We start from the raw sequence: 113,674 nt of genomic DNA, 5'->3' as shown, positions 1-113,674 counted from the left end.
CCTTGAGCCCGGTGCCCGTGAAGTACTCGGCCTTGGCGAGGAACGTGACGTGGCGCGGGGCGACGATGGGGATGAGGAGCGAGTCCACGAACGACAGGTGGTTGCTCGCCAGGATGACGGGTCCGCGCCGCGGGATGTTGTTGAGGCCGGTCACCCGTGGCCTCAGCAGCGTGAAGGCCAGGAGCGACAGGATCAGCTTCAGCACCCGGTACGTCATCCGTACATTGTGCACCGACGTGCAGCCAGGCCCGACGGCGGGGCCCCCGCCCGGGTGCGGAGCGGTGGGACGAGGCCCGGGGTGCCAGGGAGAACGCCCGGCGGTGCACGAATTTTCAGGGGGCGTGGTTCGTTGCGCACGGGCAGGGCGCTCTGTCCGACGCCCTCGCGATCGCTATCGCGTCAGCCGAGACCCGCGACCCTCCCGTCTGCCGCGCTGACGAGCTTCCCCCCGACGGCCATGAACGCGTAGGCCTCGCCCGGGATGGTCGTGGTCCACCGCCCGCTGCCGTCGGCCAGGTCGATCGAGGTCCACCGCGTCCCCTCGACCGGCTCGACGTCGACGACGACCGTCAGTGCACCGCGGCCGGCGAAGGCCGCGGTCACGTCGCTGGTCGACGATCCCCCGCTCTCGGAGGCGTTCCACGTCCAGACCTCCTCTCCTGTCGCGTTGTCGATCGCCACCGCACCGGGGTAGGACGCCACGACCGTCAGGTCCTTCGTCACGAGGAGGACCCGGGTGGCGTAGCGGGGGAAGGACCAGAGCTCGCGCCCTCCCGCGTCGATCGCGGTGAACCCCGAGCCACCCTGCGTGAACAGGAGGGGTGGCGCGGTGCCGTCCGTCGCGAGCGGCTCGGTGACGACGTCCCCCGTGGACCAGAGCAGCGTGCCCTCCTTGTCCAGGACGTCCGTCTCCCTGCCGTCCCGTGAGGTACGGGCGAGCCGCCCGTCACGCAGGAGCCGGGTGAATCCCTGGTCGGCGCCGCTCAGGATCTCTCCCTGCTCCGTGAGCGACGCGTCCACGCCGCACCCCACGACCGAGATGACACCGGCCAGGCTGAGGAAGTACAAGGACTCCCGGTCCTCGACCGTCGACCCGTCCTCCTGCGTGAGCTCGCAGGGCCCGGGGCCCTCACCGGGCTCGACCTGGGGGACCGTCCTCGTCCACCGGGCCTCGCCGGTCCGCGCGTCCTCGACCGTCATGACGAGGTCGGCGCCGTTTCGGACCGCCCGGACCAGGTCGCCGTCGGGCAGGACCTCGGAGGCTCCGCGCGACGGATCCAGGTCGCGTCGGGCGAGCACCTCGCCGTCGGAGCCCACGACGGCGACCGTCGTGGACGGTTCGCGGGGGAAGACGTCGACCGGTCCGCCGCCGCCCAGGCACGTGATGAACGAGGTCCTGGAGGGGAGCCCTGCGGCCGGGCCCATCGTGCCGCAACGGAACCCTGCGAGCTCCTCCCGGCGCCACGACAGCTTGCCCGTGGACAGGTCGTGGGCGACGAGGGCGTCCTCGAGACCCAGCAGGAGGAGGTCGTCGACGAACGCGGGCCACGTCTCCCCGGTGTCCACGCTCCAGACCTCCTCGGGCGGCTGCGTCAGCCCGACGACCCCGCCCGGCGCCGTCCGCAGCAACGCGTCGGCCTGCCGTGCACGGACCACGTCCAGCGCGGTGAGCCCGCCGAGGACGAGCACGAGGGCCCCGGCCACGCCGGTGACGACGAGGCGTCGGCGGCGGTGCGCCCTCGGGTCGCGCGGAGCCGGGACGATGCCGTCCTCGCCACCGCTCGCGCCGGCGCCGTCGGCCGCGACGGGCGCGGCGCCGTCGGGCGGGGTGTCAGGCCGGCCGGAGGGCGCTCCGGGACGCGAGGGCCGCGGCGCGAGCAGGTCGTCGCCGTCGTCCAGGTCGTCGACCGCCTCGAAGGCGATCTGGCGGGGTTGCTCTCGTCGTCGAAAGGGCACGCCCGGAGCCTAGCGGCCGGGCGTGCCCTTTCGGGGCGGAGGGTCAGCGCGTGGCGACCGACACGAGGTAGTCGTCGGCGTCGTCGTCCCAGCGCAGGTCGATCGCGCCCGCGGTCTGCGCGGCCTTGCAGAACTGGAGGAAGCTGCGGTAGCCGAGCGCCTTCTCGCTGAAGTCGGGGCGCTTCTTGCGGAGCTGGTTCTTGAGGCCCGACAGCGGCACCGAGTCGCCCTGCTCGCCCACGACGGTGCGCAGCAGCGCGAAGTCGTCGCCCGCGTGCCCGCGCTCGGGCAGCGAGACCTCGGGGTCGCCCGTGGCGGGGCCCGCGCTGAGCTGCACGACGCCGCGCTCCTCGAGGTAGCGAAGGAACTCGCCGAAGTTGCGGAAGCCGTAGTCGGCCTCGCTGAACGTGGGGTCCTTGCGCAGCAGCGTGCGCTTGAGCGTCGAGGCGACGACGGCTCCGCTCGACGAGCTCGACAGGTCCGCGAGGGTCTGCGCGACGAGGACCGCGAGGTCCTCGTCCTCCGAGGCGGAGGACGCCCCGTGCCCGACGGCGGACTCGAGCTCGGCCTCGACGTCCAGCGGGACGGGGGTCGGCTCGGGAGCACTCTCGGCGACCGGCGGCACGTCGGCGGCGGGCGTCGTCGCGGCCTCGGGAGCGGGGGCGGCCGCGGCCTTGCTCGACGAGCCGGCGCCCGAGCCCGAGCCCGACGAGCGGCTCGACGACTTGCGGGCAGCGCTGCGGTTCGAGCTGTTCGAGGACCGCTTGCGCTCGACGGGCTCGTCGGGGATCTCGACGCCCTCGAGGCGGTCGTAGAAGAGGAACTCGTCGCACGCCGGGGGCAGCAGCTTGGACGTCGAGTTCTCGACGCCGATCCCGATCACGCGCTTGTTGAGCTCGCGCAGCTTGTGCACGAGGGGAGAGAAGTCGCTGTCCCCTGTACACATCACGAAGGTCGAGATGTACTCACGCTCGAAGGCCATCTCGATCGCGTCGACGACCATCTTGATGTCGGCCGCGTTCTTGCGCGAGGCCCCCATGCGCTGGGGCATCTCGATGAGCTCGACCTGGTGGCGGGTCAGGGAGCGGCGGTCCTCGTCGAAGTACGACCAGTCGGCATAGGCGCGGCGGACGACGACGCGACCACGCGCGGCGAGCGCGTCGGCGATCGGCTTGAAGTCGAAGGTCATCCCGCCCAGGTGGTCGCGCGCGCCCAGCGCGAGGTTGTCGTAGTCGAGGAAGACGGCCAGACGTTCTTCGGTGTCCATGTCCGCCAGGGTATGGCCCGCGGGGACCGAACGCCCATCCGCCACGGCGACTCACACGCTTGACACGTCTCGGCATGCGGACTTAGTTTGTGGCTAAAGATAGTCCCGAACAAAGGAGTTCTCCGGTGCCGACCACCACCGCTCGAAGCGACCACGGCGCCGCCGCGACGCTCGCGCTCCTCGGAACGCGAGGCCCCAGGAGCCGTGCGGCCATCGCCCGCGAGCTCGGTGTCAGCCCCGCGACGGTCACCCAGATCACCAAGGACCTCGTCGAGCGAGGCCTCCTGGTCGAGCTCGAGACCGTACCGAGCCAGGGCGGGCGCCCCGCCCGCCTCCTCGGGCTGAGCAGCGCACCCGCCCCCCGCGCGATCGGGGCCAAGGTCACGGCCGACCACGTCGCGATCGTGTCGGTCGGTTTCGACGGCGAGGCGCTCTCGCAGTCGTCGCACCCGTTCGACCCCCGCCGCCCCGATGCGCTCGACGCCCTCGGACATCTCCTGCGCGACGTCCTCGCGGCCGAGGACGGCCCGGTCCTCGGCGTCGGGATCGGCATCCCCGGCTCGGTCGACGCCCAGGCCTCCGGGGTCGTGACCGCCCCGACGCTCGGCTGGACCGCGGTCCCCGTCGGCGCCTCGCTGCGCCACACGCTGGGCGTGCCCGTCCTCGTCGAGAACGACGTCAACACCCTGGCCGTCGCCGAGCACCTGTACGGCACCGGGCGCGAGCACGCGTCGTTCCTCGTCCTGACGATCGGGCGCGGCATCGGCTCGGGGCTCGTGGTCGACAGCACCATCCGCCGCGGCGCCGCGGGCGGGGCCGGCGAGATCGGCCACTTCCCCGTGACCGAGGACGGACCGCTGTGCGAGTGCGGCAACCACGGGTGCCTCGAGGCGTACATCGGCGACGACGCCCTGCGTACCCGCGCGATCGCCGCGGGCATCATCGGGCCCGACGGGACGGTCGCCGACCTCGTGGCCCGCGCCGACGCGGGCGACCAGGCCGCGCAGGACCTCTACCACGAGGCAGGACGCCTGCTCGGCCGCACGCTCGCGGGCGTCGTCCACATCCTCGACCCCGAGCTCGTCGTCCTCCTCGGCGAGGGCATCGCCGCCTGGCCCCACTGGCAGAGCGGTTTCGAGAAGACGTTCCGGGCACACCTCCTGCCCTCCCGCCGGGCCATCCCGTTCGTCGTCGAGCCCTGGGCCGACGACAAGTGGGCCCTGGGCGCCGCCGCCCTCGTCCTGGCCACCCCGTTCGACGCCGCGGGCGCGTCGGGCGAGCAGGGGCGGCTCGTCGTCGCCCGCATGCAGACCGACGCCGGCAGCTCGCCGGCCCTCACCCCCACGAGGAGACAGTGATGTCCGTCCCCGCCACGGCGCCGCCACGGGCGGCAGCGCCGAAGCGCCCGACCCGGCAGCGACAGAGCACATCCTCACGGTCGCGGTGGCGCAACCGGGGGTGGGTCCTGTTCTTCCTGCTCCCCAGCGCCGTCCCGCTCGTCGTGTTCACGCTCGCCCCCATGGTGAACTCGCTCTGGGTGAGCCTGCACGACTGGAACCTCGTCTCGCCCATGAAGTGGGTCGGCCTCGACAACTACGCCGACCTGCTGACCTCGGGCGACACCTGGCGGGTCCTCGGGAACACCCTGTTCTACATCCTGGGCTACCTGCCCCTCGTCTACGTGGGCGGCCTGGGCCTGGCCATGCTGCTCAACCGCGCGCTCAAGGGCCGCACGTTCTTCCGCGCGGCCTACTTCCTGCCCGTCATCACGAGCTGGGTCGTCGTGGCCCTCGTGTGGCAGTGGCTCCTCAACCCGTCCAACGGCCTCGTCAACCAGCTCGTCCAGCCGGTGCTCGACGGGATCAACGGGCTCTTCGGGACCGACATGACGGCCCCCGGGTGGTGGACCGACCCGCAGTGGGCGATGCCCTCGGTCATCCTCGCCTCGGCGTGGAAGGACCTCGGCTTCGTGATGGTCATCCTGCTCGCAGGTCTCCAGGCGATCCCCGGTGACGTGCTCGAAGCCGCCCGGGTCGACGGCGCGGGCGCGTGGAAGCGCTTCTGGCACATCACGTTCCCGCTGCTGTCCCCCTCCACGTTCTTCGTGCTCGTCATCTCGCTCATCAACGGGTTCCAGGTCTTCGACCAGGTGTACGTGATGACGGGGGGCGGACCGTCCGGCGCGAGCCAGGTCGTGGTCGGTCAGATCTACGACCTCACGTTCCGCTACGGCCGGGCCGGAGACGCGTCCGCCCTGTCCTGGATCCTCTTCGTCCTGATCCTCATCGTCACCGCGCTCCAGATGCGCGGTCAGCGCAGGTGGGTGAACCATGCCTGAGACCCTCGTCCCGACCGCCCCCGTCACACCGACCACGGCCCCCGCCTCCCTGCGGCGCCCCCGGCGCTCCGCCGGTCAGATCCTCGGACGCATCGCCCTGTACGCGTCCGTCGTCGTCGGCGCGGTCATCATGCTCTTCCCGTTCCTGTGGACGGTCATCACGTCGATCACGCCGAGCGGCTCGCTCTCGGGCGGCCCGTCGCTGATCGTCGAGGACCCGACGCTCGACGCCTACCGGACCCTCATGGAGTCCATGCCGGTCTGGCGGATCATCGCGAACTCGTTCGGGGTCGCGGTCGTCGCGACCCTGCTGCAGATGATCACGGGCTCCATGGCGGCCTACGGATTCAGCCGCCTGCGCTTCAAGGGCAAGAACGTCGTGTTCGCGGCCTACCTGGCGACGCTCATGATCCCGCTCCAGGTCCTCGTCGTGCCGCTGTTCATCCAGATGACGCGGCTCAACCTCAACGACACGTACTTCGCGCTGCTCGCGCCGTCGATCGCGTCGGCCTTCGGCATCTTCCTCCTGCGCCAGGCCGTCGACGGCGTGCCCCGCGAGCTCGACGAGGCCGCGACGCTCGACGGGGCCGGTCACCTGCGGATCTTCGGCCTCATCGTCCTGCCCCTGGTCAAGCCCGCCCTCGCGACGCTCGCCGTCTTCGCCTTCATGGGCTCCTGGAACAGCTTCCTGTGGCCCCTCGTCGTCATCCGCTCCCCCGAGCTCATGACGCTCCCCCTGGGCCTGTCCACGCTCCAGGGCCAGTTCACGACCCAGTGGGACGTCGTCATGGCGGGCTCGGTCGTGTCGATCCTGCCGATCGCGATCGTCTACATGTTCGCGCAGCGCCACATCATCGCCGGCATGTCCCACACCGGCCTCAAGTAGGAGTACGCACCCCCACCGAAAGGAGAGGTCTCATGACCTCACGCTTCAACGGGCGCACCGCTGCGCTCGTCCCGCTCGCGCTCGTCGGCGTCACCGTGCTCGCGGGCTGTGCCCAGGGTTCGGCGACCACGACCACGGGCGCGGACGGCAAGACGGTCGTCCGCTACATGAACTTCACCTCGAACGACGGGCACGAGAAGGACCTCGACACCATCGTCGCGGCCTACGAGAAGGAGAACCCGGACGTCGACGTCCAGGTCGAGACGATCCCGTACGCGGACTACTTCACCAAGCTGCAGACCGCGTTCGCCGGGAAGACCGTCGCGGACGTCGTGGACCTCAACTACGAGAACTTCGTGTCCTACGCCGAGTCCGGTGCCCTGGCCCCGCTCGAGGACGTGGACGCCGCCCCCTACAAGGACACGCTCCTGGAGTCCTTCACGCACGACGGCGCCCAGTACGGGCTCCCGTCGTCGTACTCCAACGTCGTCCTCTACTACAACAAGGCGCTCTTCGACGCCGCCGGGCTCGAGCACCCCACGGCCGACTGGACATGGGCGGAGGAGCAGGCCGCGGCGACCGCGCTGACCGACACCGCCGCAGGCGTGTACGGCGACTTCCAGCCCGTGACGTTCCACGAGTTCTACAAGGTGCTGGACCAGGCGGGGGGCCAGTTCTTCACCGAGGACGGCTCGGCGTCGGCTTTCGACAGCCCCGAGGGCGTCAAGGCGGCCACCTGGCTCGTCACCAAGCCAGGGACGGTCATGCCCACCGAGGCCGACGGGTCGAGCACCCCCGACTTCGACAAGGACCTCTTCTCGGCCGGCAAGCTCGGCATGTGGCACTCGGGCATCTGGATGTTCGACGCCCTGTCCCAGGTCGAGGGACTCGACTGGGACATCGTCGTCGAGCCGGGTGACGCCACGAAGGCCTCGGCCCTGTTCACCAACGGGGTGGCCGTGACGGCCGCGTCGAAGGAGAAGGAGGCCGCGCAGGACTTCGCAGAGTTCCTCACGGTCTCGCCCACCGCGGTCGACACCCGGCTCGCGAGCTCGTGGGAGCTCCCGCCCGTCGCCGACGAGGAGGCCCTCGCCCCGTACCTCGAGCAGACGCCGCCCGCGAACCGTCAGGCCGTGATCGACGCGCTCGACACCGTCGCCCTCCCGCCCGTGCTCGCCGCGCAGCAGGAGATGCAGGACGCGATCAACGAGGAGCTGTCCAACGCGGCCGCAGGCCGCAAGACCGTCGAGCAGGCCCTCACCGACGCCGCCGCGCGCGTCGACCAGCTCCTCGGCTGAGCCCGCTCGCACAGCACCCGTCCGGCCGGTCGTGGTGCGTGGTCCCGGACCACGCGACCACGCACCACGACCCGCCCCACGCCGGACGTCCACCCCTAGCACCAGGACGAATTCCATGAGCCTCGCCCTCCCCACGACACAAGACCTCGACCGCCTGCGTGACCTGGCGCGCACCTCTGCGGAGGTGATCGCACAGCACCAGGACGGCGGCGGCGCCTACCCGGCCTCGCCCACGTTCAGCGCCTACCAGGGCTACGCCTGGTTCCGCGACGGGTCGTTCGTCGCCGAGGGGATGTCCCGCTACGGCGCCGTCGAGTCCGTCGACCGGTTCCACCGGTGGGCAGCAGGCGTCCTGACCTCGCGCGGCGAGCACGTCGCCGACCTGCTCGCGCGGGCCGACCACGGCGAGCAGCTCCCCCTGACCGACATGCTCCCCACGCGCTTCCTGCTCGACGGCGCCGACGGCCAGGACCCCTGGTGGGACTTCCAGACCGACGGCTACGGCATGTGGCTGTGGCAGCTCGTGACCCACGCGGAGCGCCACGGCCGCCCGCTCGACCCGTACCGCGAGGCCGTCGCCATCGCGGTCGACTACCTGCTCGCGACGTGGCAGCTCCCCTGCTACGACTGGTGGGAGGAGCACGTCGAGGAACGCCACCCCTCGACGCTGGCCCCGGTCCGCGCGGGCCTCCTGGCCGTCGCGGGCGCCCGGTGCGCCGACGGCTCCCCGCTGCTCGACGACGCCCGCGCGGCCCGGGCCCGCGAGGTCGCCGACGCGATCAGCGCGCTCGTCCGGGCGGACGGCATGACGTCGGGCCGCGCGAGCGACCCCGACGGCCAGCACCTCGCGAAGTGGTTCGGCTCGGGCGCGGTCGACGCGTCGCTCGCCGCGTGCGTCGTGCCGTTCGGCCTCGTGGAGCCCGGTTCGCCGGTGGCCGAGGCCACGCTCGACGCGGTCGCGCGCGACCTCGACGTCGACGGCGGCGTGCACCGCTTCCGCGCGGACGTCTTCTACGGCGGCGGCCAGTGGCTGCTGCTGTCCGCGCTCCTCGGCTGGAACCACGCCCGCGCGGGCCGGACCGACGAGGCGTGGCGCCACCTGCGGTGGATCGCCTCGCACGCCGGACCCGACGGGCAGATGCCCGAGCAGGTCCCCGACCACCTGATGCACCCCGGCTCCCGCGACGAGTGGATCGAGCGCTGGGGTCCCGTGGCCCGGCCCCTGCTGTGGTCCCACGGCATGTACCTGATCCTGGCCGACGAGCTCGGCCTCCTGACGACCGACCCGAACACGGAGCAGCACCCATGACCACCCTGATCCACCGCCCGGCCGGCATCGGCCACCCCTACGCCGCGTCGGCCGACCAGCGCCTGCCCGTGCACCCCGGGGCCGGGTCCTCCGTGAGCCTCGGCGTCGTCGTCGAGGACGCCCCCGCCGACGTCGCCGTCGCGTGCGAGTGGGACGACGGCTCGCAGGTCACGACGTTCGCCGCCGCGCCCGGGTCCGTGTCCCCCGCGGACGCGGCCGCGCTCGCGGGCGGCGACGGGCACCTCGCCGCGGCCCAGGCGGGCCAGCTCACGGCCGACGGCGCCTGGCACGCCACGAGCCCGACCCTCGAGGCGGGCCGCCGCTACCGCTACCGCTTCACGACGGCCGACGCCGCCACCGAGTGGTTCGACGTCAGCGCGGGGACGTGGACCTCGACCGCCCCGGCCGGGGCCCGCGGGGTGACCGTGGGCGGCGTGCCCGCCGACGAGCACCCGCTCGTCGTCCCCGGCTCGGTCGAGTGGTGGACCGACGAGGACGGCGCCCGGCGCGTGCGGTTCGCGTTCCGCCTCGACGCGTCCGAGCACGTGGTCGGGTTCGGCGAGCGGTTCGACGCCGTCGACCAGCGCGGCAGGAGCCTCGACGCCGTCGTGTTCGAGCAGTACAAGTCGCAGGGCGCGACGGGACGCACGTACATGCCGATGCCGTTCGCGCACGTCGTGGGCGGCTCCGGCTGGGGCTTCCACGTCCGCACGTCGCGGCGCACCTGGTACGACGTCGCCGCGTCCTCGCCCGACCTGCTCGTCGTCGAGGCCGCGCTGGGCGACGACGCCGCGCTCGACGTCGGCGTCTACGAGGGCAGCCCCACCGAGGTCCTCAAGGCGTTCGGCGACGAGGTCGGCCGCGCCGAGGAGCTCCCGTCGTGGGTCCTCGGACTGTGGGCGTCGGGCAACGAGTGGAACACCCAGCAGCTCGTCATGGACCAGATGGACGCGCACCGCGACCTCGACGTCCCCGTGAGCGTCGTCGTGATCGAGGCGTGGAGCGACGAGGAGGGCATCACGATCTTCCGCGACGCCCGCTACGAGACCAACGCCGACGGCGCCCCGCACGCCGCCTCGGACTTCACGTACCCGGCCGACGGCGCCTGGCCGGACCCGAAGGGCATGATCGACGAGCTGCACTCCCGGGGCATCAAGGTCGTCCTGTGGCAGATCCCCCTGCTCAAGACCGAGCACGACCTCGGCCCCGACGTGCCCCACGAGGCACAGGTCCTCGCCGAGGGCAGGGCCATGGTCGCGGCCGGGCACGCGGTCCGCGAGGCCGACGGCAGCGCCTATCACAACCGCGGCTGGTGGTTCCCGCAGTCCCTCATGGCCGACCTGTCGACCCCCGAGGGCCGCGAGTGGTGGACCGCGCGCCGCCAATACCTCGTCGCCGAGCTCGACGTCGACGGCTTCAAGACCGACGGCGGCGAGCACGCCTGGGGCGACGACCTCCAGTACGGCGACGGCCGCAAGGGCGACGAGGGCAACAACCTCTACCCCGTGCACTACGCCCGCGCGTTCGGCGACCTGCTGCGCGCGAACGGCAAGGCTCCCGTGACGTTCTCCCGCGCCGGGTTCACCGGGTCGCAGGCCCACGGCCTGCACTGGGCCGGGGACGAGAACTCCACGTGGGAGGCGTTCCGCTGGTCCATGAACGCGGGCATCACGGCCTCTGCGTGCGGCATCGTCTACTGGGGTTGGGACCTCGCCGGCTTCTCCGGGCCCGTGCCCGGCTCGGAGCTCTACCTGCGCGGGGTCGCGGCCGCGACGTTCAGCCCGGTCATGCAGTACCACTCGGAGTTCAACCACCACCAGCGCCCCCTGCGGGACCGCACCCCCTGGTACGTGGCCGAGACCAACGACGACCCCGAGGTCGTCGACGTGTTCCGCGCCTACGCCCAGCTCCGCGAGCGCCTCGTGCCCTACCTCGCAGAGCAGGCGCGGCACTCGATCGAGACAGGTGCCCCGCTCATGCGCGGGCTGTTCGTCGACCACGCGCACGACGAGAAGGTCTGGGAGCACGCCGACGAGTACCAGCTCGGCGACGACCTGCTCGTCCACCCCGTGACCGAGGAGGGCGCGACCACCTGGACCACGTACCTCCCGGCGGGCGAGTGGGTCTACGCCTGGACCGGGCAGCCGGCCCAGGGCGAGGCCCACGGTTCCGGGGTGCTCGTGACCCGCGACGTGCCGCGCGACGTCATCCCGGTGTACGTGCGCGCCTCCGCGTGGGAGGGGCTGGCGCCGGTCTTCGCGCGGTAGCGGCGTCCCGGTCCGGCGACGGAGGACGCCGGACCGACAACGCCGCCGAGGCGGCGATCAGGGCCCCACCCGTCACGACGACGGGTGGGGCCCTGCGGCGTTCCACGGGGACCGGCGCGCCTGGACCGGCTCGGCCCCGCGGCGCCGGTGGCGCGCCCGATCGTCCGCCTCGCCCACCACGGGCGCTACTCTTCCGCCATGGTGACTTCCGCACCCGAGATCGACGAGACCCTGACCGAGGCGATGGTCACATGACTCGCCGCGAGGAGTCACCGGCGCCGGATCGCCCTGCCGCGTCCGCCATGCCCAGCGGCCCGGACGACGCGGAGCCGTGGGCGGAGGTCGACGCCGCGCACCGGGCGCTGTGGGACGCGCGGAGGGCTTTTGCGGAGCAGTCTCGGGCACGGGTCGGGCTGCTCTCGCGCGCGCTGCGCGCCGGAGACGCGACGGACGAGGCGGCCGCCGCGCTGGGGCTCCTCCTCGAACGCCCCGACCACGCGCCCGACCTGTTCGACGAGCTGGTCGACCTGGCGACACACGGCGCCCGGACTGTCGAGGCACGACGCGTGATCAGCCTCGGTGCGAACTACTACCCTGCGTCGATGCGAGAGGTCGCCCTCGGGCGGCTCGAGACGGCGGACGCCCCCGTGGCGCGGACCATCACCACCCTGTTCTCCTTCTCCGTGGGAGCGACCCGGGGCGATGCCGACCGGCGAGAGGCCGACCGCGGGTCCGGGTGGACCCCTGAGGACGAGGGCCTCTGGGCTGCGGTCGTCACTGCCCACACCGGCCTGGACCGCGCTCGGGCGACGTACTTCCACCGGGCGGCCTCACGCGTCGAGCGGGCCCGGGAGGTGCTGCGGACCTCGACGAAAGGGGGCGGCATCACCACTCTCGGGTTCCTCGAGACCTGGCCCGACGACGTACCGGACCTGGTCGACGAGGTCGTCGGCCGGGCGTTGATCATCACCGAGGCGCTCCACGCCCGGCGCGTGCTGGCCCGCCGCCGGGACGTCATCGTCCCGGCGGTCCGCGAGAGCGTCCTGCGCCGTCTCGACGGGGCCGACGACTTCGACGTCCGGCGGCTCGCCGAGCTGCTCGACCACCTCGCCGACGAGGAAGGGCTCCGCGCGCTCGTCGCGATCGCGCGACAGAGCGACGATCCCGACATCCTGGAGGCCGTGGACGACTACGACCCGGACCGGTCGTGACGACGATCTCGACGGCGTCGCACCCCTTGGACGGAGACGACATGACGAGTACCGAAGGCACCGCCTCCCCCTCGACGTCCAGCGACGCCCCGGCGCAGGGAGCGCAGAACGCCGACGCCTCGGGAGCCACGGACGACGACGCGCTCTGGGCGGACGTCGTGGCGGCGACGCGAGAGCTGGCGCGGGTGGGCCACGAGTTCAGACAGCACGCGCAGGATCGCCCGGGCGTGCTCTCCCGAGCACTGCGCGCGCGCAGCTGGGACACGGTCGCGGCCCTCGGCTTCCTCGACAACCTGGGGGACGACGTGCCTCGACTGCTCGACGACCTCATCGAGGTGACCTTGGACGACGGCTTCGGGCTCAAGGCTCGATGCGTCATCGACGAATGGAGCTACACGGTCGGTCGACAGGTGCGCGAGAAGGTCCTGAGCCGCCTCGAAGCGGCAGGTTCGCTCGACGTCCAGCGGCTCGCCGAGCTGCTCCTCCACCTCCGAGACGTGGAAGGCCTCCGGCTGCTCGTCGCGCGAGCGCGACAGAGCGACGATCCCTCCGTCCGAGAGGTCGCCGACGACTACGATCCGGACCGGTCGTGATGCCCCCGGCAACGCCGACACCACGGGAGCGAAGGACGCCGCCGCGCGCGGGTCGGGTACGGCGTGGCCATGTCGCCCTCCCCCACGCCGTCAGCCGAACGCCGTGACCTGGGCTTCGTCGATCCTCAGCAGCCGACCTCCCCCAGCGGCCAGCTCGTACGGGTTCCCGGTGTGCTCCTGGGTCCATCGCACGTCGCCCGTCGCCAGGTCGAGTGCGGTGACCGAGCTCGTGCCGGGCGCGGTGGGGACGACGAGGAGCGCGGAGAAACCGTCGGTGAACGTGCCGGTCACGCGGTACGACACCGCACCGGACGCGGGGTCGGCCGCCCGCCGCCACCGTTCCTCACCCGTCGTGGCGTCCAGGGCGACCGTCTCCCGGTCGACCGTCTGCACCATCACGACGTCCGCGCCGCGGACGAGCACCTGACGCGCGGCGACCGGTGCGGTCCAGGCGGTCGTGCCGTCCCTGTGGACGGCGAGGAGCGCCTCCCCCTGGTCGAGCAGGACGAGGTGAGGCGCCAGGAGGTCGCGGGCACCTTCCCCGAGCACGAGCCCCTCGTTCGTCCAGAGCACCGTGCCGTCGGCCGAGACGGCTTCGACAGGTCCCGCGACGGCCGTCCCCGACGAGCGGAGGTAGGACCCGTTGCCCAGGGCGATGACCTGCACCATCCCCGGTGGTTCGTCGACGACCTGCCCCCCAGGCGTCAGGTAGGACAGGACGCCACATCCGTGGACCGCCACCGTCCCCGACCGGTAGACCGCACGGACGGCATCACCTTCCGTCGCGCACAGGGGGTCCTGCGCGTCCTCCCTCACGGTCAGCCGTCGCTCCCACGCCGCCGTGCCCGTCCGGACGTCGACGGACCGGACCACGACCCCCGTCTCGTCTCTGGCGGCCTGGAGCACCGTCCCGCCGGGACCGGCGACCGCCTCGCCCCGGCGTGGGTCCATCTCTACCTCGGCCACCACCGCACCGTCGACGCTCACGAGTCGGGCCGCGGTGGCCTCCTTCCCCTGGCCCAGGCACACGAAGGCCGACACCTCCGCCGTTCCCTCGACGCGCACCTGGTCGGCGGCGCAGACCTGCCGGGTCAGGTCGTCCAGCCGCCAGCGCTCGTCGCCCGACCCGAGGTCGTACCCGACGGTCCCGGAGCGCCCCGGGATCACCAGCAGGTCCCCCACGGTGAACGGCTCGCCCTCGTCGCGGTCGACGCTCCACTCGGCATGCGGCGCGTAGGTGAGGTCGAAGATCCTGTCCTCGGACGAGCGGAGCGTCTGGAGCGCGTCGTCCTGGGCCGCCCCGTCGCGCGTCACGACGACCGCGGCCGCCACCCCGAGCGTTCCGAGACCGACGGCGAGGCCGACCAGACGGGCGGCGCGACGCCGTCGTGCCGTACGGGTGAGGGGGCGTCGCGTCCGCTCCCGACGAGTCGGCTCCGGGACGCCCGAGCCCGGGTCGACACCCTCGGACGAGTCGTCGAGCACGAACGAGACCTGCTGCTGGCTGCGTCGGCGAGGCACGCCCGGAGCATAGCGGCGACGTCGGGGAGGATCGCCCGGCGGTCCGGGCGGGCGCCGACAGGCGTACGTTGGAAGGGCGACCGCAGGGACCGACGAAGGGATCTGCGACCGCGTGGACGGACGCCGGAGCGGGGCCGAGGAACCACTCCGGACCCCTCCGTCTCACGCTTCGAGCAGATATTGGCTCAGATCATGGATTCCCCCTACGATCGTCAACACCATCCAGAGCGGTCGAGAGTCCTGGCTCGTTGACACCGCAGCAACCCCCCAACGGAAGCCTCTCGCGGGTACGGGTGCTACAGCCAGGTTCGATGGAGCGATTCATGACCGAGGCATCTTTCCGCGCACCCCTGCACCGCACCGGGGTCCCCCGCGCCAGCCGTCCGGCCGCCCTGGCCACCACCAGCACGACCCTCCTGACGGCCGCCCGATGAGCATCGTCGACCTGGGGCACTTCGGGCACGAGGCACCGCGGCCCACGGTGTCGTTCGAGCTCATGCCCCCGCGCCGCCCCGACGCCGCGCCCAAGTTCTGGGAGACGGCCCGCCGCCTCGTCGCGACCTCGCCCGACTTCGTGTCGGTCACCTACGGCGCGGCCGGCACGGACCGCGAGACCTCGCGCCGCGTCATCAGCCAGCTCCTGCACGGCACGCCCGTGCTGCCCATCGCGCACCTGACCTGCGTGGGCGCCTCGCGCGAGGACGTCGAGGACGTCATCACGGACTTCCTCGACGCGGGCGTGCGCAGCTTCCTCGCCCTGCGCGGGGACCCTCCGCGCGACCAGCCCGACTGGCGCCCCGCCGAGGACGGCGTGCGGTCGAGCACCGAGCTCGTGGCCCTGCTGCGCGAGGTCGAGGCCGCACGCTGCGCCGCGAGCCCGAGCGTCGCGCTGCGCGGCGCGGCCCGCCCCCTGACCATCGCGGTCGCGACGTTCCCCGACGGCAACCTCGCCGCGGGCACGAGCCGCACCCAGGAGGTGCGCCGCCTCTGGCAGAAGCAGCAGGCCGGAGCGGACTTCGCGATCACGCAGCTCTTCTACGAGGCGTCCTCCTACATCGACTTCGTGGCCGAGGCGCGCGCCGCGGGCGTGACCATCCCGATCCTCGCGGGCCTCCTGCCCATGACGGACCCGGCCCGCCTCGCGCGTGTCGAGGAGCTCACGGGCGTCCCCGCGCCGCGCCGCGTCGTCGAGGCCCTCGAGGCGGAGCCGGACCCGGACGCGCGCCACGCGCTGGGCATCCGGCACTCGGTCGAGCTCGCGCGCCAGGTCCTCGCGGCCGGCGCGCCCGGCCTCCACATCTACACCTTCAACAAGCACCAAGCCGCTCTAGACCTGCTCGAGGGAGTCGACCTCGGCGGTGGGGCAGCGGGGGACGCCAGCGGCGTCTCGTCCCGCACCCCCGACCTGGCCAGCGGGCCGTGGGTCTCCGGCACTCCCCTTCCCTCCGCCGAGCCTGCCCTGGGCAGCTCCTCGGTCTGACCAGTTCAGAGGTATTCACCATGAGTGCACCCACGTTCCCCTCCGGTTCCGTCCTCGGCTACCCCCGCATCGGCCCGCGCCGCGAGCTCAAGAAGGCCGTCGAGTCCTTCTGGGCCGGCAGGACCACGGCCGACGAGCTCGAGGCCACGGCCTCGGCGCTGCGCGTCGCGGCCGCCCAGCGTCTCGTCGACCTGGGCCTCGACGCCTCGTCGGGCGCCGTGCCCGGCTCGTTCTCCTACTACGACCAGGTGCTCGACGTCGTCGCTCTCCTCGGGGCGGTCCCGTCGCGCTTCGCGTCGCTCACCGACGAGAAGGGCGCGCTGGACCTCGCGGGCTACTTCACGGTCGCGCGCGGCGCCGGCGAGGACGCCCCGCTCGAGATGACCAAGTGGTTCGACACGAACTACCACTACCTGGTCCCCGAGGTCAGCGAGTCCACGCCGTTCCGCTTCGCGGACGACCGCGTCGTGCGCCAGTTCGTCGAGGCCAAGGACGCGGGCGTCGTGACCCGGCCCGTCGTCGTCGGGCCCGTGACGTTCCTCGCGCTGTCCAAGGCCGCCGACGACAGCGCGCCCGGCTTCAGCCCGCTCTCGCGCCTCGCGGACGTCCTGCCCGTGTACGTCGAGCTGCTGCGCGCCCTGGCCGCGGCCGGTGCACCGTGGGTGCAGCTCGACGAGCCGGCGCTCGTGTCCGACTCGATCGACGTGCCGGCCGCCGAGGTCCACGCCGCGGTCACCGAGGCGTACCGCGTGCTCGCGACCGAGCTCGCGGTGGGCACCGAGCGCCCCGCGATCCTCGTGGGCGCGCCGTTCGGCGGGCTCCAGGGTGAGCACGACGGCCTCGCGCTCCTGGCCGCGACCGACGTCGAGGCGATCTCCCTCGACCTCGTCAAGGGAGCGGTCCCGGCGAGCCCCATCGCGGGCCTCGCGGACAAGACCCTCGTCGCGGGCGTGATCGACGGCCACAACATCTGGCGCGCCGACCTCGCGGCGAAGCTCGCGCTCGTCGACGACCTGTCCGGCCTGGGCGCCGGCGCCGTCACGGTCGGCACGTCGACCTCGCTCCTGCACGTCCCGCACGACGTCGAGGACGAGAACTGGACGAACGGCTCGATCGACGCCCGCCTGCGTGACTGGCTCGCGTTCGCGGACCAGAAGGTCGGCGAGGTCGCGATCCTCGCCCGGGCGCTGACCGAGGGTCGTGACGCGGTCGCCGAGCAGATCGAGGCGGCCCGCGCCGCGGTGGCCTCGCGCGCGGTGGCGAGCGGCGTCGTCGTGCCTGCGGTGCGCGAGCGCGCCGCAGCCCTGACCGAGGGCGACTTCTCGCGCGGCGACTACGCCGAGCGCGCAGCCGCCCAGCAGGCCAAGCTGAACCTCCCGCTGCTGCCGACCACGACGATCGGGTCGTTCCCGCAGACCCCGGAGATCCGCCGGGCGCGTGCGCTCAACGTCAAGGGCGAGCTGTCCGACGCGGACTACACGGCCGCGATGCAGGACGAGATCCGTCGCGTCGTCGAGCTCCAGGAGCAGATCGGCCTGGACGTCCTGGTGCACGGCGAGCCCGAGCGCAACGACATGGTCCAGTACTTCGCGGAGAACCTCGACGGGTTCGCGGTCACGGCGAACGGCTGGGTCCAGTCCTACGGCTCGCGCTGCGTGCGCCCGCCGGTCCTGTGGGGCGACGTCACGCGTCCGGCGCCGATCACGGTCGACTGGTCGACGTTCACGGCCTCGCTCACCGAGAAGCCGGTCAAGGGCATGCTGACCGGTCCGGTCACGATCCTCGCGTGGTCGTTCGTGCGCGACGACCAGCCGCTCGGCGACACCGCGAACCAGGTGGGCCTGGCCCTGCGCGACGAGATCGCGGACCTCGAGGCGGCCGGGATCGGGATCATCCAGGTCGACGAGCCCGCGCTGCGCGAGCTCCTGCCGCTGCGCAAGGCCGACCAGGCCGCGTACCTCGACTGGTCGGTGAGCTCGTTCCGCCTCGCGACCGCGGGCGTCGAGGCCGAGACGCAGATCCACACGCACCTGTGCTACTCGGAGTTCGGCGAGGTGATCGGCGCGATCGACGGCCTCGACGCCGACGTGACCTCGGTCGAGGCCGCGCGCTCGCGCATGGAGATCGTGCCCGAGCTCGCCGAGGCCGGCTACGGGCGCGGGATCGGCCCGGGCGTGTACGACATCCACTCGCCGCGCGTCCCGTCGACCGAGGAGGTCACCGACCTGCTCGAGCTCGCGGTGAAGTCGATCGACTCGCGCCTGGTGTGGGTCAACCCTGACTGCGGCCTCAAGACGCGTCGCTACGAGGAGACCGTGGCCTCGCTCGAGAACCTCGTCGCCGCGACGAACGCGGTGCGCGCCCAGCTCGGCTGATGCGCGAGACACCCCGGGGGCGGTGGGCTCAGGTCCGCCGCCCCCCGGGGTAGTTCTCCCCGTTCCCCCGACGAAGATCTACCAGTAGCATCGGCGCGCACGTCGTCGCTCCACCATGGGGCGAGACAACCGTCCCGATGGGGGAACCATGCACGCCGCAGCACCCGCTCCGACCACGACCGACCTGCCGCTCTGGGTGGACGGGCGCAAGAAGATGCGCCTGACCGCCGCCGTCTCCCCGTTCCTGGCCGCGGTGCTGCTCACGGTCATCGCGTTCCTGCGGTTCGGCGACGAGGAGAGCTTCGTGCTGTTCCTCGTCATCGCGCTCGTCGCGGTGCTCGCGATCATCCTGCCGTTCCTCGTCTACTGGGTGCGCGAGGCCAAGCCCGTCGCGGTCGACCTCGCGGCCCGGACGCTGCGCATCGGCGACGGTCCGGCGCGTCCCTTCGCGGACGTCACGTACGCGTACACGCGGATCGAGCAGGGCTCCCTCACGCTGCGCTTCGGGTTCTCGGAGACCGACCGCACCGCGATCCTGCGCAACCTCACGCAGGTCGTGAGCTTCCGCCTGCCCGAGGCCGACGCGCGCGCCCTCATGGAGGTCTTCGCGGGCTCGAGCCTGCCCGAGGAGAGCGTGGCCACGAAGGCGTTCATGGCGCAGAAGGTCCTGCTCGGCAAGGCCGACGCGATCGAGGTCGTGGCGGCGCTCGCACAGCTCCCCCGCATCGCCTGACGGCCGCAAGCCACCGATGACGAGAGGGGCCCCGCACCGTGCGGTGCGGGGCCCCTCTCGTCGTGCGCCGGCCGTGCGGCCGGGCGTCGTCAGCGGTCGCGGCCCGCCATCGGGATGAAGCAGCCGAGGGTGACCATGAGGAGACCGGCGGAGAAGATCAGCGCGTGGTTGGACTCGACCGTGAAGGCCCACCCGAAGGCGACCATCCCGCCCACGAACAGGACCATCGCCACGAGGAAGCGGGCGACGGCCCCGGCTCGCTCGGTGGCCTCGTTGCGCTGCGTCGTCTGGCTGCTCATGCTCTTCGCTCCGTACTGGTCGTGTCGTGGGGTCACGCGTGGTTCCCGCGGGCCGCGGGAGAGGTCTGCCCGACGACGGCACGCACGCGAGGCGTCAGGCCGTCAGTCCAGGTAGTGCTCCACCGTACCGGCATCCCGGATCGACGCGGCATCCGGATCGCTGCCGAACTCGCGGGCGGCGTCGCGCTGGCGCAGCAGGTCCCAGCACTGGTCGAGCTCGGTCTCGATCGCGCGCAGGCGCGTGTGCTCCTCCGACGCCGCGATCTCCCCGTCGGCGAGCTCGGCACGCAGCCTGCGCTCCTCCGCCACCAGGTCGCCGATGTACTGCCGGATGCCTCGGTCCTCAGCCATTCCTCCACGGTACGGCCGGGCGCGTGAGCGCGCGATGCCACCGCTCGGTGGCTCTCGCAAGCGGAAGGCCGCGAAAAGTGACGTGTCCGACGTTCGGGGCCTTTCGGCGTGCGAGCGGCCGGAGCCGGTGTCAAGGTAGGGACTCACCGGCCAATAAGGCACATACGGGACAAAAGGAGAATGACATGGGTTTCCTCGCATTCATCGTTCTGGGACTGCTCGCCGGACTCATCGCTCGCGCCATCCTCCCGGGCAAGCAGACCGGGTCGATCCTGATGACGATCCTCCTCGGGATCCTCGGCGCGCTGCTCGGTGGCTGGCTCGGGAGCGTCCTGTTCTCGGCTCCCCTCGAGGAGTTCTTCTCGATCCAGACGTGGCTGCTCGCGATCGTGGGCTCCGTCATCGTGCTGGGCATCTACGGCGCGGTCCGCGGCCGCAACGGTCGCACCGCCTGATCGCACAGCTCACCCAGGCCGTCACCGCGCGTCCGTCGCGCCCCGTCCGGCCGCGGTGACCAGGGCGGAGGCCCGCCTCCTCGTCACGAGGAGGCGGGCCTTTCGTCGTTCCGGACGCCTCGTCGCGTCCCGCAGCGCAGGCCCGCCCGACGCCGGAGCGTGGCCAGGAGGTCGGGAACCGGTCAGGAGCGGACCAGCCGGGCGATCGCGTCGCTCGCTTCCTTGATCTTGAGCGCCCCGGCGTCCTCACCCATCTTGGCCGCGTCGACGACGCAGTGCTTGAGGTGGTCGTCGAGCAGCGCCAGGGCGACGACCTCCAGGGCGCTCGTGAGGGCGCTGATCTGCGTCAGGATGTCGATGCAGTACTTCTCGTCGTCGATCATCTTGGAGATTCCGCGGGCCTGGCCCTCGATACGGCCCATGCGCTTGAGGTAGTTCTCCTTGTCGCTCATGTACCCGTGATGCTGCGTCGAGGGCTCGTGAGAGTTTTCCATCGTGCATTCCTTACGTTCCGGCGGTGCGAGGATGTCGAGATCGGTGGCGACCAACGCTCGGGCCTTTGACACAATATCAGCCGGCATCAATCACCTCTTTTCCTCAGGGCGCACGACCGGCGCATTTCTGCGCCTCCGACCGAGAAGCCGAATCCGGCCGTCGTCCCGGTCGTCCCGGACGCGCAGGCGCGCCACTGTCGCGACCAGGCACAACCCGACGATCACGGTGGCGAGCACGGTCATCGCCCCCGCGAGCGAGACGAGCGGGACAAGAAGCCCGGCAATGATCGACGGCACCCCGAAGGCAAGATAGGAGATGGTGTACATGACGGCCATGACCGCCGCCCTCTCGCTCGGCGCGACCCGGGGCATCAATGTCCGCAGAACTCCCATGAATGCCGTGCCGAATCCCGCGCCGAGAATGACGGCGCCGACGACGTAGACCGGAAAGGAATGCACGGCGAGCGCCGACGCGCTGAGCGCGGTGCCCGCACCGAGGGCGGACGTGCCGAAGACGCTGACGACCCGGGCCGACCGTCGCCGGAGCGCGACGGACGCCACGATCCCCGAGAGCGCGAACACGCAGATGCTGATGCTCTGCCGGACGTGCGTCGTCGCACCGAGCTCGCTCGCGACGACCGACGACCCGAGCGCGAGGAAGAGCCCGTTCGTCGCCCAGCTCGCGATGATCGCGGGGGTCGCCACCGCCAGCCGCCGACGCACGTGCGGGGGCACGGCGAGCCGCGGGACGGCCCGCCGCGCCCGTCCGGCGGGGACTCGCACGACGTCCGGGGTCGACCAGACGAGGACGGCGACACCGAGGAAGCTCACGGCGAGCGCGCCGAACACGACGTCGGCGGGCTCGCTCGCGTGGTCGAGCGCGAGCGCCGCCGCGAGCGCCCCCGTCCCCAGCCCGGTCATGGGCGCGACCGTGTTCCACAGCGCCGCTGCCCCCGGACGCCGCGGAGAGACGAGGTCGACCACCATGGCGGACAACGCCGGGAGCAGCAGACCGGCCGCGGCACCCTGGAGCGACCTGGCCAGGAGGAGCGCGGCCAGGCTGTCCGCCTCCCGGAACAGCACGAGGCTGGCGACGAGCACCAGGGAGCCCGCGGTGACGACGGGACGGCGTCCCACCACGTCGGAGACACCACCTGCGACGAGAAGCGCACCGAGCATCGTGAACGCGTAGACGGCGAAGACCGACGTCGTCGCGACCGGGACGAGCCCGAGCCGGTCGGTCAGCTCCGGGTAGAAGGGAGAGGGCGCGCTCGCCGCGACCATGAGCAGGAACGTCGCGACGATCGCCAGACGAGAGCCCCGGCGCCGTGCCCCGGTGGTGAAGGACTGCATCTAGGCGCGCGCCTCGTGGAGGCGGCTGCCCCACCCGTAGATCTCGCCCACGGCTTCGATTCCGCTGACCCCGACGACCGTGCCGTCCTGGTCGTGCAGGACCACGAGCTCGTCGCTCTGCGCGACGGGCGTCCCCGGACGCCCCGTGTACCCGACCCCCGAGATCATGCGCCCGTGGATCATGGCCAGGTACGTGCTGCGGGGCCGGTACGGTCCCGGGTCCTCGCCACGGTCGAGGTCGTGCAGCGCGGTCCGCACGGCGTGCACCCCCTGCGCGGCGCTGTCCTCCCAGTGGTCGATGCGCCACGTCCCGAGATGGTCGTCGTGATGCACGGCGACACCGCCGGCCGCGTACACGGCCCCGGGACCGGACACACGGAGCCGGTCGTCGACCGCGACCCCGTCACGCCACGGGGAGGGTGCGACGGGGGTCGTGCCGAGCGCGACCACGAGGAGGTCGACCTCGAGGTCGGTCCCGTCGTCGAGGGTCACGACCGTCGACCTCGGCGTCGTGAGGACGCGACGAACGGTGTGACCGAAGTACGTGGTCACCCGGGACGCGTGGTCGGCGGCGACGCGCTCGGCGACCGGCCGCCCGAAGGCGGCCACCCCAGGGACCCGGCTGCGGGCGACGAGGCTGACCCGGTGCCCCTGCGACCAGAGCGTCGAGGCGGTCTCGGACGCGATCAGCCCGCCGCCGTAGATCGCGACGCGCGCGGGCTCCCCGTGGGCCGCGATCGCCTCCCGGACACGAACGGCGTCGTCGAGCGAGTGCAGGGTGAGCAGGCGCCGCTCCCGGACGGCGCGCTCCACGCCCGCGACGTCGGGGTCGAGGCCTCGCGGCCGGCTCCCGGTCGCGACGAGGAGCACGTCGTAGGTGATCGTGGTCCCCGAGGCCAGGTGGACCTCGTGGGTCGCGGGGTCGACGCGCTCGGCGGTGTCGGTGACGAGCTCGCCGTGCGGCGTGGGCAACCGGGTCAGCTCGGGGGCGGCCTGGCCGTAGGCGACGTTCTTGACGAGCATCCGCGAGTACGGGATCTCGTCGGTCCGTCCGACGACGGTCGTCCGGACGTCGCCCTGACCGGCGAGGGTTCGGGCGGCGGCCGTACCGGCCGAGCCTGCCCCGAGGATCACGGCGTGGGGTGCGGTCATGGGGTGCGTTCTCCAGGTTCGGGTGAGGGCTCCACGCATGCGGGGGCGTGCGTCGTCGGACGAGCGGCGAGGTGCGAGTGTCCGGTGGCGAGCGCGACGAGCGGGGTCCGCGGCGCCTGAGGGCGGGCCGCGGACCCCGTGTCCACGTCGCTACGCCATGTTCGCGGCGTACTTCGCGGGGTCCGAGTCGAAGGCCGGACCGCATCCGGCGCAGCAGAAGTAGTACCGCTCGCCCTCGTGGTCCCGGTACAGGCCGGTCGCCTCGGCCGCCTTCTTGCTGACGGGGCTGCCGACCATGACCGGGCAGGTGGTCATGTCGTCGCTCGCGGCCCCGAGCAGGTTCTCGGTGCCGTCACCCGCTCCCGCGGGGGTGGACGCACCGGTGCTGCAACAGCCGGCCTGAGATTCGTTCGCCATCGTGAGTGGTTCCCTTCGTGCTTCCTGTGGGTGGTGGTGTGGGTTCGGGGAGGTCACGACCTGGCGACGCTCCGGAACCCGCGCAGGCGCAGGCTGTTGCCCACGACGAAGACGCTCGACAGCGCCATCGCGGCCCCTGCGAGCATGGGGTTGAGCATGCCGAGCGCCGCGACGGGGATGGCCGCGACGTTGTAGGCGAAGGCCCAGAACAGGTTGGTCTTGATCGTTCCGAGCGTCTTGCGGGACAGACGGATGGCGTCCACCGCGCTGCGCAGGTCACCGCGCACCAGGGTGATGTCGGACGCCTCGATCGCGACGTCGGCACCGGTGCCCATGGCGAGACCCAGGTCCGCCTGGGCGAGGGCCGGGGCGTCGTTGACGCCGTCGCCGATCATCGCGACGACCTTTCCCTCGCCCTGCAGACGGGTGACGACGTCGACCTTGTCCTGGGGGAGGACCTCGGCGATGACCTCGTCGATGCCCACCTCCGCGGCGATCTGCCGGGCCACGGCCTCGTTGTCACCGGTGAGGAGCACAGGGGTCAGGCCGATCGACTTGAGCTGGGCGATCGCCTCGGCGCTCGTCGGCTTGACCGTGTCGGCCACGACGAGGACGCCTCGCGCCCGACCGTCCCAGCCCACGGCGACGACCGTCTTGCCCTCGCCCTCGGCGCGCGCCTTGGTGGCCGCGAGCGCCGGGCTCAGCTCCTGGGACCACTCGGCGAGCAACGACTCGCGGCCCACCAGGACGGCGTGGCCGTCGACGACGCCCTGCACGCCCTTGCCCTCGATGTTCGCGAAGTCCTCGGGAGCGAGGAGCGTGCCGACCTCCTGCGTCGCACCCTTGGCGATCGCCTGCGCGATCGGGTGCTCGGAGGCGTCCTCGAGCGCGCCGGCCAGGCGGAGCAGCTCGGTGCGGTCCGTGCCGGGCTCGACGACCACGTCGACCAGCGTCATCTTGCCGGTCGTGACCGTGCCGGTCTTGTCCAGCACGACGGTGTCGATCTTGCGGGTGGACTCGAGCACCTCCGGGCCCTTGATGAGCACGCCCATCTGCGCGCCGCGCCCGGTGCCGACCAGGAGCGCCGTCGGGGTAGCCAGCCCGAGCGCGCAGGGGCAGGCGATCACGAGGACCGCGACCGCCGCGGTGAAGGCCGCGCTCACGGGGAACCCTGCACCCAGCCAGCCCCCGAGGGCGGCGGCCGCGATCACGATCACGATCGGCACGAACACGCCCGAGATCCTGTCGGCCAGGCGCTGTACCTCGGCCTTGCCGGTCTGGGCGTCCTCGACGAGCCTGGCCATCTGCGCGAGCTGCGTGTCCGACCCGATCCGGGTCGCACGGACCACGAGCCGCCCGCCCGCGTTCGTCGTGGCGCCCGTGACGGTGTCTCCTGCGGAGACCTCGACCGGCACGGACTCCCCCGTGAGCATGGACTCGTCGACGGCGGACGTGCCCGTGACCACCACGCCGTCGGTGGCGATCTTCTCGCCCGGGCGGACGACGAACTCGTCACCGACCTGCAGGTCCTCGACGGGGATCTTCGTCTCGACGGCTCCGCGCAGGACAGAGACCTCCTTCGCGCCGAGCTCGAGCAGCGCGCGCAGCGCCGCACCGGCCTGCTTCTTGGAGCGCTTCTCGAAGTACCGGCCGGCAAGGATGAACATCGTGACCCCGGCACCCACCTCGAGGTAGATGTTCGCCGCGCCGTCGGAGGGCGCCAGCGCGAGCTCGAACGGGTGCGTCATGCCCGGGGTGCCCGCCGTACCGAGGAACAGCGCGTACAGCGACCACAGGAACGCCGCGGACGTGCCCATCGAGATGAGCGTGTCCATCGTCGCGGTGCCGTGCTTGAGGTTCGCCCACGCCGCCTTGTGGAACGGCCACGCCGCCCACACGATCACGGGAGCGGCCAGCGCGAGCGAGGCCCACTGCCAGTAGGTGAACTGCCACGCCGGGACCATGGCCATCGCGATGACCGGCACGGTCAGCACGATCGCGCCGACCAGCCGGTTGCGCAGCGAGGTCAGCTCGGGGTCCTCGCCCTCTCCCCCGCCGGAGGACGCACCGTCCTTCTTCGCGCCCCGGGGCACGGGCAGCGCGGCGGTGTACCCGGTCTTCTCGACCTCGGCGATCAGCAGCGCCGGGTCGTACCCGTCCGGGACCGTCACCTTGGCCTTCTCGGTCGCGTAGTTCACGGTCGCGACCACGCCGTCGAGCTTGTTCAGCTTCTTCTCGATCCGCATGGCGCAGGAGGCGCAGGTCATGCCGCCGATCTCCAGCTCGACGCCTGTGATCACGCCCGGAGGCGCTGATGTGCTCATGTGCAGTTCCTTCTCTCGGCTGGTGGGAAAGGGCCCGACCTCTCGGTCAGTGCCCCTCCGGGTGCGATCCGCCCTCGGGGTCCGTGGGGTCGGCGCCAGGAGCGGCGTCGAGCACGAGCTCGGCGGTGTGGACCTGGCCGTCGACCTGGAAGTCCAGGTACAGCAGGTAGCGGCCCGCGGTCGGGGCCTCGGCGGCGAAGGCGATGTCCGGCCCGGTCGTCTGCCCGGCCTCCGGGTCCGCGCCCTCGGCGTGGACGTGCAGGTAGGCGAGGTCGCCGTCTCGCAGGGCGACGAGGTGGCCGAACGCTCCCAGGTACGGCTCCAGGACCGTGACGAGCTCGCCGTCGCGGGTGACCGTGAAGGTGAGGTCGCTCGAGGTGCCTGCCACCAGCTCGCCGTCGACGGTCACGGTGTAGCCGCCGACCTGGGCGGTCCGGGTCGGCTGCTGCTCGACGGGCACGAGGTCCCCGGCCACCTGGACCGTGCGGGTCACCGTGCGGGCGGACTCGTCCGCGCCCGTCGGCGTGAAGTCGGCGAAGACGCGATAGCTGCCGGCCGCCGCCCACTCCCACGGCGTCGACCAGGTGCCCGATGCCTCGTCCAGGACGGGGTGGACGTGCCGGAACTGGCTGCCGTCCGACCGGACGACGATCAGGTGCAGGTCCTTCTCGTGCGCGGTCGTGTACTCCGTCACCGGGGTGCCTGCGTGGTCCTGGACCTGGAACCTCAGCTCCCCGGGATCGCCGACCCCGGCGGGCGCGTCGACGGTCGACAGCGCGTATCCGTCGACGTCGAGCGCGAGTCCCTTCACCCCGCTCGCGGCACCGCCCGCCGCTCCGGTGCTCGCCGCACCGTGCTCTTCCCCGTGCTCGTTCATCTCGCTCCCTTCGGTCCAGCCGACGACGGCGCTCTCGGGCACGACGGCCCCGGCGACGCCGTACGCACCCCCGAAGGCCACCACGAGCCCGAGGCCGTAGAGGGTCAGTCGTGCGCCCGTCCTCATGCGGACCGCACCGCCGAGTAGCCGGCCTCCTCGACGGCGGCCAGGACCTGCGCGTCGTCGACGGGGCCCGTCACCACGAGCCGTCCCGTCTGCGCGCTGACCTGGATGTCCTCGACCCCGGCGACCTGTCCGACCTCCTCGCGGATCGACAGCTCGCAGTGCCCGCACGTCATGCCCGTCACCTGGTACTCGTTCGTGGCCATGGCGGAGCCTTCCTCTCGTGAGATCGGATACCCCTACCGGGTATCTCTCTCTCGAACATATACCCCGAGGGGGTATCCCGCAAGCACGGGTCCCCGGTCGGGGCGAGGGGTCGGGCGAAGCGCGCGGAGTGTCGGCCAGGCGTGACGGCGAATACCCCTACGGGGTACTAGTCCGCAGCACGCCCCACGGCGCGCCAACGACATCGGGGAGTGTTGACACCCATACCCCCCATGGGTATACCTTTTGCCGACGCCGGGCCTGCCGGCCGTCCCTCAGGAGGAGATCTCATGTCTACCCATCCACCACTGTCGCCGGCGAAGCGGTGGCTCGGCCTCGCGCTCATCGCCACGGCGCAGTTCGTCGTCATCATGGACACGTCGATCATCGGCGTCGCCCTGCCCGACATTCAGCGCGACCTCGGCTTCACGCCCGAGTCCCTGTCCTGGGTGTTCAACGCCTACGTGGTCGCCTTCGGCGGCCTGCTCCTGCTGGGAGGTCGCCTCGCCGACGTCTTCGGTGCACGCAAGATCTTCGTGCTCGGCTGGCTCGTGCTGATCGTCGGGTCGGTCCTCGCGGGAGCCGCGAGCACCATCGGGCTCGAGATCGCCGGCCGTGCGATCCAAGGGGCGGGATCGGCGATGATCGCGCCCGCCGCACTGACCCTGCTGATGATGCTCTTCGGCGGCACGCGCGACCTGCCGAAGGCCTTCGCCGTCTACGGCGCGGCCGCACCCGTCGGAGGCAGCGCGGGAGTCTTCCTCGGCGGAGTCCTCACCGAGTACGCGAGCTGGCCCTGGGTCTTCTACGTCACCGTCCCGATCGCGCTCCTCGTGCTCGCATTCACCTCGTCGACGCTCCCGCGCACCGAGAAGAAGGCGTCGGGGTCGATCGACGTCGCGGGTGCACTCACCGTGACGGCCGGGCTCGCGGCCGTCGTCTACGCGGTCGTCAACGCCCCGGAGGTCGGTTGGCTCACGCTGCCCACCCTCGGCGCCCTGTCCGCCGGCGTCGTCCTGCTCGTGCTCTTCTTCGTCATCCAGGCACGCAGCCGCAACCCTCTGCTCCGCCTCGGTCTGCTGCGCGCGCCGCTGCTCGGCGCCGCGAACGGTGCCCAGCTCCTGCTCGGTGCCGCGTGGGTCTCGATGTGGTTCTTCCTGAACCTGTACCTGCAGCAGGTCCTCGGGGCGAGCGCCTTCGCCGCCGGCGCCGCGCTCCTGCCGATGACCGGGCTCGTCGTCCTCGTCATGCTCGCCCTGGCTCCCCGGCTCCAGGAGAGGTTCGGCGCGAAGTCCCTCATCGTGTCGGGCCTCCTGCTGCTCGCGGCCGGGCTCGTCTGGCTCTCGTTCGTCCGCCCTGACGGCAGCTACGCCGTCGACGTCCTGCCCGCCTCGCTCCTGGCCGCGCTCGGCATGTCCCTCGCGTTCGTCCCCTCGCTCGGCACGGCCATCAACGCCGCACCGGCGGCCGAGACGGGCGTGGCGTCGGGTCTCGTGAGCACGAGCTACCAGATCGGGTCCGCGCTCGGGCTCGCGGCGCTCACGGCCATCGTCTACGTCGTGTCCGGCACCGGCCCCTCGCGGGTCGAGCTCACGCAGGGCTACTCGGCCGCGTTCGTCGGGGCGGGGATCCTCGCCCTGGTCGGAGCGATCGTGACCGCCGTCGCGATGTCGAGGCCCCGGGTCCCCGCCGCCGCGACGGACGCGTCGATCGGCCGCTAGCCGCACGCAACCCGGTCCGACCAGGCCCCTCACCACCACCCGAAGGGAAACACCATGCCCACCCCCCGCCTGCTCATCGCCTACGACGGGTCGCCCAACGCGCACAGCGCGATGCAGACCGTCGCCGAGCTCTTCCCCGGCGCCACCGCGGTGCTGCTCTACGCCCGCCAGCCCATGGAGGGCTTCGCGGCCCATCTCGAGGGCCACCCGGCGCTCGAGCAGCTCCAAGGTCTCGACGCCGCAGCCCTCGACGTGTCGGAGCGGATCGCCTCCGACGGCGCACAGGTCGCCCGAGACCTCGGGCTGGTCGCCGAGCCCCACGTGTCCTCGACGATGGCCACGGCTGCCGAGGCCATCGTCGAGGCCGCCGAGGAGCTCGACGTCGACCTGATCGTGCTCGGCTCCCGCGGCCGGCGCGGCCTCAGGGCGACCCTGCTCGGCAGCACCTCGGCCAGCGTCCTGCACCACGCCACCCGCCCGACGCTGGTCATCCCCTCGGACGCGGTAGCGCTGGCTCGCCGCAGCAGCCGGGTCCCGTCGGACGGCCGGGCCGCGTCGGACGCCGGCTGACAGCTCCTCGGCGACGGGGCCGGGTCCGCCGGGCAGGAGTGCCCGACGGACCCGGCCCGGCTCCGCCCCCGTTCCTACGTCAAGGAGAACGCTGTGCCCCGACTTTCCCGCCTGACCCCGGAGACCGCCGTGGGCGCCTCGAAGGACCTGCTCGCCGAGCTCGTGGACCGCCACGGCAGCGTGGGCGACATGGTCTCGACGATGGCGCACTCCCCCGCCGTGCTCGGGGGATACCTGCAGCTCAGCCGCGCCATGAGGCGTGCCAAGCTCGACCGCAGGACCAGCGAGCTCGTCTCGATCGCCGTGCAGGCGCAGCAGGGCTGCGCCCTGTGCCTCGCGTCGCACGTCGGGGCTGCTCGTGCCCTCGGAGCCGGCGAGGACGAGATCGCGCTGGCCCACGACGGGTGGTCCGCCGACCCCGCACTGGCCGCGATCGTCGCCTTCGGTGTCCAGGTGTACCGCGAGCCGACGTCGATCACCGACGAGCAGGTCGACGGCCTCCGGCGCCACGGCTTCAGCGACCGCGAGATAGCCGACGTCGTCGGCGTCGTCGCGCTCAACGTCCTCACCGGGGCGTTCAACCTCGTCGCCGGGCTCACGCCCGGAGCACCGTCCGCCAGGCGCAGGGCCTGATCCCTCTCGGGGACGTCCCGGGCCGCACCCGTGCAGGGTGCGCGCCCGGGTCTCACGACCGGTCGAGCAGCCCGGTCACCGCCGTCCCGGGACGTCCCCGGACCAGCCCGCCGCCTGCCGGGTCCGGCCCGCGACGAACGCGACCGTGAGCCCGACGACGAGCGCGGTCGTGTGCCCGACCGCGGTGAAGTTCCGTGCGACGAAGCCCGGCCCCACCCAGTAGACGACGACGAACGCGACCCACCACCAGCGCCAGCGTCTGGGCACGACGACGGTCAGGAACCCCATGACGGTCGCCATGACGTAGCTGACCCCGACGTCGTCGACGGTCGCCACGCTCGGGTTCACGAAGCCGTGGAAGATCCCGGTCGTCAGGACCATGGCGGTGAACACGGTCGCGCCGACGTGACCCATGAACCCGACCGCGAGCGACGCGAGACGCCCGACGAATCGCTGCGCGTAGGCCAGGACCACGAGGAGCTGGAGCACCAGGAGCACCTCGCTCGGCGAGGAGATGACGAACGCGCTCGCGAGCAGCACCGAGATCGGGCGGTCGCGCAGGTTCGCGAGGTTGGTGCTCGTGTCCTCGTAGACCTGGTCCCGCGTGCCCTCGGGCAGGAACCACAGGACGACGGCGACGAGCAGCACCACGGAGCAGTAGACGACCGCGAGGTCCGCCCGCCGGACCGTGCGCCACAGGTCGTTCCACGCGTGACGCAGGAGGTGAGCGGGGGTCGCGCCGCCCGCGGGGCCGTCCGTCATGCCGTCACGCTACGCCGGGACTCGCCCGCGAGCGCCCGGAAGCGCGCCCCGTCCGTGGGAGGATCCTGGCCGCCGCCCGGCCAGTAGGGTGTGCGGCGCGGCCCCCACCGACGATGTCTCCTTTCCTGAGGAAGTGACGCGATGTTCGACCCGCACAGCCCTGCCCCGTTCGTGCTCGGAGCACTGCCTTTCGGCTCCCTGGTGGACCGCGCGACCTCGTACGCGCTGCTGGACCGGTTCAGGGAGGCCGGCGGCCGGCACCTGGACACGGCGAACAACTACGTCCAGTGGGAGGAGGGGGCCACGGGCGACGAGAGCGAGTCGTTCCTGGCCGAGTGGTTCCGGGACCGGCCCGGGGCTCGCGACGAGATGGTGGTGGCGACCAAGATCGGTGCGCGCAGCGATCCTGCACGACGCGGCGGGTTCCCCGCCGACATGGAGGGGCTGTCGCGCCCGGCGATCCGGACCGCGATCGAGGGCAGCCTGCGCAGGCTCGGCACGGAGCGGGTCGACCTCCTGTACGCGCACGTGATGGATCCCGTGACCCCTCTCGACGAGACGGTCGCCGCCCTGGCCGAGCTGGTGGACGAGGGTCGGGTCGGCGCACTGGGCTGCAGCAACCACGACCTGCAGACCCTGAGCGCGGCGCACCGGATCGCCGGCGACCTCGGGGTGCCGGGCTACTCGGCGGTGCAGCAGCGCTTCACCTACCTGCGGCCGGCTCCCGGCACCGACTTCGGGGTGCAGCAGGTCGCCGACCCCGAGCTGTTGGGCTATCTCGGAGACCGGCCGGGCTGCACCGCGCTGGGCTACTCGCCCCTGCTGTCCGGCGCCTACGCCCGCCGGGACCGGATACCGTCCGCCTATCGGAGCGCCGACTCCGAGGCACGGCTGCGCGCGGTGGACCAGGTGGCGTCCGAGCACGGGGTGTCGGCGGTGCAGGTGGTGCTGGCGTGGATGCTCGAGCGGGAACAGCCGGTGGTCCCCGTGCTGGGCGTCAGCAGGATCGAGCAGCTCGACGAGTGCCTGGCTGCAGCGGCGCTCCGGCTGGACGCGGAGCAGCTGACCATGCTCGACCGCGCAGGCGTGGCCCTCGCGGACGCCTAGCTCTGCGTCCACCACCCCTTCTCGTCACCTCCGGTCGCGGTTCCTCGGCGCGTCCCGACGCCGGACTGGACTTCCTGTGGGTCTTGGCTATGGTGGCCGGTTCACCTGCAGGCTGGAAGGAGGTGAGCCACATGGCCAAGAACGACAAGAAGCAGCCGTCGCTTTCCCTGAAGGACAAGCGCGCACAGAAGCGCGAGAAGGCAGCCGAGACCACCGCGAAGGTCCGCAAGCGATAGACCGTGCGCAGCGGGCGGGTCGTCGTCACGTGCATGGGCGGCGACCCGCCTCCGCAGCACCTCCCCAGAATTCTCGTGAGCGGAACAGGTGCCCGGGCGTACCATCGACGGAGAGCTGAGCCGCGGGACGAGCCCCGGCCACCGATCTTGGAGCGCATCTCTCATGCAGCGAGGAAGCGGGGCGGCCGTCCTGGCCTGCTCGGGCGCGGGCCGGACGCCCGCCCAGCACGCCTGACGCCCTACGGCGCCACCCGCCGGCGAACCTTCGCGGTTCCCCGGGACGATCGGCGTACCTCGGCGGGCCCTCGCCGGTGAGTCCTCGAGACCGCCGGCGGACCCCGACCCTGCCGTCCACCGCTCCCGCCCGACCTGTCGGCCCGGGCACCGCGGGCGAGACGGCCCCTCCTGCACGAGAGCCGTAGAACCATGAACCCCCTGACCGAGAAGCAGATCCGCGCGTCCTTCGTGAACGCCTCACGCCGCGAGTCGTCCCAGCTCACCCTCCCGTCCGACCTCGCGGACCTCCGCTGGGACCGTCTCGACTACCTGGGCTGGGTCGACCGCAAGGCGCCGCTGCGCGCCTACGTGGTCCTGCCCGTCGACGACACCCTGGTGGGCCTCGCGCTGCGCGCCCCCGAGGGCACGGCGTCGCGTCGCCGCGCGGTGTGCGCGTGGTGCGAGGACGTCATCGCGACCGACGACGTGTCCCTGTACGTCGTGCGCCGGGCCGGTGCGGCCGGGCGCAACGGCGACACGATCGGCACCCTGATCTGCACGACGTTCGAGTGCTCGAAGAACGTCCGCCGCAAGCCGACCGTCGTCGAGGCCGGCCAGGACCCCGCGGGCCTGGTCGAGCGCCGCATCGAGGGTCTGCGCGAGCGGTCCGCGAAGTTCGCGCGCGAGGTCCTGCGCGAGGTCTGATCCACCTCTCCCACGGATCGGGCGCGCTTGCGTAGCGGTGCCGGGCCGTCCGGCACCGCTACGCTCCAGGTCATGCTGAGCCTCGAGAACGCGACCTACCTCGTGCACGACCTGGACGACGCCATCGAGTTCTTCACCGATGCGCTCGGCTTCACGCTGCGTCAGGACGAGACGTTCGAGGGTGGGTGGCGGCGCGTCGTCGTGAGCCCCGGCGCGGGCGAGGCCCCGGGGCTCGTCCTGGCCCTCGCGACGTCCGACGACGCGCGCGCCCGCGTGGGCCGGCCGGCGGGCGACGAGGTCGCCTTCTTCCTGCGGACCGACGACTTCGCGGCCCAGCACGCCCGCATGCTCGCGCGCGGGGTGACGTTCCGGGAGGAGCCGCGCCACGAGCCGTACGGGACGGTCGCGGTCTTCGAGGACCTGTACGGCACGCCGTGGGACCTGATCCAGCCGCCGAGCGCCTGACCCCGGGCGCACCGACCCGCGGCGGACCCACGGTGCGCTGCGGAGGGGCGGGCGCGGCAGTAGCGTCGGACGCGTGACCACCCCGCCGCGCCTCCGCCCGTTCTCACAGGTCGACGTCTTCACGACGACCCCCTACCGGGGCAACCCGGTCGCGGTGGTGCGCGACGCCGTCGGGCTGGAGGACGCTCAGATGGCCGCCTTCGCCCGCTGGACCAACCTGTCCGAGACCACTTTCCTCCTCCCGCCCTCCCCCGAGGGCGCGGCCGCGGGGGCCGACTACCGCCTGCGCATCTTCACGCCCGCGGGCGAGCTGCCGTTCGCCGGGCACCCGACGCTCGGCTCGTGCCACGCATGGCTCGCCGCGGGCGGCACGCCGCGCGAGCCGGGCGTCGTGGTCCAGGAGTGCGGGATCGGCCTGGTCCCGCTGCGCCGCTCCCCCTCGACGGACCTGACCGACCTGCCCGACGGCGGAGCCTCCCCGGGCGGTCGGCTCGCCTTCGCCGCTCCCGACCTCCTCACGGACGAGCCCGTCGACCTCTCGACCCTCACCGCGATCACGCGCGCGCTCGGGCTCGAGGCTCGCGACGTCGTCGACCACCGGTTCCTCGACAACGGACCGGGCTGGCGCGTGCTCCTGCTCGGCTCGGCCGAGAAGGTCCTGGCCCTCGACCCCGACTTCACGGGGCTGGGCGACCTGGCGATCGGCGTCGTCGGGCCGTACACCGCCCTCGGGGACGGACGCTACGACGGCCCGGACGGGGCCGCGGTCGAGGTGCGCGGGTACGCGCTCGACATGGGCATCCCCGAGGACCCCGTGACGGGCAGCCTCAACGCGGTCGTCGCGCAGTGGCTCCAGCCCGACGGCCTGCTGCCCGCCGAGTACGTCGCGAGCCAGGGCACTGCGCTCGGGCGGGCCGGGCGCGTCCACGTGAGCCGCGAGGCGGGCTCCGGTGACGACGGCCAAGACGTCGACACCGTGTGGGTCGGCGGCGACGCCGTGACCTGCATCGACGGCACGGTGCTGCTCTGACCCGCGCGCAGGACGGGCCGGGCGAGGCACCGCTGCCGGACCGGCCCGTCCCGCCCACAGAAACACCGTGAGAACGCGGCCGCACGCGGCATAGAGTTCACTGAATGTCAGGAAACCTTGCAGTCGATCGCGCCCGCTGGTCGTTGATGGCGCTCTTCGCGCTCTTCGGCATCGTCGGCACGAGCTGGATGACGCGGCTGCCCTCGATCCGCGAGGCGCTCGGGGTCTCCTCGGCACAGCTCGGCCTGATCCTCATCGTCGGCGCGGTCGGTGCGCTGTTCGCCGTCATGTCCACGGGTGCGGTCGTCGCCCGGTTCGGGAGCCGCCGGACCCTCGTCGCGGCCACCGTCGTCAACCTCGTCGCGCTGCTGCTCGTCGCGTGGGGCACGGCGACCGGGAGCGTCGGCGTCTTCGCGGTCGGCGCGTTCACCAACGGCATCAGCGGCGCCCTGATGAACGTGCCGATCAACCTCAACGGGGCCATGGTCGAGCAGCGCGTCGGCCGCGCGATCCTCCCCCACTTCCACGCGGCCTTCTCGATCGGCGCGGGCGCGGGCGCGCTCGTCGGGGCCGCGTTCTCCGCGGCGCAGATCCACATCGCGGTCCAGCTCGTGATCATCACGACCCTCGTCGCGATCGCCCGCGCCTTCCTCATCGGACCGGCGACCGTGTTCGCCCCCGAGCGCCAGGCCGCGACGCGCGCGGAGGACGACCGCTCGGCCGTCGCAGCGCCGTCGACCCGCGGGACGAGCGACGCGACGGACGAGGTGGCCGCCGAGGTGGCCGACGCTCCGGCCGGATCCGCGGCGGAACCCGCCGCGGCGCACGGCGTCACGGACGAGGCGACCCCGCGCCCGACCAGGCGTCGTGGTGCCGGGCTGCGCAACGCCCTGTCCGCGTGGCGCGAGCCGCGCACCCTGCTCATCGGGCTCGTCCTGCTCGCCGCGTCCCTGTCCGAGGGGTCGGCCGGCAACTGGCTCTCGATCTCGATGGTCGACGGCTTCGCGGTGCGCGAGGCCGTCGGGGCCATGGCCTACGGCACGTTCGTCGCCGCCATGACGGTCTTCCGCTTCGCCGGGACGGGGCTCATCGACCGGTTCGGCCGCGTCACGATCCTGCGGGCCTCCGGGATCTCCGCCCTCGTCGGGCTGCTCCTGTTCGGCCTCGCGCCCGGGCTGCCCCTCGCCTGGTTCGGCATCGTGCTGTGGGGCTGCGGGGCCGCGCTCGCCAACCCGATCGCGATCGCTGCCGCGTCGGACGACCCGCTGCGGGCCCCGGGGCGCGTCTCGGTCGTGACGTCGTTCATCTCGTTCGGCCAGCTCACGGCACCGCCGCTCCTGGGCCTGCTCGCGGACTCGATCGGCGGGCGGCACGCGCTGCTCACCATCACGGTCGCCACCGTCCTGAGCATCGTGCTCGCGGGCTGGGTCAAGCCGCTGCCGCAGCCGAGCAGGACGTTGGTGGCCGACCGGGTGTGACCTTGGTCCTCCGGTCCCGAGCCTGGGTCGACGAGGTGCCCGAAACCCCCGTTTCGCGCCGATCTCGGCCCGGCTTTGCTTGGTATCTTGGGGGAGCACCCGGGCGGCGTCCGGGGTCGAGGTGAAAGAGGTCCGCCAGCATGATCCGCATCGGCGTAGTCGACGACGAGTCCGCCAGCAGAGACGTCGTGCTCGGTCACCTCGACCGCTTCCAGGTCGAGAACCGGGTGACGTTCGACGTCCGCACCTTCACGGACGGGCGCGAGCTCGTCACGGGCTACCGACCCGACTTCGACATCCTCTTCCTCGACGTCCAGATGGACGACCTCGACGGCCTGGACACGGCCCGGCAGATCCGCACGCTCGACTCCCGGGTCGTCATCGTGTTCGTGACCAACATGGCGCAGTACGCGATCCACGGGTACGAGGTCGACGCGCTGAGCTACCTCCTCAAGCCCGTCCCCTGGTTCGCGTTCTCCCAGGAGCTGCGCCGGAGCATCGACCGCGTGCGACGCAGCGGGACGGACTCGCTCATGCTGACCGTGAACGGCGCCCTCGCCCGGGTGGACCTCCTCGACGTCGTCTACATCGAGAGCATCAAGCACCGGGTCGTCGTCCACGCGGTCGACCGGACCTACGCGTTCACGGGCACCCTCAAGGCCTTCGAGACCGACCTCGCCGACAAGGGCTTCTTCCGCAGCAACAGCTGCTACCTGGTGAACATGCGCCACGTCCTGGCGGTCGACCAGAGCACGTGCGTCATGCTCGGCGGCGACGAGCTCCAGATCAGCCGACCGCGCAAGCGCGCCTTCCTCGACGCGCTCGCCGACCACGTCGGTGGACGCGTCGCGTGATCCAGGACGTCCTGCCGGCCATCGCGGAGGTCCCCACCGACATCCCCCGCGGATTCACGGCTTTCGCGGAATGGTCCGCGTGCCTCGTGTACATCCTGCTGCTGCGCAAGAGGTTCACGCCGCCCGTCCTCGCCCTCCTGCTCGGGCTGGGGCTCGGTCTCCTGTGGGCCGTCCAGTCCTTCGCGGGCGAGCTGCCGATCCCGCTGTGGACGTTCGGCATGGCCATGGCGGTCGCCGCGATGTACAGCGTGGTCATGCTCTGCGCCGACGTGTCGACGAGAGAGGCCGGGTACTTCACGGCGCGCGCCTTCGTGCTCGCCGAGCTCGTCGCATCGCTCCACTGGCAGCTCTACAGCTATGCCGTCGACCAGGGGTTCACGGGCGTGGCGGTCCGGGCGGGGCTGCTGGTCCTGGTGTACGGCGCGGCCTTCACCGCGGCCTACTTCATCGAGAGACGACACTTCCCGCCGGACCAGCAGCTCGAGGTCGACCGGCGCGGCCTGCTCAGCGCGGCCTCGATCGCCGCCGTCACGTTCCTCATGAGCAACGTGAGCTTCGTGAGCTCCAACACGCCGTTCAGCGCGCAGTTCGGTCCCGAGATCTTCTACATCCGCACGCTCGTGGACCTCGCCGGGTACGTCGCTCTCTACGCCCAGCAGGGACAGCGCCTCGAGCTCCAGCGCGCGGTCGAGGTCGAGGCCATGAACCGGATGCTGCGCTCGCAGCACGAGCAGTACCTGCAGTCCAAGCGGAACATCGACATCGTCCACCGCAAGTATCACGACCTCAAGCACTTCGTCACCGCGATCAGGACGGAGAACGACCCCGCCGCCAAGGCGTCCTACCTCGATCAGCTCGAGGAGAGCATCCAGGGCTACGGCGTCCAGGTCGAGACGGGCAACCCCGTGCTCGACACCATCCTGACGTCGAAGACGTCCCAGTGCGCCGAGCTCGGGATCACGCTGACGTGCGTGGTCGACGGCGCAGCCCTGTCGTTCATGGACGCCATGGGGCTGAGCGCGCTCTTCGGCAACGCGCTCGACAACGCGATCGAGAGCACCGCGGCCCTGCCGGACCCCGAGAACCGGCTCGTGCGCGTCGCGGTCTACACGCAGAGCTCGCTCGTCATGGTCCGCTTCGAGAACTACCACGTGGGCGACCTCGACTTCGACGACGGCATCCCCCGGACCACCAAGCGCGACACGCTCAACCACGGGTACGGCCTGCGCAACATGCGCCAGGTCGTCGAGGGGTACGGCGGGTCGCTCACGGTGCGCACCGAGTCCGACTGGTTCGTCGTGCGGGCCCTCATCCCTGTCCCCGAGGGGCGCAGGTCGCGGCCCCAGAGCCGACGGCTGGAGGTCCTGGGCCCGCCGGACGCGTCGGGGCACTGAGGCCACACCGGGCACCACCGGGCACCACCGGGGTAGAACGTGCTGCGCGAGGTAGAACGTGCTGCGCGGGGTAGGACGCGGTGCGTACTACCTCGGCACACCACGTTCTACCTCGTGCCCACCAGGCTCAGTTGAAGCCGATGACGCGTTGGGCGGCTTTGTAGGCCAGGACGGACAGGTGGCGTCCGGGTCTGCCGGGCAGGTTGGAGATCTGGTGCAGGGTGGTGCGGCGTAGTCGGCGGTACAGGGCGGGGTCGTAGGCGCGCACGTGGGCCCAGAACTCGTCCTTCTTGCGTAGTGACTCGCGGGTGCCGGCGCGGACCAGGAGCATCGAGGAGACCAGGGACACGATGTCGAGGTAGTGCAGCATGTAGCGCTTGAGGGCGCGGGGCGTGGTGGGGTTCGCGCGGGCTGCGGACAGGTGTTCCATCATGGTGCGGTTGATGCGTAGCTGTTGGTCCACGCGCGAGATCATCACGGTCTCGTTGACGGACTGGTCCGCGCGCCCGATGTAGTACCGGTACAGGTCGACGTTCAGGTAGTACAGGCGTCGGACCGCGGGCAGGGGTGCGTAGGCGTAGAGGTTGTCGACGTAGAAGGTGTGCTCGGGCAGGACCAGGCCGGCCTCGCGCAGCAGGTCGGTGCGGTAGATCAGGGAGTGCATGAGGATGTACTGGTTCTTGCGCAGGCGCCCGACCTGGTCCCAGCCCAGGACCCGGTCCTGGGGTAGGGCGTTGGTGTAGCGCACGGCGGTCTTGTTGCGCTTGTCGACCTTCTCGTACACGAAGTTGCTGACCAGCATGTCGATGCCGGTGTCCTGGGTGACGAAGGAGTCCAGCAGGTCCAGGACCTTGGCGTAGGCGTCGGCCTCGAGCCAGTCGTCGGAGTCCACGATCTTGATGAACCGCCCGCGCGCGTGGGCCAGGCCCGTGTTGATCGCGGCCCCGTGACCCCCGTTGGGCTGATGGATCACGCGCACCACCCCCGGGTGGGCGGCGGCGTACCGGTCCGCGATCTGGGCCGTGGCGTCCCACGACCCGTCGTCCACGATCAAGACCTCCACCCGCTGGCCCCCGGCCAGCAGCGAGTCGATGCTGCGGTGCATGTACGCCGCAGAGTTGTAGCACGGCACCACGATCGTCAACAGCTTGGACATCAGCGCACTCTTCAGACTTCCTGGCCCGCACGGGCCGACGACGAGGACTCCCCCGCACCCCCGGCCACCGGCACACCCGCCACCTGAGCAGGGCCAGCCACCTCGCCCGGCTCTGGCGCCTGGTCCTCGGGGTCACGCTTGAAGATGATCTTGAAGATCGGGAAGAACACCCAGAACGATAGGGCACTGTTGATGATCATCGTGACCATGTCGGCCGCGGTCTCACCCGTCTTGCCCAACCCCCACGTGTCGATCAACAGCTCGTAGATCGGCGCCTTGTACAGGCCCTGCAACGCCGCCGCCGCGAACGTGATCACCACGTACGCCACCACGTACCAGAACGCCGCCCGCCAGATCGAGGTGTTCGACTTGAACGTCACGTTGCGCTGAGCGAAGAAGTTGATCACCTGCGCGATCAACAACGTCACCTGCACCGCCAAGAAGTACGCCAACCCACCCCCACCCTCAGGCAACGCCCCCGCCGCATAGTCGAACACGAAGAACGACGACCCATCCGGATTCGACCCCACCGGCAACACCTGAAACCCCGTGTCCACCAACCCCGTCGCCCCGAACACCGCCTTGAACGCCGGCATCAACGCCAGCTGCAGCACCGTCACCCCATTGCTCAACAAGAAGAACAACAAGAACTGCGCCGCCCCCGGACGCCGCTCAGCAAACCCCGACCACGCCTGACCAATCCGACCGAACATCACACACTCACTCTCACGAAGGGGTACCGCGCAGCACGGCGGGGCGCCGGGGCGTGGGGGGACGGGAACGTCTCGATCGTCATCGGCCTCCTTGCCGTTCGGGTGCTCCGTCGTGCTCCTCGGTGACGGGGCGCACGGACGACGTGTCGCCCGTGCGCCCGATCCGGACGCCGCCCCGCACGTGCGGGCGGCCGTCCTCGTCATGGGGGTCGTGAGTACTGCGGCGCCGCCTCCCCGTCCGGGAGTGGCGTCGTCGGAAGTCAAGCACCCCCCGGCGGCCCACCGCCCCGCTGTGCACAACCTGTCGATCAGGACGCATGATCTGTCGTCCGAGGCGCCAGCGGCCGGCGCCCGCCCCGGCCCCGACGCCGTCGTGGGAGCCTCCCGGCGGTGCGCTCAGCAGGGCGCTATATGCTGCAGTCCTTCGAGCTCGTCGGCGCCCGTGACCTCGATCCCGAGACTCCCGGTGAGGTTCCCGGGCCGCACGGGCGCCCCTCGACGCAGGTGCGCCGAGCGACGTGACGGCCGGTTCAGCTGGGAGCATGATGACGGATCTCGTGGTGGTGGGAGCAGGCTTCTTCGGCCTGACCGTGGCGGAGCGCCTCGCGACGCAGCGCGGGCTCAAGGTCCTCGTGATCGACCGCCGGTCGCACATCGGGGGGAACGCGTACAGCGCGACCGAGCCGGAGACCGGCATCGAGGTGCACCAGTACGGGGCACACCTCTTCCACACCTCGAACGAGCGGGTGTGGGAGTACGTCAACCGGTTCACGCGGTTCACGTCGTACGTGCACCGCGTCTACAGCACGCACCGCGGCGAGGTGTACCCCCTGCCGATCAACCTGGGGACCATCAACCAGTTCTTCCGCAGCGCCCTGGGGCCCGACGCGGCGCGCGCCCTGATCCGCGAGCAGGCGGCCGAGCTCGGCGGGAGGACCCCGCAGAACCTGGACGAGCAGGGCGTGAGCCTCATCGGCCGCCCGCTCTACGAGGCGTTCGTCCGTGACTACACGGCCAAGCAGTGGCAGACGGACCCTCGGGACCTCCCGGCGTCGGTCATCTCCCGCCTCCCGGTCCGGTACACGTACGACAACCGCTACTTCGCCGACACCCACGAGGGCCTTCCCGTCGACGGGTACACGGCGTGGCTCGAGCGCATGGCCGACCACCCGAACATCACCGTGCAGCTCGACACCGACTTCTTCGACGCCTCGCAGCCCGTGAACAAGCAGGCGGTCGTCGGCCACGTCCCGGTCGTGTACACCGGGCCTGTGGACCGCTACTTCGACCACGCCGAGGGTGAGCTCTCGTGGCGGACGCTCGACTTCGAGCAGGAGGTCCTGCCCGTGGGCGACTTCCAGGGCACCTCCGTCATGAACTACCCGGACGCCGACGTCCCCTACACCCGGATCCACGAGTTCCGGCACTTCCACCCGGAGCGCGACTACCCGACCGACAGGACCGTCATCATGCGGGAGTTCTCCCGCTTCGCCGAGCGGACCGACGAGCCCTACTACCCGGTCAGCACCGCCGTCGACCGCGAGCGGCTCGCGGCCTACCGCCGCCTCGCGGAGGGCGAGCCCGAAGTCTTCTTCGGCGGTCGCCTGGGCACCTACCAGTACCTCGACATGCACATGGCGATCGGGTCGGCGCTCTCGACCGTCGACAACCGGCTCGACCCGCTGTTCTCCTGACCCCGGCCAGGTGGCCGGGGCACGTCAGTCGGCCGACGCACGTCAGGTGGCCGGGGCACGTCAGGCGACGGGCTGGTCGTCGCGCTCCTTGAGGGCCTGGGCCACGGCCTCGGCGACCTTGCGCTCGTCACGGACGCGGCGCCGTCGGGCAGCGCGACGCCACAGGACGACGGCCGCCACGAGCAGGACCAGCAGCGCGAGGGCGGCCCACGGCACCGCGAGCGTCGACGCCGAGGCCGACGCGGGGGCCACGACCGGGGCCTCGCCGTCGGCCGCGCCGATCGCCGTGACGACCTCAGCGGTCACCCGCACGTCCGCCGAGACCCGGCCGAGCGGCCACACGCCGTCGACCGTCACGGTGCGCGTCACGGACGTCCCGGGGAGCAGCTCGGGGAGCTCGACGCGCGGGGTGCTCTGCGCGCCGGCGCCCCACGGCCCCGCGACCCGCACGACCTGACCGGCGGCCAGGCGCGTGTTGCCGTCGTTCGTGACAGTGAACGTCACGGTCGCGTCGCCCGCCGCGAAGGGGTTGAGCGTGCCGTCGTAGGTGACCGAGACGTCGTCGAGCACGACGGCGGGGACCAGGTCGCCCGCGACGCGCAGGTGCATGCGCGATCCCAGCCGGCGGTCGACGCTCACGCCCTCGGCGTTCTCGACCAGCAGCGAGGACACGACGCCCGCCGCGTAGTCGCCGGGCGTCGCGTCGGTCGGGACGGTCAGGGTGAACGGGACGACCACGCTGTCGCCGCCCTCGACCGTGACCTCCTCCCCCGCGAAGGACACCCACGCACCGAGAGCGGAGGACTCCTGGCCCGCGGGCAGCAGGTCGAGCTCGCCCGCCTCGGTCATGAACCCGTCGGCCGCGTAGACGCGGAACGTCAGGGGCCCCTGCGTGTAGTTGGAGACGATGATCCCGTCGTCCAGGCTCGCGCCCGGCTCGAGGGCGTAGGCGTAGTTGGGGCGCTCGGTACCGTGCACGGTGTCGGCGGGGCGCACGCCCCAGGTCACGGGCGCCGCAGCGGGCGCGGCGCCGTCGGTCGCCGCAGGATCCTCCGGCCCGACGGCGGCGCTCACCACGTGCGGGAGCGCGGCGGACCGCGAGGACAGCGCGAGGGCGGACGCGCCCGGGGCCACCAGCGAGACGAGCAGGCCCACGACGAGCGTCACCGCGAGGACCGCGAGGATCCACAGGGCGTGGCTGTGGCCGTTCACCCGCTGGTGCGCGCGCACGTTGGTCAGCGCGGACCGCCCGTCGGTGTCCCGCTCGGGCCGGAGGAAGAGCTGCTGCATGGCCATGGTCGTGCCTGCTTTCGTGATGCCCGGCCGGGACGGCCAGGTCGTTCGCCCCGTCCGGCGGCTGTCCGGGCCGGTGGGACGGGCTGTCGAGCGGTGGTGCCGGCCGGCCTGTGGAGGAACGGGCCGGCCGGCACCACGGTCACGGCGTGACTAGCTGAGCGCGGTCAGCGTCATCGTCGCGTTGTAGGTCCCCTCGTTCACCGAGAGCGGGAGCTTGAGGTCCAGCTCCGCCCCGATGACCGCGGAGCCGCGGGCGTGCCCGGCCTCCGCGCTGCCCAGGGTGCGGGCGACGGACAGGCCGTCACCCTCGACGAAGCCCGAGGCGACGGCCGCACCCGCGACCGCTCCGCCGTCGTTCTCCAGGAGCTCGGGCGTCCACCCGAGGTACTTGCCGGACACCGTCTCGCCGCCCGCGACGAAGTCGCTGACCTGCGCCGAGACCGACCAGGCCGGGGCGTTGATGCGGGTGTCCGTGACGCGGACCGGCACCAGGTCGCCCGAGGCCGCGAAGTGGTCGCCCTGCTCCTCGGCCACACCCAGGTCGACGAGACCCGTCGAGCCTTCGAGGCTCCACGTGAGCTCGCCCGGCCGGGGCTCGGGGATCACGACCGCGACCGACTGGTCGCCCGCCGCGAGCGCGCCGGGGGCCGTGCCGGTGAGGTCGCCCTCGACCGAGCCCGCGGTGTTGCCCGGACCGAAGTTCGCCGCCGGGGTGTTGTCCGCGAGGCGCACGGCCCCGTGGACCGTGGTGCCCGCGACCTGGAGGTTCGCGGTGTTGCCGGTCAGGACGAGGTCCCCACCCACCGTGTTGCCCCACTGGTCGGCGGTCCCGTCGGCGTTCGCGCCGATCAGCGCGTCGCGCGAGGTGCCCGTCACGGACAGGCTGCCCCCCACGACCGCGCCCCCGAGGCTGACGCCGAAGTCGCTGTCGCCGAGCGTCGCGTCGCCGCCCACGCTCGTGCGCAGCACGTCGACGTAGGTCGCGGCCTGCGTCGTGAGGTTGCCTGTGATCTTGGTGTCCGAGATCTCGACGTCGACCCCGCCCGTCGCGACGCTGCCACCCACGCGCAGGTCGTACAGGTAGAGGAACCCGGTGCGGGACCCCGCGGTGTACGAGCTGATGTCGCCGCCCACGCTCGCGCCGTCGATCAGGACGCCGTACGCGTCGGTCGCGACGACGTCGCCCTCGATGACCGCCTCGGTCGCGTCGAGCCATGCGTCGTCACCGACCGTGATCGAACCCTGGACCGTCGTGCCACCGAGGACACAGGTCGCCCCCGCGGGGACCACCAGGTCGCCCGCGACGACCGTGTCGTCGAGCTCGGTCGTGCAGTTCGTGACCGCGGCGTGCGCCGACGGTGCGGCGACCGCGAGCAGCGCGAACGCTGTGGCAGCGGCTGCTGAAACCTTCCACTTCATGTCGATTCTCCTGTGATCTCGGTGGGTCAGCCGCGAAGGCCGTAGATGGAGGTGTAGCTGCGTCGTGCGTTGCCCAGCGAGTTCAAGGGGTTCGGCGGCTCGGCGACCGAGCTCGCGTTGTCCTGCTCGTACAGGCCGAAGTGCTGGCCGCGCGTGCGGAGCTGTGAGAGGAAGGACTGGTAGTCGATGCTGCCGGCGCCGAACTCGATGATGTCGTAGCCGTTGGCGCTGCTCGGGTTGGCCTTGCCGTCCTTGAGGTGCAGCATCGGGAAGCGCCGCGGGTCGCGCTTGATGTACTCGATGGGCTCGAACCCGGGGTACTTGTACTGGCCGACGTGCGCCCAGTAGACGTCCATCTCGAAGAAGACGAGCGACGGGTCGAACTCGTCCCACAGCAGGTCGTACACGCGACGGCTCGGGTCGTCGGACGTGAAGCGGAACTCGCCGTCGTGGTTGTGCGCGTAGAGCTTGAGGCCCGCCGCCTTGGCCTTCTCCCCCATGGCGTTCCACGTCTGCGCCGCGGCCGTCCACGCCGCGACCGTGTTGGTGCCGTTGATCGGGCCGCCCTGGCCGAGGTGCGGCATGCCGAGGATCAGCGCCTTCTCGATCTCGGCGTCGATGTTGTTCGGGTTGAGGTTGACGTGCGACCCCACGGCCCGCAGGCCGTTGTCGTCGAGGATCTGGCGGATCTCCGCGGGGGTGATCGCACCGACCTGCCCCTGCGTGTACCCGGCGAACTCGATCTCGGAGTAGCCGATGTCGGCGAGCTCCTCGAGCACGGCCCGGAAGCCGAGCTGGCTGACCTTGTCACGGACGGTGTACAGCTGGATGCCGATGCGGTTGACCGGGACCAGGCGGTTGCGTCCGCTGCTGGGAGCCGCGGCCACGCTGCCGAGCGCGGACGCCGCCGTCGGGCCCAGGGCCGCGCCGACGCCCACGGCGACCGTCGACGCAGCGAGGGCCTTGAGCAGGTTCCGCCGGCTCATCGGCCGAGCCGGGATGGACTCGTGGTAGTGCTCGTGTGAACTCATGTCTCTCCTTCGAGGTGAGGTTCGGTGGCCCGGGGCGCGAGCCCCGGGCCACCACGTGCCTAGTTGCGGACGGTGAGGTTGAGCGACGTCGCGCTCTTGGTGACGCCGGTCGAGCCCTGGTAGGCGATCTCGACCTTGTAGGTGCCCACCTCGGGGAGCTTCGGGAGCGTCACGACGACGTTGCCCTCGGCGTCGAGCGTCCCGGTGCGGGTAGCGACCGTGGCGTTGTTGCGCTTGACCGTCACCGTGACGTCGCCCGTGGCGACGACGCCCGTCGAGCTCTCGACCGAGATGTTCGCCTTGGCGGCGATCGAGGGCTTGACCGGGTTGGGCGAGACCGAGCCCGAGACGGTCGACGAGGCCGCGGCCACCGTGAGGCGCACGGTCGACGAGGACTTCTTGAAGACCTGGTCGGCCTGGTAGCTCGCCTTGAGGGTGTGCGTCCCGACGGCGAGCGACGGGTCGAGCGCGATCGTCGCGACGCCCTCGACGAGGGTCCCGCGACCGACCTCGGTGTCGCCCGAGGTGAGGACGACGTCGCCCGTGGGCGTACCGCCCTCGCCCGTGACGGTGACCGTGGCCTCGCCCGGAGCCCCGTAGGAGACGCGGGCCGAGGACACGGCGACCTTGGTGACCGACGAGACCGTGGGCTCGTTCGGTGCGGCGAGGTCGATCGTGAAGGAGACCGAGCCGACCGTCGAGACGTTGCCGCCCGTGTCGGTCGCGCGGTACTGGAGGGTGCGCGCACCGTTGGTCGTGAAGCTCACGCCGTACGCGCCGCCGGCCGCAGCCACGTTCGTCCAGGTCTGACCGTTGTTGGTCGAGTACTGCACGCTCGCGAGCGCGCCGTCGTCCTTGACGTCGAGGTTCATGCGCACGGCCTTGTTGTAGACGCCGCCCACGCCCGTGGGCGCCGCCGGGTCGAGCGAGTGCGTGATGGTCGGCGCCTTGACGTCGCCGACGCCCACGCCCTGGAAGTCGAACGAGTCGACGGCCAGCTCGTTGGCCGAGGTCACGAAGAGCGTGCCCGAACCCTGCGGGGCGTTCGTGAACGGCACCGTGACCTCCTTCCAGCCTGCGCCGGAGGGGATCTGCGCGGTCGCGAACGGTGCCGCGTCGGCCGCACCCCAGCGGAGCTGGAGCTGACCGCCACCGTTGGCGACGACCTTGACGCCCGTGATCCCGGCGAAGTTCACCGGGCTGTAGGACAGGTGGTCACCGGTGCCGAGCCCGCGGATCGCCTGACCGGCACCCGCCGTCTCGTCCTCGTAGGCCACGACGCCCTTGCTCTTGGCGTGCTCGGCCTGCTGGACGAACGGGTTGAGCTGGACGGTCGCCTCGCCGGGAGCGGCGGGCAGGCCGTTGTGCCCGTTGTCGGTGTAGGACACGACGACGGCGCCGTAGATGTGCGCGCCCTCACCGTGCTGCGGCGAGTCGGGGGACGTCTTCCACGCCCCCGTGCAGCCCGTGCCCGAGACCTCGGGGTGGGCGTGCTCGTCGTGGCCCAGGCCGTAGGTCCACGCCACGCGGTTGCACGCGGTCGCGGTCCCGTCCTCGGCGTCGTTCGTCGAGACCTTGAACGGCACGGCCTGGCCCCAGCTGAAGAACGAGCCGTCGCCGGGGTAGTCGACCGTGACCGTCGGTGCCTGGTTGCCGACCGAGATGACCTTGGAGGTCAGCGTGAACTTGCCCTTGGCGTCGGTCACGCGCAGGCGGGCGTTGTACTGGCCGAGCGTCGTGTAGGTGTGGCTCGCCGTGACGCCCGTGGCGTCGAACGATCCGTTGCCGTCGAAGTCCCACTGGTAGGTGAGGGCGTCGCCGTCGGGGTCGCTCGAGGTGCCCGCGTCGAAGGCCACCGTGAGCGGCGCCTCGGAGGACGAGGTCGGGTTCGCGGTGAACCGCGCCTGCGGCGCCTTGTTCCCCTCGGCGTAGGACACCTTGTACAGGCCGGCGTCCGGGTTGGCGCGGAAGAATCCGTCGCCGTAGTCGAGCACGTAGAGCGAGCCGTCGGGGCCGAACTCCATGTCGATCATGTTGTCGTTCAGCGGCTGCGCGTTCTTCGCGAGCTGCGCGTTGGGCGTGAAGTCCTCGATGTGCGTGACCTCGTAGGAGTCCCAGTCGACCGTGAAGGCCGCCAGGTAGTCCTGCGAGAACTCACCGAAGAACGCCTTGTTGTCCCAGTACTCCGGGAGCTTGGACGTCGAGGGGTTCTCGGCGTCGTAGTGGTAGACGGGGGCTCCCATGGGCGCCTGGCCGCTGCCTGCCCCGAAGTTCACGAGCTCGTCCCACGGCTGGTCGCCGGGGCGGTCGCCGTAGTAGAGCGTCGCCTCACGGGCCGGCGGCAGGTCGACGAGGCCCGTGTTCCAGCGCGAGTTGTTCTTGAGCGCGGCCGGGTCGAAGAAGGCCCCGGGCGTGCTCGTCGCGAAGTTCCACTCGTTGTAGGCCGCGTTGGGCCCGTGCACGTAGGGCCAGCCCGCGTTGTGCGGGTCGTCGAGGCTCACGGTGTTCCACTCGACGTAGCCCATGGGGCCACGGTTCGGGTCGGCGTTGGCCGCGTCCGGTCCGTAGTCGCCCCACGAGAGGCTGTTCGTCTCGGGGTCGACGTCGATGCGGAACGGGTTGCGGACACCCATCACGAAGATCTCGGGCCGGGTCTTCTCGGTGCCGACCGGGAAGAGGTTGCCCTCGGGGATCGTGTAGGTGCCGTCCGGCTGGACCGTGATGCGCAGGATCTTGCCGCGCAGGTCGTTGGTGTTGCCGGCGCCGCGACGCGAGTCCAGACCGGGGTTCATCCCGGGAGCGTCGTTGTTGGGGGCGAAGCCGTTGGCTCCGGGCGCGCTGGCGGGGGTGTTGTCACCGGTCGACAGGTAGAGGTTGCCGTCGCCGTCCCAGTCGATGTCGGCGCCGACGTGGCAGCACTGACCGCGCTGGACCTCGACGTCGAGGATCTTCTGCTCAGAGGCCAGGTCGAGCCCGGTGCCGGTCCACTGGAAGCGGGAGAGGCGGTTGACGCCCTTCCACTGGTCCCAGTAGCTCGCGTCGGCGCCGGCGGGCAGCGTGTTGGGGGCCGAGCCCGCGGGGGTGCCGCTGAGCGGGGCGTAGACGAGGTAGACCCAGTTGTTCTCGGCGAAGTTCGGGTCGACGGCGATGCCCTGCAGGCCGTCCTCGGAGTTCGCGTAGACGGGGATCTTGTTGGTGACCGACGTGACGCCGGTCTGGGGGTCCGTGAGCCGGACGTCCCCGTTGCGTGCGGTGTGCAGGATCTTGCCGTCGGGCAGGATCGCGAGGTCGATCGGCTCGCCGACGTCCTTGGTCAGCAGGATCTTCTCGTAGTTGGACCAGTCGAGCGCGGCCTCCGCGCCGGGCTCGCTGCCGTGGTCGACGCCGTCGTGCGCGATGGCCGGGGCCGTCGCGGCCGCGAGGCCGGTCAGGGCCAGGACGCCGGCGAGCGAGGCGGCGACCACCCTTGATCTCACGGTCCTTCGTTCAGGAATAGACTTCACAGTGATGCAGCTCCTCATCGGGGTTCATCGCCGGGCCGAGCCACCGCTCGCTGCTGGAACAGCGGGAACACGGGTGGCTCGGTCTTTATGTCTGTACGGGGGCGGCGTCCGGGGCTGCGTGCCCGCGCCGCTGCTGCTGTCCTCCCCTCGCCGTCGAGTGGTGGTGGGACCCGTGGGTCGCACCGGCTGAGCACACCGGGGTCTCCCCCGTCGGGACGAGCGATCTGCCGCGGAGGCAAGATGCTCGGTATGTCATGGATCAGGGTGGATCTACCTGCGAGAACGGCAGTCTTCCTCGACCACCTGGTAGGAATCTAGGGGGACTTCTATCGCCTGTCAATCAAAAGTCGAAACCTGCCGCTCACTAGTAGGGCACAGATGCCGAACACGCGCGCGCGGGGGGACGGCCTCGTCGAGTGCGCGGTTCGGGTCGTCCCGGGCTCGCGCAGCACCACCCGACGTGCCCGCTCGGCAACATCGCGACATCGCGACGAAGCGACCCGATCACGGTCCGTGACGACGAGTGTCGGCGTGTCGTGCCGCTCGGAGTCTCGACGACGGAACCTGGTGATTGGCTGAAGTCATGATGCTCAACATCCTCGGCGCGGTCCTGCTGATCGTCGGCTTCTACGCCGCGTGGCGACTCGCGCCGAAGCGCCCCGACGCCCCTGCCGCAGGCTGGTTCCCCGACCCCGCCTCGAAGTCCCCGCGCAGCCGCCTCTGGGACGGCCAGGCCTGGACGGCACGAGTCACGGGCGGCGCCGAGCGGGCGAACCGCGGCCACCACTTCCGAGGCCGGTTCTGGGGCCGGTGGGTCTGGAGCCTCGCCGCCGCGCTGGTCGTCCTCGGGATCGGGATCGCCGCCTACCAGGCGACCGAGAACGTGCACGTCATGGCCGTCACGAGCTTCTTGGCCATGGCCCTCGTGTGCTGGGCGTTCTACGGCTTCGTCGACCGTCAGCTCTCGCTGCGCGACGTGATCGGCCTCCGCCAGGTCGCGGCCGTCGCGGTCGCCTCGGCCGGCGCCACGTTCCTCGTCGCCCTGAACCTCAACGACCTCACCGGTTCGATCGGCGGCATCTCGCTCGCGACGGCCCTCGTCGGGTTCACCGAGGAGACCGCCAAGCTGCTCGTCCCCATCGCGCTGTTCCTGCTCGGTACCTACCGCAACCCGCGTGCAGGTGTCGCGATCGGGCTCGCGTCCGGGTTCGGCTTCGCGATCGCGGAGACCACGCTGTACGCCTACCAGACGGCCGCGGCCTCAGGTCCCGCCTTCTGCGGTGGCGAGACCCCTGCGGTCACCACCGGATCGGTGATCGCCGCCCAGGTCGCCCGTATCTTCGGCGTCTCGCCGTTCCACTGGCTCTTCACGGGCATCGCGGTCGCGATCGCGTGGCGCGCATGGCACCTCTACGGCCGCAAGGGGATGCCTGCCGCGATCGGCGGGATCGTGCTCGTCATGGTCGTCCACTCGCTCAACGACACCAGCGCGACCCTGGGATGCGGCGAGCCCACGGTCCAGTCGCTCCTGGCCATGGTCCGCTACGTCCTGGTGATCGTCATGTACCTGGTCTTCAAGGCGTGGACCCGCAAGCACACGCCGCCGACGATGATCGGCTCGGTCAGCAAGGGGTGGACCCCGAAGCACCTCGGGGAGCAGCAGGTCTCGGCCGACGAGGCTCCCGCGCAGGGCGACCCCGCGCGCGAGCCCGCCGACGGCTGACCCGCACACGAACAAGCCCGACCGCGGTCTCGACGACGCCCCCGCTCCCCTCGACGGGGAGCGGGGGCGTCGGTCGTTCCGTGCGGGCGCGTCGGTCACGCGCGGAAGTACCGCCGGGACGCCCCGTTCCAGAGCAGCGCGAGCACCAGGAGGGCGACGACGATCGTCAGCACAGCCCCCGTCAGGTGGTGCGGACCGAAGCGCAGCAGCGAGTAGACGCCGACGCCGACCCGGAGCAGCATGACGACCGTGATCGCCATGAGCGCCCACCTCCCCCTGGTCTGGACGCCGAGCGCGACGAGCACGACGAGCACCCCGACGACGAGGCTCAGGAGCGCGAAGAACTGGATCTCGGCGCGGGTCGCGGCGATCGCCCCGGTCACTGCGGCGTCGCCCGCGAGCAGGAACAGCGCGACGCTGCCCACGACGTCGGTCACGGCCGCGATCCACGTGAGCGCGACCGCGACGGTGACGCTCACGGGTCGTGCCGGGGGGCCCAGTCCGGTGAGGTCGCTCATGCGGGGCACCTCTCTCTGCGTGGGGACGCCGTGCGTGCACGAGGCCCGGTCGGGCGGTCGGAGGTAGGTGCGATGCCCGGTCCGACTACCCCGCGCGCCGCGATCTGCGTCCCTCCGTGATACCAGCGCCGGGACGTGACCGCGCGGCGAAGCCCGGCCGCAGAGCGGCGGTCGTCACCGGCCCGTCGGGTAGTGTCCCCGGGTGCTCACCCTCCTCGGCCCCGTGGACGACGTCGTCGCACACCTCGGGCACAGCCCTCGCCGCGTCGTCGTGGCCGGGGTCTCGGGGTCGGGGAAGACGACCCTCGCGCGGCGGGTCGCCGCACGGCTCGACCTGCCGCACACCGAGATCGACGCGCTCTTCCACGGCCCGGGATGGACTCCCCGGGCGACGTTCCTCGACGACGTGCGCGACGTCGTCGGGCAGGAGGGTTTCGTCGTCGAGTGGCAGTACCGCGCGGCGCGACAGCTTCTCCTGGACGAGGCCGACCTCGTCGTGTGGCTCGACCTGCCGGTGGCGACGACGATGCGCCAGGTCGTGGCACGCACGCTGCGGCGCGCGTGGCGGCACGAGGTGCTGTGGAACGGCAACGTCGAGCCACCGCTGCGGACGGTCCTCCGGGACCCGGGCCACGTCGTCCGGTGGGCGTGGTCCACGCGGCACTCGTTGCGCGACCTCCCGGCAACGGTCGCACGCCAGGACCCGCCGCCGGTTCTCGTGCGCCTGCGCAGCAGGCGTCAGGTCGAGACCTGGGTCAGACGGCTTCCTGCGCCACCCAGTCGCTGAGCGCGTCGACGATCCGGACGTCGCCGTCCAGCCAGTCGACGCTCCCCCACTCGCCGGTCGGCAACCAGGACAGCTCGTCATGCTCGACGAGCGGCTCGGGCTCCCCCGCCACGATGCGGGCGAGCCACAGACGCATGACGTGCCGGTCCGTGATGTTCCAGCCGCCTTCGTCAGGCCCGGCGAGCTCGTCACCGAGCTCGACCTGCACGCCCAGCTCCTCGCGGAGCTCACGGTGCAGCCCGTCGACGGGTGTCTCCCCCGGATCGACCTTGCCCCCCGGGAACTCCCAGCGCCCCGCGAGCTCGACCGGCCGAGAACGGCGGGCGGCGAGCAGCAGGCGAGGGTTCGTGAGGTCGTCGACGACGGCGGCGGCCACCACGAGACGGCGGGAGATCATGTGCGCAGTGTTTCATGCCGACCATGACGGGACCTGGCTCGACCGTGGCCTCGGCACGCGTGCCCGCGTGCGCCAGGCCCCCTGTCGACGACCACGGACGTGCTCCGCGCCCCGTGCTTCCCGCCCGCGAAACGGGCGGGGTCTCCCCCGAGAGCCGGTGTCAGCGGATACCTGCGTCCTTGGCCCACTGGACGGCCTCGGCGCGCGTCGAGACACCGAGCTTGCGGTAGAGGCTGCGCACCTGCGACTTCACGGTGTTGCGGGTGACGAACAGCTTGGTGGCGATCTGCTCCAGGGTGATGTCCTCGGAAAGGTTCGACAGCACGACCTGCTCACGGCGGGTGAGTGGTGCTGCGAGCTGGACGGCCGGCGACTCTGTCCGGGCCAGTTCGATGATGCTCATGCTTCCTCCATGTGCTGACCGGTCTTCCCATCGCGTCATGGGTCGATCCGGTGAGGTGCTGCTACTGGGAGAGATGGGCGAACCTGCGATTCATGACGCGGTTCTTCACCCTCAATCTCAGAGGTCTTTCACGACGGGGTCCCCAGCGGCGTGATGCACAGTATCCACGCAGGTCAGATGCCGAAAATCCGGACTCTGGCAACAACGGCCGATATCTCCGATGTGTCGCGGATCACCCGTCGTTCGTTGCGACAAGAAATGTGATCCGCCTCACAGTCTTGCTCCCCAGCATGCTGAGTGACAACCGGAAACGCCCGAGGGCCGCCCCTGCGACAGTGTCGCGGAGCGGCCCTCGGGCGATTCCGGGGGGCGGGCGGTCAGCCGCCCACGAGCGCGCTGTACTCGTCGGCCGTGAGCACCGGTCCGGTCTCGGTCACGTCGACCTTGATCAGCCAGCCGCCGGCGAACGGCTCGGCGTTGACGAGGGACGGGTCGTCGATCGCGGCCTGGTTGACCTCTGCCACGGTCCCGGTGACCGGCGAGTACAGCTCGGAGACCGACTTGGTCGACTCGACCTCACCGATCACCGAGCCTGCCGTGACGGTCGCGCCGACCTCGGGCAGCTCGAGGTAGACGATGTCACCGAGGGCCTCGGCGGCCGTGCTCGTGATGCCGACGACGGCGGGGGTCGAGGCGTCGAGCCACTCGTGCTCGGCGGTGTACTGCAGGTCGGCGGGGAAGTCTGCCATGAGGTGCTCCTGGTCTGCTGGTGGAGATCGGGGGGTACGGGGGACGGGGATCGAGCCGTGGGGCCCGGGTCAGGACGCCTGGGGACGACGGTAGAACGGCATGGGCACGATCACCACCGGCTCCTCACGGCCCCGGACGTCGACCGCGAGCTCGGTGCCCTCGGCGCTGAACTCGGGCGTCACGTAGGCCATGGCGACCGGATACCCGAGGGTCGGCGAGGGGGCGCCCGAGGTCACGAAGCCGATCTGCACGTCGGGGTCCTTGCCCGGGATCACGACCGGGTATCCCGCGCGAGCCGGCCTCTTTCCCAGGCCACGGAGGCCCACGAGCACGCGCGCAGGCTGAGCGCCCTTGCGGGACGCCAGGGCCGCGCGGCCCACGAAGTCGAGAGGGTTGCCCTCGGCGTCGACCTTGTCGAGCTTCACGACGCGGCCCAGGCCCGCCTCGAACGGCGTCGTGGTCGTGTCGAGCTCGTGGCCGTAGAGCGGCATGCCGGCTTCGAGGCGCAACGAGTCGCGCGCCGAGAGCCCGGCGGGGACCAGGCCGTGAGGCTCCCCTGCGACAAGCACCTTCTGCCACAGCTCGCGGGCCGCTCCGGCGGGCACGAAGAGCTCGAACCCGTCCTCCCCCGTGTACCCGGTGCGGGCCACGAGGGCGTCGATCCCCGCGACCCGGAGCTCTACCGAGGCGTAGTACTTCAGGTCCTTGATGACTTGTACATCGCCGGGCGCCACGAGCGAGCCGACGATCTCCTCGGCACGCGGCCCCTGGACCGCGACGAGCGCGGTGTCCGCGGCCTGGTCGGTGACGGTCGCGTCGAAGCCCTTCGAGCGACGGACCAGCTCGTCGGTCACGAGCGGCGCGTTCCCGGCGTTGGCCACGACGAGGAACCGCTCCTCGCCCAGACGGTAGACGACCAGGTCGTCGAGCACCGAGCCGTCCTCGGCGCAGATCATCGTGTAGCGCGCACGGCCCACGGCGACCGCCGTGAGGTTGCCCACGAGGGCGTGGTCCAGGGCTGCGGCCGCCTGGGGTCCGCTGACCTCGATCTCGCCCATGTGCGAGAGGTCGAACAGGCCTGCGGCCTCGCGCACCCCGCGGTGCTCGGCCAGGTCGCTCGTGTAGCGCAGCGGCATCTGCCACCCGCCGAAGCTCGTGAGCGAGGCCCCCAGGGCGACGTGCTCGGCGTGGAGCGGGCTGAGGCGGTCAGCGACCGGGGTGGTGTCCTGCACGGACTCCGTCATGGTGATCCTCTCTGCGGTGCCAGGACGAGGGTGACCTCTACGTCACCCACGCCCTGACGGTCCTGGGGTGGGTCCGAGGTGTCAGAACCAGCGTGGCCTCGTGGTCACGCTGGTTCTGACACCTCAGGAGTACGACTCGATCGGGGGGCAGGAGCACACGAGGTTGCGGTCGCCACGCGCCCCGTCGATGCGGCGCACGGGCGGCCAGTACTTGCCCGACCGCAGCGTAGCGAGCGGGTAGGCCGCGACCTCGCGCGAGTAGGGCTTGTCCCAGGCGTCCGAGACGACCGCGGCGGCAGTGTGAGGCGCCCCGCGCAGCGGCGACTCCTCGATGCCCCACGTACCGGCCGCGACCTCGTCGATCTCGGCCTTGATCGCGACCATCGCCGCCACGAAGCGCTCGAGCTCGGCGAGGTCCTCGCTCTCGGTCGGCTCGACCATGAGCGTGCCCGCGACCGGGAAGGACAGCGTGGGCGCGTGGAACCCGTAGTCCATGAGGCGCTTGGCCACGTCCTCGGCCGTGACGCCGGTCTGCGCGGTGATCGGGCGCAGGTCGAGGATGCATTCGTGCGCGACCAGGCCCGCCTCGCCGGTGTAGAGCACGGGGAAGTGCTCGGTCAGGCGGCTGGCCAGGTAGTTGGCGGCGAGCACGGCGGTCTTGGTCGCGGCCTCCAGGCCGTCGGGCCCCATGAGGGCGACGTACGCGTAGGAGATCGGGAGGATGCCGGCCGAGCCGAAGGGAGCGGCCGAGACCGGTGCCGCCCCCTCGCCCGTGAGGGGGTTCCCGGGGAGGAACGGGACCAGGTGCTCGGCGACGGCGACGGGTCCGACCCCGGGGCCGCCACCGCCGTGCGGGATGCAGAACGTCTTGTGCAGGTTCAGGTGCGAGACGTCGCCCCCGAACTCGCCGGGCCGGGCGAGCCCGACGAGCGCGTTGAGGTTCGCGCCATCGATGTACACCTGGCCCCCAACCGCATGTACAAGATCGCAGACCTCGCGCACGTGCTCCTCGTAGACGCCGTGGGTCGAGGGGTAGGTGATCATGATCGCCGCGACCTGGGGGCCGTGCTGCTCGAGCTTGGCGCGCAGGTCGTCGAGCTGGACCTCGCCCTTCTCGGACGTCGCCACGACCACGACGCGCATGCCCGCCAGCGCCGCCGACGCCGCGTTGGTGCCGTGCGCCGAGGCTGGGATGAGGCACACGTCGCGCCCCTCCTCGCCGCGCGAGCGGTGGTAGTCGCGGATCGCGAGCAGGCCCGCGAACTCGCCCTGCGACCCCGCGTTGGGCTGCACCGAGACGCCCGCGTAGCCCGTGATCTCGGTGAGCTGGGCCTGGAGGCCGTCGATCAGCTCGGCGTATCCGAGGGCCTGGTCGGCGGGCACGAAGGGATGCAGGTCCGCGAACCCGGGCCAGGAGATGGCCTCCATCTCGGCGGTCGCGTTGAGCTTCATGGTGCACGAGCCGAGCGGGATCATGGTGCGGTCGAGCGCGAGGTCCTTGTCGGAGAGCGAGCGCAGGTAGCGCAGCATCGCGGTCTCCGAGCGGTGGCGGTGGAACACCGGGTGGGTCAGGTAGTCCGTCGTGCGCAGCAGTTCCGGGGTCAGCACGCTGCCGCCGCCGACGAACCCGAGGTCATGGCCGGCCGCGAAGACCTCGACGAGCGCGAGCACGTCGTCGGGGGTCGTCGTCTCGTCGCACGCAATCTGTACATGATCAGAATCCGGGTTGTACACATTGATCCCGGCGTCCGCCGCGGCAGCGACCAGGGCTGCCGCGCGACCCGGCACCACGGCCGCCACGGTGTCGAAGAAGACCTCGTGGCGAACCTCGACGCCCGCGGCCCGCAGACCGTTCGCGAGCGCCACGGCCCGCGAGTGCACGCGCTCCGCGATCTCCTTGAGCCCTGCGGGCCCGTGGTAGACCGCGTACATCGACGCGACGATCGCGAGCAGCGCCTGGGCCGTGCAGATGTTGCTCGTCGCCTTCTCGCGGCGGATGTGCTGCTCGCGGGTCTGCAGGGCCAGGCGGTAGGCCTGGTCGCCGTCGGCGTCGACCGACACCCCGACAAGCCGGCCCGGGAGCGACCGCTCGAGGCCCTTGCGGACCGCCATGAACGCGGCGTGCGGGCCGCCGTAGAACAGCGGCACGCCGAAGCGCTGGGCGGAGCCCACCGCGACGTCCGCACCGAGCTCGCCGGGGGAGACGAGCAGGGTGAGGGCCAGCAGGTCGGCGGCGATCGTCACCAGAGCGCCCTGCTCCTTGGTCTCGGCGACGAGGGGGCGCAGGTCCCGGACCACGCCCGAGGTGCCGCTCTGCTGCAGCACCACGCCGATGAGCTTCTGGTCCGCCACCCCGGCGGCGACGAGGCCCGCCGTCACGCCCTCGGACAGGTCGACCACGACCACCGGCAGGCCCACCGACTCGGCCCGGGCCCGGGCCACGGCGATCGTCTGCGGGAACAGCTCGGAGTCCAGGGCGACGACGCCCGCCCCACCCTTGGCCGCGCGCCACATGAGCGCGACCGCCTCGGCGAGCGCGGTGGCCTCGTCGAGCAGCGACGCGTTGGCGACCTCGAGCCCGGTCAGGTCGAGGACCACGGTCTGGAAGTTGAGCAGCGCCTCGAGGCGCCCCTGGGAGATCTCGGGCTGGTACGGCGTGTACGCCGTGTACCAGGCGGGAGACTCGAGCACGTTGCGCCGGACGACCGGGGGAGTGATGGTCCCGTAGTAGCCGAGACCGATCATCTGCGTCTTGACGACGTTCTTGGCCGCGATGGCCCGCAGGTCCGCGAGGACCTCGGACTCGGTGCGGGCCGCGGGCAGGTCGAGCGGGCGGTCGGTCCGGATCGAGTCCGGGACCGCGGCGTCGATCAACGCGTCGAGCGAGTCGTAGCCGAGCTCGGCGAGCATGGTCGCGACCTCACCCGAGGGCGCGCCGGCCGAGTCCTCGGAGACCGGGCGGGGCCCGAGGTGGCGGAACGGGAAGTGCGCGCTGTCGAACGCGTCGCTGGACTGCTGTGTCACGGAGGTCTCCGGGGGTCGGCGAGGAAGACGACGGCAGGCCCAGGGGCCCGCCCGTTCCTCCCCGCTCTGTCATCGGACGCGCAGCGTCGACCTGAGAGTTTTGCCGGTCCGCCATGGTCCTCACGGACCCGGTGCGCGCCGGCTTGCACCGTCGGTAGGGGACTCCTGCGCCCGAGGGCGGGCGCGGAGCCACCGCTTTCCAGAGTTGCCTCGCCACCGCGGTACGTCGGCCTGAGAGATTCTCGGGGAGGAGTTGCTCCTTCGGCGCCGACCTCACCCTGAGGTGGCCGGGCTCTCCCGCAGTGGTTCGAGCAGCAGTATGTGGTTGTGCGCCCAGCCTAGCGCGCAGGTTCGTGCGGCGGTGCGGTCGTCTCACCGTCAGCGCCGTGCACGACGACGGAGCGCACCGTCGCCAGACGTCGCACCGCCCGCTCGAGCGCCCTCGCGCGACGTTCGCTGGCCCGGAAACCCACGTGGATCGTGCCCGCGTCGCCGTCGCCCTCGACCTCCTCGGTCGCGAGGTGCTCGAAGCTCACGCCGCGCGTCGAGAAGACGCCCGTGAGGCCGGTCAGGGTGCCCGCTCGGTGCAGGCCCTCGACCTGGGCCACCCAGGCGGGTTCGGCCGCGTCGGGGCCGGGGGGCACGCCTTCGGGCGTGGTGGGCCCGCCGGCTCCCCGGGCGGCGGGCGATGCGCCCGGCTCGCCCACCACTCCCGCCGTCCGCAGGGCCGACCCCACGGCCGCCGCCGCCCCGCGCAGGCGGTGCGTCTCGTCGTCGGGCAGGGCGTCCAGAAGGACGCGCGTCCATCCCTCGGGACCCAGCACGAGCGGGACGCCCAGGACGCCTCGCTGCGGCTCGCCCGCGAGCGCCACCTCGCCGTCCAGGGCGACCTGACCGGCGACGACGATCTCGCGGCCGTCGAGCACGACCTCGACGAGGTCGACCGTCGCGGACGCCGTGGCGGTCGCCGTCTTGGCGCCGCTCTGGTGCGTCATCCAGGGGCGTGCGACGACGCGCAGGTCGGCGGGCCACGTGTCGATCAGGCGGTACGCGGCGCCGACGTCGGTGGCCGCGACCTCGACGAGCTCGGCCTTGGCGGCGGCGATCTCGTCCGGGAACCGGTCGAGCGTGCGTCCGCGGCGCAGGAGCCGCACGGCCCGGTCGCGCTCGGCGAGGTCGTGCCCGCTGAGGCGGACCGTCGACCAGAGCGGCACGGCGTCCTCGCCGTGCTGACCACCGACGAAGCCGCCCACGCGGTGCCGTCGGACACCCAGCTCGACGGCGATCTCGCGCCGGAAGCGCAGGGTGTCGAGCCAGGCGCCCATCCCGACGACGCGTCGCGCGCCCAGCGCCTGGGCCATCACGGCGACGCCGACCTCGACGGGGTTGGACACCACGATCACGACCTCGTGCCCCGACCCGTGCAGCGCGATCGCATCGGCGTACTCGGCGAAGACCTCGCGGTTCGCGACGGCGAGGCCGGTCCGGTCGAGCGACGCTCCGGAGCGGGCGGGAGTCGTCGCCCCGGCCGCGACGACGACCACGTCGGCGACGACGTCGGCGGGGGAGTGGGCCACGTCGACGAGCGGGGCGTGCTCGTCGTAGGCGTCGACCAGGTCCGCGCGCAGCCCGTGGACCGCGCGCCCCGAGGCGCCGCCGGGCCGGCCGACGAGCTGCAGCCGGGAGGTCGTCGGCAGGATGCGGCGCTCGACGAGCTGCGTGACGACCTGCCGCCCGACGTCACCGGTCGCTCCGAGCACCGCTACGTCCATCCGAGCAGGCTACGTCCGGAAAGTCCCCTCCGCAGGCAGGAGGGTTCGCGCGGGCGTGGGGCGGGGGAGCGTCCTCAGGCCCGACGGCGCAGCGCTCGTCCGCCGACCAGGGCGAGTCCTGCGGTGGTCAGCGCAGCGGCAACCGCGAGCGGGACGGTCGGGTCTGCGCCCGAGCTCGCGAGACGTGCCGGGGCTGCCGGGCCGGTCGTGCGTCCGGCACCGGCCGCCGCACCAGGGAAGGAGGCCGGCGGGGTGCCCTGGCCGACGGGCGGCGTCGGCTCGACGGGGACGACCGGCTCGACGGCTACGGCTGCCTCGACCGTGAAGTCCTGGTCGAGGCGTGACTCGCCCCCGCTCGTGAGGGTCACGACGCTCTCGACCGGCCCCGTGGCCACGTAGCCGCCCGGCACGGTCAGCGTGATCGTGTAGTCGCCCGGGCCGAGCCCGTCGACGAAGTAGGTCCCGTCCGGGCCGGACGTGAGCGGGACGTCGCCGCCGGGGCCGCTCACCAGGACGGCCGCCCCCGGGACCGGCGCGCCGTCGTCAGCCGTGACCGTGCCGCCGACCGCGCCCGGCCGGGCGAGCGTGAAGTCGATCCCGGTCACGTCCTGCGCACCCAGCGTGACGGTGCGCGACGCCGGTTCGTCCACCGTGAACCCGGGCGGGGGAGCGACCGTGACCGTGTACGGACCGGCGGGGAGAAGATCGAAGAGGTACGTGCCGTCCGCGGCCGTGAGGGTGCTGCCCGTCGCGCCTCCCGGTCCCGTGAAGGACACCACCGCCCCCGCGACGCCCAGTCCGCCCGCCGTCACCGCCCCGGAGGCCGCCGGGAAGGGCTGGACCACGAAGCTCACGGTACGCAGCGCCTCCTCCCCGGGAAAGACCTCGAACGACTGACCGGGCTCCTCCACCGTGTACCCCGGCGGCGGTGTCACGGTCACGGTGTGCTGCCCCAGGGCGACCTGGTCGACGAGGTACGCCCCGTTCGAGTCGGTCACCGCCGTGACGGGCCCGCCCGGGCCCGCGATCGTGATGGTGGCGCCGGGGACGGGCGTCCCGTCCTCCGTGAGGACGGTGCCGCCCACCGGGACCGGGAGGATCGGGCGGACCGTGAAGTCGACCCCGGTCGCGTCGGTCGCCGCGAGGTCCGCGGGCAGGGAGCCGGGGCCGACGACGACGTACCCCGCCTGACCCGCCGGGGCCGGCGGAGGGGTGACCTCGACCGTGTACCCGTCCGCCGCGGTGTACCCCGTGAACGAGTACGTGCCGTCGGCTCCCGAGGTCGTGGTCGCGAGCCGGACCCCGTCCGCGGACAGGAGCGCGAGCGTCGCACCGGCGACGGGCCCCACGCCCTGCAGCACGACCGTCCCGGTGACGTCGCGTGCGAGCGACGCGAACCACGTCTGGAAGACGGGGAAGCCGGAGCGCTGCTGGAACAGGAGCGTCAGGCTCGTCACGGGCGCCGTGGGCTCGAACCAGCCCGTGGCCCCTGACGTGTCGGTCGCCGCCGTGTTCCCTTGCAGGACGCCCGTCGCGGGGTTCCACGTCGGGACGTCCACGCCCGTGCAGGCCGGGCTCGGGGCGACCGCGCAGTAGTTGAACCCGCCCTGGTAGCCCAGCTCGGCCCCCGTCAGGAGCCGGCCTCCCTCACCCCGGGCGACGACCGTCACCTGGTCGGCGTCGATGTCGCCCAGGACGAATGTCCACCCGCCCGCCGGGGTGGGGCGCTCGAACGTGTACGTCGTGGTCGACGGGGTGGTCGGGGTGTCGGCCCGCGGGCGCAGGTTCAGGTAGGGCTGCCCCTGGCTCGACCCGTACCTCGCCCCGACCGGCGTCGCAGCGCTCAGCCATGAGCTGGTCCCGGACTGGACGCCCACCTGACCGGCCCGCGAGTCCGACGTCACCGTCGCGGCCGGGAATCCTCCCGCGGGCAGCCGCATCGTCGTCGTGAAGCTGCCGCCTGTCCCGGTGAGCGGCTCCCAGGCGGCCCAGCCCGCCGTGGTCGCCGCGGTCGCGGGGACCGGGCCGCCGAGGCCGATACCGAGGCCGACGACCACGGCGAGGGCCAGGGCGCGGACGGCCCCGAGACGTCGGGCGGGCGGTGTCTGCGAGGCGGTGGCAGCCTCGGCCCGCTGGGGTTCGCGCACCTTCCACACGGTAGGAGCACGCGCCGGACGGCGCGCGCCGGACGGACCGAGCCGTGCGCGGGTTCCCCGGCGCGCTCGCGAGGGCGCCCCGCGCGGTCTGCGCCGCGGCGACAGCCCCTGCGCCACGGGAAGCAGGCCGACGCCGCGCCCGCCGCATAGGAGGTGGAAAACCGACGTGTGCTCCTGGCGAGCATGCCCGAGATCGACGGAGGTGCGGTCTGTGACGACCCCCGAGAATCGCCGTGCGGGGTTCTTGCTGATAGCCGCCACCCTCGTGATGCTCGCACTGCTCGCGCTGCTCGAGGGTTGCGTCGGGGACGCTCGCGGGAACCCGGCGGGCCCGGGAGCCGACGGGTCGTCCGTGCAGGACGCCGCGGCCACGGCCCCGGCGCACGAGGAGCTCGCCGTCGCCACGGGCGAGAAGATCGCCGCGGAGGACGTCGACAGGCTCCCCGACGGCAAGAGGGCGTTCGCCCTGCCCGACGGGTCGCGGGTCGTCGTCACGAGCGACGAACCCTTGCCGGAGCGTGTCAGGTCCTACGTGCAGGGCCAGGTCGACAAGAGCGTCCAGGACCCGGGCGTACCCGACCAGATCGTCACGAACCGCAGCCTGATCGTCGACACCGCCCAGGGCATCGCCCGCAAGATCGGCCTCCAGACGGGCAAGCAGATCGTGTTCGTGTACCCGCTCGTCGGGAGCTGCCCGGCAGGGACCGCCCCCGTCCTCGGCTGGGCGCACACCTCGATCACGTTCTACGACACGTTCGACTGCGACGTGCTGGCGACCAGGGAGGAGGCCGAGGCGCGGGTCGCAGCGACCGTCGCAGCCCAGAAGGACCCGGAGCGGTACCAGGTGTTCGTCCGTGAGTAGCGCCCACACGATCTCCACGACTCTCCCCATGGTCCCGCCCACGTGCGCGGGCGCGCCTCCTTCGCCCCGCCCGTGCGGCGGGCAGGATGAGGTGCTCATCCCGTCGCGCGCCCGCGTCGAGGACCACCACGAGCGCCCGAGGGGGCTTCACCCAGCATGGACATGACCTCGCAGGACCAGCAGCCCCGCAAGTCCGCCTACGTCCCTCGGCACCTCGCCACACCGGACGTGCCGGCCCGGGGCGTCGACCTCCCCGCGGACCCCCGGGCGATGCGCTGGGACCGGTCGGCGGGCACCCTCACCCGGGTCCTGGACGAGCTGTCGGTGCTCGACGACGGGAGCCTGTCGGTCGGCAGGCGCTGAGCGCCCCTGGTTCAGCCCAGCTCGATCGCCGAGGCCGCCGCGACCATCTCGTCGATGACCGCGTTCACGACGGGCCGGGGCTCGTGCCGGGTGGCCCGGTGGCGTGCGACGAGACGACGCGAACCGAGACCTGGGAGCGGGACGACCGTGACGCCGTCGGGCATCTCGCCCTGGACGGCGAGCGCAGGGAGCATCGCGACGCCCTGCCCGGCGGCGACGAGCGCGAGCGCGACGTCGAAGTCGTAGTACGAGTGGCGCGTGCGCAGCGTCGTGCCGAGCGTGCGCGAGAGGCGGCGCAGGGCGCGGGCCGCGGCCGTGGTGGTCTCGGGTCCCAGCCAGACCGCGTCGCGCACGTCGTCGAGTCGCGCGGGCGTGGGGAACGCCGCGGGCACCACGACGCGCCACGGCTCGTCGAGCAGCGGGACCTCGCGCATCCCGCGCGGCGCGGGGGAGTCGGCGTCCTCGTCGCGCTCCAGGAGGACGACGTCCAGGTCGCCGCTGCGCAGCAGCCGCAGGGCCTCGGCGGGCTCGAGCTCCTGGACGTCGAGCTCGACGCCGGGGTAGCGCGCCTCGAGCGACGCGAAGGTGGGGGCGACGACCGCGCGGATCGCGGTCTGGAACGACCCGACGGACACCGTCCCGGTCATCTCCTCGCTCATCGCGACGATGGCCTTGCGGGCCTCGACCATCTCGGACTCGATGCGTTCGGCGGCCTCGGCGAGGATGCGGCCCGCAGGTGTGAGGGTCACGCCACGGGGTCCCCGGTCGAGGACCTGGATCTTCTCCTCGGCCTCCAGACGCGCTATTTGCTGAGACACGGCAGAGGGCGTCACGTGCAGCAGGTCGGCCGCCGCCAGGACGCCTCCGGACCGGTGCACGGCAAGCAGGAAACCAAGTCTTCGTGGGTCCGTGGCCATGTAGTGATGCTAAACGGCCACGTCAGAGTTCTTCAATTGTGCTGAATGATTTTCGGGGTCACACTTGTGACGTGGCGCCGGCCGGTCCTCCTCAAAAGGGGCTGGCGCCCACAATCCACCTGGTCGCTGCAGCGTCGCAGCTCCCACCAGGACCCCCCTCCCCGATCCCTTCATGACCCCTGCCCGGAGACCGCCATGTCCGCTTCCCCCGCCCTCGTCGACCTGGTCGTGACCCCCCTCGGATGGGTCGGCGCGATCGCGGCCGTCACGGCGTACGCGATGGTCACCCGTGGCCGCTGGTCGGGGGACTCGCTGCGGTTCCAGCTCACGAACTTCGTGGGCGCCGGGCTCATGTGCCTGGTCGCCGCGGTCAACGGCGTATGGCCCTCGGCGGTCGCGAACGTGGTGTGGATCGTCATCGGCGGTCAGGCCATCGTCGTGCTCGTCAAGGCCCGACGGCGTCGCGCGACCGAGGCGGTCGTCATCCCTCTCGAAGCGCCCACCGCCCAGGCGCGTGCCGTGGACCTGGCTGCCTGACGACCCGTCACACCCGCCGGTACCCCGCGGCCCGCCACGCCGCGATCCGGTCGACCGCCTCGGCCACGACCTCGGGCGCCGCCGCGAACGACAACCGGACCCACTCGTGGCCGCGCACGCCGTCGAAGTCCGTGCCGGGCGTGAGCGCGACCCCGGTGTCGGCGAGGAGCCGCTCGCACCACGTGACCGAGTCCATGCCCGACCCGGCGACGTTCGCGTACACGTAGAACGCACCGTCCGCCGGGGCGACCGGGTCCCAGCCCAGGTCGTCGAGCCGGTCGAGCACCAGGGCGCGCGAGTCCGCGTACCGGGCGACGTTCGCCGCCGCCGCCGCGTACCCCTCGGGGGTCAGCGCCGCGACGCCCGCGTGCTGTGCGAGCGCCGGCGGGCTCAGCGCGATGTTGCCCGCGAGCGCGTCGACCGGGGCCACGAGGTCCTCGGGCAGCACGAGCCACCCGAGCCGCCACCCGGTCATGGCCCAGTACTTGGAGAACGAGTTCACGACGACCGCGCCGCCGTCGAGGTACTGCGCAGCGGTCGCCGTCTCGCCGGCCTCCGACGCGGGGTCGGCGTAGACGATGCCGTGGTAGATCTCGTCGCTGACCAGGCGCACGTCGTGGTCGGTGCACCACGCCGCGAGCTCGGCGAGGTCGGCCGGCGGGATCATGGTCCCGGTCGGGTTCGCCGGGCTCGCGACCACGAGCCCGTCGAGGCCGCCCCCGTAGTACGCCTCCATGAGCTGGGAGACCGTCGGCTGGTAGCGGGTCTCGGGGCCGCAGTCGAGCTCGACGACCTCGCACCCCAGGGCCGAGAGGATGTTCCGGTACGCGGGGTACCCGGGACGGGCCAGCGCGACGCGGTCCCCCGGGTCGAACGCCGCGAGGAACGCGAGCATGAAGCCGCCCGACGACCCCGTGGTCACCGCGACGCGCGACGGGTCGACGCTCACACCGTAGGTGCGTCCGTAGTGCTCCGCGATCGCCTGGCGCAGCGCCGGCACGCCCAGTGCCTCGGTGTAGCCCAGGTCCCCCGACTCGAGGAGCTGGATCGCCCGGCGCCGCACGACGTCGGACGCGCCCGTCGCGGGTTCCCCCGCGCACAGGTTGAGGACCGGCTCGCCCGCGTCGCGGCGGGCGTTCGCCGCGGCGAGGACCTCCATGACGGCGAACGGGGGGACGTGCGACCTGCGGGAGACCTTCATGAGGCCATCATGCCCGGGGTTCCGGGCCTCGCGGGCCCCCTCGAGCACCGGGTGAACTGTGCAGGTCCGGTGACGGAGCGAGTCCTGGAAGGAAACCGGGCCAGAAGTTCCGTAACCTGGCACGGGTCCCGGTCGACAAGCGACCGGGGTGCACACCACTCAGGACACGAGCGAGAGGCGAGCAGTGCCGGAGCACACGACGCAAGGGGGAGTCCGCATCGACGACTCCGGACCTCGATGGACGATGTGGGGTGAGGTCGACGCCGCGGTCCAGGACCGCTCCGAAGGGGACCTCGTCCGATCGCTCGAACGCGCCGACGGCCCCGTCACGATCGACCTGACCGACGTCACGTTCATGGACTCGGGTGGTCTGCGGCTGCTGTACCTGTCCCTCCTCGCCGGGGGCGCGGCCCCCGTCCTGGTCGGCGTCCCGGAACGCATCCGGGACCTGCTCGAGATCAGCGGTGTCCTGACGCAGTTCACGCTCGTCGACTGACCCGTCCCGTCGCCGCGGCCACCACCCTCTCGGCCGCGCCGTCGCACCCGTCCACCCGAACAACCGGACCCATCGGAGGAACCTCTTGGACACCTCGATCGCCTCGTCCCGTCCGCCCGAGAACTTCCACGTGGTCCGCGTCTGGCAGCTCGACTCGATCGACGAGCTCTCGACGTTGCGTACCTCGCTCCACCTCGAGCTCACGGGGCGCCCGCTCGCTCCCGACGGCGCCCTCGCCGAGGTCCCGGAGAAGATCGTCCTCGTCGCGAGCGAGCTCGCGACGAACGCCCTGCGCCACGGGCGCCCGCCGACGACGGTCCAGCTCCTGACCGACGGCGAGGAGTACATCGTCGACGTGATCGACCAGGACACGAGCCGTGCCCCCGTGGTCGCGGCACCGCGCCTGCCGGGCGACGGGGGCTTCGGCCTCGTGCTCGCGCAGCGGATCGCCCTGGACGTGGGTTGGTTCGTCGCGGACGGCAAGCACGTGTGGGCACGCCTCGGAGTCCCCCGTGAGGCGGTCGGACCGCCGGTACCCGTCGCGGCGGTCCCCTGACCGCTCGCTCCCGTCGAGGGCCGGTCTGCGCGAGGCGCAGACCGGCCCTCAGCCGTCCTCGGCCTCGCCGACGGCCCGACGACGCAGCACCAGCAGCGTCGCGTCGTCCTCCGACGCGGGGTCCCGGGTCTCGCGCAGCACGGCGTCGACGTCGCCCACGTGCTCGGCGAACGTCCCGGCGAGCCGGCGCAGCCCGACCTTGAGCGACTCGTCGCGGCGCTCGAAGAGCCCGTCGCTGTAGAGCACGAGGGCCCCGCCGGGCGCGATCGACGTCGTCCCGGCCTCGAACCGCGGCGCGCCGAGCCCAAGCGGCGGCCCGCCCAGCAGCCGACCCCACACCACGCCCTCGCCCGGCACGAGGAAGAAGGGCGGCGGGTGGCCCGCGGTCACGTACTGGACAGAGCCCTCGTCGAGGTCGACGACCGCGACGACGAGGGTCGCGATCTGCCCCGGCATGGTCCATCGCACGGTCTCGGCGAGCTGCTCGACGGCCCCGCGAGCGGTGCCGTCCTGCACGAGCGCGGCGCGCAGCGTGTTGCGGAGCTGCCCCATCGAGGCGGCGGCCTGGAGACCGTGGCCCGTGACGTCCCCGACGACGAGCCCGAGCGCCCCCGAGGGCAGGCGCAGCGCGTCGTACCAGTCCCCGCCGACGAAGCCGCCACCGGCCGGCTCGTACCGCGCGGTGACGGTCCAGCCCGGCGTGTCCGGCAGCGACGCGGGCAGGAGGCTCCGTTGCAGGGCCTCGGCCGCGCGCACGTCGCGGCGCCCGGCCAGGTAGAGGGCCTCGACGAGGTGGCTGCGCAAGGCTCCGGCCGTCTCGACGGCGTCCTCGGCCCAGGGCTCGCTGTGGCCGCGCACGACCTCGCGCCACCGCTCGAACGACTTGCGGGGGCTGAGTCGGACCGTGTCGCCCTCGCTGCTCGCGATGGCCTTGTTGTGGGGGTCGCCGCCCCAGTCGACGCTGCGCAGCACCTCGTCGCGCAGCCAGAGCACGACCTGGCCGTCGTTGAGGTGCACCCCCAGCACGCCTGCGACGTCGGGCAGGTGCTCCGCGAGGTCCGGGGCGGCCACGCGCAGCGACTCGATCGCGACGACCTCGTCGTCCGCGGCCGCGAGCCGGTCCGCGACCCATCCGGCGAGCAGGGCGACCCCGGCGTCGTCGGGCACGCGCCCGAGCGAGGCCCAGCGCCCCTCCGCGACGACCAGAGCACCGTCGGCGCCCACGAGGTCGAGCAGGCGCCGGTCGGCCGTGAGCGCCTCGACGAGCGACGTGTCCTCGTCGCGGCTGTCCGCGACGAGGCCCGCGAGCAGCCGCGCCGACGCGCGCGAGACCGCCAGCCGGTCCTCCTCGCTCTGCGCGACGAGCAGCACCGACAGGGCGGCGCCCAGGAACTCCGCGGCCGCGCGCACCGCGTAGGGCGGGTGGTGCGGCCCCGAGTAGTGGTGGCACGCGATGAGGCCCCAGAGCTTCCCGTCGCGCAGCAGCGAGATCGACATCGACGCACCCACGCCCATGTTCGCGAGGTACTCGAGGTGGATCGGGGACACGCTGCGCAGCGTCGAGTACGTGAGGTCGAGCGGCTGCCCCGTGGTCGGGAGGTCGGTCGGCACCACGTCGCACGGCACGTAGCCCACGTCGTCGATCAGCCGGATCCAGTTCTTCTCGTACAGCGCGCGGGCCTGGCGCGGGATGTCGGTCGCGGGGTAGTGCAGCCCGTAGAACGAGTTCAGGTCCTCGCGCTTGGCCTCGGCGACGACCTCGCCGTTGTAGTCGGCGTCGAAGCGGTAGATCATCACGCGGTCGAAGCCCGTGAGCCGCCGCACGTGCCGCGCCGCCGTCCCGAACAGCTCGGGCAGCGTCCCGGCCCGGTCGAGGTCCGCGAGCGCCGCACGCACGGCCTGGTAGGTGTTGGGGAAGCTGAGCGGTCGCACGACCGCGGGCTCGAGCTCGATCACGACCACGGGCTCGGCGTCGGCCGGCAGCGGCGGGCGGTGCAGGATCGCGTCGGTCGCGACGTCGTGGGCCGCACCGGTGCGGATCTCGACGGGGTTGTGCGACGCGAGGTCGGTGTGCTGCGCGACGTGCGCGAGGAGCCGGGCGCCGTCGTCGGGTCCCAGGACCTCGGTCAGGGGCGTGCCGAGCACGTCCTCGGTGCCGCGTCCCAGGACCTCGCGCACGGTGGTCGAGCACTGCACCACGTGGCCGTCGGACTCCCGCACCACGAGGAGCGCCCCGCGGGGCTGGATGCGCCCCGGGACGTGGATGGGCTCGCGCGCGCAGTTCTCGAGGTCGATCGCCTCGGCCGGGCTGAGAAGGTCTTCGTCCGTGCTCTGTGCCATGTGCACCCCACCTCCCGCAGGTTCGCGGGCCGTTCATGGCAGCGCGCTGCCGACCAGTCCCGGCGGCTTCCTCACCGGTGACGAGCACGCCCGGCCGGAAGAGCCGGGCGGCCCAGCGTACAACGCCCGAGATCGGCGAGGATGGGGACAGCACCCGTCCAGCGACGACCGTGGGAGGACCCGATGACCGAGGACGACCCCGTGCGCCGGGCCGCGCAGTACCGCGTGGACCGCGAGACGGCGCGCGAGACGGCTGAGGCAGCGGCCGACGCGAACGCCCCGCGACCGGCCGACGAGACCGACGACGACGGTCCCGCCCGCCCGCGGCTCCCGCTCGAGAACCGCGGCCAGTGGGTCGACGAGCTGGTCCGCCAGGCCATGGCCCGCGGCGAGTTCGACGACCTGCCGCTCGCGGGCAAGCCCATCCCGGGCCTGGGGGCGCGCTACGACCCCGACTGGTGGCTCAAGAACCTCGTCGAGCGCGAGCAGATCACGGGCATCCTGCCCCCGGCACAGCTGCGGGCCGACGACGCCCGGCTGCGCGACGAGCTCGACCGCCAGTTCTCCGAGGAGTCCGTGCGCGAGGTCCTCGCCGAGTTCAACGCGCGCGTGGTCGACGCCCGGCGCCAGCTCCTGGGCGGCCCGCCCGTGGTCACGCCCCTGCGGGACGTCGAGGAGGAGGTCGCGCTCTGGCGCGACCGACGGGCAGCTCGCAGCGCCACGGCGTCGCCCTCGGGCCCGACGACGGCACGCACCTCCCGGGACCGCTCACGCCGTGAGGGCGACGGCCCGGGCGCGACGGGCCCACGGCGGTGGTGGCGCCGTCGGCGGCCGACGGACGACCCGCCGGCGACCTGACCCACCCGGCCCCAGCGAGCGCTCCCACCCACCGGCTCCTACCCTCGGGACATGCCCGAACCCACCGCCCCGACCGCCGAGACGAGGGGCTGGGTGCCCGACGTCCTCGACGGGTTCGAGCAGCTCACCCTGCCCCTCGACCCCGACGACGAGGGCGAGGTCGTCGCGACGCTGGTGCGGCGCCGTCGGGCCGCGGGCGGCGACCCGCTCCACGGGGGAGCGCGCCCGACGGGCGTGCGCGACCGCGGGATCGACGTCCTGTACGTGCACGGCTGGTCCGACTACTTCTTCCAGACCGGGCTCGCGGACTTCTGGGAGGGCCAGGGCGCGCGGTTCTTCGCGCTCGACCTGCGCAAGTACGGTCGCAGCCTGCGTCCCGGCCAGACCCCCGGGTTCGTCACGAGCCTCGCGACGTACGACGAGGACATCGAGGCCGCGCTCGCGGCGATGGGCCACGGCGTCCTGACGGCCGACCCCGCGATGCGTGAGCGCGGCCTGATCCTCATGGGTCACTCCACGGGTGGGCTCACGCTGAGCCTGTGGACCGCGCGCAACCAGGACCGCGTCACCGGGCTCGTCCTGAACAGCCCGTGGCTCGAGTTCCAGGCGCGCGACATCGGGCGCAAGATGCTCGCCCCGGCGATCGCGCTCCAGGCGCGGCTCGACCCGCGCGTCCCCCTGCCCCAGGTCGACCTCGGCTTCTACACGCGCTCGGTGTCCCGGACGCTCGACGGCGAGTGGGACTACGACCTCACGTGGCGGCCCGTCCGCGGGTTCGTCGTGCACGGGGGCTGGCTCAACGCGGTGCTGCACGGGCAGGCCGCGGTCGAGCTGGGGCTCGGGATCACCCTGCCCGTGCTCGTGCTGCTGTCCACGAGCAGCACGCTCGCCCCCCGGTGGACCCCGGAGATGATGCACAGCGACACGGCCCTCGACGTCGTCGGGATCGCGCGACGGTCGACCGACCTCGGACGCCTCGTCGTTCTCGCGCGCATCGAGGGGGCGCTGCACGACGTGGTGCTCTCGGCCGCGCCGGTCCGGGCGGTGGCCTACGAGCAGATCGCGACCTGGGTGCACGGGTACGTGCCCGAGCCGGCTCGCGAGCCGGATCCCGGCTCCGGCGAGGCGGGGCCCGGAGCGACCGGGGTGAGCGGATGGGCACCGGTCCGGTGGGCCCGCTCGGCCGCGGGCTCCGTGGGGTCGAGCGTGCGCGGGTGGGCCGCTCGGGCGCGCAGGACGCGCGGCTCCCGGGCGCGCCGGCCTCAGGCCTGACGGCGCGCGAGCTCTCCCCGCACGAACTCGACCACGCCGTCCGCGGCGGCCTCGACCTGCGCCAGGCAGTCCTCGAAGTCCTCCATGCCGCCGTACCAGGGGTCGTCGATGTCGAGCAGGTGCTCGTCGCGCTCGGCCCGCTCGGGCGCGACGGCCGGGGCGGCCGGGTCGAACGACCGGTACATGCGCACGTTCCCGTCGCCGTGGAGCCGCCGCAGGGCGCGCGCGTGCTGCGACGTCATGGGCAGCACCAGGTCGCGGGACACGACGTCGCTCGGCCGGACCTGGCGGGCGTGGTGGCCGTCGCCCGTGGCGTACCCGTGCTCGGCCAGGACGCGCCTCGCCCGGCGGTCCACCGGGTTGCCGTGCTCCTCCGCGCTGATGCCCGTCGAGTCCACGACCACGCGCCCGCCCAGCCCCGCGGCCTCGAAGCGGTCGCGCAGCACGATCTCCGCCATGGGCGAGCGGCAGATGTTGCCCGTGCAGACCGTCATCACGCGGTACGGGCCGTGGCCGGGGTCGGGGGTCGGGTCGGGGGTCGGGTCGTGGTGAGTGGTCACGAGACCAGTCTGCCCGAGCCGCACGCCCGCCCCCAGGCAGTTCCCGCGCGCCCGGCCTACCGTGGACGCATGACCATCAGGACGGGTTCGGGGATCGTCGCGGTGACCGGCGCGAGCGGGCAGCTCGGATCGAAGCTCGCGCTGAGGCTCGCCGCCGAAGGGGCCGCGCAGCGGCTCGTCGTGCGGGACGCGTCCAGGACACCACGCCTGCCCGACGGCGAGCCCCTGCCCGACTCCGAGGTCGCGGTCACCGCCGGCTACACCGACACCGAACGCATGGTCCGCGCCTTCCGGGGCACCCGCTCGGTCTTCCTCGTCTCGGCGCGCGAGTCGCCCGACCGGGTCGCCCAGCACCGGGCGGCCGTGGACGCGGCCGTCGCCGGAGGCGTCGAGCGCATCGTCTACGTGTCGTTCGTGGGAGCCGCCCCCGAGGCCACGTTCACGTTCGCGCGCGACCACTGGCACACCGAGGAGTACATCAAGGCCACAGGTCTGAAGTACACGTTCCTGCGCGACAACCTGTACCACCAGGGCCTCGTCCACATGGTCGGGGACGACGGCGTGATCCGCGGACCGGGCGGCGACGGGCGGCTCGCCTCGGTCTCGCACGACGACATCGCCGACGTCGCGACCGCGATCCTCCTCGACGAGCGCCCCCACGCGCACGACGGGAAGACGTACGACGTGACCGGCCCCCAGGCGTCGAGCCTCGCCGAGATCGCGAGCGTGCTCTCCGGCGTCACGGGCCGCAGCATCACCTACCACCCGGAGACGGTCGAGGAGGCGTACGCGTCGCGCGCGGTCTACGCCGCGCCGCCGTTCGAGGTCGACGGCTGGGTCTCGTCCTACACCGCGATCGCGGCGGGCGAGCTGGCCGGGGTGAGCGACGTCGTCGAACGCTTCGCCGGACGGCCCGCGCAGAGCTTCGCCGCGTGGCTCGACGACTACCCCGAGGAGTGGGACCGCCTGCTCCCCGCCTGACCGCACGGCCTGTGGGCTGCACGGTCGCCCCGACCCCGAAGGAGCGTCCATGACCTCGCAGCCGCAGGACCCGCGCGGTACCCCTCCCGCCGGCGAGACGCGCCCACCCGCGGCCCCCGACCACCGGTGGGCCGGGCTGTTCGTCCTCGCCACGGCGCTGTCGATGATCGTGCTCGACGGGACGATCGTGGGCGTCGCGCTGCCGACGATCATCGAGGACCTGCACCTCGACCTGGGCGACGCACAGTGGGTCAACGCGTCGTACTCGGTCGTGTTCGCGGCGCTCCTGCTCACCGCGGGCCGCCTGGGTGACCGTCTGGGACGGCGGAACATGCTGCTCGGCGGCGTCGTGGTCTTCCTCGCCGGAAGCCTCCTCGCGTCGCAGGCCGACGACGCCGGGACCCTGATCGTGGCGCGCCTGATCCAGGGCGTCGGCGGGGCTTTCGTCCTGCCCGCGACCCTGTCGACGGTCAACGCGACGTTCCGCGGCAAGGACCGCGCGGTCGCGTTCGGGATCTGGGGGGCCGTGATCTCGGGGATGGCCGCGGTCGGCCCGCTCCTCGGCGGGTGGCTCACGACGTCGTTCACGTGGCCGTGGATCTTCCTCGTGAACCTCCCGATCGGGGTCGCGGTCATCGTGGGGGCGTTGCTCGTCGTCCCCGAGACCCGCGCGCACATCACGGTGCCGGGGCTCGACGTCGTCGGGCTGCTCCTGAGCGCGCTCGGGTTCGGCGCGCTCGTCTTCGCACTCATCGAGGGGCAGTCCCTCGGGTGGTGGGCGCCCAAGGCCGAGCTCAAGGTCTTCGGGCTGGTCTGGGGGACCGACGCACCCGTCTCGCCTGTCCCGGTCATCGGCGCGATCGGCGTGCTGCTCCTGGTGCTCTTCGCGTTCTGGGAGAACCACCGCGCGCGGATCGCACGCTCTGCCCTGCTGGATCTCACGCTGTTCCGCGTCGCGACGTTCCGCTGGGGCAACCTCACGGCGATGCTCGTCGCGATCGGCGAGTTCGGCCTGATCTTCGTGCTGCCCCTGTACCTGCAGAACATCCTGGGACTGTCGAGCCTGGGCGCCGGCGTGGTGCTCGCGACCATGGCCGCGGGCGCGTTCTTCTCGGGAGCCATGGCCAGGCACCTCGCAGCCGCGATCGGGTCGCCGCGCACGATCGTCCTCGGACTGGTCCTGGAGGTCGTGGGTGTGATCGCGGTCGCGCTCGTCGTGACCCCGACCGTCTCGTCGTGGCTCATCGCGGTCCTGCTCGTGATCTACGGCCTGGGGCTGGGGCTCGCATCCGCACAGCTCACCGGCACGACGCTCGTCGACGTCCCCGAGGAGGAGTCCGGGCAGGCGTCCGCGACCCAGTCCACGTCGCGGCAGCTCGGCTCGGCGCTCGGTACGGCGTTCATCGGGGCTGCGCTCGCGATCGGTCTGTCGACCGCGGTCCCGCCCGCGCTCGAACAGGTCGACGGCGTCCCGGCCGCCGTCGCGTCACAGGTCGCCGACGCGACGGCCCAGTCGGCGGGCGGCACGATCCCGCAGCTGCGCGGCGAGGGTACCCGGAGCCAGTTCGGCGAGAAGACGCCCGACGTCGTCGACGCGCTCTCCGACGGGTTCAGCGACGCCACGCGGATCTCGCTGTACGTGGCCGGGGGCTTCCTGCTCCTGGGCCTGCTGTGCTCGACGAGGGTCGTCGCTGCCTCCCGGCGCGAGGGGGTGGACCAGGGCGAGCGGTCCCACGCCGAGGGTGACGCCGCTGACCGCCGAGGGTGACGTGCTGGGCCGCCGACGGTGACGGGTCTGAACCTGTCGAGAAAAACTCTGGCGACCCCGCGGACGGCAGGCGTAGCGTCGTCGGTACATGGGAAAGGAGGTGGTCCACGAAGTGAAGAATCTTCGGACACATGAGGTGGTTGCACGCTAGTCGTGCCATCGAGCGACGGACCTTGCGAGGAACCCGCGGCCGACAGGTGACCGTCACGTCACCCACGACCAGCGAGTACCGAGCAACCACCGGAGCCCGCGGGAGTCGCGCCCTTGTCCAGCGCGACGGGTGGAGGAATCCACCGGCCCGCGGGCTTCTTCACGCCTCGGCCGAAGGCGCTCTCTCCGGCTGGACCGAGAGACGTCCGTCAGGCCGACGAACGTGATCGGTCGTGGGCCACCAGTCCGCGCACACGACGCCAGGCCCGGACGGCAGACCCCATGAGCCACGCGGACAGAGCCACTGACAGGGCGACCCAGAACCAGGGGAAGGGATCGCCGGCGTGAAAGCTCCGCATCCCGGTCTGCCAGTCGTTGACCTGCGCGAGCCGCCACGCAATGGTCGCCACGCCCGCGATCAGCAGCGGGACGCAGGAGGCCGCGGTGACGACCCACGCCGTCCGTCGCGCCAGCGTGGTGTCGCCGACGAACCTGACCTTGTCCATGGCGAGCAGGCTACCGGCCGGACGGACGAGGGAGCAGCCGTCGCCCTCGGCGGTCAGAACGGCTTGCGCGCCACCACGAGGAACCGCGGAGCCTCGTCCACGAAGTCGTTGCCCGCCGCGAAGTGCATGTGCAGAGCACGCAGGGGCGCCTCGTAGCGCCCGATCGCCTCGGCCGACAGGCTCGCGATCTCCGGGACCTGCCACGCGATGACCTTGAGGTACCAGAGCAGCGAGCTCAGGTCGTGGAAGTGCCGGGTCCCGACGTGCTCGCGCGCCACGTCGATCACGAAACCGGCATCGGCCAGGTCGGCCACCGCGCCCTCGAGCGTCACGTCGTCCGGGTCCCAGGGGAGCTGTGCACCGAGCGCGGTGTTGACCCGGATCCCGTCGCGGGAGTCGACCTGCTGCGTGATGAACACGCCTCCCGGTTCCAGGACGCGCAGGACCTCGGACGGCTCGAACTCCTCGTGCCGGTCCAGGACCACCGCGAACCGGCCGTCGAGGAACGGCAGCATGAGCCCCTCGCCCTTGCTGCTCCCCACCTGCCGGACGTCGACGCCCAGGGGTTCGAGGCGCCGTCGGGCCACGGGGACGTTCGGCGGCCAGCCCTCCGTCGCGGCCGAACCCTCCGGCAAGGGCGCGAGCGAGCCGAAAGCCCCTCCGCCACCGGTCCCCAGGTCCAGGACGGGGCCGCGGCCGCTGCCCACGAGCTCGCGCGCGAGCACCAGGTAGTCCCAGGGCAGAGGGGCCTCGATGCAGCGGTCGTCGATCGGGGACAGGTCGAAGCCCTCGACCGGTGTCGCCCGCGCCCACTCGACGTGCGCCTCGAAGGGGGCGGCGCGGTCGGGGACGGGCGGGACTCCGGCATCAGACATGCGTCGATTGTCCCCCGCAGGAGAGGGCACCGTCGAAACGGCACGCCCGCCCGGACGACCCGAGCGCGCCCGGGGGAAGGAGGTTCTCGACCCGGCGTCCACCGGCGGGAGCCATCTGGCCACGGACCGGGACGAAGCGGTAGTTTTCGTGCGCGCCCTCCGCTGAGGCGCGCACCACCACCCGACCCGAGGATCCCCCCTGAGCCCCGCGCCCCACCCCCTCAGCGACCGCGCGACCCGCAAGGTCCGCGCCGTCGCGGACCGCCACCGCCCGACCCTCGGCGAGCTGCGCCACGTCGAGTCGTGCACGCTCTCCGCGCGCGCGATCGGGACGGTCGCCGGGATCTTCGCCGCGGTCGTCGCCGTGATGGTCTTCAACGGCCGCGTCGTCGAGGTGATCGGGTTCGCCCTCTCGATGGGCCTGGTCCTGGCCGTGGTCCTGCGGTTCGTCGCGAGCGAGAAGCTCCTCGTGCTCGAACGCGGCCTCGTGGTCGGCTCGTTCGGCCCGTTCATGACGCCCTACGCCGTGCCCTACGCGGACGTCGACGCGCCGAGCGTCGCGGCGATCGTCGGGACCCAGCGCCCGGTGACGCTGCTCAAGGCCGACCAGGGGGCGTCCGCGACGAACCGGACCGCCGTGTGGTCGCTGCGGTCCGTGACGTTCGTCGGGCCGACCGCCGAGGCCTCCCGCGCGTTCACCCGGACCGGGACGTGGCAGCCGCAACCCGAGAAGCAGGACCTGTGGGTGTTCTCGGTGCGCGGCGCGCGGCGCCAGGAGATCCTCGTGCACGAGCTCGCCGCGGCCCTGCACCGGTCCGGCCAGCCGGGCGCCGAGCAGGTCATGGCGCACGCCCTGCCCGCGCGGCGGCTGCGCGTGAGCACCGCCGACGCCGACCACCTGCGCCTGCCCGAGAAGCTGCGCTCGACGAGCGTCCAGGTCGGCGCCCCGGTCGGCTGAGCCCGCTCAGCCCAGGGCGGCGGCCACCTCGGCCAGCAGGGGCGAGGCGGCGCCGTCGGACCCGCTCGCCGCGTCGCGCAACGCCGCGACCTGCAGGACCATCCACGGGCTGAACGCCCACGGCGTCGCGTCGACCGCGCTCCCCAGCGCGCCCGGCGCGGCCCACTCGAGCTCGGCGACCTCGTCCGGGTTGGCCGTCACGTCGCTCGCGGCGCGCGCGACGTACACGGGGCAGATCTCGTTCTCGACCACGCCCGACGCGTCCACGGCCCGGTACCGGAATCCCGGCACGGCGACCTCGAGGCCCTCGATCCGCAGGCCCAGCTCGTGCGCGGCGTGCCGCGTGATGGACTCCTCGGTCGACTCGGTCCAGCGCGGGTGACCGCAGAAGGAGTTGGTCCACACGCCCGGCCACGTCCGCTTCGACAGGGCACGACGCGTCACGAGGAGGCGGCCTGCGCCGTCGAGCACGTAGCAGGAGAACGCCAGGTGCAGGGGCGTCTCCGTGGTGTGGACGTCGCTGCGCGCGAAGGTCCCGGTCCGGTTCCCCTCGGCGTCGACGGTCACGACGTGGTCGGCGGCGACGGGCACGTGCACGTCGGTCATGGCTCCTCCAGGGTCCTGCGGTGCTGTCGGGGGGGTGCACCGGTCGCAGGACCGGTGCGAGCAGCGCGGGCGCGGGCGCGCCCGGGGCATCCGGCCCCACTGTCACACACCGGACGAGAGGAAGGAAGTCCGTCCGGCAGGTGTCCCTCCCGGCCCGACGGCGCAGGGTCGCCCTGCGTCGTCGGGCCGCCGGTCAGACGAACCCGAAGACCGGCGGGAACACCACGACCACGACCGCCGCCCACACGGCGTACACCGGCAGGAACTGCGTCTGCCAGCGCCCGAGGGCCGCGAACGGGCGTCGTCCCCGCAGGAACGCGGTGAGGAGCAGTGCCGACCCCACGAGGTGCACGAGCAGCAGGAGGTTGAGCCCCAGGGCCGCGACCTTGTTGGGGCTGAACCCGAACTCGGCGATGCGGGTCAGCATCGCGGTGAGAGCGACCGCGTCGACCGCGAGCGCCGCGACGACCAGGGCGAGCAGCAGGGCGTCGAACAGGTGGGGCGGCGAGAGCGGGTCGCGTGCCGAGACCGAGTAGAGGAGCAGGCACAGGACGAGGACGAGGATCGCGTCCATGAGGATGAGGAGCCCGCGGTCGGTGTCGAGCAGGGACCCGGCCGTCGCGAGTACCACGAACAGCACGAGCAGCATCACGATCGTCAGGGGGGTGAAGACCCTGGTCAGGACCGGGGCGATGTTCTCGACGACGTTCTGCTTGGCCTCGACGAGCCAGGCCGCGACGACGAGCGCCCCGGGCACGGCGAAGGGCAGGACCCAGCCCTCGAAGAACGGCTCGGGGTCGATCCCGACGAGGTTGAGGGTCCCGAACGTGAGGCCGAGCAGGACGGCGCCACCCAGCGCGAGGAGCGTGAAGTAGATCGCGAGCTCGCCCGTGAACCGGGCGAAGTCCATGCGGCCGCTGTCCGAGCGCCACCGTCCACCGACGTACGCGATCCCCACGAGCGCCCACAGGACGACCGGGGCGTGCAGGGCGGCGAGGAGCAGGGTCGAGCCGTCCGCCTCGAAGGGGTAGACGTTGAGCACGACCGCGAGCACTGCGAACGGGACCAGGAGCATCACGCCCACGCCCCACGTGAGGCGTCGCTTCCACGCGAAGTAGCCCGCGAGGAACGGGAGGACGAGCAGGCTGACGTTGCGCAGCAGGACGGTCTCGTCGCCGATCGTCTCGGCGGCGACCTTGACCGCTACGCCCGCGCCGACCGCGAGCGCGAGGACGACGGCGAGCTCGCGCCACGACCGCTCGCCCCGACCTGGCGTTCCGGCGTCCGGGACGAGCACGAGCTGCTTCCACAGGCGGTCGGAGTGCTCGCGCGCGAACTCCCGCGAGACCTCGTCGAGGTTGCCCATGCGCTTGACCGCCACGAGGAAGGCCTCGTCGCCGTCGAGGCCCGTCGCGGTCAGGTCGGCGACCTGCTCACGCAGGTGGTCCTCCATCTCGTCGACGTCGGCCGTGGAGATCGCCTGACGGCGCTGGACGTAGCTGCGCCACTGGTCGATCTGGGCCTCGAGCTCAGGGGTGCCGGGCATCATGCCCACCCCTCGGCCACGGCGCGGGGAGGCTGGGCGTCGCCCAGGTCCTTCCACACCTGCTGGAGCGCGTCGGCGACGACCTGCCACTGCGCGCGGCGCTCGGCGAGCGCTTCGTGGCCTGCGGGCGTCAGGGCGTAGTGCTTGCGCCGCCGCCCGACGTCGGACACGCCCCACGTCGCCTCGACGAGCCCGAGGCGTTCGAGCCGGTGGAGAAGGGGGTAGAGCATGCCGTCGGTCCACTGCATGTGGCCGCCCGAGAGCTCGTTGACGCGTCGGACGATCGCGTAGCCGTACGACTCCCCGTCCGCGAGGATGCCGAGGACGAGCGGCGTGGCCGAGGCGGCGACGAGGTCCTTGTCGATGTGCATGGTGCTCCAATACCTAGGACTGCTAGGGGTAACTAACCTAGCAGATCTAGGTATGGTGGCGCGGGCCGCCCGAGACGAGCACGGCTCGCGGTTGCCGACCCTCACGACCCGTGCCAGAAAGACGACCGTGGAGAACTCGCGGCCGAGCATCACGGTCCTCGCGCCGCACGGGACCGCCCTCGGCCCCGCGCTCCACGCCGGCCTCGTGGCCCGCGGGTGGACGGCCGACCTGCTCACCGTCTCCCGCGCCGACCCCACGCACCTGCGGACGAGGGCGGTCGTCGTCATCGAGGACGACGACGGCAACCCCCGGATGGGCCTGCCCACGTCCGGTTCTCTCACGACGTGCGTCTGCGTCGGCTCGGTGCGTTCCGTGTCGGTCCTCCTCACGCTGCACGGGCGGGGCGCCACGGTCCTCAACCAGTCCGCGTCCCTGCTCTCGCTGCTCCGCCTCGTCGAGAGGGCGCACCTGACGCCCGGACGGACCGAGCACGAGGCCGTCGCCTTCTCCCGCACGCTGCAGCGGCGACGCGACGAGAGCGCCGGCCTCGGCCGCCTGACCGCCGCCGAGAACGGCGTCCTGCGCGGCATGATCGCGGGCTTCAGCGCGGCGCAGATCAGCAACCAGCGCTTCCTCTCGACCCACACGATCCGCAGCCACATCAAGTCGATCCTGACCAAGCTCCAGGTCCGGTCCCAGCTCGAGGCCGTAGCCGTCGCCCGTCGGTCCGGCCACATGACCTGGCTCCACGACGCCCCGGCACAGTTCACCAATTCTGGTGAGGACGACACCTGACGCCGTCGAGCAGAGTGAGGAACGCACGACGACGTGCGCGAGGCTCCCGCTGAACCGCCCCCTCGGAGGCGGCGACCACGAGGCCCTCGCACCCACCCGGACCAGGGGACCGGTGATGCATCGATGACGAGCTGAGCACGACCATCCGTAATCACTCGAACACGCAAGGGGATCGATGATGAGACAGGTATCGAACACACAACCGACCACGCTCCTCAACACCACGGTCGTCGGCCAGCCCTGGCAGCCGAGCTACAAGCCGGGCCTCGGCGTCGACGCCGTGACCGGCCAGCTCCGCGCCTCGGCCGTCAAGCCGTTCACCGTCACGCCCAGCACGACCCAGAACCCCGAGTTCATGTACTCGTTCATCCAGGCGGAGAGCGACGTCCAGTCCCTCATCAGCGCCTCGCTGAAGGGCTCGTACAACATCGAGGGCATCACGGTCAGCGCCAGCACCTCGTTCCTCGACGAGCTCGCCGTCTCCGACCTCGCGGTGACCCTCGTCGCCGAGGTGTCCGTCGAGGACGGCCAGTACTCGCTCGCCCCGTCGTACGAGCTCGCGGTCGAGCCCGGACCCGGCTTCCGCGAGAAGTACGGCGACTACTTCGTGGCCGGCTACCGTTCGGGCTCCTCGCTGTACGTCACCTACCAGTGCCGGTTCACCAGCACCGAGCAGCGCACGAAGTTCTCGGCCGCCGTGGCCGCCGAGGTCCCCCAGGTGTTCAGCACCGAGGGAAGCTCGGCGTTCGAGAAGGTCGCCTCGGAGCACGGCGCGAACGTCAGCATCCACATCACCGCACGGGGGGTCAAGGGCAGCTTCCCCGACCCCCCGTCGGGATCGACGTGGACGGCCGAGACGATCGTCTCGACGCTCCTGCCCTGGTTCAACGGGGCCCAGACGCCCGCCCCGCTCGAGTCCTACCTCATGGCCTACCGCATGATCGACCCGTCGATCTCGGGCGAGGTGCCCATCAGCCCCGACGTCTTCTCGCAGGTCGGCTACCTCTACGGCCAGTTCTGGCTCGCCAGGAGCCGCGTCAAGACCTGCCCCGAGTTCGGCAAGAAGCTCGTGGACGACCCGTTCCGCAGGCTCGAGAAGGACCTCGAGGCCTACCAGTCGTCCCTCCCGACCGACCAGCCCAGGATCGAGGCGTTCACGGCGGACACCAAGCGGCTCCTCGGCGAGCTCGACGTCGTCGCCAACCGCCAGACGTTCTACACCCAGGTCGTCGCCGCGGCGAAGACCGAGCCGGCCGAGGGGGAGAACTTCGACGCCGACAAGGGCCGGGTGCGGTGGGGCTACGGTTTCCAGCGCGGCGACGCCCCGGGCATCGACGTGGCCAGCGTCACCCAGAACTACTCGGCCGACTGGAAGATCGGGTGGCGGGAGAACGTGTTCACGTTCCGCGACACCTCCAAGGTGATCGTCGGGTGGGACGTGATCTGCAACAGGACCGACAACGGCGGCGACTGGCAGAAGCTCAGCGCCACGATCATCGGCCGGAACAACGGCAACGTCTACGTCAAGAGCGACTACGACCGCGGCTGCAGCTGGACGATCGTCTGGTACACCGTCGACGCCAACCTGTACCCGGCCGGGCCGTGGACGCTGACCGCGACGCACGAGCCGGACTTCGTCGAGTCCGACGACGTCACCCGCGCACTCCACGCGGCCGACGCCGAGGGCACCGACTTCTGGACCCCCGAGCGGATGGAAGAGGCCGAGCCGCTCGACCGCTCGATCACGATCGACCGGGACGCCCTGGCGGTCACCGAGGTCACCTCGGCCGGCGCAGGCGGCACGGTCTCCGGCACGGTCTCCGGCACGGCCCCGTCCGAGGGCGGGCGGCTGGACCTGCTCGGCGCCGCCCAGACCGCCCGCGTCAAGGACCCCCAGTCCTTCCCCGAGCGGACCGTCGGCAAGCTCTTCTTCGTCATGGACGGCAAGCCGCACACCGCCTCGGCCGTCGTCGTCCACCGCTTCGGCATCATGACCGCCGCGCACTGCCTCGTGCTCGGGGGCAACCAGGCGACCGACATCGTCTTCGTCCCCGCCTACACGGCGGGCGCGGCCCCCTACAAGAAGTGGAACGTCACCCGGTCGGCGTGGCCCACCGCATGGACCACGGACGAGTCGTCCGCGTGGGACCTCGGGCTGTGCACCGTCGCCCCGGACGGCGACGGGCGGGGCGTCGGCGACGTCGTCGGCACGGCCGGCGTCCGGTGGGGGCGCACCGGCACCACCTGGGACAACACGGGCTACCCGGCCCGCCCGACCCCCCGGTTCCCGTTCGACGGCGAACACATGTGGCACAGCCTCGGGCGGCGCGTCGCCGACACCTTCCCGTCGACCGTCACCAAGGAGGACAACCTCACCGCCGGAGGCAGCGGAGGACCGTGGTTCACGACCGAGGACCCGCCCGTGGTGAACGGCGTCTTCAGCCGGTACTCGGTCGAGGAGGAGGTCAACATCAGCCCCGAGTTCGCCGACTGGGTGGGGCAGTTCTACCACCACGTGTTCGGCTGACGCCCGCACGGACGTGCCAGGGCGGTCGCTGAACCCGCCAGGTACGACGAAGGCCCCGGATCGATGATCCGGGGCCTTTCGTACATCACGTGCGCGAGGGGGGACTTGAACCCCCACGCCCTTTCGGACACTAGCACCTGAAGCTAGCGCGTCTGCCATTCCGCCACTCGCGCGTGCCGCAGAAGATTATCACGAGAGCCGGTCCAGACCTGCATCGGTCGTCGGGCCACCCTCGGAGTGTCTTCCACAGGCGCTTCACCGGGGCCGAGCCCGGTGCTGCACCAGAGAGAACAGTACCCCGCTGCGGGAGGCGCCTCACGCACGGGGCACCCGATCTCCCCCTGATCTCCCCGTCCACTTCGGCCGATCACCGGCCCGGCGAGGCCCCGGGTCGTTACGATCTAGGTAGTCTGCCCGGGGACCGTGTACCCGGTCGAGGGAACGTCGATGAGGGAGGAGGTGGCATGGGAGTCCTGGATCGTTTCGAGAAGGGCGTCGAACGCGTCGTCAACAACGCCTTCAAGGTCGGGCGCAGCGAGGTCAAGCCCGTCGAGCTGGCGAGTGCTCTGCGTCGTGAGGTCGACGACCGGGCCGCGGTCGTGGACCGCGACCGGACGGTCGTGCCCAACCAGTTCACCATCGAGCTGTCGCCGGACGACTACGCACAGGTCGAGGGCTGGGGAGCGGAGTCGCTCGCCGACGAGCTCGCGGCCAACGTGACGGAGCACGCGGCCTCTCAGCACTACGCGTTCGTCGGCCCGGTGAGCGTGTCGTTCGAGCAGGACGACTCCCTGGACACGGGGCGTTTCCAGCTGCGGTCGGCGAGCGTGCGGGGGAACGTCGCTCCCGCGACGAGCTCGGCACCCAGCGCACGGCACCCCCTGGTCGACATCGACGGGCAGCGTTACCTGCTCACGGGTCCCGTCACCGTCATCGGACGTGGGTCGGAAGCCGACATCGTGGTCGACGACCCGGGTGTCTCGCGACGCCACCTCGAGATCCGCGTCACGCCCGACGGCGTGATCGCGACGGACCTCGGTTCGACCAACGGACTGTTCGTCGAGGGCCACCAGGTCCCGGCCGCTACCCTGCTCGACGGGAACAGCCTGACCATCGGGCGGACCCGCATCATGTTCTGGACGGGTGCGCCCGACAACGAGGATTGGTGATCCCCTCCGCATGACCGAGCTGACGTTCACCCTGCTGCGGCTGGGATTCCTGGTCCTCCTGTGGGTGTTCGTGTTCGCCGCGATCGGTGTGCTGCGACGCGACCTGTACGGCACCAAGATCACGGCACGCAAGGGCCGGAACACCCACGAGGCGCGCCCTGCCGCTGCTGCGGCTCCCGCACGGGGCGCGGCCCCCTCCCGCGGAGCGGCCCCCTCGGCTCCGACGCCCGCGGCCCCGGCCGGACCCTCACGGCTCGTCGTGACGTCCGGTCCCTTGCGCGGCACCACGATCCCGCTCTCGGCGTCGTCGATCCTGCTGGGTCGTGCTCCGAGCTGCACCCTCGTCCTCGACGACGACTACTCGTCGTCCCGGCACGCCCGCATCTTCCCCCAGGGTGGCGCCTGGTACGTGGAGGACCTCGGCTCGACGAACGGCACGTACATCAACGATCGACGCATCTCCGGTATCGAGCCCCTTCCTCCTGGCGTGGGCGTACGAGTCGGTCAGAGCATCGTCGAGCTGCAGCGGTAGCGCCCCATGAACATCGCGCTCAAGTACGCCGCCCTCTCCGACGTGGGCCTGGTCCGCTCGAACAACCAGGACTCGGGGTACGCGGGTCCGCACCTGGTCGTCGTGGCCGACGGGATGGGCGGCCATGCCGGCGGTGACGTCGCCTCCTCGCTCGCGGTCGCGGCCCTCGCCCCGCTCGACGGCGAGTCGCACGGTCCCGACGAGGCTCTCGCCCTCCTGGAGTCGTCGATCGACAACGCCCGCCTCGACCTGGTCGAGCGCAGCGAGCAGACTCCCGAGCTCGCGGGCATGGGGACGACCGTCACGGCGCTCCTGCGCAGCGGCAACACGCTCGCGATGGCGCACCTCGGCGACTCCCGCGCGTACCTGCTCCGCGACGGCGTCCTGAACCAGGTCACGACCGACCACACGTTCGTCCAGCACCTCGTCGACACGGGCCGCATCACCCCGGAGGAAGCCGAGTACCACCCGCAGCGCAACGTCGTGATGCGGGTCCTCGGCGACTTCGACGTCGACCTCACGCCCGACATGTCGGTCCGCGAGGCCCGCCCGGGCGACCGCTGGATGCTGTGCTCGGACGGACTCTCGGGGTTCGTGAGCCTCGAGACGCTCGAGCAGACCCTGATCTCGGTCCCGGACACCGACGAGTGCGCCGAGCGGCTCCTGCACCTCGCGCTGCGGGCGGGCAGCACGGACAACGTGACGGTCGTCGTGGTCGACGTCGTCGACCTGGACACCCTTCCCGACGGCGCCGGTCCCTCGACGGCACCGGTCGTCGTCGGCTCCGCGGCGATCGACCGCGACCGCCCGACGTCTGCCCAGGACGGTCCGGCAGCGCGGGCGGCGTCGCTCGTCGCCTCGGCGAGCGCTGCCCAGCAGGAGGACACCGCGGGCGAGGAGCCCACCGACCCTGAACACGCGCCGGCCGACAACGCGGACGGTGCCACGCCCCCGGCTGGTGACGACGCCGACGTGCGGCCCGCCAAGCGCACCAAGCGCTGGATCGCCCCCGTCGTGACCGTCGTCGTCCTCGCGGTGATCGGTGCAGGTGCCCTGTACGGGTACCGCTGGACCCAGGAGCAGTACTACGTCGGTGTCGCCGACGGTCAGGTCGCCGTCTTCCAGGGAGTCCCGACGAGCGCAGGGCCGCTCACGCTGTCGACCCCGGTCGAGCTCACGGGCGCCAAGGTCGCCGACCTCCCGCCGTACGTCGTGGACCGGCTGCAGGAGACCATCAGCGCGACGTCCTTCGACGACGCGCGCGAGCGCGCGAGCCGCCTCGTCGCCGACGCCAAGGCGGACACCGAGGCCACGACCAGCGAGACCACCGAGACCCAGACGCCGGTCGACCCAGCAGCTCCGGTCGACCCCGCCGCGCCCGTCGACCCGGCCGTCCCGCCCGCGGACGCCACCGTCCCCCCGGCAGCGCCCTGATGGCCACGGTCGAGCCGCACGCCACGACGTCCACGAAGCGCCCGTCCCGACGAGCCGAGGCGGGCCTGCTCGTGCTCGCTCTCGCGATCGGGATCGGTTCCTATGCCTCGGTCGGGTACGGGCTCCAGGACAAGCTCCCGGACAACTTCACCCTGTACAGCCTGACCCTCGTCGCGCTCGCCCTGGGCGGGCACGTGATCCTGCGCCTCAAGGCGCCCTACGCCGACCAGGTGATCCTGCCCGTCGCGATCGCGCTCAACGGCATCGGCCTCGCGATGATCGGCCGGATCGCCATCGGCGGCTCGATGGTCGGGTCTCCCTCGGACCTGGCGTCGAAGCAGCTCATGTGGACCGTGCTCGGCGTGGTCGCGGCGTGCGGCGTGGTCTGGCTGCTCAAGGACCACCGGACCCTGCGCCGGTACTCGTACACCGCGATGATCGTCGGCCTGGTGCTCGTCGTCATGCCCCTGCTCCCGGTGATCGGCCGCAACATCAACGGCGCCCGCATCTGGGTGAACATCGCCGGGATGTCGCTCCAGCCGGCCGAGTTCGCCAAGATCGCCTTCGCGATCTTCTTCGCGGGCTACCTCGTGACCAACCGGGACACGCTCGCGCTCGCCGGCCCCAAGATCCTCGGCCTCCAGCTCCCGCGCCTGCGGGACCTCGGCCCGCTCGTCATCGTGTGGGCCGCCTCGCTCGCGGTCCTCATCTTCGAGCGCGACCTGGGGACCTCGCTCCTGTTCTTCGGGCTGTTCGTCGCCATGCTGTACATCGCGACCGAGCGCTTCAGCTGGGTCGCGATCGGCTTGAGCATGTTCGCGGTGGGCGCCGTCGTCGCCGCCTCGGTGTTCCCCCACGTCCAGGCGCGGGTCGACGTGTGGCTCAACCCGCTGGCCCCGGAGATCTTCGGCCGTGACCCGGGGGGCTCGGGCCAGCTCGTGGGCGGGATGTTCGGGCTCGCGAACGGGGGCCTGACCGGTACCGGCTGGGGACAGGGCTATCCACGCCTCGTGCCGTACGCCTACTCGGACTTCATCTACACCTCGCTCGGCGAGGAGCTCGGGCTCGCGGGCCTGCTCGCGATCCTCGTCATGTACCTCGTGCTGGTCGAGCGCGGCCTGCGGACCGCGATCGGCGTCCGCGACGGGTTCGGCAAGCTCCTCGCGGGCGGTCTCGCCTTCGTCATGGCGTGGCAGCTCTTCGTGGTGATCGGCGGGATCACCCGCATCATCCCGCTCACGGGCCTGACCATGCCGTTCGTCGCGCAGGGCGGTTCGTCGCTGCTCGCGAACTGGCTCGTGATCGGTCTCCTGCTGCGGATCTCCGACAACGCCCGCCGGCCGTCGTCCCTGCCGGTGCGGGGCCAGGTCGCGCCCTCGCAGGCAGCGACGGGTCCGAGCACGGGCAGCCAGCCCGTCGCGGTGGGTGCTGGCTCCCAGGAGGCCGTCGAGGCGGGCGAGGCGAGCGCCGTCGTCGGGCCGTCGCGTGGCGGCCACTCCCAGGACCTGCCCACGCAGGTCGTGCGCACCGACCTCTCCGAGGCCGGTGGTGACACGATGACCGGGGCGACCGAGATCATCGACGACACCGAGCGGAAGAACCTGTGAACGTCCCCCTGCGCCGTGTGGCGACCGTCGTGCTCGTCATGTTCCTGGCGCTCATGGTCTCGACCACCTACATCCAGTTCGTCCAGGCGGACTCGCTCAACAACGACCCGCGCAACAAGCGCCAGGTGTACCGCGAGTACGGGAACTTCCGGGGCCCGATCGTCGTCGCGGGGGAGTCGGTCGCGCTCTCGACCCCGGTCGACGACCCGTACGGCTACCAGCGCTCCTACACCGACGGGCCCGTGTTCGGGCACGTCACGGGGTACTTCTCGATCGTCAACGGGAAGTCCGCGATCGAGAGCACGGAGAACGAGTTCCTCAACGGCCAGGCGAGCACGCTGTGGATCGACCGGCTCCAGGGCTTGATCACCGGACAGAAGCCCCAGGGGGCGTCGGTCGAGCTCACGATCGACCCCGCGGCCCAGCGGGCCGCCTACGACGCGCTCGGCGAGCAGCGCGGTGCGGTCGTCGCGATCGAGCCGGCGACGGGCAAGATCCTCGCGATGGTCTCCAAGCCGTCCTACGACCCGAACGTCCTCGCGACCCACGACACCAAGGCCGCGAGCGAGGCCTACCAGTCGCTCATCAACGCCGACGGCGACCCGCTCGTGAACCGCGCCATCGCGGGCAACACGTACCCGCCGGGGTCCACCTTCAAGCTCGTGACGGCCGCCGCGGCCCTCGAGTCGGGCCAGTACACGCCCGACACCGTCATCCCGGCCCCCGACGAGTACCAGTACCCCAACTCGACCGCGGCCATGAAGAACTTCGGTGGGGCCCGGTGCTCGCCGTCGGGGGAGCAGACCCTCGCGGACGCCATGCGCATCTCGTGCAACACCGCGTTCGCGGACCTCGGGGTCACCCTCGGCGGGGACGCGATGCGGTCCCAGTCCGAGGACTTCGGTTTCGACTCGAAGCTGTCCGTCCCCATGACGGTCACCGCCAGCCACTTCCCGGACGCGGAGGTCACCGACGACGGCGGGCAGCTCGCACGCGCCTCGATCGGACAGGGCGACGTCCGCGCCACGCCGCTCCAGATCGCCATGATCTCGGCCGCGATCGCCAACGGCGGCAAGCAGATGACGCCCTACACCGTGCAGACGGTCCGGGGCGCGGACCTCGAGGTCGTCGAGCAGACCGAGCCGTCGCTCCTGCGCACCTCGGTGTCGCCGACCACCGCGCAGCAGCTCACCTCGATGATGATCAGCGTCGTGGAGAACGGCTCGGGCAAGCCGGCGCGCATCAGCGGCGTCCAGGTCGCCGGCAAGACCGGGACCGCCGAGCACCAGTCGGGCGCGGCCCCGCACGCCTGGTTCACGGGCTTCGCACCCGCCGACAACCCGCAGGTCGCCGTCGCCGTCATCGTCGAGAACGGTGGCGACAGCGGCAACGAGGCGACCGGCGGCGCCGTGGCCGCCCCCATCGCGAAGGCAGTGATGGAGGCGGTGTTGAACAAGTGAGACCTGTCGAGGGGCTAGCCCTGGGCGACCGCTACCGCCTCGTCCGCCGCATCGCGATCGGCGGCATGGGGGAGGTGTGGGTCGCGAACGACCGCGCGCTCGGGCGCGAGGTCGCCGTCAAGCTCCTGCGCGAGGAGTACGCGGGCAACGAGGACTTCCTGGAGCGCCTGCGCACCGAGGCGCGCAACAGCGCCGCCCTGTCCCACCCGAACATCGCCCAGATGTACGACTACGGCGAGCAGAACCAGTCGGGGTACCTGGTCATGGAGCTCGTCATGGGCGAGCCCATGGCGGACCTCCTGGAGCGCGAGCCCGTCCTGATGCCGTCCAAGCTGCTGCCCATCCTGGCGCAGACCGCACGCGCCCTGCACGCCGCGCACGTCGCGGGCGTGGTGCACCGCGACGTCAAGCCGGGCAACATCCTGCTCGAGCCTCGCGGGATCGTGAAGATCACCGACTTCGGCGTCTCGCTCGCGGCGAACCAGGTCCCCATGACCGCGACGGGCATGGTCATGGGCACGGCCCAGTACCTGTCTCCCGAGCAGGCGATCGGCCAGGCCGCGACGGGAGCCTCCGACGTGTACGCGCTGGGGATCGTGGCGTACGAGTCCGTGGCCGGGAACAGGCCGTTCACGGGGTCGACGCCCGTGGACATCGCGGTGGCGCACGTCAACGAGAAGGTGCCGCCGCTGCCCGCGCACGTGCACCCGTCGCTCGCCTCCCTCATCTACGCGATGCTCGCGAAGGACCCCAAGGCGCGCCCCATGCCGGCCTCGGCGCTCGCCCAGACCCTCGACGACCTCGTGGAGACCATCGCCCGCGACCCGTGGGGGGCGACCGCTCGTGCGGGCGGCCCGTCGCGCCGCTCGCGCCGCGCGCAGCCGGCCCGCCACGGCGCGTCCCCGCCCCCGAGCTCTCCCACGCCGCTCGAGATCCCCGAGGAGCTGCGCTCGCGTCCTCTGCCCACGATCTCGTCGCCGCGCCTGCAGGACCCCGCCCGGTCGGCGCACTCGGCCCCCTCGGCACCCTCAGCATCGGCGGCATCCGCGGCACAGGCGGGTCTGTCGGCACAGACCGGCTACTCGGCCCAGTCCGGGTACTCGGGCCACTCGGCCCTCTCCGCGCCGTCCGCGGCCTCGGCGGCGGCTGCACCCGCGGCGCCCGCGACGTCGTCGAGCACCCCTGTCTTCGACGGCCAGGCCTTCCCCCCTCCGCCGCCGCCTCCGCCCGCACCTCCCGTACCCGGACCGGCCGAGCCGACCGCGCTCCCGTGGGAGCGCGCCTCGGCACCCGGCGCCTCGGCACCCGCCGCGGCGGACCCGCCCGCGGACACGCCACGCTCGTACCCGCCGCGCCGGGAGATGCACGGTGGTGCGTCGGCTGCGCGCCCGCGCCGCGCAGAGTCCGGCCCGACGACGTCGCGCACCTCGGCGCAGGCAGGCTCCCCCCGGGCGGCCACCGCAGGTGTCACGCGCGCGGAGCGTCGGCGCGCGTCCCAGGACGCGCCGCCCGTCAGGACCTCGACCACGACCGGGCAGCGGATCGGCGGATTCGCCAAGGGGTTCTCGTGGCCGCTCCTCGCGCTCCTCGGGCTCCTGCTCGTCGTGCTCGTCGCGACCCTCGTGGGAGGCGGCGACGAGCGCTCCGAAGGGGCATCTTCCGCGCCTAACGTGACCAGATCGTTGCATTCGTCCCCGGACCTGGCGTCCGACGATGGGATGATGCTCAGTACTGTGCCGGGTCCCTCTGGGTCCCCGGCCCCGACGACATCGAAGGACTCCTAAGTGGTGGACAACGCTCCCCGGGTACTCGCCGGCCGGTACGAGGTCGGTGAGCTCATCGGCCGAGGCGGTATGGCCGAGGTGCACATCGGCCACGACACCCGTCTCGGACGGACCGTGGCGATCAAGATCCTGCGCTCGGACCTCGCGCGCGACCCGTCGTTCCTGGCCCGGTTCCGCCGCGAGGCGCAGGCCGCAGCGGCACTGAACCACCCGGCGATCGTCGCGGTGTACGACACGGGTGAGGACACCCACGTCGAGCCCGGCGGCGGTACCGCGCACGTGCCGTTCATCGTCATGGAGTACGTCGAGGGTCACACCGTCCGCGACATCCTGGGCGACGGCCAGGCCGTCCCGATCGACGAGGCCATCGAGATCACCGCGGGCGTGCTGTCGGCCCTCGAGTACTCGCACCACGCCGGCATCGTGCACCGCGACATCAAGCCCGCCAACGTGATGATCACCCCGACGGGTGCGGTCAAGGTCATGGACTTCGGCATCGCCCGTGCGGTCGCGGACTCCGCGGCGACCATGACGCAGACGCACGCCGTGATCGGCACCGCGCAGTACCTGTCTCCCGAGCAGGCCCGCGGCGAGACGGTCGACGCGCGCAGCGACCTGTACTCGACGGGCTGCCTGCTCTTCGAGCTCCTCACGGGACGCCCGCCGTTCATCGGCGACTCTCCGGTCGCCGTGGCCTACCAGCACGTGCGAGAGGCGCCCGCGAAGCCGAGCGACCTCGCCCCGGACGTCCCCGAGGTCCTCGACCGCATCACGCTCAAGGCGCTCGCCAAGGAGCGCACCGCGCGCTACAGCAGCGCCGCAGAGTTCCGCAACGACCTGGAGAACGCGGTCCGTGGCGGACACATCACGGCACCCGCGCTCGGCGTCGCGGCGGCGGCCGCGGCAGGGGCGGCCGCTCTGGCCGCGACCCAGGTGCAGGGCCCGCTCGAGAACGCGACGCAGGTCATGAGCCCCGCCGTCGCCGGTGCGCCGAACCCGTGGGAGACCACCGGGGTCCCCGCCGCCGTCCCCCCGGGGCAGCAGCCCGGTGGGCCCCTCGCCGAGGGCGAGCCGGAGGACGAGGGGTCGGGCAAGAAGCGTGGCCTCATGTGGGCGCTCATCGCGGTGGGCGTCGTCGCGATCGCCGCGATCATCACCATGATCCTGCTCAACCAGCAGCCGCCCGAACCCAAGACGGTCACCGTCCCTGCGTTCAGCGCGACCACGACCCCGGAGCAGGCCGAGGAGGCCCTCGACGCCGTGGGGCTGACGTTCCTCAAGGCGATCGACCAGGAGTCGCAGCTTCCCAAGGACACCTTCGTCAGCTCGAACCCTGAGAGCGGCGCGTCCGTCCCCGAGGGCACCGAGGTCACGGTGTTCTTCTCGGCCGGCCCGGCTGCCGTGATCGTCCCGAACGTAGCGGGGCTCTCCCAGGAGCAGGCTCGTGCCGAGATCGAGTCCGCCGGCCTCGCAGTCGACCCGACGGTCGACCAGGAGGACAACGGCACCGTGAAGAAGGGTCTGGTCACACGGACCGAGCCCGCTGCCGACGAGAGCGCCCCGGCCGGTTCGGCGGTCAAGATCTTCATCTCGAGCGGCCTCGTCACGATCCCGGACCTGCTCGGCAAGCCCCAGGCCGAGGCCGAGAAGGCCCTCGACGACCTCGACCTCAGCTATGCGATCGTCGAGGAGGAGAGCACCAAGACCGCCGGCACGGTCATCAAGCAGAACCCGGGCGCCGGCCCCGGCAAGCAGGGCCAGAAGGTCACGCTGACCATCGCCAAGGCCCCCGTGCCGACCGGCCCCGAGATGACGAACGTGCCGGACATGACGGGGATGACGCAGGACCAGGCCGAGGAGTCGCTCGGCGGCCGTCAGCTCAACCTGGGCAACGTCACCGAGAAGGAGTCCGCCACCGTCCCCAAGGGTCAGGTCATCTCGTCCAACCCCGCGAAGGACACCGCGATCCCCGAGGGGACGAAGGTCGACCTGGTGATCTCGAGCGGCCCGCCTGCGGGCGGCGGCAACGGTGGCGGCGGCAACCCGACGCCGTGACGCTCCGGCGCGAGCCGTAGGACCGAACGCGTGAGGGCCCGGCACCATGTGGTGCCGGGCCCTCACGCGTTCGTCCAGGACTCGAGGTGAGGCGCCCCGCGTCAGCGGCGCACGAGCGGCGCGAGCCCCTCGGAGCGCTCCACGGCGTCGGACGCCCCGCACGCCGCGAGCCAGTTCGCGAGCAGCCGGTGCCCGCCCTCGGTCAGGACCGACTCGGGGTGGAACTGCACGCCGTGCAGCGGGAGGTCCCTGTGCTGCAGGGCCATGACGACCCCGCTCTCCGTCGCGGCCGTGACGACCAGCTCGGCGGGCACGGTCTCGGGGACCACCGCGAGCGAGTGGTAGCGCGTCGCGGTGAAGGGCGAGGGAAGGCCCGCCAGCACGCCGGAGTCCTCGTGCTCGACCAGGCTGGTCTTGCCGTGCATGAGCTCGGGGGCATGGGTCACGGTGGCCCCGTAGACCTCGGCGAGCGCCTGGTGGCCCAGGCAGACCCCGAGCAGGGGCGTACGCGACGCCGCACAGGCACGGATGACCTCTTCGCTCTGGCCGGCCTCCGCGGGGGTGCCCGGACCGGGGGAGACGAGGACGCCGTCGAACACGCCGTCGTCGTCACGGAACCGGCCGTCCACGCCCACAGGGGGGACGGCGTCGTTGCGCACGACGACCGTCCGGGCACCCAGCTGGTTCAGGTACCCCACGATCGTGTAGACGAACGAGTCGTAGTTGTCCACGACGAGGATGCGGACCATCCCTAGCTCACCTGTTCCTTCGACGGTCGACTGGTTGACACGGCACGGCCACCGGGCCCGCCGGGAGCACACGTTCGACGCGGCCGCTCCGGAGCGGCCACCACGGCCACCGCGTCTCGTACATCATCGCTCCCCGGGCATGCGCCCGGTCGTGGCGTCCACGGCACGCAGCGTGCGGCGACGCCGTGCGGCCGTCGCCCCCGCGGTCGGTCCTGCGTCCCGCGGCGGGCGGGACGACGCTCACGCCTCGTCCTTCTCGCCGGGCACCCGGGCGTACTGCAGGTCGGTCGCGCCCTCGAAGGCGGGGATCTCGAGCGAGGACGACTTCTCGACCTTCCACCCGAGCCCGTACGCGTCGACGTACTCCTGGTAGACGCTGATCACGGGCGAGCGGTCGAGCGCGGCCTGGAGGGCGGCCGGGTCGCCGATGGCAGAGACCACGTACGGCGGCGAGTAGACCCGTCCGTGCAGGTTGAGCACGTTGCCGACGCAGCGGAAGGCGGTGGTCGGGGTCACGCGCTGCCCTTGGAGCATCATCGCCTCGGCGCCGCCCGCCCACAGGGCGTTGATGACCTCCTGGAGGTCCTGCTGGTGGACGACGAGGTCGTCCACGCGGGCGTCGACCGACTTCTGGGTGGGCGGCGCGTCGTCGAGGGTCACGGAGAGCGCCGGTCCCGAGACGGGGACCGAGCCGGCCACTATGCCGGTGTTCACCACGACCTCGGGTGGGGTCACCTCGGCGGGGGCGAGATCCTCGGCCAACGAGGTCACCTCGGCCTCGAGCTCGACGACCTTCTCCGTCATGTTCTCGACCCGCTGCTCCTCGTTCTGCACGAGGTCGGTGAGGTTCTGGGGGTGGCGCCCGTCCTGGTTGCGTGCGAGCCGGGCGCTCGCCGTGAACATGAGCCCGGAGAGGGCGAGCACCAGGAGCACGGTCACGCCGGAACGGATGCGTCGTCCGCGGGTGGGCCTGGGGCCGACCGGCGCACGTCCGTCGCCGTCGGCGGACATGGCCCGGCCGTCGACGTCGGTGACGTCGCCCCGGGGCGCGTCGACGTCCTGGTCGTGCTGGCTCACTGACCCACCTCCGCCTCACCGTGCACAGGGCTATTGTGTCGGCCCACTACGCTAGACGTCGAATGGCGTTGCCGTTCACGACGTCGCGCAGCGCCGTTTCGTCCCACCCGACACAGCTCCTGCACACCCCCCGTGCCAGGATCACGCATACCGAGGACAGGAGCCAGCTCTCGTGCCCGAGTCGAAGTCCCGCAAGAAGCCAGTCAAGGTCAAGGTCCCGCAGGTGAAGAAGCCCGACACGGGCAACCCGCGCTGGCTCGTCCCGACCATGCTCACCCTGATGCTGCTCGGCCTGGCCTGGATCGTCCTGTTCTACCTCACGAGCAACGGGCTCGGCCTGCCGATCCCGGGCCTGCACCAGTGGAACCTGGCGATCGGGTTCGCGCTGATCATCGCGGGCTTCGTCCTGACGACTCGCTGGAAGTAGGACCCTCGCCCGGTCCGGACGGGGAGACGTGCTCGGGTGGGTCCGCAGTGCTGCGGACCCACCCGTGGTCTGCCGGGATACCCACAGGCCACATCACCCTGTGGATAACTACACCGGTGTAGTTCCACAGGTGTGAGTAAGTCTGTGGATAACTATTCGAGGTCGAGTAGTCGGCTCAGAAGAACACGATCTCGGGGACCGACGCGTACTTGAGGACCGTGAGCGCCACCAGGGCGACGGCGACGAGCACGGTCACCCCGACGCTCCACAGCGTGCGGCGCGCCTTGGGCGCGTAGGCGTACCCCGCCCCGAGGATCAGCCCGACGGCGAGCCCACCCAGGTGCGCCTGCCACGCGATGTTGGTGCCGGGGATGAAGCCGATCGCGACGTTGATCCCGATCAGCACGAGGATCTGGGTCGCGTTCCGGCCGAGACGCCGCAGGACGAGCAGGATCGCACCGAAGAGCCCGAAGACCGCACCGGAAGCCCCCACGACGGCGGTGTACCAGCTCTGGGTCGTCGGGTCCGCGAGCAGCAGGACCCCGACCGATCCCCCGAGCGCCGCGAGCACGTACAGCGCGACGAACCGCACCCTCCCGAGCATCTGCTCGAGGAAGGGACCGGTGATCCACAGGGCGTACATGTTGAACAGGATGTGGAAGACGCCCGTGGAGTGAAGGAACGCCGCAGTGAGGAAGCGGTAGGGCTCCGTCTCGCCGATGAAGGGCGCGAACGCCAGGCGCTGGGTCCAGTCACCGCCCGTCGCGAGCTGGAGCAGCCAGCTCCCGACGCACAGAGCGACGATCGTCAGCGTGACGACGGGGCGCCCACCACGGACCGTGCCCCCCAGAGCCGTCTGGGTCCGCGGGACGCTGCGTGCCTGTTCCCGGACGCAGTCCACGCACTGCACGCCGACGGCAGCAGGGCGCTGGCACTCGGGGCAGGCCGGACGGCCGCAGCGCTGGCAGCGGACGTAGGAGACGCGGTCGGGGTGTCGGGGACACACCGGAGCCGGCTGGGCCGGCTCCGGTGTCCCGAAGGCGGGGACGGAGATGGTCAGTCCTCGATGGTGACCGAGGTGATGACGATGTCGTCGACCGGACGGTCACCCGGACGCGTCCGCGTCGTGTTGATCGCGTCGACCACGGCGCGCGACTCGTCGTCCGCGACCTCGCCGAAGATCGTGTGCTTGCCGTTGAGCCACGGCGTGGGGATCGTCGAGATGAAGAACTGCGACCCGTTGGTGCCCTCGACCTCGCCCGAGACCGGGTTGCGACGCGACCCGGCGTTGGCCATGGCCAGCAGGTACGGGCGGTCGAACTGGAGCTCGGGGTGGATCTCGTCGTTGAACGTGTAGCCGGGACCACCGGTCCCGGTGCCCAGAGGGCAACCGCCCTGGATCATGAAGTCCTGGATCACGCGGTGGAAGATCAGCCCGTCGTAGAACGGCGCGTTGCTCTCGGCGCCCGTGCGGGGATCCGTCCAGGTCGTGGTGCCCTTCGCCAGACCGGTGAAGTTCGCCACCGTCTTGGGCGCGTGGTTCGGCAGGAGCTCGATACGGATGTCACCAGCAGTGGTGTGGAGGGTTGCGAACATGACCTCATTCTCACACGAGGCCCTGTGGCCCCCGCCAGTCGCCCGACTGGTGTCGAACGCCTCGGCGCGCTTGTCTCGCGGGTCCCCTGGCACGGTGGCAGAGTGGAGTCCCAGCGAGCATCACCAGCACCGCGAACACAGGAGGCTCCATGTCCGACCGCACCCGCCGTTCCGCCCGAGTCGTGAACGACACGATCTCCTCGATCGACTCCGAGAAGATCAAGGATCAGGCAGCCGAGGTCGCCGCGCTCGTCGGCGACGCGGGCGCCAAGGCGCAGACGACAGCAGCCCAGCTCGCCGACCAGGCCAAGGAGTGGGGCCAGCCCAAGGTCGAGGCCTTCGTCGAGTGGCTCACCCCCCGCCTCGAGAAGGCGTGGCAGGACAGCCTGCAGGCGGCGGCCCCCCGCGTCGAGAAGGCTGCCGAGAAGGCCAGCCCGGCGATCGACACGGCCCACGACAAGCTGGTCGAGGAGGTCCTGCCCAAGATCGTCGCAAGCTTCAACGCGGCTGCGGCTGCGGCCGCCGAGGCCGCCTCCCGCAACGTCGAGGCCGCGGCCGCGGCGACCGTCGCGTCGGCCGCCGCTGCCGAGAAGCTGTCCCGGAGGGCGACGAAGAAGGCCGCCAAGGCCGCCAAGAAGGGCCTCGACACGTCGGCCGCCTCGGCCAAGAAGGCCGCCAAGGCCGCGCCGGCCAAGCTCACCGCTGCGGCCGACAAGGCCGACCCCCAGAAGAAGAGCAAGGCCCTGTGGTGGGTCGTCGGTGGCGTCACCGCCGCCGGCGGCGCCTACGTGCTGTGGCGTCGCGCGCAGCCCACGACCGACCCCTGGGCCGAGCCCTGGGACCAGGTCCCAGCGTCGACCTTCGAGGACGCGCGGGCAGCGGTCAACAACGCGGCCGAGGCCGTCGGCGAGGCAGCGGGCGTCGCGGTCGCCAAGGGCCGCGAGACCACCGGCAAGGTCCAGGAGGCCGTCACCGACGCAGGCGAGAAGATCACCGGCAAGGTCCAGGAGGCGGTGAGCGACGCCAAGGAGGCCACGCGCAAGGCGACGACCCGCGCCAAGGACGCTGCGCCGTCGGGCGACGAGGGGGACACGGCAGCCGGGGACGGCAAGAAGCCGACCGTCTGACACCTCGCCCCCACCCAGAGGTACCCGAGAGCCCCGACCGGCACGACCGGTCGGGGCTCTCGTCGTTCAGGCCGGTGCAGGCACGTACCGCGGGGCTCCGTGCGGTGGGCATGCGAAAGGCCGCCTGCCAGGTCCGAAGACCCGGCCGACGGCCTGTTCACCCTGTGGAGCCAAGGGGACTCGAACCCCTAACCCCCTGCTTGCAAAGCAGGTGCGCTACCAATTGCGCCATGGCCCCAGATCGCGCGGAACTACCCCGCAGAGACCGTCACTCGAAGGTGTCGGTGACCTCTGCCCAGAGATCGCGCTCGTTGTTGTCCTCGGACACCTTGCGCCAGATCAAGAATCCGGCGCCGGCAACGAGCAGCAGTACGAAGAACTTCTTCATGACGTTCCCCCTCGGGTGGGTTTCCGGCAGTGGGCCTAAGAGGACTTGAACCTCTGACCTCTTCCTTATCAGGGAAGCGCTCTAACCGTCTGAGCTATAGGCCCTTGCTGTGCTGCGGCAGCGCTTGAGACTACCGCACTTCTCGGGGTGCGCCCAAACCGGGACATCGTCCGACGCGCTCCGAAGCAGCTCGAGGCCCTTCGGACGACGTCCCGGTATGGGGTGTTATGTCCTAGTCGTCCGTCAGTGTCAGGTGGATTCCGCCCACCATCGCCGCGACGATGTTGTAGATGAAGGCCATGATCGTGGACAGCGCTGTGATGAGCACCATGTTCACGATCGCGATCAGGGTGGACAGCGCGACCACCCGGTTGAACTCCACGAACTGGAGCACGTCGACCTTGGACTCCTCGCCCACGATGCTCCGGATCAGCGCATCGGTCTCGGTGAAGACCCCCATGCCGTCGAGCACGGTCCACAGGACCGCCGTCGCGACGACCGTCATGATCCCGATCGCCACGGCGAGCAGGAACGACAGCTTCATGACCGACCAGGGGTCGACGCGCGAGATCGCGAGCCGTACCCGCCGAGGCCCGTCGGCCGGGCGCGCCGCAGGCGTCGCACCCGTCGCCGGCTGAGCAGGCCTGGGCGCCTGCTGCGCGGCGGGGGCCGCGGCTGCGGGCGTCGCGCCCGTGACCGGGCTCGCCGTCCCGCTGAAGCCCGCCGCCGTGTAGTGCATGGCGGGCACCTCCTGCGTGCCTCCTGCAGGGGGTGCGCCGGCGCTCGTCGGGGTCTTGTTCACGCGTGGCACCGTTCGGTCGTCGATCTCGTCGGAGGACTTCTCGCTCTGCTTCGCGGGCGCGGGCGCCGGTGCGGGCTCGGCCAGCTTCTTGGCGGCCGCCTTGGCGGTCGCCATGGCGGCGGCGGCCGCCTTCAGCGCGCCGGACCGGGCGGTCGTGCTGCTCGGGGGCGGCGGGACGGGCGTCTCGTTCGCCCCTGCCACGCCCGACGGCGTCGCTCCCGTCGCCGGGGGAGGCGGCGGGACCGGAGCGCTCGCCCCGGTCTGGGCACCGTTGGTCGTCCCGCCCCCTGCGGTCCGTGCGGTGCCGTTGCTCGCCGGTGGGCGGGTGGCGGTGCTCGTCACCTCGTCAGGGCGCGGCGACACCGCCTTCGGCACGATCGTCGGCGGGGACTTCTTCTCGCTGCTCATCTACCATCCTCGGTGGCTCCGGGGGCCGCTTCCGACGAAGCCTCCTGCCCGGTGGTGCTGGCGGGAGAGGCTGCCTCGGACTGCCCCTGCTCGGACGCGTCCTCGTCCACGGTATCCCGATCCTCCCCCAGCCGACGTTCGACATTACGCGCAACGGCGATGATCTTGTCGTTCTTGTCCGGCTTGGCGAAGATGACGCCCTGCGACGTGCGACCCGTGGGCTTCACCTCGTCGACCGACGAGCGCACGATCTTGCCGCGCTCCATGATGACGAGCACCTCGTCGTCCGCGTCCACCACGAGCGCGCCGACCAGGTCACCGTTGCGCTCCGGCAGGTTGGCCACCTTGATGCCGAAGCCGTTGCGGCCCTGGACGCGGTAGTTGTCCTCCGTGAGCTGGGTCCGCTTGGCGATACCGCCCTCGGTGACCGTGAACAGGAAGGCGTCGTCACGGACCACGTCCATGGCCAGGAGGTCGTCCTCCTCGCGGAACTTCATGCCCGTCACACCCGAGGTGGAGCGTCCGAGGGGACGCATGGCGTCGTCGTCGGCCGTGAAGCGGATCGACTGCCCCTTGCGCGAGACGAGGATCAGGTCGTCGGTCGCGTCCACGAGACGGGCCGAGACCAGCTCGTCGGTGTTGCCGTCCTCGTCCTCGCGCAGGTTGATCGCGATGAGGCCGCCCGAACGCGGCGAGTTGTACTCCGCCAGGCGCGTCTTCTTGACCAGACCACGACGGGTCGCGAGGACCAGGTACTCGGCGGCGTCGTAGTCGCGCAGGTCGAGGACCTGGGCGATCTTCTCTCCGGGCTGGAACGCCAGGAGGTTCGCGACGTGCTGACCCTTGGCGTCGCGCCCGCCCTCGGGCAGCTCGTACGCCTTGGCCCGGTACACCCGGCCGAGGTTCGTGAAGAACAGGAGCCAGTGGTGCGTCGTCGTGACGAAGAAGTGGTCGACGATGTCGTCCTCGCGCAGCTGCGCGCCGCGCACGCCCTTGCCACCGCGCTTCTGCTGGCGGTAGTTGTCGCTGCGCGTCCGCTTGGCGTAGCCACCGCGCGTGATCGTGACGACGACCTCCTCCTCGGCGATGAGGTCCTCGATCGACACCTCTCCGTCGTAGGGCAGGATCGTCGTGCGACGCTCGTCGCCGTACCGGGCCACGATCTCCTCGAGCTCGTCGCCCACGATCTGACGCTGGCGCTCGGGACGGGCCAGGATGTCGTTGAGGTCCTTGATCGCGGCCTCGAGCTCGGCGTACTCGTCGATGAGCTTCTGACGCTCCATGGCCGCGAGGGCACGCAGCTGGAGGGTCAGGATGGCACGGGCCTGGATCTCGTCGACCTCGAGCAGCGCCATGAGGCCCTCTCGGGCGTCCTCGACCGTCGCCGAACCACGGATGAGCGCGATGACCGCGTCGAGCGCGTCGAGCGCCTTGAGGTAGCCGCGCACGATGTGTGCCCGCTCCTCCTTGGCGCGCAGGTCGAACCGGGCGCGGCGCATGACGACGTCCATCTGGTGCGTCGTCCAGTGCCGGACGAACGCGTCGATGCTCAGCGTGCGCGGCACGCCGTCGACCAGCGCGAGCATGTTCGCGCCGAAGTTCTCCTGGAGAGACGTGTGCTTGTACAGGTTGTTCAGGACGACCTTCGCGACCGCGTCGCGCTTGAGCACGATCACGAGGCGCTGCCCCGTACGACCGGACGTCTCGTCGCGGATGTCGGCGATGCCCTGGACCTTGCCGTCCTTGACCAGGTCCGCGATGCGCAGCGCCAGGTTGTCCGGGTTGACCTGGTAGGGGAGCTCGGTGATGACGAGGCAGATCCGGTTCTGGATCTCCTCGACGTTGACGACCGCGCGCATCGTGATCGAGCCACGACCCGTGCGGTACGCCTCCTCGATGCCCTTGTGGCCGAGGATCGTCGCGCCGGTCGGGAAGTCGGGGCCCTTGATCTTGGTCAGCAGCACCTCGAGGAGCTCCTCCTTGGAGGCCTCCGGGTGCTCGAGGTGCCACTTCACGCCGTCCGCGACCTCGCGGAGGTTGTGCGGCGGGATGTTCGTGGCCATGCCGACCGCGATCCCGGCCGAACCGTTGACCAGCAGGTTCGGGAAGCGGGACGGCAGGACGACGGGCTCCTGCGTGCGACCGTCGTAGTTGTCCTGGAAGTCGACGGTCTCCTTGTCGATGTCCCGGACCATCTCCGTGGCCAGCGGCGCCATGCGGCACTCGGTGTATCGCGGCGCGGCCGCCGGGTCGTTGCCGGGGGAACCGAAGTTCCCCTGGCCGGCTGCCAGCGGGTAGCGCAGCGACCAGTCCTGGACCAGACGCACCAGGGCGTCGTAGATGGACGTGTCACCGTGCGGGTGGAACTTGCCCATGACGTCGCCGACGACACGGCTGCACTTGGAGAACGCCCGGTCGGGGCGGTATCCACCGTCGTGCATCGCGTACAGGACACGACGGTGGACGGGCTTGAGACCGTCACGCACGTCCGGGAGCGCGCGACCCACGATGACGCTCATCGCGTAGTCGAGGTACGAGCGCTGCATCTCGAGCTGCAGGTCCACCTGCGCGATCCGGCCGTGCTGCACCGCGACCGCGCCGTCGGCCGGCGTCGCCTCGGTCCCGTCCCCGGGAAGGGTCCCCTGGTTCTCGTCCTGCTCGGGAGTCTCGTCCGTCACCGTCGTCTACCTCGTCCTGTCGTGGTCCTGCTGGGTGGTGAAGCTGAGTCGTCATGGCACGGAGCCCGTGCCCGCGCCAGCGGGTCCCGCCCTCTCGGACGGTCCGCCGGCGCCGGTGGCTGTGCCGGGTCCGGGCCCGGTTCTCGCCCCGGGCCCGGGGTCGGGCCGGGCGCCGCGAGCGGCCGGGTCGAGGACCCGACCGCTCCGTGGCACCGACCACGACCGCACGCTAGATGTCCAGGAACCTCACGTCCTTGGCGTTGCGCTGGATGAAGTTGCGGCGCGACTCCACGTCCTCGCCCATGAGGATCGAGAAGATCTCGTCCGCGGCAGCGGCGTCGTCGAGCGTGACCTGGTTGAGCGTGCGGTGCTCGGGATCCATGGTCGTGTCCCACAGCTCCGAGTAGTCCATCTCGCCGAGACCCTTGTAGCGCTGGATCCCGTTCTCCTTGGGGATGCGCTTGCCCGCGGCCTGACCGGAGAGCAGGAACGCGTCGCGCTCCCGGTCCGAGTACACGTAGTCGTGCGGCGCGTTGGACCACTTGAGGCGGTACAGCGGCGGCTGGGCGAGATACACGTGGCCGTGCTCGATCAGCGGACGCATGTACCGGAAGAGCAGCGTCAGCAGCAGCGTGCAGATGTGCTGGCCGTCGACGTCGGCATCGGCCATCAGGACGATCTTGTGGTACCGCAGCTTGGCGATGTCGAAGTCCTCGCCGATGCCGGTCCCGAAGGCCGTGATGAGCGCCTGGACCTCGTTGTTGCCCAGGGCCCGGTCGAGGCGCGCCCGCTCGACGTTGAGGATCTTCCCGCGCAACGGCAGGATCGCCTGGTTGTGCGGGTTGCGTCCACGCACCGCCGAGCCACCCGCCGAGTCGCCCTCGACGATGAAGACCTCGCACTCCTCCGGCCGGTTCGACTGGCAGTCCTTGAGCTTGCCCGGCATGCCGCCCGACTCGAGCAGGCCCTTGCGGCGGGTCGCCTCGCGCGCCTTGCGGGCCGCGAGCCGCGCCTGCGAGGCCTGGATCGCCTTGCGGATGATGTCGCGCGCCTCGGTCGGGTGCGAGTCGAACCAGTCCGTGAGCTGAGCGCGCACGACACGCTGGACGAAGGACTTGGCCTCGGTGTTGCCGAGCTTGGTCTTCGTCTGCCCCTCGAACTGCGGCTCGCCGAGCTTGATCGACAGGACGGCCGTGAGGCCCTCGCGGATGTCGTCACCCGTGAGGTTGTCGTCCTTCTCCTTGATGATGCCCTTGGCCCGCGCGTACTCGTTGACCAACGAGGTCATGGCCGCACGGAAGCCCTCCTCGTGCGTGCCGCCCTCGGTCGTCGAGATCGTGTTGGCGAACGTGTGCACGGACTCGGAGTACGAGCCGGTCCACTGGAGCGCGATCTCGACCGAGATGCGCCGCTCCTTGTCCTCGGACTCGAAGTCGATGATCTCGTCGTGGATCAGCTCGACCTTCTTGGCCGAGTTGAGGTGCTTCACGTAGTCAACGAGCCCGTCGTCGTACTTGTACGACACGACGCGGGGCTTGAACTCGTCCTCGCCCTCCGGAGCCGCGACGAGGTCCTCCGCAGGATCGGCGACCTGACCCGTGACCTCGTCGTCGGTGTCGAGGAACTGGCGGCGCTCGTCCGTGAGCGTGATGCGCAGGCCCTTGTTGAGGAACGCGTACTGCTGGAAGCGGGAGCGCAGCGTCTCGAAGTCGAACTCGGTCGTCTCGAAGATCTCCGGGTCGGCCCAGAACGTCTGGGTCGTGCCCGTCTCGGTCGTCGCCTCGCCCTTGACGAGCGGTCCGTCCGTCTTGCCACCGTCCTTGAAGCGCTGGCTCCAGGTGTAGCCGTCGCGCTTGACGACGGTCTGGACCTTGCGCGACAGCGCGTTCACCACGGAGATGCCCACACCGTGCAGACCACCCGAGACCGCGTAGCCGCCACCGCCGAACTTTCCGCCGGCGTGCAGGATCGTCATGACCACCTCGACCGTGGGCTTCCCCTCGGTCGGGTGGATCGCGACGGGGATGCCACGGCCGTTGTCCGTGACTCGTACACCTCCGTCTTCCAGAAGTGTCACGTCGATCGTGTCGGCGTACCCCGCGAGGGCTTCGTCCACAGAGTTGTCCACAACCTCGTACACGAGGTGGTGGAGTCCGCGCTCACCGGTCGACCCGATGTACATACCGGGTCGCTTGCGCACCGCCTCGAGGCCTTCGAGGACCGTGATGTTGCTCGCGTCGTACGTGCCGCCAGAGGGATCCCGGTCCACGCCCGGCCCTCCACCACTCTCCGGGGGCAGGCTGGAAGGGACGTTGTCTGTGTGGTCTGCCACGGGCGGAAGCGCTCCTCGTCATCATGCACGCGACAGGTTCACCCGCTGGGGAGGATCGCTGCACGGCTCATCGGTTCCGGCTCGCGCGGTGCACCAGTCGGTGCGTGCGGAGGTACCCGGAATGACCTCTCCATTCTACCTGGGAGGTGGCCGAAACAGCGGATTATGAGGCCCTGGAGGCAAGTTCTCCACAAGGTTCTCCACAGGGTGGGGGATCTATCCACCGACGATGCGGGTCCGCCGGGCCTCTGGGTGGGCAAAACAGGTCGAACCGGGCAGCACGTCAGCCGTACGTGTCGCGCGGTCCACGGCCCCGGACGGACTTCGGTCCGCGCCGGAAGCTCGGTCCGGTCGGGCCGAGGACCGTCACGGTCTCCACGACTCCCTCGCCGACCTCCTGGGCCAGGCGTTCGAGCAGCCGAGGCGTCAGCAGGCGGACCTGGGTGGCCCACGCGGTCGAGTCCGCGCGCACGACGAGCACCTTGTCCTCGAAGGTCTCCGGCTCGCAGTGGTCGGCCACCTGGTCGCCGACCACCTCGCGCCAGCGCCCGATCACCCCACCGACCGACACGTCCTGGACCCAGCCGCGCTCGTGCAGGAGCCGCTGCACGACCGCCCCGAACGTCTGAGGGTCCCGACCCCCCGGGCGCGCACCTGTGGACGGCGGAGGGTCCGCCAGGACGCGTCGTGACGGCTGACCCGGCCGGATGCCCTTCGCCCGTGCGGCCGCGCGCGCACGGTTGAGCGCCTCGCGCGCGACCTGTGCAGGGGGAGTGAGGTCCACGACCTCGCCGACAGGCAGACCCGGAGGCCGGCGGTGCTCCTCGTCCTCGCCGTCCTTCGCGGGCTCCTCGCCCTCACGCACGCCTGGTCACCTGACCGTCGTGCACGTCGAGCCGCAGCCCCGAGAGCTGCGCGGGCACGTCCTCGGGCACGGCCGCCGTGATGATGACCTGGTGGGCGCCCGAGACGAGGTCGGCGAGCTTGTTGCGGCGACGCACGTCGAGCTCCGCGAACACGTCGTCGAGCAGGAGGACGGGCTCGCCGTCGGGCCCCCAGTCCGGCGACCACAGGAGCGAGCCCGCCGCCTCCGGGGCCCCGTCCGTGAGGAGCCGGTACGACGCGAGGCGCAGCGCGAGCGCGAACGACCACGACTCGCCGTGGCTCGCGTACCCCTTGGCGGGCAGACCGCCCAGGGTCAGGACGAGGTCGTCCCGGTGCGGGCCGACGAGGCACACCCCGCGCTCGATCTCCTTGCTGCGCAAGGAGGCCATGGCCTCCAGGAGCTGGGCCTCGAGGGACTCGACGGTCTGCGGCCGGCCGTCCTGCCCGACGGCGTCGCCCACGTCCTCGAGGGCGGCCGCGACCGAGGACCGGTAGGCGATGTGCGCCTCGCCCTGCCCCGAGCTGACCTGCTCGTACGCGGCGGCGGTGTAGGGCTGGAGCGCCGCGACGAGCTGGAGACGCAGCGCGACGATCTCCGCCCCCGTCGCCGCGAGCTTGGCGTCCCACACGTCGAGCGTGCGCAGGTCCGGGGTCGACGAGCGCGACGCACGCATCGCCCCGCCCGCCGACTTGAGGAGCGCGCTGCGCTGGCGCAGGACCCGGTCGTAGTCCGAGAGGACTCCCGCGAACCGCGGCACCAGGAGCACCGCGAGCTGGTCGAGGAACCGTCGACGGCCGTCCGGGTCACCCTTGACCAGGGCCAGGTCCTCCGGGGCGAAGAGCACCGTCCGGGCGATGCCCAGGACGTCACGAGGCTTGCCCGCCGGTGCACGGTTGATCCGCGCACGGTTCGCCTTGCCCGCGGCGATCTCGATCTCGACCGTGCTCGCCCGGTCGCCCCGGACGATCCGCGCCCGGACCACGGCTCGTGAGGCCCCCGCACGGACCAGTGCCGCGTCGGACGGCACCCGGTGGCTGCCCAGCGTGGCGACGTACCCGATCGCCTCGACGAGGTTCGTCTTGCCCTGACCGTTGGGCCCGACGAACGCGTTCACACCAGGCTCGAGCTCGACGTCGACGGACGTGTACGAGCGGAAGTCGGCGAGCGAGAGGTGAGAGATGTACATCAGGTCCTACGGCGTCGGGTCGGGTCGTCTGGTCGTGCCGGTGCGGTCCGCCCACAGCATGTGGACGGCCTGTGGAGAGGGCACCGGACGACGCCTACCAGTGTGCGGCCTCCCCGGTGCGACGACCTACCGGGCGATCGACGTCGTCGGGCAGGGAGAACCTCCGCCTCAGGAACCGCCGGCAGGCTTCACGGCATGCCCGCCGAACTGCTGACGCAGGGCCGCGACCGCCTTCATCGCGGGCGAAGCGCCCTGACGTGAGGCGAACCGGGCGAAGAGCGCGGCCGAGATCACGGGGAGCGGCACCGCGCTGTCGATCGCCTCGTCCACAGTCCAGCGGCCCTCGCCCGAGTCCTCGACCCAGTCGCTGATCTCGCCCAGCTCCGGGTCCTCCTCGAGCGCCTTGACCAGGAGGTCCAGGAGCCACGACCGGACGACGGTGCCACGCGTCCAGGCCTTGAGGGTCCCCGGGACGTCCGTGACGATGTCCTTGGCCTCGAGCAGCTCGTACCCCTCGGCATAGGCCTGCATCAGGCCGTACTCGATGCCGTTGTGGACCATCTTCGCGTAGTGACCGGCCCCCACCGCCCCGGCGTGCACGAAGCCCTCCTCGCGCGGCCCCTCCGGGCGCAGCGCGTCGAAGACCGGCATCGCGGCCTCGACGAGCGCCGCGTCACCGCCCACCATCAGGCCGTAGCCGTTCTCGAGCCCCCAGACGCCCCCCGAGACGCCGACGTCGAGGTAGCCGATGCCCAGCGGGGCGAGGTGCGCGGCATGCTCGGAGTCGTCCGAGAAGTGGGAGTTCCCACCCTCGATCACGACGTCGCCGTCCGTGAGCAGTCCCGCTAGCTCGGTCACCACGCCGCGCGTGACGGGCCCCGAGGGGACCATGACCCACACGAACCGCTGCCCCGGGGGCAGCGCGGCGACCAGCTCCGCGAGCGAGGCGACGTCCGAGACCTCGGGGTTCTGGTCGAACCCCGTGACCTCGATGCCGCCCGCGCGCAGACGGGTGCGCATGTTCGCGCCCATCTTGCCGAGTCCGACCAGTCCGATGTGCGTGACCATCGCGTGCCTCCGTACCGTAGAGCTCGAGCCGTGCGCGGCGTGGTCGCCGCTAGCTCGCGAAGCGGATGGGGACCAGCAGGTAGCGGTAGTGCGACGAGTCCTCGCCGTCCAACGACTCCTGACCGGTGAACTCGACCGGCTTGTTGGGGTGCGTGAAGCTCAGTCGGACGAAGTCCGTACCCAGCGCCCCCAGGCCGTCGAGCAGGAACTGCGGGTTGAACGCGACCGAGATCTCCTCGCCCACCAGGACGGCCTCGAGGGCCTCGGACGCCTGCGCGTCGTCCCCCTGGCCCGCGTCGAGCACGACCTGACCGTCCGTGAACGACAGGCGGATGGGGGTGTTGCGCTCGGCGACGAGCGAGACACGCTTCGCCGCGTCGATCAGCGGGGCGGTCGCCATGACCGCGTGGATGGGGGTCTCGTCCGGGAAGAGCCGGCGGACCGCAGGGTAGTCGCCGTCGACGAGCTGGGAGGTCGTGTGACGGCCCCCGGCCTCGAAGCCGATGAGGTCGACGCCCGAGCCCGCCGTGAGACCCACGTTGACCAGGCCCGAGCTGCCCAGGGACTTCGCGACGTCGTTGAGCGTGCGCGCGCGGACGAGGGCGACCGCGTTGAAGTCGGGGGAGGACGGGGTCCAGGTGAGCTCGCGCAGCGCGAGACGGTAGCGGTCCGTCGCGAGCAGCGTGATCCGCTCGCCGTCGATCTCCATACGCACGCCCGTCAGCAGCGGCAGCGTGTCGTCGCGGCTCGCGGCCACCGTCACCTGGGCCACGGCGTGCGTCAGTTCGTCGCCCGAGACGGTGCCCGACAGCTCCGGCATCGCCGGCAGCGCCGGGTAGTCCTCCACAGGCATGGTGAGGAGCGTGAAACGGCTCGCGCCGCACGTGACGATCACCTTGTTGCCCTCGACCGCGAAGTCCACCGGCTTGGCGGGCAGCGCGCGAGAGATCTCCGCGAGGAGGCGACCGGACACCAGGACCGTCCCCGGCTCGACGACCTCCGCGGGGATCTCGGAGCGTGCGGACACCTCGTAGTCGAAGCTCGACAGCCCGATGGTGCCGACCGCGTCGGCCTCGATGCGTACCCCTGCAAGGACGGGCGCCGGAGGCCGCGTCGGCAACGTACGGGCCGTCCAGGTCACTGCGTCGGCCAGGACATCACGCTCAACCCGGAACTTCATCCCACACCCTCTCGTCCATGGATCGATCTTCACATGTCAGGCACTCGACCGCGCGGTACACAGGGGTGAGTTCGCTTGTGCATGAAGATCGCACGTCGCGTGTTCTCGCGTCACCCTCCTCGCCGTCGGGGAGGGCAAGACCTGTTCGGGTCGTCGTGCCCGCATGAACCCTACGCGAGACCCGGCGTTGCCCGGTACCTCTGGCACGCTCTGTGGATCGGTGTCCGTCCTGCGCCTGCCCGGGCTCGATGTGACGGCGGTCACAGGTGCGAGATGAGGCAGCTCGAACGGCCCGGGACCAGATGAAGGCGTGTGGATTTTTCCTGCTTAGAGATCATTCGTCGTAGTCATCGGTGCTGTGCAAAGTGTGGAAAACGGGTCTTCGCGCAGGTCAGAGGCCGATTCTGCGTGTGGACGAAGTGGGTACGGGCCTGTGGGTAAATCGCAGGCACTGTTGACGACGAGTTGTCCACAGATCACCGTCCACCGACGGGACCTCCTCTGTCCACACGATGTGCCCCGTCGTCCACAGTTATCCACAGGTAGGTGCACAAGCTTGTGGGGGAGGCGCTCCGGCGAGCGATCTGTACACAGCACAGAGTGCCCTGTACACAGGCCGCTGGGGACGCAGTGATGCTGATCTGGGGACGGCCGGCGTCGAGCGGTGGACATACCCCCAGGCCTTGTGGACAACTATGGGGACAAGTGGATATCCACCGGCACTTGTACACATGGGCATGAACTGCCTGTGCATCCACAGGACTGTGGAGAGCCGTCAGATCGAGGACGCGCGCCGACGTCGGGCCTCTGTGCACAGACGTTGAAGACCCGACGGAAGTTCATCCACAGGAAAGCCGCTTAAGGTGCATAACAGGCAGCGGGCGTCCTTGCGAGCTGGGGACGATGTCACCGGTGACATCAGTCCGAGGACGTCAGGCTGCTGGGTCTGCGGGTACCGGCGCTCCTGATCGGACGTTCCTCGGGCCGCGTGAACAGGCGCTGTGGACGACGTCCAGCCGCGGGGACGAGCGCTCCGCTGGACGACGGGGCGGAGGTGTACGCGGAGCGCAGGGGCACCGTGTGCTGGGCGGAGGGGTGAGGTCACCGCAGCCCAGGTGGCAGGTGTTCGCCAGAGGCTGCGCTACGCAGAAGGTGCGTCGACCTGGGGTGGGGCAGGGTGCGCCGCTCGTCGTGGGCCTGGCGAGACCGCCCGAGGAACGAGGGCGCGGAGGGTTGAGCGGGGCACACCCCCACCCGCCCCACCCAGGGCGACCCTCATCCAGCGAGCGCGACCGCTCGCGGCACGGCCGGGGCTCAGCCCCGGTGCTGCTGCTTGATCCTGCTCGTCAGCTCGGTGACCTGGTTGTACGTCGAGCGACGCTCGGCCATCTGCTCGGTGATCTTGCGGTTCGCGTGCATCACCGTCGTGTGGTCGCGGCCGCCGAACTGCTGACCGATCTTCGGCAGAGAAAGATCGGTCAGCTCGCGGCACAGGTACATCGCGATCTGGCGCGCGGTGACCAGGACACGAGAGCGCGAGCTGCCGCACAGGTCCTCGATCGTCAGGCCGAAGTAGGCAGCCGTCTGGGCGATGACGCTCGCGGGCGTGATCTCGGACGCGTCGTCGTCGGTGATGAGGTCCTTGAGGACGATCTCCGCGAGAGCGAGGTCGACCTGCTGCCTGTTGAGGTTCGCGAAGGCGGTCACGCGGATCAGGGCGCCCTCGAGCTCGCGGATGTTCGTCGAGATCTTCGAACCGATGTAGGACAGGACGTCCGTCGGGACGGCGAGGCGCTCGCTCGCGGCCTTCTTGCGGAGGATCGCGATACGGGTCTCGAGGTCGGGGGGCTGGACGTCGGTGATGAGACCCCACTCGAACCGGCTGCGCAGGCGGTCCTCGAAGCCGTTGAGCTGCTTGGGCGGCAGGTCCGACGTGATGACGAGCTGCTTGTTGGCGTTGTGCAGCGCGTTGAAGGTGTGGAAGAACTCCTCCATCGTCTGCTCCTTGCCCTGCAGGAACTGGATGTCGTCGATGAGGAGGACGTCGACGTCGCGGTAGCGGCGCTGGAACGCCCCGGCCTTGCCCTCGCCGATCGAGTTGATGAAGTCGTTGGTGAACTCCTCGGAGTTCACGTACCGCACCCGCACGTTCGGGTACAGGTTGTGCGCGTAGTGCCCGATCGCGTGGAGCAGGTGCGTCTTGCCCAGACCGGACTGCCCGTAGATGAACAGGGGGTTGTAGGCCTTGGCCGGGGCCTCGGCGACAGCGACGGCGGCGGCGTGCGCGAAGCGGTTCGAGGAGCCGATGACGAACGTCTCGAAGATGTACTTCGGGTTCAGACGGGTCGGCTCCGCGTGCGGGCGCTGCGGGACCGGTGCGGGGAGCATGCGCTCGCGCTCGGGCTCGACGTGGACCTGCATCGGCGGCTCGGGCACGCTGGCGGTGAGCGCCGCCGGTGACGGCGGTTCGGCGGCCAGCTCGGGGTCGACCGTGATCCCGAAGCGGACGTCCCTGCCGAGCGCTCCCGCCATCGCGGAGACGAGCTCGTCGCGGACCCGCGTCTCCAGGTAGGTTCGCGTCTGCTCGTGCGGGACGGCGATGAAGACGGTGTCGTCGAGGATCGCGAGCGGCTTGGCCAGCTTGATGAAGGCGATCTGGCGCGGCGTCATGTCGGGGCTGGCTTCGAGGACGGCGATGGTCTGAGCCCAGACGTCTGCGATGTTCTCGTCGGGGTTGGACACCAGGTGATTCCTTCGTCGTCGGGTGCTGCATGATGATCAGGATCAGTCTGGAGTGTGCCACGCGGACCCGTTATCCACATAGTTTTCCACAACCTGTGGGGATTACTCGCAACGCTCCCGAGCATGACGGCCGTCGACCGGTGGTCGGGTGATGGACGGTCGTTCGACAAGACGGTGACGGCGCGGAGGGTGGTGCCCCGCTCGGCCTCTCTCGCGGGACTCGGCCTCTCGCGCCAGGACCAGGGTAGACGTACCGGTCGCTGCACGACATATCATGACAGGCTCGGCGTCGTGGAACCCGGGTTTGACCCGAGGGGGGTCCGCGGCGTAACGTCAGACAGCCGTTCCAGGTACTTTCGCGCGCCCTCACGGGGGCGAATCCACGGACTGATCGTGGCGGGTACACGGGCGGCTGGGGTGCAGAACTGCATCCCTTCCAGCTGTAGCACTGCATCGTCGAGGACATAGACGGTGTACCTCCCCGACGTTCTTGGAGTACCTCGTGAGCAAGCGGACTTTCCAGCCGAACAACCGGCGCCGTGCGAAGACCCACGGTTTCCGGCTGCGTATGCGCACCCGCGCCGGCCGCGCCATCCTGGCAGCCCGTCGTCGCAAGGGCCGCGCCGAGCTCTCTGCCTGACAGCAGGTGCTACCCGCGGCGCACCGCTTGCGCCGTTCCGTAGATTTTGAACGGGCGGTGCGAAGTGGCGTGCGCGCGGGACGATCGACCGTGGTGGTTCATCTCTCCCAAGACCCTGGGGGCGACGAGCCACCACAGGTCGGTTTTGTCGTTTCCAAGGCCGTGGGCAACGCCGTGCACCGGAACAAGGTGAAGCGGCGCCTGCGCGCCGCGTCTTCGGCGTACCTCGACGCACTGCCGCCACGGTCCCGTGTCGTCGTGCGGGCTCTTCCGGCCTCGTCCGACAGCGACTACGCCCGGCTCGACCAGGACCTCGCGTCCTGCATCAAGCGCGCCGTCGCCCAGTGGGACCGTCGATCGGCCGACGCATGAGCGCCACGGTCCAGGCCGAACCTGCTGGGATCAGCTCACCGGGCTGGATCGCCCGGTCGTGGCGGTTCGTCCAGCGGATCCCGCTGCTCGTGCTGGTGGGACTCATCAGGGCGTACCAGAGCGTCATCTCACCGATGACAGGTCCCACCTGCAAGTACTACCCCTCGTGCTCGCAGTACGCGCTCGTCGCGATACGACGGCACGGTGTGCTGCGAGGCGTACGGCTCGCCGTCTGGCGGCTGCTGAGGTGCAACCCCTGGAGCAAGGGCGGCGTCGACGACGTCCCCGAGGCGCTGAGGAAGCACTCGCACTAGTCCTCCTGCCGGCGACGCCGGTCAGGACCCAGTTTGTTGAAGGTTAGGGAGTAGTACGGATGGACTTCTTCGCGTTCCTCGCGCCGATCGAATGGGTCGTGGCGTGGATCATGTACCTGTGCCACCAGGGGCTCGTGTTCCTGGGCATGGGCGACGGCCCCGGGCTCGGCTGGGTCTTCTCGATCGTCGGCCTCGTGATCATCATCCGTATCCTGCTGATCCCGCTCTTCTTCAAGCAGATCAAGGCCTCTCGTGGCATGCAGATGCTGCAGCCCGAGATGCAGGCCATCCAGAAGAAGTACAAGGGCAAGTCCGACCCGGCGTCCCGCGAGGCCATGAGTCGCGAGACCATGGAGCTCTACAAGAAGCACGGCACCAACCCGTTCGCGTCGTGCCTGCCGATCCTGCTCCAGTCGCCGATCTTCTTCGCACTCTTCCGCGTGCTCAACGGCCTGGTGCCGATCTCCAACGGTGATGCCAAGGCCATCGGTCCGATCGACGCGAGCGTCGCGAGCGACATCGAGAGCTCGTCGCTGTTCGGGGCGCACCTCTCGGACATCTTCCTCAAGACCGAC

Annotated in this window: 100 protein-coding genes, 3 tRNA genes and 2 riboswitches (2 of these 105 only partly in view); of the genes, 50 read left to right on the top strand and 53 right to left on the bottom strand. The window is 71.5% G+C overall.

The window, feature by feature from the left end:
* The 3 genes from JOD48_RS01280 to JOD48_RS01270 form a co-directional block, all read right to left on the bottom strand.
* Positions 1-217, bottom strand: the start of a protein-coding gene (locus JOD48_RS01280) for a lysophospholipid acyltransferase family protein (RefSeq protein WP_191792300.1). The gene continues 425 nt to the left of window position 1, outside the view; only the first 217 of its 642 coding nucleotides appear in the window; its start codon is at positions 215-217; its stop codon lies beyond the left edge, outside the window.
* A gap of 182 nt (positions 218-399) precedes the next feature.
* Positions 400-1,956: a PQQ-binding-like beta-propeller repeat protein gene (locus JOD48_RS01275; RefSeq protein ID WP_204806862.1), complete on the bottom strand. Its 1,557-nt coding sequence runs from the start codon at positions 1,954-1,956 to the stop codon at positions 400-402.
* Positions 1,957-1,999: 43 nt separating this feature from the next.
* Positions 2,000-3,223 carry an NYN domain-containing protein gene (locus tag JOD48_RS01270; RefSeq protein WP_204806860.1) on the bottom strand — a complete coding sequence of 408 codons (1,224 nt, stop codon included), beginning with the start codon at positions 3,221-3,223 and terminating at the stop codon, positions 2,000-2,002.
* A gap of 125 nt (positions 3,224-3,348) precedes the next feature.
* Here JOD48_RS01270 and JOD48_RS01265 point away from each other — a divergent pair, with 125 nt between their 5' ends.
* The 8 genes from JOD48_RS01265 to JOD48_RS01230 all read left to right on the top strand — a co-directional run bounded on the left by JOD48_RS01265 (position 3,349) and on the right by JOD48_RS01230 (position 13,125).
* Complete coding sequence (locus tag JOD48_RS01265; protein WP_191792297.1) at positions 3,349-4,581, top strand: ROK family transcriptional regulator; 1,233 nt, start codon at positions 3,349-3,351, stop codon at positions 4,579-4,581.
* Positions 4,581-5,561, top strand: coding sequence for a carbohydrate ABC transporter permease (locus JOD48_RS01260; protein ID WP_204806858.1), 981 nt, complete (start codon positions 4,581-4,583; stop codon positions 5,559-5,561). The genes JOD48_RS01265 and JOD48_RS01260 overlap by 1 nt, the downstream gene beginning before the upstream one ends.
* Entirely contained in the window at positions 5,554-6,447 is an 894-nt protein-coding gene (locus tag JOD48_RS01255) for a carbohydrate ABC transporter permease (RefSeq protein WP_204806856.1), read from the top strand. Before JOD48_RS01260 ends, JOD48_RS01255 begins: the two co-directional genes overlap by 8 nt.
* A 32-nt stretch (positions 6,448-6,479) precedes the next feature.
* Positions 6,480-7,745: an ABC transporter substrate-binding protein gene (locus tag JOD48_RS01250; protein WP_204806854.1), complete on the top strand. Its 1,266-nt coding sequence runs from the start codon at positions 6,480-6,482 to the stop codon at positions 7,743-7,745.
* A gap of 115 nt (positions 7,746-7,860) precedes the next feature.
* The gene (locus tag JOD48_RS01245; protein ID WP_204806851.1) at positions 7,861-9,054 is read left to right on the top strand and encodes a glycoside hydrolase family 15 protein; all 1,194 of its coding nucleotides are present in this window, start codon (positions 7,861-7,863) and stop codon (positions 9,052-9,054) included.
* The gene (locus JOD48_RS01240; RefSeq protein ID WP_204806849.1) at positions 9,051-11,321 is read left to right on the top strand and encodes a glycoside hydrolase family 31 protein; all 2,271 of its coding nucleotides are present in this window, start codon (positions 9,051-9,053) and stop codon (positions 11,319-11,321) included. Before JOD48_RS01245 ends, JOD48_RS01240 begins: the two co-directional genes overlap by 4 nt.
* Positions 11,322-11,572: 251 nt before the next feature.
* On the top strand, positions 11,573-12,532 hold the full coding sequence (locus JOD48_RS01235; RefSeq protein WP_204806846.1) for a hypothetical protein: 960 nt from the start codon (positions 11,573-11,575) through the stop codon (positions 12,530-12,532).
* 41 nt (positions 12,533-12,573) lie between these two features.
* Positions 12,574-13,125, top strand: a complete 552-nt coding sequence (locus JOD48_RS01230) for a hypothetical protein (protein WP_191792290.1) — start codon at positions 12,574-12,576, stop codon at positions 13,123-13,125.
* Between the two features lie 90 nt (positions 13,126-13,215).
* On the opposite strand, the gene JOD48_RS20020 is transcribed toward JOD48_RS01230, so the two are convergent.
* A complete protein-coding gene (locus JOD48_RS20020) occupies positions 13,216-14,646 on the bottom strand; it encodes an outer membrane protein assembly factor BamB family protein (RefSeq protein WP_204806844.1) in 1,431 nt (476 codons plus the stop codon).
* A gap of 215 nt (positions 14,647-14,861) precedes the next feature.
* Positions 14,862-14,964: riboswitch (SAM riboswitch) on the top strand.
* A gap of 112 nt (positions 14,965-15,076) precedes the next feature.
* Here JOD48_RS20020 and JOD48_RS01220 point away from each other — a divergent pair.
* The 3 genes from JOD48_RS01220 to JOD48_RS01210 all read left to right on the top strand — a co-directional run bounded on the left by JOD48_RS01220 (position 15,077) and on the right by JOD48_RS01210 (position 19,234).
* On the top strand, positions 15,077-16,126 hold the full coding sequence (locus JOD48_RS01220) for a methylenetetrahydrofolate reductase (RefSeq protein ID WP_191792288.1): 1,050 nt from the start codon (positions 15,077-15,079) through the stop codon (positions 16,124-16,126).
* 20 nt (positions 16,127-16,146) lie between these two features.
* The gene (metE, locus tag JOD48_RS01215; RefSeq protein ID WP_204806842.1) at positions 16,147-18,501 is read left to right on the top strand and encodes a 5-methyltetrahydropteroyltriglutamate--homocysteine S-methyltransferase; all 2,355 of its coding nucleotides are present in this window, start codon (positions 16,147-16,149) and stop codon (positions 18,499-18,501) included.
* Positions 18,502-18,649: 148 nt separating this feature from the next.
* Entirely contained in the window at positions 18,650-19,234 is a 585-nt protein-coding gene (locus JOD48_RS01210; protein ID WP_191792286.1) for a hypothetical protein, read from the top strand.
* An 89-nt stretch (positions 19,235-19,323) separates the two neighbouring features.
* On the opposite strand, the gene JOD48_RS01205 is transcribed toward JOD48_RS01210, so the two are convergent.
* Positions 19,324-19,533, bottom strand: coding sequence for a hypothetical protein (locus JOD48_RS01205; protein WP_191792285.1), 210 nt, complete (start codon positions 19,531-19,533; stop codon positions 19,324-19,326).
* 102 nt (positions 19,534-19,635) lie between these two features.
* On the bottom strand, positions 19,636-19,884 hold the full coding sequence (locus JOD48_RS01200; RefSeq protein ID WP_204806840.1) for a DUF2630 family protein: 249 nt from the start codon (positions 19,882-19,884) through the stop codon (positions 19,636-19,638).
* 185 nt (positions 19,885-20,069) lie between these two features.
* On the opposite strand from JOD48_RS01200, the gene JOD48_RS01195 reads away from it, so the two are divergent.
* Entirely contained in the window at positions 20,070-20,339 is a 270-nt protein-coding gene (locus tag JOD48_RS01195; protein WP_191792283.1) for a GlsB/YeaQ/YmgE family stress response membrane protein, read from the top strand.
* Positions 20,340-20,521: 182 nt separating this feature from the next.
* Here the strand turns inward: JOD48_RS01195 and JOD48_RS01190 are convergent, their stop codons facing one another.
* From JOD48_RS01190 to JOD48_RS01160, 7 genes are all read right to left on the bottom strand, one after another.
* Positions 20,522-20,833, bottom strand: a complete 312-nt coding sequence (locus JOD48_RS01190; RefSeq protein WP_275581428.1) for a metal-sensitive transcriptional regulator — start codon at positions 20,831-20,833, stop codon at positions 20,522-20,524.
* A 90-nt stretch (positions 20,834-20,923) separates the two neighbouring features.
* Positions 20,924-22,186: an MFS transporter gene (locus JOD48_RS01185; protein ID WP_204806839.1), complete on the bottom strand. Its 1,263-nt coding sequence runs from the start codon at positions 22,184-22,186 to the stop codon at positions 20,924-20,926.
* Positions 22,187-23,338, bottom strand: coding sequence for an FAD-dependent oxidoreductase (locus JOD48_RS01180; protein ID WP_204806837.1), 1,152 nt, complete (start codon positions 23,336-23,338; stop codon positions 22,187-22,189).
* A 150-nt stretch (positions 23,339-23,488) separates the two neighbouring features.
* Entirely contained in the window at positions 23,489-23,755 is a 267-nt protein-coding gene (locus JOD48_RS01175) for a YHS domain-containing protein (RefSeq protein WP_204806834.1), read from the bottom strand.
* A 53-nt stretch (positions 23,756-23,808) separates the two neighbouring features.
* Entirely contained in the window at positions 23,809-26,079 is a 2,271-nt protein-coding gene (locus JOD48_RS01170; RefSeq protein WP_191790764.1) for a heavy metal translocating P-type ATPase, read from the bottom strand.
* A gap of 46 nt (positions 26,080-26,125) precedes the next feature.
* Positions 26,126-27,082 (bottom strand): DUF8832 domain-containing protein, encoded by a 957-nt coding sequence (locus JOD48_RS01165; RefSeq protein WP_204806832.1) that lies wholly within the window; start codon positions 27,080-27,082, stop codon positions 26,126-26,128.
* Positions 27,079-27,285 carry a heavy-metal-associated domain-containing protein gene (locus tag JOD48_RS01160; RefSeq protein ID WP_030153329.1) on the bottom strand — a complete coding sequence of 69 codons (207 nt, stop codon included), beginning with the start codon at positions 27,283-27,285 and terminating at the stop codon, positions 27,079-27,081. Before JOD48_RS01160 ends, JOD48_RS01165 begins: the two co-directional genes overlap by 4 nt.
* 288 nt (positions 27,286-27,573) lie before the next feature.
* Between JOD48_RS01160 and JOD48_RS01155 the strand changes: the two genes are divergently transcribed.
* The 3 genes from JOD48_RS01155 to JOD48_RS01145 all read left to right on the top strand — a co-directional run bounded on the left by JOD48_RS01155 (position 27,574) and on the right by JOD48_RS01145 (position 30,207).
* On the top strand, positions 27,574-29,004 hold the full coding sequence (locus tag JOD48_RS01155; RefSeq protein WP_204806830.1) for an MFS transporter: 1,431 nt from the start codon (positions 27,574-27,576) through the stop codon (positions 29,002-29,004).
* Positions 29,005-29,058: 54 nt separating this feature from the next.
* A complete protein-coding gene (locus JOD48_RS01150) occupies positions 29,059-29,574 on the top strand; it encodes a universal stress protein (RefSeq protein WP_204806827.1) in 516 nt (171 codons plus the stop codon).
* Between the two features lie 93 nt (positions 29,575-29,667).
* Complete coding sequence (locus JOD48_RS01145; RefSeq protein ID WP_307823908.1) at positions 29,668-30,207, top strand: carboxymuconolactone decarboxylase family protein; 540 nt, start codon at positions 29,668-29,670, stop codon at positions 30,205-30,207.
* Positions 30,208-30,282: 75 nt separating this feature from the next.
* Here JOD48_RS01145 and JOD48_RS01140 read toward each other — a convergent pair whose 3' ends face one another.
* Positions 30,283-30,969, bottom strand: a complete 687-nt coding sequence (locus JOD48_RS01140; protein ID WP_204806825.1) for a rhomboid-like protein — start codon at positions 30,967-30,969, stop codon at positions 30,283-30,285.
* Between the two features lie 141 nt (positions 30,970-31,110).
* On the opposite strand from JOD48_RS01140, the gene JOD48_RS01135 reads away from it, so the two are divergent.
* From JOD48_RS01135 to JOD48_RS20015, 7 genes are all read left to right on the top strand, one after another.
* Positions 31,111-32,076, top strand: a complete 966-nt coding sequence (locus JOD48_RS01135) for an aldo/keto reductase (RefSeq protein WP_204806823.1) — start codon at positions 31,111-31,113, stop codon at positions 32,074-32,076.
* 662 nt (positions 32,077-32,738) lie between these two features.
* The gene (locus JOD48_RS01130) at positions 32,739-33,233 is read left to right on the top strand and encodes an FBP domain-containing protein (protein ID WP_191790757.1); all 495 of its coding nucleotides are present in this window, start codon (positions 32,739-32,741) and stop codon (positions 33,231-33,233) included.
* A 72-nt stretch (positions 33,234-33,305) separates the two neighbouring features.
* Entirely contained in the window at positions 33,306-33,698 is a 393-nt protein-coding gene (locus JOD48_RS01125; RefSeq protein WP_204806820.1) for a VOC family protein, read from the top strand.
* 73 nt (positions 33,699-33,771) lie between these two features.
* Positions 33,772-34,728 carry a PhzF family phenazine biosynthesis protein gene (locus tag JOD48_RS01120; protein WP_191790755.1) on the top strand — a complete coding sequence of 319 codons (957 nt, stop codon included), beginning with the start codon at positions 33,772-33,774 and terminating at the stop codon, positions 34,726-34,728.
* A 104-nt stretch (positions 34,729-34,832) separates the two neighbouring features.
* Complete coding sequence (locus JOD48_RS01115) at positions 34,833-36,206, top strand: MFS transporter (protein ID WP_204806818.1); 1,374 nt, start codon at positions 34,833-34,835, stop codon at positions 36,204-36,206.
* A gap of 140 nt (positions 36,207-36,346) precedes the next feature.
* Entirely contained in the window at positions 36,347-37,060 is a 714-nt protein-coding gene (locus tag JOD48_RS01110) for a LytR/AlgR family response regulator transcription factor (RefSeq protein WP_191790753.1), read from the top strand.
* The gene (locus JOD48_RS20015) at positions 37,057-38,454 is read left to right on the top strand and encodes a sensor histidine kinase (RefSeq protein WP_204806816.1); all 1,398 of its coding nucleotides are present in this window, start codon (positions 37,057-37,059) and stop codon (positions 38,452-38,454) included. The genes JOD48_RS01110 and JOD48_RS20015 overlap by 4 nt, the downstream gene beginning before the upstream one ends.
* 127 nt (positions 38,455-38,581) lie before the next feature.
* Here JOD48_RS20015 and JOD48_RS01100 read toward each other — a convergent pair whose 3' ends face one another.
* Together JOD48_RS01100 and JOD48_RS01095 are read right to left on the bottom strand one after the other, a co-directional pair.
* Complete coding sequence (locus JOD48_RS01100) at positions 38,582-39,610, bottom strand: glycosyltransferase family 2 protein (protein WP_204806813.1); 1,029 nt, start codon at positions 39,608-39,610, stop codon at positions 38,582-38,584.
* An 11-nt stretch (positions 39,611-39,621) separates the two neighbouring features.
* Positions 39,622-40,323: a GtrA family protein gene (locus JOD48_RS01095; protein WP_239527532.1), complete on the bottom strand. Its 702-nt coding sequence runs from the start codon at positions 40,321-40,323 to the stop codon at positions 39,622-39,624.
* 542 nt (positions 40,324-40,865) lie between these two features.
* On the opposite strand from JOD48_RS01095, the gene glf reads away from it, so the two are divergent.
* A complete protein-coding gene (glf, locus tag JOD48_RS01090; protein ID WP_204806811.1) occupies positions 40,866-42,017 on the top strand; it encodes a UDP-galactopyranose mutase in 1,152 nt (383 codons plus the stop codon).
* Between the two features lie 60 nt (positions 42,018-42,077).
* Here the strand turns inward: glf and JOD48_RS01085 are convergent, their stop codons facing one another.
* The 4 genes from JOD48_RS01085 to JOD48_RS01070 form a co-directional block, all read right to left on the bottom strand.
* On the bottom strand, positions 42,078-43,313 hold the full coding sequence (locus tag JOD48_RS01085; RefSeq protein ID WP_204806809.1) for a DUF916 domain-containing protein: 1,236 nt from the start codon (positions 43,311-43,313) through the stop codon (positions 42,078-42,080).
* A 150-nt stretch (positions 43,314-43,463) separates the two neighbouring features.
* Complete coding sequence (locus tag JOD48_RS01080; RefSeq protein WP_191792232.1) at positions 43,464-44,732, bottom strand: hypothetical protein; 1,269 nt, start codon at positions 44,730-44,732, stop codon at positions 43,464-43,466.
* 26 nt (positions 44,733-44,758) lie between these two features.
* Positions 44,759-45,763 carry a TIM barrel protein gene (locus tag JOD48_RS01075; RefSeq protein WP_204806806.1) on the bottom strand — a complete coding sequence of 335 codons (1,005 nt, stop codon included), beginning with the start codon at positions 45,761-45,763 and terminating at the stop codon, positions 44,759-44,761.
* A gap of 59 nt (positions 45,764-45,822) precedes the next feature.
* Positions 45,823-49,239, bottom strand: a complete 3,417-nt coding sequence (locus JOD48_RS01070) for a PQQ-dependent sugar dehydrogenase (protein WP_307823906.1) — start codon at positions 49,237-49,239, stop codon at positions 45,823-45,825.
* Between the two features lie 610 nt (positions 49,240-49,849).
* Between JOD48_RS01070 and JOD48_RS01065 the strand changes: the two genes are divergently transcribed.
* On the top strand, positions 49,850-50,989 hold the full coding sequence (locus JOD48_RS01065; protein ID WP_204806804.1) for a PrsW family glutamic-type intramembrane protease: 1,140 nt from the start codon (positions 49,850-49,852) through the stop codon (positions 50,987-50,989).
* A 95-nt stretch (positions 50,990-51,084) separates the two neighbouring features.
* On the opposite strand, the gene JOD48_RS01060 is transcribed toward JOD48_RS01065, so the two are convergent.
* Positions 51,085-51,507 carry a hypothetical protein gene (locus JOD48_RS01060; protein ID WP_204806802.1) on the bottom strand — a complete coding sequence of 141 codons (423 nt, stop codon included), beginning with the start codon at positions 51,505-51,507 and terminating at the stop codon, positions 51,085-51,087.
* Positions 51,508-51,709: 202 nt separating this feature from the next.
* Here JOD48_RS01060 and JOD48_RS01055 point away from each other — a divergent pair, with 202 nt between their 5' ends.
* Positions 51,710-52,294 carry a P-loop NTPase family protein gene (locus JOD48_RS01055; RefSeq protein WP_307823905.1) on the top strand — a complete coding sequence of 195 codons (585 nt, stop codon included), beginning with the start codon at positions 51,710-51,712 and terminating at the stop codon, positions 52,292-52,294.
* Here the strand turns inward: JOD48_RS01055 and JOD48_RS01050 are convergent.
* The 7 genes from JOD48_RS01050 to JOD48_RS01020 form a co-directional block, all read right to left on the bottom strand.
* Positions 52,263-52,691 (bottom strand): (deoxy)nucleoside triphosphate pyrophosphohydrolase, encoded by a 429-nt coding sequence (locus JOD48_RS01050; protein WP_191792236.1) that lies wholly within the window; start codon positions 52,689-52,691, stop codon positions 52,263-52,265. The genes JOD48_RS01055 and JOD48_RS01050 overlap by 32 nt on opposite strands.
* A gap of 160 nt (positions 52,692-52,851) precedes the next feature.
* Positions 52,852-53,094 carry a LuxR C-terminal-related transcriptional regulator gene (locus JOD48_RS01045; RefSeq protein WP_138826958.1) on the bottom strand — a complete coding sequence of 81 codons (243 nt, stop codon included), beginning with the start codon at positions 53,092-53,094 and terminating at the stop codon, positions 52,852-52,854.
* Between the two features lie 377 nt (positions 53,095-53,471).
* The gene (gene gcvH / locus JOD48_RS01040) at positions 53,472-53,843 is read right to left on the bottom strand and encodes a glycine cleavage system protein GcvH (RefSeq protein WP_191792237.1); all 372 of its coding nucleotides are present in this window, start codon (positions 53,841-53,843) and stop codon (positions 53,472-53,474) included.
* A gap of 69 nt (positions 53,844-53,912) precedes the next feature.
* Complete coding sequence (gene gcvT / locus JOD48_RS01035) at positions 53,913-55,088, bottom strand: glycine cleavage system aminomethyltransferase GcvT (protein WP_191792238.1); 1,176 nt, start codon at positions 55,086-55,088, stop codon at positions 53,913-53,915.
* Positions 55,089-55,211: 123 nt separating this feature from the next.
* Positions 55,212-58,112, bottom strand: a complete 2,901-nt coding sequence (gcvP, locus tag JOD48_RS01030) for an aminomethyl-transferring glycine dehydrogenase (RefSeq protein WP_204806799.1) — start codon at positions 58,110-58,112, stop codon at positions 55,212-55,214.
* A 209-nt stretch (positions 58,113-58,321) separates the two neighbouring features.
* A riboswitch (glycine riboswitch) is annotated at positions 58,322-58,422 on the bottom strand.
* 28 nt (positions 58,423-58,450) lie between these two features.
* The gene (locus JOD48_RS01025) at positions 58,451-59,884 is read right to left on the bottom strand and encodes a lactate/malate family dehydrogenase (protein WP_204806797.1); all 1,434 of its coding nucleotides are present in this window, start codon (positions 59,882-59,884) and stop codon (positions 58,451-58,453) included.
* A 74-nt stretch (positions 59,885-59,958) separates the two neighbouring features.
* Positions 59,959-62,031 carry an MSCRAMM family protein gene (locus JOD48_RS01020; protein ID WP_307823904.1) on the bottom strand — a complete coding sequence of 691 codons (2,073 nt, stop codon included), beginning with the start codon at positions 62,029-62,031 and terminating at the stop codon, positions 59,959-59,961.
* Between the two features lie 220 nt (positions 62,032-62,251).
* Here JOD48_RS01020 and JOD48_RS01015 point away from each other — a divergent pair, with 220 nt between their 5' ends.
* A complete protein-coding gene (locus tag JOD48_RS01015) occupies positions 62,252-62,902 on the top strand; it encodes a hypothetical protein (RefSeq protein ID WP_191792241.1) in 651 nt (216 codons plus the stop codon).
* A gap of 162 nt (positions 62,903-63,064) precedes the next feature.
* Entirely contained in the window at positions 63,065-63,265 is a 201-nt protein-coding gene (locus JOD48_RS01010) for a hypothetical protein (RefSeq protein ID WP_191792242.1), read from the top strand.
* An 11-nt stretch (positions 63,266-63,276) separates the two neighbouring features.
* On the opposite strand, the gene JOD48_RS01005 is transcribed toward JOD48_RS01010, so the two are convergent.
* Positions 63,277-64,182, bottom strand: coding sequence for a LysR family transcriptional regulator (locus tag JOD48_RS01005; protein ID WP_204806794.1), 906 nt, complete (start codon positions 64,180-64,182; stop codon positions 63,277-63,279).
* Between the two features lie 195 nt (positions 64,183-64,377).
* Here JOD48_RS01005 and JOD48_RS01000 point away from each other — a divergent pair, with 195 nt between their 5' ends.
* Positions 64,378-64,719: a CBU_0592 family membrane protein gene (locus tag JOD48_RS01000; protein ID WP_191792244.1), complete on the top strand. Its 342-nt coding sequence runs from the start codon at positions 64,378-64,380 to the stop codon at positions 64,717-64,719.
* A gap of 7 nt (positions 64,720-64,726) precedes the next feature.
* Here the strand turns inward: JOD48_RS01000 and JOD48_RS00995 are convergent, their stop codons facing one another.
* Positions 64,727-65,920 (bottom strand): pyridoxal phosphate-dependent aminotransferase, encoded by a 1,194-nt coding sequence (locus tag JOD48_RS00995; protein ID WP_204806792.1) that lies wholly within the window; start codon positions 65,918-65,920, stop codon positions 64,727-64,729.
* A 184-nt stretch (positions 65,921-66,104) separates the two neighbouring features.
* Between JOD48_RS00995 and JOD48_RS00990 the strand changes: the two genes are divergently transcribed.
* Both JOD48_RS00990 and JOD48_RS00985 read left to right on the top strand, forming a co-directional pair.
* Positions 66,105-66,416 carry an STAS domain-containing protein gene (locus JOD48_RS00990; RefSeq protein WP_307823903.1) on the top strand — a complete coding sequence of 104 codons (312 nt, stop codon included), beginning with the start codon at positions 66,105-66,107 and terminating at the stop codon, positions 66,414-66,416.
* A gap of 85 nt (positions 66,417-66,501) precedes the next feature.
* Positions 66,502-66,972: an ATP-binding protein gene (locus tag JOD48_RS00985; RefSeq protein WP_204806790.1), complete on the top strand. Its 471-nt coding sequence runs from the start codon at positions 66,502-66,504 to the stop codon at positions 66,970-66,972.
* A 48-nt stretch (positions 66,973-67,020) separates the two neighbouring features.
* On the opposite strand, the gene JOD48_RS00980 is transcribed toward JOD48_RS00985, so the two are convergent.
* Positions 67,021-69,312, bottom strand: coding sequence for a SpoIIE family protein phosphatase (locus JOD48_RS00980; RefSeq protein WP_204806787.1), 2,292 nt, complete (start codon positions 69,310-69,312; stop codon positions 67,021-67,023).
* Between the two features lie 183 nt (positions 69,313-69,495).
* On the opposite strand from JOD48_RS00980, the gene JOD48_RS00975 reads away from it, so the two are divergent.
* Together JOD48_RS00975 and JOD48_RS00970 are read left to right on the top strand one after the other, a co-directional pair.
* Positions 69,496-70,170, top strand: a complete 675-nt coding sequence (locus JOD48_RS00975; protein WP_204806785.1) for a DnaJ family domain-containing protein — start codon at positions 69,496-69,498, stop codon at positions 70,168-70,170.
* Positions 70,171-70,221: 51 nt separating this feature from the next.
* Positions 70,222-71,442 (top strand): alpha/beta hydrolase, encoded by a 1,221-nt coding sequence (locus tag JOD48_RS00970; RefSeq protein WP_204806783.1) that lies wholly within the window; start codon positions 70,222-70,224, stop codon positions 71,440-71,442.
* Here the strand turns inward: JOD48_RS00970 and JOD48_RS00965 are convergent.
* A complete protein-coding gene (locus tag JOD48_RS00965; protein WP_204810209.1) occupies positions 71,433-71,936 on the bottom strand; it encodes a low molecular weight protein-tyrosine-phosphatase in 504 nt (167 codons plus the stop codon). The genes JOD48_RS00970 and JOD48_RS00965 overlap by 10 nt on opposite strands.
* Before the next feature lie 135 nt (positions 71,937-72,071).
* Here JOD48_RS00965 and JOD48_RS00960 point away from each other — a divergent pair, with 135 nt between their 5' ends.
* Entirely contained in the window at positions 72,072-72,983 is a 912-nt protein-coding gene (locus JOD48_RS00960; protein WP_191792247.1) for an SDR family oxidoreductase, read from the top strand.
* Between the two features lie 49 nt (positions 72,984-73,032).
* Positions 73,033-74,751 (top strand): DHA2 family efflux MFS transporter permease subunit, encoded by a 1,719-nt coding sequence (locus JOD48_RS00955; RefSeq protein ID WP_204806781.1) that lies wholly within the window; start codon positions 73,033-73,035, stop codon positions 74,749-74,751.
* Positions 74,752-75,110: 359 nt separating this feature from the next.
* Here the strand turns inward: JOD48_RS00955 and JOD48_RS00950 are convergent, their stop codons facing one another.
* On the bottom strand, positions 75,111-75,407 hold the full coding sequence (locus JOD48_RS00950; protein ID WP_204806779.1) for a hypothetical protein: 297 nt from the start codon (positions 75,405-75,407) through the stop codon (positions 75,111-75,113).
* 53 nt (positions 75,408-75,460) lie between these two features.
* A complete protein-coding gene (locus JOD48_RS00945) occupies positions 75,461-76,282 on the bottom strand; it encodes a class I SAM-dependent methyltransferase (RefSeq protein ID WP_204806777.1) in 822 nt (273 codons plus the stop codon).
* Between the two features lie 364 nt (positions 76,283-76,646).
* Here JOD48_RS00945 and JOD48_RS00940 point away from each other — a divergent pair, with 364 nt between their 5' ends.
* Positions 76,647-77,240, top strand: a complete 594-nt coding sequence (locus JOD48_RS00940) for a hypothetical protein (protein WP_204806775.1) — start codon at positions 76,647-76,649, stop codon at positions 77,238-77,240.
* Between the two features lie 6 nt (positions 77,241-77,246).
* On the opposite strand, the gene idi is transcribed toward JOD48_RS00940, so the two are convergent.
* From idi to JOD48_RS00925, 3 genes are all read right to left on the bottom strand, one after another.
* Complete coding sequence (idi, locus tag JOD48_RS00935) at positions 77,247-77,846, bottom strand: isopentenyl-diphosphate Delta-isomerase (protein ID WP_204806772.1); 600 nt, start codon at positions 77,844-77,846, stop codon at positions 77,247-77,249.
* Positions 77,847-78,039: 193 nt separating this feature from the next.
* Positions 78,040-79,395, bottom strand: coding sequence for a permease prefix domain 1-containing protein (locus JOD48_RS00930; RefSeq protein WP_225227188.1), 1,356 nt, complete (start codon positions 79,393-79,395; stop codon positions 78,040-78,042).
* Complete coding sequence (locus JOD48_RS00925) at positions 79,392-79,763, bottom strand: PadR family transcriptional regulator (RefSeq protein WP_191791251.1); 372 nt, start codon at positions 79,761-79,763, stop codon at positions 79,392-79,394. Before JOD48_RS00925 ends, JOD48_RS00930 begins: the two co-directional genes overlap by 4 nt.
* Positions 79,764-79,890: 127 nt before the next feature.
* Between JOD48_RS00925 and JOD48_RS19825 the strand changes: the two genes are divergently transcribed.
* Positions 79,891-80,559, top strand: coding sequence for a helix-turn-helix transcriptional regulator (locus tag JOD48_RS19825; protein ID WP_191791250.1), 669 nt, complete (start codon positions 79,891-79,893; stop codon positions 80,557-80,559).
* 175 nt (positions 80,560-80,734) lie between these two features.
* Positions 80,735-83,086, top strand: coding sequence for a trypsin-like serine peptidase (locus JOD48_RS00915; RefSeq protein WP_204806768.1), 2,352 nt, complete (start codon positions 80,735-80,737; stop codon positions 83,084-83,086).
* 90 nt (positions 83,087-83,176) lie between these two features.
* Here JOD48_RS00915 and JOD48_RS00910 read toward each other — a convergent pair.
* Positions 83,177-83,259: transfer RNA gene (locus JOD48_RS00910), tRNA-Leu, on the bottom strand.
* Between the two features lie 291 nt (positions 83,260-83,550).
* Here JOD48_RS00910 and JOD48_RS00905 point away from each other — a divergent pair.
* The 7 genes from JOD48_RS00905 to pknB are packed head-to-tail and all read left to right on the top strand — an operon-like array spanning position 83,551 to position 93,127.
* Positions 83,551-84,255, top strand: a complete 705-nt coding sequence (locus tag JOD48_RS00905; protein ID WP_191791248.1) for an FHA domain-containing protein — start codon at positions 83,551-83,553, stop codon at positions 84,253-84,255.
* A 10-nt stretch (positions 84,256-84,265) separates the two neighbouring features.
* The gene (locus JOD48_RS00900; RefSeq protein WP_204806766.1) at positions 84,266-84,787 is read left to right on the top strand and encodes an FHA domain-containing protein FhaB/FipA; all 522 of its coding nucleotides are present in this window, start codon (positions 84,266-84,268) and stop codon (positions 84,785-84,787) included.
* A 6-nt stretch (positions 84,788-84,793) separates the two neighbouring features.
* A complete protein-coding gene (locus tag JOD48_RS00895) occupies positions 84,794-86,221 on the top strand; it encodes a PP2C family protein-serine/threonine phosphatase (protein ID WP_204806764.1) in 1,428 nt (475 codons plus the stop codon).
* On the top strand, positions 86,221-87,828 hold the full coding sequence (locus JOD48_RS00890) for an FtsW/RodA/SpoVE family cell cycle protein (protein WP_204806762.1): 1,608 nt from the start codon (positions 86,221-86,223) through the stop codon (positions 87,826-87,828). The genes JOD48_RS00895 and JOD48_RS00890 overlap by 1 nt, the downstream gene beginning before the upstream one ends.
* Positions 87,825-89,288: a peptidoglycan D,D-transpeptidase FtsI family protein gene (locus JOD48_RS00885; protein ID WP_204806760.1), complete on the top strand. Its 1,464-nt coding sequence runs from the start codon at positions 87,825-87,827 to the stop codon at positions 89,286-89,288. Before JOD48_RS00890 ends, JOD48_RS00885 begins: the two co-directional genes overlap by 4 nt.
* Positions 89,285-91,072, top strand: a complete 1,788-nt coding sequence (locus tag JOD48_RS19820) for a serine/threonine-protein kinase (RefSeq protein WP_204806758.1) — start codon at positions 89,285-89,287, stop codon at positions 91,070-91,072. Before JOD48_RS00885 ends, JOD48_RS19820 begins: the two co-directional genes overlap by 4 nt.
* Positions 91,073-93,127 carry a Stk1 family PASTA domain-containing Ser/Thr kinase gene (gene pknB / locus JOD48_RS00875; protein WP_191791242.1) on the top strand — a complete coding sequence of 685 codons (2,055 nt, stop codon included), beginning with the start codon at positions 91,073-91,075 and terminating at the stop codon, positions 93,125-93,127.
* Positions 93,128-93,228: 101 nt separating this feature from the next.
* On the opposite strand, the gene JOD48_RS00870 is transcribed toward pknB, so the two are convergent.
* Together JOD48_RS00870 and JOD48_RS00865 are read right to left on the bottom strand one after the other, a co-directional pair.
* On the bottom strand, positions 93,229-93,876 hold the full coding sequence (locus JOD48_RS00870; protein ID WP_191791241.1) for an aminodeoxychorismate/anthranilate synthase component II: 648 nt from the start codon (positions 93,874-93,876) through the stop codon (positions 93,229-93,231).
* A 240-nt stretch (positions 93,877-94,116) separates the two neighbouring features.
* A complete protein-coding gene (locus JOD48_RS00865; RefSeq protein WP_307823902.1) occupies positions 94,117-94,953 on the bottom strand; it encodes a DUF881 domain-containing protein in 837 nt (278 codons plus the stop codon).
* Positions 94,954-95,125: 172 nt separating this feature from the next.
* Here JOD48_RS00865 and JOD48_RS00860 point away from each other — a divergent pair, with 172 nt between their 5' ends.
* Entirely contained in the window at positions 95,126-95,380 is a 255-nt protein-coding gene (locus tag JOD48_RS00860; protein WP_191791240.1) for a cell division protein CrgA, read from the top strand.
* Positions 95,381-95,555: 175 nt separating this feature from the next.
* On the opposite strand, the gene JOD48_RS00855 is transcribed toward JOD48_RS00860, so the two are convergent.
* Together JOD48_RS00855 and JOD48_RS00850 are read right to left on the bottom strand one after the other, a co-directional pair.
* Positions 95,556-96,281 (bottom strand): rhomboid family intramembrane serine protease, encoded by a 726-nt coding sequence (locus JOD48_RS00855; protein WP_307823901.1) that lies wholly within the window; start codon positions 96,279-96,281, stop codon positions 95,556-95,558.
* 155 nt (positions 96,282-96,436) lie between these two features.
* Positions 96,437-96,976, bottom strand: coding sequence for a peptidylprolyl isomerase (locus tag JOD48_RS00850; protein WP_191791239.1), 540 nt, complete (start codon positions 96,974-96,976; stop codon positions 96,437-96,439).
* Between the two features lie 149 nt (positions 96,977-97,125).
* Here JOD48_RS00850 and JOD48_RS00845 point away from each other — a divergent pair, with 149 nt between their 5' ends.
* Positions 97,126-98,103 (top strand): DUF2231 domain-containing protein, encoded by a 978-nt coding sequence (locus tag JOD48_RS00845; RefSeq protein WP_204806755.1) that lies wholly within the window; start codon positions 97,126-97,128, stop codon positions 98,101-98,103.
* A gap of 165 nt (positions 98,104-98,268) precedes the next feature.
* On the opposite strand, the gene JOD48_RS00840 is transcribed toward JOD48_RS00845, so the two are convergent.
* The 11 genes from JOD48_RS00840 to dnaA form a co-directional block, all read right to left on the bottom strand.
* Positions 98,269-98,341, bottom strand: a tRNA-Ala gene (locus JOD48_RS00840).
* Between the two features lie 30 nt (positions 98,342-98,371).
* Positions 98,372-98,491 carry a DLW-39 family protein gene (locus tag JOD48_RS19315; protein ID WP_210410998.1) on the bottom strand — a complete coding sequence of 40 codons (120 nt, stop codon included), beginning with the start codon at positions 98,489-98,491 and terminating at the stop codon, positions 98,372-98,374.
* Between the two features lie 30 nt (positions 98,492-98,521).
* Positions 98,522-98,595, bottom strand: a tRNA-Ile gene (locus JOD48_RS00835).
* A 128-nt stretch (positions 98,596-98,723) separates the two neighbouring features.
* Complete coding sequence (locus JOD48_RS00830; protein ID WP_225227187.1) at positions 98,724-99,701, bottom strand: DUF3566 domain-containing protein; 978 nt, start codon at positions 99,699-99,701, stop codon at positions 98,724-98,726.
* The gene (gene gyrA / locus JOD48_RS00825; RefSeq protein ID WP_372440668.1) at positions 99,698-102,379 is read right to left on the bottom strand and encodes a DNA gyrase subunit A; all 2,682 of its coding nucleotides are present in this window, start codon (positions 102,377-102,379) and stop codon (positions 99,698-99,700) included. Before gyrA ends, JOD48_RS00830 begins: the two co-directional genes overlap by 4 nt.
* A gap of 229 nt (positions 102,380-102,608) precedes the next feature.
* Positions 102,609-104,648, bottom strand: a complete 2,040-nt coding sequence (gene gyrB / locus JOD48_RS00820; RefSeq protein WP_307823900.1) for a DNA topoisomerase (ATP-hydrolyzing) subunit B — start codon at positions 104,646-104,648, stop codon at positions 102,609-102,611.
* A 346-nt stretch (positions 104,649-104,994) separates the two neighbouring features.
* Complete coding sequence (locus JOD48_RS00815) at positions 104,995-105,576, bottom strand: DciA family protein (protein WP_307823899.1); 582 nt, start codon at positions 105,574-105,576, stop codon at positions 104,995-104,997.
* Positions 105,569-106,783, bottom strand: a complete 1,215-nt coding sequence (recF, locus tag JOD48_RS00810) for a DNA replication/repair protein RecF (RefSeq protein ID WP_204806753.1) — start codon at positions 106,781-106,783, stop codon at positions 105,569-105,571. Before recF ends, JOD48_RS00815 begins: the two co-directional genes overlap by 8 nt.
* Before the next feature lie 168 nt (positions 106,784-106,951).
* The gene (gnd, locus tag JOD48_RS00805) at positions 106,952-107,851 is read right to left on the bottom strand and encodes a phosphogluconate dehydrogenase (NAD(+)-dependent, decarboxylating) (protein ID WP_191791236.1); all 900 of its coding nucleotides are present in this window, start codon (positions 107,849-107,851) and stop codon (positions 106,952-106,954) included.
* A gap of 49 nt (positions 107,852-107,900) precedes the next feature.
* Positions 107,901-109,031 (bottom strand): DNA polymerase III subunit beta, encoded by a 1,131-nt coding sequence (gene dnaN / locus JOD48_RS00800; protein ID WP_138826994.1) that lies wholly within the window; start codon positions 109,029-109,031, stop codon positions 107,901-107,903.
* A gap of 1,314 nt (positions 109,032-110,345) precedes the next feature.
* Positions 110,346-111,773, bottom strand: coding sequence for a chromosomal replication initiator protein DnaA (dnaA, locus tag JOD48_RS00795; protein WP_191791235.1), 1,428 nt, complete (start codon positions 111,771-111,773; stop codon positions 110,346-110,348).
* 502 nt (positions 111,774-112,275) lie between these two features.
* On the opposite strand from dnaA, the gene rpmH reads away from it, so the two are divergent.
* The 4 genes in view from rpmH to yidC are tightly spaced (at most 59 nt apart) and all read left to right on the top strand, a layout consistent with a single transcriptional unit that may run on beyond the window.
* Positions 112,276-112,413, top strand: coding sequence for a 50S ribosomal protein L34 (gene rpmH, locus JOD48_RS00790; RefSeq protein WP_010849920.1), 138 nt, complete (start codon positions 112,276-112,278; stop codon positions 112,411-112,413).
* A gap of 6 nt (positions 112,414-112,419) precedes the next feature.
* Entirely contained in the window at positions 112,420-112,785 is a 366-nt protein-coding gene (gene rnpA / locus JOD48_RS00785) for a ribonuclease P protein component (protein ID WP_204806752.1), read from the top strand.
* On the top strand, positions 112,782-113,099 hold the full coding sequence (yidD, locus tag JOD48_RS00780; protein ID WP_191791233.1) for a membrane protein insertion efficiency factor YidD: 318 nt from the start codon (positions 112,782-112,784) through the stop codon (positions 113,097-113,099). Before rnpA ends, yidD begins: the two co-directional genes overlap by 4 nt.
* Positions 113,100-113,158: 59 nt before the next feature.
* Positions 113,159-113,674, top strand: partial view of a membrane protein insertase YidC gene (gene yidC / locus JOD48_RS00775; protein ID WP_204806749.1) — the start only. Its footprint extends 564 nt past the window's final position; the window shows 516 of its 1,080 coding nt (coding positions 1-516); it begins with the start codon at positions 113,159-113,161; its stop codon lies off the right edge, out of view.

Source organism: Oerskovia paurometabola, from assembly GCF_016907365.1.
GTDB classification, from domain to species: Bacteria; Actinomycetota; Actinomycetes; order Actinomycetales; family Cellulomonadaceae; genus Oerskovia; species Oerskovia paurometabola.
This window is presented reverse-complemented; position numbering and strand designations above follow the sequence as displayed.

Excerpts from the sequence above, each read along its gene's own strand:
- JOD48_RS00915 (WP_204806768.1), top strand. The coding sequence starts at position 80,735 with ATGATGAGACAGGTATCGAACACACAACCGACCACGCTCCTCAACACC.
- JOD48_RS00925 (WP_191791251.1), bottom strand. The coding sequence starts at position 79,763 with ATGCACATCGACAAGGACCTCGTCGCCGCCTCGGCCACGCCGCTCGTC.
- metE (WP_204806842.1), top strand. The coding sequence starts at position 16,147 with ATGAGTGCACCCACGTTCCCCTCCGGTTCCGTCCTCGGCTACCCCCGC.
- JOD48_RS01125 (WP_204806820.1), top strand. The coding sequence starts at position 33,306 with ATGCTGAGCCTCGAGAACGCGACCTACCTCGTGCACGACCTGGACGAC.
- JOD48_RS00965 (WP_204810209.1), bottom strand. The coding sequence starts at position 71,936 with ATGACGGTCTGCACGGGCAACATCTGCCGCTCGCCCATGGCGGAGATC.
- JOD48_RS00830 (WP_225227187.1), bottom strand. The coding sequence starts at position 99,701 with ATGAGCAGCGAGAAGAAGTCCCCGCCGACGATCGTGCCGAAGGCGGTG.
- JOD48_RS01110 (WP_191790753.1), top strand. The coding sequence starts at position 36,347 with ATGATCCGCATCGGCGTAGTCGACGACGAGTCCGCCAGCAGAGACGTC.
- JOD48_RS01130 (WP_191790757.1), top strand. The coding sequence starts at position 32,739 with ATGAACCCCCTGACCGAGAAGCAGATCCGCGCGTCCTTCGTGAACGCC.
- JOD48_RS00900 (WP_204806766.1), top strand. The coding sequence starts at position 84,266 with ATGACCGAGCTGACGTTCACCCTGCTGCGGCTGGGATTCCTGGTCCTC.
- JOD48_RS01250 (WP_204806854.1), top strand. The coding sequence starts at position 6,480 with ATGACCTCACGCTTCAACGGGCGCACCGCTGCGCTCGTCCCGCTCGCG.
- JOD48_RS01000 (WP_191792244.1), top strand. The coding sequence starts at position 64,378 with ATGTCCGCTTCCCCCGCCCTCGTCGACCTGGTCGTGACCCCCCTCGGA.
- JOD48_RS00930 (WP_225227188.1), bottom strand. The coding sequence starts at position 79,395 with ATGATGCCCGGCACCCCTGAGCTCGAGGCCCAGATCGACCAGTGGCGC.
- JOD48_RS01140 (WP_204806825.1), bottom strand. The coding sequence starts at position 30,969 with ATGACGGACGGCCCCGCGGGCGGCGCGACCCCCGCTCACCTCCTGCGT.
- idi (WP_204806772.1), bottom strand. The coding sequence starts at position 77,846 with ATGACCGACGTGCACGTGCCCGTCGCCGCCGACCACGTCGTGACCGTC.
- JOD48_RS00975 (WP_204806785.1), top strand. The coding sequence starts at position 69,496 with ATGACCGAGGACGACCCCGTGCGCCGGGCCGCGCAGTACCGCGTGGAC.
- JOD48_RS01050 (WP_191792236.1), bottom strand. The coding sequence starts at position 52,691 with ATGATCTCCCGCCGTCTCGTGGTGGCCGCCGCCGTCGTCGACGACCTC.
- recF (WP_204806753.1), bottom strand. The coding sequence starts at position 106,783 with ATGTACATCTCTCACCTCTCGCTCGCCGACTTCCGCTCGTACACGTCC.
- JOD48_RS01240 (WP_204806849.1), top strand. The coding sequence starts at position 9,051 with ATGACCACCCTGATCCACCGCCCGGCCGGCATCGGCCACCCCTACGCC.
- JOD48_RS00895 (WP_204806764.1), top strand. The coding sequence starts at position 84,794 with ATGAACATCGCGCTCAAGTACGCCGCCCTCTCCGACGTGGGCCTGGTC.
- JOD48_RS01045 (WP_138826958.1), bottom strand. The coding sequence starts at position 53,094 with ATGAGCATCATCGAACTGGCCCGGACAGAGTCGCCGGCCGTCCAGCTC.
- JOD48_RS01095 (WP_239527532.1), bottom strand. The coding sequence starts at position 40,323 with ATGTTCGGTCGGATTGGTCAGGCGTGGTCGGGGTTTGCTGAGCGGCGT.
- glf (WP_204806811.1), top strand. The coding sequence starts at position 40,866 with ATGATGACGGATCTCGTGGTGGTGGGAGCAGGCTTCTTCGGCCTGACC.
- JOD48_RS19315 (WP_210410998.1), bottom strand. The coding sequence starts at position 98,491 with ATGAAGAAGTTCTTCGTACTGCTGCTCGTTGCCGGCGCCGGATTCTTG.
- JOD48_RS01160 (WP_030153329.1), bottom strand. The coding sequence starts at position 27,285 with ATGGCCACGAACGAGTACCAGGTGACGGGCATGACGTGCGGGCACTGC.
- JOD48_RS01060 (WP_204806802.1), bottom strand. The coding sequence starts at position 51,507 with ATGAGCGACCTCACCGGACTGGGCCCCCCGGCACGACCCGTGAGCGTC.
- JOD48_RS01185 (WP_204806839.1), bottom strand. The coding sequence starts at position 22,186 with ATGCAGTCCTTCACCACCGGGGCACGGCGCCGGGGCTCTCGTCTGGCG.
- JOD48_RS01205 (WP_191792285.1), bottom strand. The coding sequence starts at position 19,533 with ATGAGCAGCCAGACGACGCAGCGCAACGAGGCCACCGAGCGAGCCGGG.
- JOD48_RS00845 (WP_204806755.1), top strand. The coding sequence starts at position 97,126 with ATGTCCGACCGCACCCGCCGTTCCGCCCGAGTCGTGAACGACACGATC.
- dnaN (WP_138826994.1), bottom strand. The coding sequence starts at position 109,031 with ATGAAGTTCCGGGTTGAGCGTGATGTCCTGGCCGACGCAGTGACCTGG.
- JOD48_RS00950 (WP_204806779.1), bottom strand. The coding sequence starts at position 75,407 with ATGGACAAGGTCAGGTTCGTCGGCGACACCACGCTGGCGCGACGGACG.
- JOD48_RS01230 (WP_191792290.1), top strand. The coding sequence starts at position 12,574 with ATGACGAGTACCGAAGGCACCGCCTCCCCCTCGACGTCCAGCGACGCC.
- JOD48_RS00945 (WP_204806777.1), bottom strand. The coding sequence starts at position 76,282 with ATGTCTGATGCCGGAGTCCCGCCCGTCCCCGACCGCGCCGCCCCCTTC.
- JOD48_RS01005 (WP_204806794.1), bottom strand. The coding sequence starts at position 64,182 with ATGGCCACGGACCCACGAAGACTTGGTTTCCTGCTTGCCGTGCACCGG.
- JOD48_RS01220 (WP_191792288.1), top strand. The coding sequence starts at position 15,077 with ATGAGCATCGTCGACCTGGGGCACTTCGGGCACGAGGCACCGCGGCCC.
- JOD48_RS01100 (WP_204806813.1), bottom strand. The coding sequence starts at position 39,610 with ATGTCCAAGCTGTTGACGATCGTGGTGCCGTGCTACAACTCTGCGGCG.
- yidD (WP_191791233.1), top strand. The coding sequence starts at position 112,782 with ATGAGCGCCACGGTCCAGGCCGAACCTGCTGGGATCAGCTCACCGGGC.
- gnd (WP_191791236.1), bottom strand. The coding sequence starts at position 107,851 with ATGGTCACGCACATCGGACTGGTCGGACTCGGCAAGATGGGCGCGAAC.
- JOD48_RS00995 (WP_204806792.1), bottom strand. The coding sequence starts at position 65,920 with ATGAAGGTCTCCCGCAGGTCGCACGTCCCCCCGTTCGCCGTCATGGAG.
- JOD48_RS00960 (WP_191792247.1), top strand. The coding sequence starts at position 72,072 with ATGACCATCAGGACGGGTTCGGGGATCGTCGCGGTGACCGGCGCGAGC.
- gcvH (WP_191792237.1), bottom strand. The coding sequence starts at position 53,843 with ATGGCAGACTTCCCCGCCGACCTGCAGTACACCGCCGAGCACGAGTGG.
- JOD48_RS01155 (WP_204806830.1), top strand. The coding sequence starts at position 27,574 with ATGTCTACCCATCCACCACTGTCGCCGGCGAAGCGGTGGCTCGGCCTC.
- JOD48_RS01195 (WP_191792283.1), top strand. The coding sequence starts at position 20,070 with ATGGGTTTCCTCGCATTCATCGTTCTGGGACTGCTCGCCGGACTCATC.
- JOD48_RS01165 (WP_204806832.1), bottom strand. The coding sequence starts at position 27,082 with ATGAGGACGGGCGCACGACTGACCCTCTACGGCCTCGGGCTCGTGGTG.
- JOD48_RS01180 (WP_204806837.1), bottom strand. The coding sequence starts at position 23,338 with ATGACCGCACCCCACGCCGTGATCCTCGGGGCAGGCTCGGCCGGTACG.
- JOD48_RS01190 (WP_275581428.1), bottom strand. The coding sequence starts at position 20,833 with ATGGAAAACTCTCACGAGCCCTCGACGCAGCATCACGGGTACATGAGC.
- JOD48_RS01210 (WP_191792286.1), top strand. The coding sequence starts at position 18,650 with ATGCACGCCGCAGCACCCGCTCCGACCACGACCGACCTGCCGCTCTGG.
- JOD48_RS01025 (WP_204806797.1), bottom strand. The coding sequence starts at position 59,884 with ATGGACGTAGCGGTGCTCGGAGCGACCGGTGACGTCGGGCGGCAGGTC.
- JOD48_RS01270 (WP_204806860.1), bottom strand. The coding sequence starts at position 3,223 with ATGGACACCGAAGAACGTCTGGCCGTCTTCCTCGACTACGACAACCTC.
- JOD48_RS00955 (WP_204806781.1), top strand. The coding sequence starts at position 73,033 with ATGACCTCGCAGCCGCAGGACCCGCGCGGTACCCCTCCCGCCGGCGAG.
- JOD48_RS00970 (WP_204806783.1), top strand. The coding sequence starts at position 70,222 with ATGCCCGAACCCACCGCCCCGACCGCCGAGACGAGGGGCTGGGTGCCC.
- JOD48_RS01255 (WP_204806856.1), top strand. The coding sequence starts at position 5,554 with ATGCCTGAGACCCTCGTCCCGACCGCCCCCGTCACACCGACCACGGCC.
- JOD48_RS00980 (WP_204806787.1), bottom strand. The coding sequence starts at position 69,312 with ATGGCACAGAGCACGGACGAAGACCTTCTCAGCCCGGCCGAGGCGATC.
- JOD48_RS00850 (WP_191791239.1), bottom strand. The coding sequence starts at position 96,976 with ATGTTCGCAACCCTCCACACCACTGCTGGTGACATCCGTATCGAGCTC.
- JOD48_RS01260 (WP_204806858.1), top strand. The coding sequence starts at position 4,581 with ATGTCCGTCCCCGCCACGGCGCCGCCACGGGCGGCAGCGCCGAAGCGC.
- JOD48_RS01245 (WP_204806851.1), top strand. The coding sequence starts at position 7,861 with ATGAGCCTCGCCCTCCCCACGACACAAGACCTCGACCGCCTGCGTGAC.
- JOD48_RS01235 (WP_204806846.1), top strand. The coding sequence starts at position 11,573 with ATGACTCGCCGCGAGGAGTCACCGGCGCCGGATCGCCCTGCCGCGTCC.
- JOD48_RS00890 (WP_204806762.1), top strand. The coding sequence starts at position 86,221 with ATGGCCACGGTCGAGCCGCACGCCACGACGTCCACGAAGCGCCCGTCC.
- JOD48_RS01170 (WP_191790764.1), bottom strand. The coding sequence starts at position 26,079 with ATGAGCACATCAGCGCCTCCGGGCGTGATCACAGGCGTCGAGCTGGAG.
- JOD48_RS00870 (WP_191791241.1), bottom strand. The coding sequence starts at position 93,876 with ATGGTCCGCATCCTCGTCGTGGACAACTACGACTCGTTCGTCTACACG.
- JOD48_RS01085 (WP_204806809.1), bottom strand. The coding sequence starts at position 43,313 with ATGGCCATGCAGCAGCTCTTCCTCCGGCCCGAGCGGGACACCGACGGG.
- JOD48_RS01150 (WP_204806827.1), top strand. The coding sequence starts at position 29,059 with ATGCCCACCCCCCGCCTGCTCATCGCCTACGACGGGTCGCCCAACGCG.
- JOD48_RS01200 (WP_204806840.1), bottom strand. The coding sequence starts at position 19,884 with ATGGCTGAGGACCGAGGCATCCGGCAGTACATCGGCGACCTGGTGGCG.
- gcvT (WP_191792238.1), bottom strand. The coding sequence starts at position 55,088 with ATGACGGAGTCCGTGCAGGACACCACCCCGGTCGCTGACCGCCTCAGC.
- JOD48_RS01175 (WP_204806834.1), bottom strand. The coding sequence starts at position 23,755 with ATGGCGAACGAATCTCAGGCCGGCTGTTGCAGCACCGGTGCGTCCACC.
- JOD48_RS01065 (WP_204806804.1), top strand. The coding sequence starts at position 49,850 with ATGATGCTCAACATCCTCGGCGCGGTCCTGCTGATCGTCGGCTTCTAC.
- JOD48_RS01080 (WP_191792232.1), bottom strand. The coding sequence starts at position 44,732 with ATGAAGTGGAAGGTTTCAGCAGCCGCTGCCACAGCGTTCGCGCTGCTC.
- JOD48_RS01010 (WP_191792242.1), top strand. The coding sequence starts at position 63,065 with ATGACCTCGCAGGACCAGCAGCCCCGCAAGTCCGCCTACGTCCCTCGG.
- JOD48_RS00905 (WP_191791248.1), top strand. The coding sequence starts at position 83,551 with ATGGGAGTCCTGGATCGTTTCGAGAAGGGCGTCGAACGCGTCGTCAAC.
- JOD48_RS01115 (WP_204806818.1), top strand. The coding sequence starts at position 34,833 with ATGTCAGGAAACCTTGCAGTCGATCGCGCCCGCTGGTCGTTGATGGCG.
- JOD48_RS01075 (WP_204806806.1), bottom strand. The coding sequence starts at position 45,763 with ATGAGTTCACACGAGCACTACCACGAGTCCATCCCGGCTCGGCCGATG.
- JOD48_RS01135 (WP_204806823.1), top strand. The coding sequence starts at position 31,111 with ATGTTCGACCCGCACAGCCCTGCCCCGTTCGTGCTCGGAGCACTGCCT.